General features: G+C 66.7%; 111 protein-coding genes and 2 tRNA genes (2 of these 113 running past the window's edge). 68 read left to right on the forward strand and 45 right to left on the reverse strand.

Annotated elements, in window-relative coordinates:
* On the reverse strand, positions 1-563 hold the 5' end (the start) of the coding sequence (locus tag HNO51_RS08895) for an ATP-binding protein (protein WP_209539009.1). The gene continues 1,696 nt to the left of window position 1, outside the view; the window shows 563 of its 2,259 coding nt (coding positions 1-563); its start codon is at positions 561-563; its stop codon lies beyond the left edge, outside the window.
* Positions 564-724: 161 nt separating this feature from the next.
* Here HNO51_RS08895 and cysK point away from each other — a divergent pair, with 161 nt between their 5' ends.
* Positions 725-2,215, forward strand: coding sequence for a cysteine synthase A (gene cysK, locus HNO51_RS08900; protein WP_197450648.1), 1,491 nt, complete (start codon positions 725-727; stop codon positions 2,213-2,215).
* Positions 2,216-2,228: 13 nt separating this feature from the next.
* Entirely contained in the window at positions 2,229-2,813 is a 585-nt protein-coding gene (locus HNO51_RS08905) for a peroxidase-related enzyme (RefSeq protein ID WP_197450649.1), read from the forward strand.
* A 10-nt stretch (positions 2,814-2,823) separates the two neighbouring features.
* Here the strand turns inward: HNO51_RS08905 and HNO51_RS08910 are convergent, their stop codons facing one another.
* The 7 genes from HNO51_RS08910 to HNO51_RS08940 form a co-directional block, all read right to left on the reverse strand.
* A complete protein-coding gene (locus HNO51_RS08910; protein WP_234283504.1) occupies positions 2,824-3,177 on the reverse strand; it encodes a Na+/H+ antiporter subunit G in 354 nt (117 codons plus the stop codon).
* Positions 3,174-3,440: a K+/H+ antiporter subunit F gene (locus HNO51_RS08915; protein WP_197450650.1), complete on the reverse strand. Its 267-nt coding sequence runs from the start codon at positions 3,438-3,440 to the stop codon at positions 3,174-3,176. Before HNO51_RS08915 ends, HNO51_RS08910 begins: the two co-directional genes overlap by 4 nt.
* On the reverse strand, positions 3,437-3,946 hold the full coding sequence (locus HNO51_RS08920; RefSeq protein WP_197450651.1) for a Na+/H+ antiporter subunit E: 510 nt from the start codon (positions 3,944-3,946) through the stop codon (positions 3,437-3,439). Before HNO51_RS08920 ends, HNO51_RS08915 begins: the two co-directional genes overlap by 4 nt.
* A complete protein-coding gene (locus HNO51_RS08925) occupies positions 3,943-5,466 on the reverse strand; it encodes a monovalent cation/H+ antiporter subunit D (protein ID WP_197450652.1) in 1,524 nt (507 codons plus the stop codon). Before HNO51_RS08925 ends, HNO51_RS08920 begins: the two co-directional genes overlap by 4 nt.
* Positions 5,463-5,801, reverse strand: coding sequence for a Na+/H+ antiporter subunit C (locus HNO51_RS08930; RefSeq protein ID WP_197450653.1), 339 nt, complete (start codon positions 5,799-5,801; stop codon positions 5,463-5,465). The genes HNO51_RS08925 and HNO51_RS08930 overlap by 4 nt, the downstream gene beginning before the upstream one ends.
* The gene (locus HNO51_RS08935) at positions 5,801-8,593 is read right to left on the reverse strand and encodes a monovalent cation/H+ antiporter subunit A (RefSeq protein ID WP_209539010.1); all 2,793 of its coding nucleotides are present in this window, start codon (positions 8,591-8,593) and stop codon (positions 5,801-5,803) included. The genes HNO51_RS08930 and HNO51_RS08935 overlap by 1 nt, the downstream gene beginning before the upstream one ends.
* 342 nt (positions 8,594-8,935) lie before the next feature.
* Complete coding sequence (locus HNO51_RS08940) at positions 8,936-10,927, reverse strand: sigma-54-dependent Fis family transcriptional regulator (RefSeq protein ID WP_209539011.1); 1,992 nt, start codon at positions 10,925-10,927, stop codon at positions 8,936-8,938.
* A 296-nt stretch (positions 10,928-11,223) separates the two neighbouring features.
* Between HNO51_RS08940 and HNO51_RS08945 the strand changes: the two genes are divergently transcribed.
* From HNO51_RS08945 to HNO51_RS08980, 8 genes are read left to right on the forward strand one after another with little or no spacing between them, the layout of a single operon-like run.
* Positions 11,224-11,733, forward strand: a complete 510-nt coding sequence (locus HNO51_RS08945; protein ID WP_209539012.1) for a gluconate 2-dehydrogenase subunit 3 family protein — start codon at positions 11,224-11,226, stop codon at positions 11,731-11,733.
* Between the two features lie 52 nt (positions 11,734-11,785).
* Positions 11,786-13,366, forward strand: coding sequence for a GMC family oxidoreductase (locus tag HNO51_RS08950; RefSeq protein WP_209539013.1), 1,581 nt, complete (start codon positions 11,786-11,788; stop codon positions 13,364-13,366).
* A 13-nt stretch (positions 13,367-13,379) separates the two neighbouring features.
* A complete protein-coding gene (locus HNO51_RS08955) occupies positions 13,380-14,384 on the forward strand; it encodes a thiamine pyrophosphate-dependent dehydrogenase E1 component subunit alpha (protein ID WP_209539014.1) in 1,005 nt (334 codons plus the stop codon).
* On the forward strand, positions 14,381-15,412 hold the full coding sequence (locus HNO51_RS08960; protein WP_209539015.1) for an alpha-ketoacid dehydrogenase subunit beta: 1,032 nt from the start codon (positions 14,381-14,383) through the stop codon (positions 15,410-15,412). Before HNO51_RS08955 ends, HNO51_RS08960 begins: the two co-directional genes overlap by 4 nt.
* Before the next feature lie 10 nt (positions 15,413-15,422).
* Positions 15,423-15,659, forward strand: coding sequence for a lipoyl domain-containing protein (locus HNO51_RS08965; RefSeq protein WP_209539016.1), 237 nt, complete (start codon positions 15,423-15,425; stop codon positions 15,657-15,659).
* Between the two features lie 10 nt (positions 15,660-15,669).
* Entirely contained in the window at positions 15,670-16,440 is a 771-nt protein-coding gene (locus tag HNO51_RS08970; protein ID WP_234283502.1) for a 2-oxo acid dehydrogenase subunit E2, read from the forward strand.
* A 14-nt stretch (positions 16,441-16,454) separates the two neighbouring features.
* Positions 16,455-17,180, forward strand: a complete 726-nt coding sequence (locus HNO51_RS08975) for a lipoate--protein ligase family protein (protein WP_209539017.1) — start codon at positions 16,455-16,457, stop codon at positions 17,178-17,180.
* Positions 17,177-17,521 carry a TfoX/Sxy family protein gene (locus HNO51_RS08980; RefSeq protein ID WP_197450660.1) on the forward strand — a complete coding sequence of 115 codons (345 nt, stop codon included), beginning with the start codon at positions 17,177-17,179 and terminating at the stop codon, positions 17,519-17,521. Before HNO51_RS08975 ends, HNO51_RS08980 begins: the two co-directional genes overlap by 4 nt.
* A 49-nt stretch (positions 17,522-17,570) precedes the next feature.
* Here HNO51_RS08980 and HNO51_RS08985 read toward each other — a convergent pair whose 3' ends face one another.
* Together HNO51_RS08985 and HNO51_RS08990 are read right to left on the reverse strand one after the other, a co-directional pair.
* Positions 17,571-18,017 carry a VOC family protein gene (locus HNO51_RS08985; protein ID WP_234283501.1) on the reverse strand — a complete coding sequence of 149 codons (447 nt, stop codon included), beginning with the start codon at positions 18,015-18,017 and terminating at the stop codon, positions 17,571-17,573.
* A 152-nt stretch (positions 18,018-18,169) separates the two neighbouring features.
* Positions 18,170-18,754: a VOC family protein gene (locus tag HNO51_RS08990; protein WP_209539018.1), complete on the reverse strand. Its 585-nt coding sequence runs from the start codon at positions 18,752-18,754 to the stop codon at positions 18,170-18,172.
* A gap of 298 nt (positions 18,755-19,052) precedes the next feature.
* Here HNO51_RS08990 and corA point away from each other — a divergent pair, with 298 nt between their 5' ends.
* Genes corA through yddG form a run of 3 tightly spaced genes read left to right on the forward strand, consistent with a single transcriptional unit; the run spans position 19,053 to position 21,839 of the window.
* Complete coding sequence (gene corA / locus HNO51_RS08995) at positions 19,053-20,138, forward strand: magnesium/cobalt transporter CorA (RefSeq protein WP_209539019.1); 1,086 nt, start codon at positions 19,053-19,055, stop codon at positions 20,136-20,138.
* Between the two features lie 22 nt (positions 20,139-20,160).
* Complete coding sequence (locus tag HNO51_RS09000) at positions 20,161-20,916, forward strand: AraC family transcriptional regulator (protein WP_209539020.1); 756 nt, start codon at positions 20,161-20,163, stop codon at positions 20,914-20,916.
* 41 nt (positions 20,917-20,957) lie between these two features.
* On the forward strand, positions 20,958-21,839 hold the full coding sequence (gene yddG, locus HNO51_RS09005; protein WP_209539021.1) for an aromatic amino acid exporter YddG: 882 nt from the start codon (positions 20,958-20,960) through the stop codon (positions 21,837-21,839).
* A 3-nt stretch (positions 21,840-21,842) separates the two neighbouring features.
* On the opposite strand, the gene HNO51_RS09010 is transcribed toward yddG, so the two are convergent.
* Entirely contained in the window at positions 21,843-22,934 is a 1,092-nt protein-coding gene (locus HNO51_RS09010; protein WP_209539022.1) for a patatin-like phospholipase family protein, read from the reverse strand.
* 194 nt (positions 22,935-23,128) lie between these two features.
* On the opposite strand from HNO51_RS09010, the gene HNO51_RS09015 reads away from it, so the two are divergent.
* The gene (locus tag HNO51_RS09015) at positions 23,129-23,308 is read left to right on the forward strand and encodes a hypothetical protein (RefSeq protein ID WP_209539023.1); all 180 of its coding nucleotides are present in this window, start codon (positions 23,129-23,131) and stop codon (positions 23,306-23,308) included.
* A 104-nt stretch (positions 23,309-23,412) separates the two neighbouring features.
* On the opposite strand, the gene HNO51_RS09020 is transcribed toward HNO51_RS09015, so the two are convergent.
* The 5 genes from HNO51_RS09020 to HNO51_RS09040 all read right to left on the reverse strand — a co-directional run bounded on the left by HNO51_RS09020 (position 23,413) and on the right by HNO51_RS09040 (position 27,326).
* Positions 23,413-24,021, reverse strand: a complete 609-nt coding sequence (locus HNO51_RS09020) for an NADPH-dependent FMN reductase (RefSeq protein WP_209539024.1) — start codon at positions 24,019-24,021, stop codon at positions 23,413-23,415.
* 49 nt (positions 24,022-24,070) lie between these two features.
* Positions 24,071-25,012 carry a pirin family protein gene (locus tag HNO51_RS09025; RefSeq protein WP_209539025.1) on the reverse strand — a complete coding sequence of 314 codons (942 nt, stop codon included), beginning with the start codon at positions 25,010-25,012 and terminating at the stop codon, positions 24,071-24,073.
* A gap of 96 nt (positions 25,013-25,108) precedes the next feature.
* Positions 25,109-25,684 carry an antibiotic biosynthesis monooxygenase gene (locus tag HNO51_RS09030; RefSeq protein WP_209539026.1) on the reverse strand — a complete coding sequence of 192 codons (576 nt, stop codon included), beginning with the start codon at positions 25,682-25,684 and terminating at the stop codon, positions 25,109-25,111.
* 65 nt (positions 25,685-25,749) lie between these two features.
* Complete coding sequence (ycaC, locus tag HNO51_RS09035) at positions 25,750-26,382, reverse strand: isochorismate family cysteine hydrolase YcaC (RefSeq protein ID WP_197450670.1); 633 nt, start codon at positions 26,380-26,382, stop codon at positions 25,750-25,752.
* Positions 26,383-26,456: 74 nt separating this feature from the next.
* Positions 26,457-27,326: a pirin family protein gene (locus HNO51_RS09040; RefSeq protein WP_197450671.1), complete on the reverse strand. Its 870-nt coding sequence runs from the start codon at positions 27,324-27,326 to the stop codon at positions 26,457-26,459.
* Between the two features lie 126 nt (positions 27,327-27,452).
* On the opposite strand from HNO51_RS09040, the gene HNO51_RS09045 reads away from it, so the two are divergent.
* Complete coding sequence (locus HNO51_RS09045; protein ID WP_209539027.1) at positions 27,453-28,400, forward strand: LysR substrate-binding domain-containing protein; 948 nt, start codon at positions 27,453-27,455, stop codon at positions 28,398-28,400.
* A gap of 11 nt (positions 28,401-28,411) precedes the next feature.
* Here HNO51_RS09045 and HNO51_RS21145 read toward each other — a convergent pair whose 3' ends face one another.
* Together HNO51_RS21145 and HNO51_RS09050 are read right to left on the reverse strand one after the other, a co-directional pair.
* Positions 28,412-28,537, reverse strand: coding sequence for a hypothetical protein (locus HNO51_RS21145; RefSeq protein WP_276571225.1), 126 nt, complete (start codon positions 28,535-28,537; stop codon positions 28,412-28,414).
* Positions 28,534-29,742 carry an MFS transporter gene (locus tag HNO51_RS09050; protein ID WP_209539028.1) on the reverse strand — a complete coding sequence of 403 codons (1,209 nt, stop codon included), beginning with the start codon at positions 29,740-29,742 and terminating at the stop codon, positions 28,534-28,536. Before HNO51_RS09050 ends, HNO51_RS21145 begins: the two co-directional genes overlap by 4 nt.
* A gap of 161 nt (positions 29,743-29,903) precedes the next feature.
* On the opposite strand from HNO51_RS09050, the gene HNO51_RS09055 reads away from it, so the two are divergent.
* The 12 genes from HNO51_RS09055 (at position 29,904) to HNO51_RS09110 (ending at position 40,071) form a co-directional block, all read left to right on the forward strand.
* A complete protein-coding gene (locus HNO51_RS09055) occupies positions 29,904-30,083 on the forward strand; it encodes a hypothetical protein (RefSeq protein ID WP_197450674.1) in 180 nt (59 codons plus the stop codon).
* A 98-nt stretch (positions 30,084-30,181) separates the two neighbouring features.
* Positions 30,182-30,472: a hypothetical protein gene (locus HNO51_RS09060; RefSeq protein ID WP_197450675.1), complete on the forward strand. Its 291-nt coding sequence runs from the start codon at positions 30,182-30,184 to the stop codon at positions 30,470-30,472.
* Positions 30,473-30,567: 95 nt separating this feature from the next.
* Positions 30,568-31,347 (forward strand): AraC family transcriptional regulator, encoded by a 780-nt coding sequence (locus HNO51_RS09065; RefSeq protein WP_197450676.1) that lies wholly within the window; start codon positions 30,568-30,570, stop codon positions 31,345-31,347.
* Positions 31,348-31,446: 99 nt separating this feature from the next.
* Complete coding sequence (gene dctP / locus HNO51_RS09070) at positions 31,447-32,520, forward strand: TRAP transporter substrate-binding protein DctP (protein ID WP_197450677.1); 1,074 nt, start codon at positions 31,447-31,449, stop codon at positions 32,518-32,520.
* Between the two features lie 72 nt (positions 32,521-32,592).
* Entirely contained in the window at positions 32,593-33,153 is a 561-nt protein-coding gene (locus tag HNO51_RS09075) for a TRAP transporter small permease (RefSeq protein WP_209539029.1), read from the forward strand.
* Positions 33,150-34,427: a TRAP transporter large permease gene (locus HNO51_RS09080; protein ID WP_197450679.1), complete on the forward strand. Its 1,278-nt coding sequence runs from the start codon at positions 33,150-33,152 to the stop codon at positions 34,425-34,427. Before HNO51_RS09075 ends, HNO51_RS09080 begins: the two co-directional genes overlap by 4 nt.
* A gap of 26 nt (positions 34,428-34,453) precedes the next feature.
* Positions 34,454-35,488: a histone deacetylase family protein gene (locus tag HNO51_RS09085; RefSeq protein WP_197450680.1), complete on the forward strand. Its 1,035-nt coding sequence runs from the start codon at positions 34,454-34,456 to the stop codon at positions 35,486-35,488.
* 65 nt (positions 35,489-35,553) lie between these two features.
* On the forward strand, positions 35,554-35,910 hold the full coding sequence (locus tag HNO51_RS09090; RefSeq protein ID WP_197450681.1) for a RidA family protein: 357 nt from the start codon (positions 35,554-35,556) through the stop codon (positions 35,908-35,910).
* A gap of 1 nt (position 35,911) precedes the next feature.
* Positions 35,912-36,853, forward strand: a complete 942-nt coding sequence (gene lhpI / locus HNO51_RS09095) for a bifunctional Delta(1)-pyrroline-2-carboxylate/Delta(1)-piperideine-2-carboxylate reductase (RefSeq protein WP_197450682.1) — start codon at positions 35,912-35,914, stop codon at positions 36,851-36,853.
* A complete protein-coding gene (locus HNO51_RS09100) occupies positions 36,850-37,962 on the forward strand; it encodes a class II histone deacetylase (protein WP_197450683.1) in 1,113 nt (370 codons plus the stop codon). The genes lhpI and HNO51_RS09100 overlap by 4 nt, the downstream gene beginning before the upstream one ends.
* Before the next feature lie 29 nt (positions 37,963-37,991).
* The gene (locus tag HNO51_RS09105) at positions 37,992-38,960 is read left to right on the forward strand and encodes a branched-chain amino acid transaminase (RefSeq protein ID WP_197450684.1); all 969 of its coding nucleotides are present in this window, start codon (positions 37,992-37,994) and stop codon (positions 38,958-38,960) included.
* Positions 38,961-39,051: 91 nt separating this feature from the next.
* Entirely contained in the window at positions 39,052-40,071 is a 1,020-nt protein-coding gene (locus HNO51_RS09110) for an Lnb N-terminal periplasmic domain-containing protein (protein WP_209539030.1), read from the forward strand.
* 220 nt (positions 40,072-40,291) lie between these two features.
* Here the strand turns inward: HNO51_RS09110 and HNO51_RS09115 are convergent, their stop codons facing one another.
* The 4 genes from HNO51_RS09115 to HNO51_RS09130 form a co-directional block, all read right to left on the reverse strand.
* A complete protein-coding gene (locus HNO51_RS09115; protein WP_197450686.1) occupies positions 40,292-41,026 on the reverse strand; it encodes an RNA methyltransferase in 735 nt (244 codons plus the stop codon).
* Between the two features lie 154 nt (positions 41,027-41,180).
* The gene (groL, locus tag HNO51_RS09120; protein ID WP_197450687.1) at positions 41,181-42,824 is read right to left on the reverse strand and encodes a chaperonin GroEL; all 1,644 of its coding nucleotides are present in this window, start codon (positions 42,822-42,824) and stop codon (positions 41,181-41,183) included.
* Positions 42,825-42,884: 60 nt separating this feature from the next.
* Positions 42,885-43,178 (reverse strand): co-chaperone GroES, encoded by a 294-nt coding sequence (locus HNO51_RS09125; RefSeq protein ID WP_197450688.1) that lies wholly within the window; start codon positions 43,176-43,178, stop codon positions 42,885-42,887.
* Positions 43,179-43,397: 219 nt separating this feature from the next.
* A complete protein-coding gene (locus HNO51_RS09130; protein ID WP_197450689.1) occupies positions 43,398-43,916 on the reverse strand; it encodes an FxsA family protein in 519 nt (172 codons plus the stop codon).
* A gap of 249 nt (positions 43,917-44,165) precedes the next feature.
* On the opposite strand from HNO51_RS09130, the gene HNO51_RS09135 reads away from it, so the two are divergent.
* Positions 44,166-44,927 (forward strand): SDR family oxidoreductase, encoded by a 762-nt coding sequence (locus tag HNO51_RS09135; protein WP_209539031.1) that lies wholly within the window; start codon positions 44,166-44,168, stop codon positions 44,925-44,927.
* Between the two features lie 92 nt (positions 44,928-45,019).
* Here HNO51_RS09135 and HNO51_RS09140 read toward each other — a convergent pair whose 3' ends face one another.
* From HNO51_RS09140 to phhA, 3 genes are all read right to left on the reverse strand, one after another.
* Positions 45,020-45,286 (reverse strand): ComEA family DNA-binding protein, encoded by a 267-nt coding sequence (locus HNO51_RS09140; protein WP_209539032.1) that lies wholly within the window; start codon positions 45,284-45,286, stop codon positions 45,020-45,022.
* A 254-nt stretch (positions 45,287-45,540) separates the two neighbouring features.
* Entirely contained in the window at positions 45,541-45,885 is a 345-nt protein-coding gene (locus HNO51_RS09145; protein ID WP_197450692.1) for a 4a-hydroxytetrahydrobiopterin dehydratase, read from the reverse strand.
* Positions 45,886-45,930: 45 nt separating this feature from the next.
* Positions 45,931-46,764 (reverse strand): phenylalanine 4-monooxygenase, encoded by an 834-nt coding sequence (phhA, locus tag HNO51_RS09150; RefSeq protein WP_197450693.1) that lies wholly within the window; start codon positions 46,762-46,764, stop codon positions 45,931-45,933.
* A 292-nt stretch (positions 46,765-47,056) separates the two neighbouring features.
* Here phhA and HNO51_RS09155 point away from each other — a divergent pair, with 292 nt between their 5' ends.
* Positions 47,057-48,619 carry a sigma-54-dependent transcriptional regulator gene (locus HNO51_RS09155; RefSeq protein ID WP_197450694.1) on the forward strand — a complete coding sequence of 521 codons (1,563 nt, stop codon included), beginning with the start codon at positions 47,057-47,059 and terminating at the stop codon, positions 48,617-48,619.
* On the opposite strand, the gene HNO51_RS09160 is transcribed toward HNO51_RS09155, so the two are convergent.
* Positions 48,592-50,592 (reverse strand): RecQ family ATP-dependent DNA helicase, encoded by a 2,001-nt coding sequence (locus HNO51_RS09160; protein ID WP_209539033.1) that lies wholly within the window; start codon positions 50,590-50,592, stop codon positions 48,592-48,594. The genes HNO51_RS09155 and HNO51_RS09160 overlap by 28 nt on opposite strands.
* A 55-nt stretch (positions 50,593-50,647) precedes the next feature.
* Here HNO51_RS09160 and HNO51_RS09165 point away from each other — a divergent pair, with 55 nt between their 5' ends.
* The 6 genes from HNO51_RS09165 (at position 50,648) to HNO51_RS09190 (ending at position 59,659) form a co-directional block, all read left to right on the forward strand.
* A complete protein-coding gene (locus HNO51_RS09165; RefSeq protein ID WP_197450696.1) occupies positions 50,648-51,223 on the forward strand; it encodes an endonuclease dU in 576 nt (191 codons plus the stop codon).
* A gap of 88 nt (positions 51,224-51,311) precedes the next feature.
* Positions 51,312-51,965, forward strand: a complete 654-nt coding sequence (locus HNO51_RS09170; RefSeq protein WP_209539034.1) for a dienelactone hydrolase family protein — start codon at positions 51,312-51,314, stop codon at positions 51,963-51,965.
* A 127-nt stretch (positions 51,966-52,092) separates the two neighbouring features.
* Positions 52,093-53,586, forward strand: coding sequence for a hypothetical protein (locus tag HNO51_RS09175; protein ID WP_242597238.1), 1,494 nt, complete (start codon positions 52,093-52,095; stop codon positions 53,584-53,586).
* Entirely contained in the window at positions 53,583-54,419 is an 837-nt protein-coding gene (locus HNO51_RS09180) for a hypothetical protein (RefSeq protein WP_197450698.1), read from the forward strand. Before HNO51_RS09175 ends, HNO51_RS09180 begins: the two co-directional genes overlap by 4 nt.
* The gene (locus HNO51_RS09185; RefSeq protein WP_209539035.1) at positions 54,416-59,326 is read left to right on the forward strand and encodes a hypothetical protein; all 4,911 of its coding nucleotides are present in this window, start codon (positions 54,416-54,418) and stop codon (positions 59,324-59,326) included. The genes HNO51_RS09180 and HNO51_RS09185 overlap by 4 nt, the downstream gene beginning before the upstream one ends.
* Before the next feature lie 27 nt (positions 59,327-59,353).
* Positions 59,354-59,659 (forward strand): MTH1187 family thiamine-binding protein, encoded by a 306-nt coding sequence (locus HNO51_RS09190; protein ID WP_209539036.1) that lies wholly within the window; start codon positions 59,354-59,356, stop codon positions 59,657-59,659.
* Between the two features lie 21 nt (positions 59,660-59,680).
* On the opposite strand, the gene HNO51_RS09195 is transcribed toward HNO51_RS09190, so the two are convergent.
* A complete protein-coding gene (locus HNO51_RS09195) occupies positions 59,681-60,613 on the reverse strand; it encodes a LysR family transcriptional regulator ArgP (protein WP_197450701.1) in 933 nt (310 codons plus the stop codon).
* 94 nt (positions 60,614-60,707) lie between these two features.
* Here HNO51_RS09195 and HNO51_RS09200 point away from each other — a divergent pair, with 94 nt between their 5' ends.
* The 4 genes from HNO51_RS09200 to HNO51_RS09215 all read left to right on the forward strand — a co-directional run bounded on the left by HNO51_RS09200 (position 60,708) and on the right by HNO51_RS09215 (position 64,798).
* A complete protein-coding gene (locus HNO51_RS09200; RefSeq protein ID WP_209539037.1) occupies positions 60,708-61,316 on the forward strand; it encodes a LysE/ArgO family amino acid transporter in 609 nt (202 codons plus the stop codon).
* A gap of 248 nt (positions 61,317-61,564) precedes the next feature.
* Positions 61,565-62,665: a 4-hydroxyphenylpyruvate dioxygenase gene (hppD, locus tag HNO51_RS09205; protein ID WP_197450703.1), complete on the forward strand. Its 1,101-nt coding sequence runs from the start codon at positions 61,565-61,567 to the stop codon at positions 62,663-62,665.
* Between the two features lie 164 nt (positions 62,666-62,829).
* The gene (locus tag HNO51_RS09210; protein ID WP_197450704.1) at positions 62,830-64,290 is read left to right on the forward strand and encodes a sodium-dependent transporter; all 1,461 of its coding nucleotides are present in this window, start codon (positions 62,830-62,832) and stop codon (positions 64,288-64,290) included.
* A gap of 73 nt (positions 64,291-64,363) precedes the next feature.
* The gene (locus HNO51_RS09215) at positions 64,364-64,798 is read left to right on the forward strand and encodes a septal ring lytic transglycosylase RlpA family protein (RefSeq protein ID WP_338035278.1); all 435 of its coding nucleotides are present in this window, start codon (positions 64,364-64,366) and stop codon (positions 64,796-64,798) included.
* A gap of 69 nt (positions 64,799-64,867) precedes the next feature.
* On the opposite strand, the gene HNO51_RS09220 is transcribed toward HNO51_RS09215, so the two are convergent.
* The 4 genes from HNO51_RS09220 to HNO51_RS09235 are packed head-to-tail and all read right to left on the reverse strand — an operon-like array spanning position 64,868 to position 68,569.
* On the reverse strand, positions 64,868-65,941 hold the full coding sequence (locus HNO51_RS09220; protein ID WP_209539038.1) for an ABC transporter substrate-binding protein: 1,074 nt from the start codon (positions 65,939-65,941) through the stop codon (positions 64,868-64,870).
* Positions 65,938-67,311, reverse strand: a complete 1,374-nt coding sequence (locus tag HNO51_RS09225; RefSeq protein ID WP_197450707.1) for a sensor histidine kinase N-terminal domain-containing protein — start codon at positions 67,309-67,311, stop codon at positions 65,938-65,940. The genes HNO51_RS09220 and HNO51_RS09225 overlap by 4 nt, the downstream gene beginning before the upstream one ends.
* Positions 67,308-67,970 carry a response regulator transcription factor gene (locus tag HNO51_RS09230; protein ID WP_209539039.1) on the reverse strand — a complete coding sequence of 221 codons (663 nt, stop codon included), beginning with the start codon at positions 67,968-67,970 and terminating at the stop codon, positions 67,308-67,310. Before HNO51_RS09230 ends, HNO51_RS09225 begins: the two co-directional genes overlap by 4 nt.
* Complete coding sequence (locus HNO51_RS09235) at positions 67,967-68,569, reverse strand: IclR family transcriptional regulator (RefSeq protein ID WP_197450709.1); 603 nt, start codon at positions 68,567-68,569, stop codon at positions 67,967-67,969. Before HNO51_RS09235 ends, HNO51_RS09230 begins: the two co-directional genes overlap by 4 nt.
* Positions 68,570-68,759: 190 nt before the next feature.
* On the opposite strand from HNO51_RS09235, the gene HNO51_RS09240 reads away from it, so the two are divergent.
* From HNO51_RS09240 to HNO51_RS09320, 17 genes are all read left to right on the forward strand, one after another.
* Positions 68,760-69,746 carry a Bug family tripartite tricarboxylate transporter substrate binding protein gene (locus HNO51_RS09240; RefSeq protein WP_209539040.1) on the forward strand — a complete coding sequence of 329 codons (987 nt, stop codon included), beginning with the start codon at positions 68,760-68,762 and terminating at the stop codon, positions 69,744-69,746.
* Positions 69,746-70,198, forward strand: a complete 453-nt coding sequence (locus HNO51_RS09245; protein WP_209539041.1) for a tripartite tricarboxylate transporter TctB family protein — start codon at positions 69,746-69,748, stop codon at positions 70,196-70,198. The genes HNO51_RS09240 and HNO51_RS09245 overlap by 1 nt, the downstream gene beginning before the upstream one ends.
* Positions 70,198-71,730 (forward strand): tripartite tricarboxylate transporter permease, encoded by a 1,533-nt coding sequence (locus tag HNO51_RS09250; protein ID WP_197450712.1) that lies wholly within the window; start codon positions 70,198-70,200, stop codon positions 71,728-71,730. The genes HNO51_RS09245 and HNO51_RS09250 overlap by 1 nt, the downstream gene beginning before the upstream one ends.
* Before the next feature lie 370 nt (positions 71,731-72,100).
* Positions 72,101-73,426: an urea ABC transporter substrate-binding protein gene (urtA, locus tag HNO51_RS09255; protein WP_209539199.1), complete on the forward strand. Its 1,326-nt coding sequence runs from the start codon at positions 72,101-72,103 to the stop codon at positions 73,424-73,426.
* Between the two features lie 175 nt (positions 73,427-73,601).
* Complete coding sequence (gene urtB / locus HNO51_RS09260; protein ID WP_422674265.1) at positions 73,602-75,203, forward strand: urea ABC transporter permease subunit UrtB; 1,602 nt, start codon at positions 73,602-73,604, stop codon at positions 75,201-75,203.
* Between the two features lie 3 nt (positions 75,204-75,206).
* The gene (gene urtC / locus HNO51_RS09265) at positions 75,207-76,349 is read left to right on the forward strand and encodes an urea ABC transporter permease subunit UrtC (RefSeq protein WP_209539042.1); all 1,143 of its coding nucleotides are present in this window, start codon (positions 75,207-75,209) and stop codon (positions 76,347-76,349) included.
* The gene (gene urtD / locus HNO51_RS09270) at positions 76,346-77,185 is read left to right on the forward strand and encodes an urea ABC transporter ATP-binding protein UrtD (protein WP_209539043.1); all 840 of its coding nucleotides are present in this window, start codon (positions 76,346-76,348) and stop codon (positions 77,183-77,185) included. The genes urtC and urtD overlap by 4 nt, the downstream gene beginning before the upstream one ends.
* Entirely contained in the window at positions 77,185-77,883 is a 699-nt protein-coding gene (urtE, locus tag HNO51_RS09275) for an urea ABC transporter ATP-binding subunit UrtE (RefSeq protein WP_209539044.1), read from the forward strand. The genes urtD and urtE overlap by 1 nt, the downstream gene beginning before the upstream one ends.
* A 269-nt stretch (positions 77,884-78,152) precedes the next feature.
* On the forward strand, positions 78,153-79,046 hold the full coding sequence (locus HNO51_RS09280; RefSeq protein WP_197450716.1) for an urease accessory protein UreD: 894 nt from the start codon (positions 78,153-78,155) through the stop codon (positions 79,044-79,046).
* A gap of 18 nt (positions 79,047-79,064) precedes the next feature.
* Positions 79,065-79,367: an urease subunit gamma gene (ureA, locus tag HNO51_RS09285; RefSeq protein ID WP_159551673.1), complete on the forward strand. Its 303-nt coding sequence runs from the start codon at positions 79,065-79,067 to the stop codon at positions 79,365-79,367.
* A 149-nt stretch (positions 79,368-79,516) separates the two neighbouring features.
* On the forward strand, positions 79,517-79,837 hold the full coding sequence (locus HNO51_RS09290; protein ID WP_197450717.1) for an urease subunit beta: 321 nt from the start codon (positions 79,517-79,519) through the stop codon (positions 79,835-79,837).
* Positions 79,834-81,537 (forward strand): urease subunit alpha, encoded by a 1,704-nt coding sequence (ureC, locus tag HNO51_RS09295; RefSeq protein WP_209539045.1) that lies wholly within the window; start codon positions 79,834-79,836, stop codon positions 81,535-81,537. Before HNO51_RS09290 ends, ureC begins: the two co-directional genes overlap by 4 nt.
* 157 nt (positions 81,538-81,694) lie before the next feature.
* Positions 81,695-82,225, forward strand: coding sequence for an urease accessory protein UreE (gene ureE / locus HNO51_RS09300; protein ID WP_197450719.1), 531 nt, complete (start codon positions 81,695-81,697; stop codon positions 82,223-82,225).
* The gene (locus HNO51_RS09305; RefSeq protein ID WP_422674266.1) at positions 82,215-82,934 is read left to right on the forward strand and encodes an urease accessory protein UreF; all 720 of its coding nucleotides are present in this window, start codon (positions 82,215-82,217) and stop codon (positions 82,932-82,934) included. The genes ureE and HNO51_RS09305 overlap by 11 nt, the downstream gene beginning before the upstream one ends.
* A gap of 276 nt (positions 82,935-83,210) precedes the next feature.
* The gene (gene ureG / locus HNO51_RS09310) at positions 83,211-83,849 is read left to right on the forward strand and encodes an urease accessory protein UreG (RefSeq protein WP_209539046.1); all 639 of its coding nucleotides are present in this window, start codon (positions 83,211-83,213) and stop codon (positions 83,847-83,849) included.
* Between the two features lie 40 nt (positions 83,850-83,889).
* Positions 83,890-84,492 carry a HupE/UreJ family protein gene (locus HNO51_RS09315; protein ID WP_209539047.1) on the forward strand — a complete coding sequence of 201 codons (603 nt, stop codon included), beginning with the start codon at positions 83,890-83,892 and terminating at the stop codon, positions 84,490-84,492.
* Between the two features lie 163 nt (positions 84,493-84,655).
* Positions 84,656-84,880: a lipopolysaccharide assembly protein LapA domain-containing protein gene (locus tag HNO51_RS09320; protein WP_197450722.1), complete on the forward strand. Its 225-nt coding sequence runs from the start codon at positions 84,656-84,658 to the stop codon at positions 84,878-84,880.
* A 25-nt stretch (positions 84,881-84,905) separates the two neighbouring features.
* Here the strand turns inward: HNO51_RS09320 and HNO51_RS09325 are convergent, their stop codons facing one another.
* Positions 84,906-85,826 (reverse strand): YihY/virulence factor BrkB family protein, encoded by a 921-nt coding sequence (locus tag HNO51_RS09325; RefSeq protein ID WP_197450723.1) that lies wholly within the window; start codon positions 85,824-85,826, stop codon positions 84,906-84,908.
* Positions 85,827-86,222: 396 nt separating this feature from the next.
* On the opposite strand from HNO51_RS09325, the gene HNO51_RS09330 reads away from it, so the two are divergent.
* From HNO51_RS09330 to dcd, 4 genes are all read left to right on the forward strand, one after another.
* On the forward strand, positions 86,223-86,777 hold the full coding sequence (locus HNO51_RS09330) for a hypothetical protein (protein WP_197450724.1): 555 nt from the start codon (positions 86,223-86,225) through the stop codon (positions 86,775-86,777).
* 174 nt (positions 86,778-86,951) lie between these two features.
* Positions 86,952-88,076 (forward strand): coiled-coil domain-containing protein, encoded by a 1,125-nt coding sequence (locus HNO51_RS09335; protein ID WP_209539048.1) that lies wholly within the window; start codon positions 86,952-86,954, stop codon positions 88,074-88,076.
* 161 nt (positions 88,077-88,237) lie between these two features.
* Positions 88,238-89,041 (forward strand): iron-sulfur cluster carrier protein ApbC, encoded by an 804-nt coding sequence (apbC, locus tag HNO51_RS09340; protein WP_209539202.1) that lies wholly within the window; start codon positions 88,238-88,240, stop codon positions 89,039-89,041.
* Positions 89,042-89,296: 255 nt separating this feature from the next.
* On the forward strand, positions 89,297-89,863 hold the full coding sequence (gene dcd, locus HNO51_RS09345) for a dCTP deaminase (RefSeq protein WP_197450726.1): 567 nt from the start codon (positions 89,297-89,299) through the stop codon (positions 89,861-89,863).
* Between the two features lie 274 nt (positions 89,864-90,137).
* Here dcd and purN read toward each other — a convergent pair whose 3' ends face one another.
* Positions 90,138-90,863: a phosphoribosylglycinamide formyltransferase gene (purN, locus tag HNO51_RS09350; RefSeq protein WP_209539049.1), complete on the reverse strand. Its 726-nt coding sequence runs from the start codon at positions 90,861-90,863 to the stop codon at positions 90,138-90,140.
* Positions 90,860-91,936 carry a phosphoribosylformylglycinamidine cyclo-ligase gene (gene purM, locus HNO51_RS09355; RefSeq protein ID WP_197450728.1) on the reverse strand — a complete coding sequence of 359 codons (1,077 nt, stop codon included), beginning with the start codon at positions 91,934-91,936 and terminating at the stop codon, positions 90,860-90,862. Before purM ends, purN begins: the two co-directional genes overlap by 4 nt.
* A 157-nt stretch (positions 91,937-92,093) precedes the next feature.
* Between purM and HNO51_RS09360 the strand changes: the two genes are divergently transcribed.
* Both HNO51_RS09360 and hda read left to right on the forward strand, forming a co-directional pair.
* Positions 92,094-93,170 carry an AI-2E family transporter gene (locus tag HNO51_RS09360; protein ID WP_197450729.1) on the forward strand — a complete coding sequence of 359 codons (1,077 nt, stop codon included), beginning with the start codon at positions 92,094-92,096 and terminating at the stop codon, positions 93,168-93,170.
* Positions 93,167-93,868 carry a DnaA regulatory inactivator Hda gene (gene hda / locus HNO51_RS09365; protein WP_209539050.1) on the forward strand — a complete coding sequence of 234 codons (702 nt, stop codon included), beginning with the start codon at positions 93,167-93,169 and terminating at the stop codon, positions 93,866-93,868. Before HNO51_RS09360 ends, hda begins: the two co-directional genes overlap by 4 nt.
* 6 nt (positions 93,869-93,874) lie before the next feature.
* On the opposite strand, the gene HNO51_RS09370 is transcribed toward hda, so the two are convergent.
* From HNO51_RS09370 to HNO51_RS09380, 3 genes are all read right to left on the reverse strand, one after another.
* The gene (locus tag HNO51_RS09370; protein ID WP_197450731.1) at positions 93,875-94,420 is read right to left on the reverse strand and encodes a carboxypeptidase-like regulatory domain-containing protein; all 546 of its coding nucleotides are present in this window, start codon (positions 94,418-94,420) and stop codon (positions 93,875-93,877) included.
* A 147-nt stretch (positions 94,421-94,567) separates the two neighbouring features.
* Entirely contained in the window at positions 94,568-94,930 is a 363-nt protein-coding gene (locus tag HNO51_RS09375) for a phasin family protein (protein ID WP_422674258.1), read from the reverse strand.
* A gap of 120 nt (positions 94,931-95,050) precedes the next feature.
* Positions 95,051-96,052, reverse strand: coding sequence for a sensor domain-containing diguanylate cyclase (locus HNO51_RS09380; protein WP_197450732.1), 1,002 nt, complete (start codon positions 96,050-96,052; stop codon positions 95,051-95,053).
* A 264-nt stretch (positions 96,053-96,316) separates the two neighbouring features.
* Between HNO51_RS09380 and HNO51_RS09385 the strand changes: the two genes are divergently transcribed.
* On the forward strand, positions 96,317-97,039 hold the full coding sequence (locus tag HNO51_RS09385) for a helix-turn-helix domain-containing protein (protein WP_197450733.1): 723 nt from the start codon (positions 96,317-96,319) through the stop codon (positions 97,037-97,039).
* Between the two features lie 14 nt (positions 97,040-97,053).
* On the opposite strand, the gene HNO51_RS09390 is transcribed toward HNO51_RS09385, so the two are convergent.
* Positions 97,054-97,548: a hypothetical protein gene (locus tag HNO51_RS09390; protein ID WP_197450734.1), complete on the reverse strand. Its 495-nt coding sequence runs from the start codon at positions 97,546-97,548 to the stop codon at positions 97,054-97,056.
* Between the two features lie 275 nt (positions 97,549-97,823).
* On the opposite strand from HNO51_RS09390, the gene HNO51_RS09395 reads away from it, so the two are divergent.
* Entirely contained in the window at positions 97,824-99,203 is a 1,380-nt protein-coding gene (locus tag HNO51_RS09395) for a class II fumarate hydratase (RefSeq protein ID WP_209539051.1), read from the forward strand.
* Positions 99,204-99,212: 9 nt separating this feature from the next.
* On the opposite strand, the gene HNO51_RS09400 is transcribed toward HNO51_RS09395, so the two are convergent.
* The 3 genes from HNO51_RS09400 to HNO51_RS09410 all read right to left on the reverse strand — a co-directional run bounded on the left by HNO51_RS09400 (position 99,213) and on the right by HNO51_RS09410 (position 102,771).
* Positions 99,213-100,283, reverse strand: a complete 1,071-nt coding sequence (locus tag HNO51_RS09400) for an endonuclease/exonuclease/phosphatase family protein (RefSeq protein ID WP_209539052.1) — start codon at positions 100,281-100,283, stop codon at positions 99,213-99,215.
* 66 nt (positions 100,284-100,349) lie between these two features.
* Positions 100,350-101,852, reverse strand: coding sequence for a glycerol-3-phosphate dehydrogenase (gene glpD / locus HNO51_RS09405; protein WP_242597239.1), 1,503 nt, complete (start codon positions 101,850-101,852; stop codon positions 100,350-100,352).
* A 160-nt stretch (positions 101,853-102,012) separates the two neighbouring features.
* A complete protein-coding gene (locus HNO51_RS09410; protein WP_197450738.1) occupies positions 102,013-102,771 on the reverse strand; it encodes a DeoR/GlpR family transcriptional regulator in 759 nt (252 codons plus the stop codon).
* Between the two features lie 150 nt (positions 102,772-102,921).
* On the opposite strand from HNO51_RS09410, the gene glpK reads away from it, so the two are divergent.
* The 3 genes from glpK (at position 102,922) to HNO51_RS09425 (ending at position 104,699) form a co-directional block, all read left to right on the forward strand.
* On the forward strand, positions 102,922-104,409 hold the full coding sequence (gene glpK / locus HNO51_RS09415; RefSeq protein WP_209539054.1) for a glycerol kinase GlpK: 1,488 nt from the start codon (positions 102,922-102,924) through the stop codon (positions 104,407-104,409).
* 119 nt (positions 104,410-104,528) lie between these two features.
* A tRNA-Val gene (locus HNO51_RS09420) sits at positions 104,529-104,605 on the forward strand.
* Positions 104,606-104,622: 17 nt separating this feature from the next.
* Positions 104,623-104,699 (forward strand) — tRNA-Val (locus tag HNO51_RS09425).
* A 47-nt stretch (positions 104,700-104,746) separates the two neighbouring features.
* On the opposite strand, the gene HNO51_RS09430 is transcribed toward HNO51_RS09425, so the two are convergent.
* Positions 104,747-105,244, reverse strand: a complete 498-nt coding sequence (locus HNO51_RS09430; RefSeq protein WP_209539055.1) for a GAF domain-containing protein — start codon at positions 105,242-105,244, stop codon at positions 104,747-104,749.
* Positions 105,245-105,334: 90 nt separating this feature from the next.
* Here HNO51_RS09430 and HNO51_RS09435 point away from each other — a divergent pair, with 90 nt between their 5' ends.
* Complete coding sequence (locus tag HNO51_RS09435; RefSeq protein ID WP_197450741.1) at positions 105,335-105,634, forward strand: MTH1187 family thiamine-binding protein; 300 nt, start codon at positions 105,335-105,337, stop codon at positions 105,632-105,634.
* A gap of 79 nt (positions 105,635-105,713) precedes the next feature.
* Here HNO51_RS09435 and HNO51_RS09440 read toward each other — a convergent pair whose 3' ends face one another.
* The 3 genes in view from HNO51_RS09440 to HNO51_RS09450 are tightly spaced (at most 25 nt apart) and all read right to left on the reverse strand, a layout consistent with a single transcriptional unit that may run on beyond the window.
* Positions 105,714-106,538, reverse strand: a complete 825-nt coding sequence (locus HNO51_RS09440; protein ID WP_209539056.1) for a MetQ/NlpA family ABC transporter substrate-binding protein — start codon at positions 106,536-106,538, stop codon at positions 105,714-105,716.
* 25 nt (positions 106,539-106,563) lie between these two features.
* Positions 106,564-107,217 carry a methionine ABC transporter permease gene (locus HNO51_RS09445; RefSeq protein WP_209539057.1) on the reverse strand — a complete coding sequence of 218 codons (654 nt, stop codon included), beginning with the start codon at positions 107,215-107,217 and terminating at the stop codon, positions 106,564-106,566.
* Positions 107,198-108,220: the 3' portion of a methionine ABC transporter ATP-binding protein gene (locus tag HNO51_RS09450; protein ID WP_209539058.1), read on the reverse strand. Its footprint extends 69 nt past the window's final position; only the last 1,023 of its 1,092 coding nucleotides appear in the window; its start codon lies beyond the right edge, outside the window; its stop codon occupies positions 107,198-107,200. Before HNO51_RS09450 ends, HNO51_RS09445 begins: the two co-directional genes overlap by 20 nt.

Genomic DNA, 108,220 nt, shown 5'->3' on the forward strand with positions numbered 1-108,220 from the left:
AAGGGGGTGAGGCGCACCCAGGCGTGGGCGTGAGGCAGGGCGCGTTCGGGCGTGTCGGCGAGCCGCTCGACCAGGGTCGTGAGCAAGGCCGTCTGGGCACGCATGGCGGCTTCCCGCTCGGCCAGGCACCAGCCGTGGAAATCGGGGAACCGATCCAGCTCCAGGCCCTCCAGGAACGGGCCGCGGTAGCGAGCCGCAGCGCGTTCGAGCGCGGCGATGTCGGCCTGTGCCAAGCCGGCGCTGCACAGCGCATGCAGGCCAACCGCGTCGATGTCGATGTCGGCGGTGTCCAGGCCCACGCCGAGCCGATCGGCCCTGAGCCGGGTTCGGCCGGGGGAGTCCACCAGGCGGCGCAGCTTCGACAGGCTCCAGCGCAGCGAGCCGCGTGGGTCGTCGGGCAGCTCCCAGAGCAGGTCGCACAGGTGTTCGCGGCTCAGGGAGCGGGTATGAAGCGCCAGGTAGGCGAGCAGGGCTCGGGTCTTGCGGGAGGGCGGCAGCGCCAAGACCTGCCCGTCCCGAAGCACTTCGAGATCGCCGAGCAGGTTGAGGGTCAGCGCGTTCATGTCAGGACCCGGTGGGATAACGCTAGCAGTATAGTCTGCGACCCCGTCGGGCTGGCCGCCCATTTTTCTACGCCCCCGACAGCAAAAAACCACGCTGGCTTCCACGCCCGCTTCCTCGCCGGGAGGCGACCCTTGCGGCATACCCAACCGAGGAGCCACCCATGTCCCGCCATGCCAGTATCCTGGAAACCATTGGCCGCACCCCGCTGGTGCGGCTTGCCCGGCTCGCGCCGCCGGACGTCAACCTGTACGTGAAGGTGGAGGCTTTCAATCCCATGGGCTCGGTGAAGGATCGCATGGCCCTGGCCGTGATCGAGGCGGCCGAGCGCAGCGGTGCCCTGCGACCGGGACAGACGGTGATCGAGGCCACCAGCGGCAATACCGGGATCGGCCTGGCCATGGTGTGCGCGCGCAAGGGCTACCCGCTGGTCGTGACCATGGCCGAGAGCTTCAGCCTGGAGCGCCGGCGTCTGCTGCGCTTCCTCGGCGCCCGTGTCGTGCTCACGCCGGCCTCGGAGAAGGGCAGCGGCATGCTGGCCAAGGCGATCGAGCTGGCCGAGGCCCACGGCTACTTCCTGTGCCGCCAGTTCGAGAACGAGGCCAACGCCGAGGTGCACAGCCGCACCACGGCGCGGGAGATCCTCGATGACATGCAGGGCGAGTCGATTCACGCCTGGGTGACCGGCTTCGGCACCGGCGGCACGCTCAAGGGGGTCTCCCGGGTGCTGAAGGCCGCCGATCCGACGACCCGGGTGGTCGTTGCCGAACCCGACAATGCCCCGCTGCTGGGCAGCGGCGAAGTCCAGCCGCAAGGCGCCAGCCATCCGCGCTTCCGCCCGCACCTGATGCAGGGCTGGAGCCCGGACTTCATCTCGCCGTTGACCCAGCAGGCGGTGGCCGCCGGGATGGTGGACGAGGTGGTGCCGGTGGCGGGAGAGGAGGCGCTGCGCCTGGCTCGCGAGCTGGCGCGCAAGGAGGGCATCTTCGTCGGCATCTCGGCCGGTGCGACCCTGGCCGCGGCGCTGCAGGTGGCGCGGCGGGCACCGGCCGGCAGCCATGTCGTCTGCATGCTGCCCGATACCGGCGAGCGCTATCAGTCCACCCCACTGTTCGAGGGCATCGCGGATGAGATGAACGAGGAGGAGCTGGCGCTGTCGCGCTCCACGCCCGGTTACCGTTTCGACGCGCCTGCGCCCGTCGCCCAGCCGCCTGCCATAGCGCGCCTTGATACCGCCCAGCAGGCAGCGAGCGATGTCGAGGCCGAGCGACGGCTCGACGCCTGCCTGGCCCAGGCGCCGGTGGTGATGTTCTCCCTGGCCTGGTGCGAATTCTGCTGGGCGGCGCGCAAGCTGTTCGAGCGCCTGGGCGTCGACGTACTGAGCGTGGATCTCGACTCACCGGCCTGCCAGGCCGACGACATGGGCGTGCGCCTGCGCCCGGTGCTGGCGCGGCGCACGGGGGCGCCGACCATTCCGCAGATCTTCATCGGCGGCAAGCCGCTCGGCGGCTGTGGCGAACTGTTCGAGGCATGGGCCGACGGTAGCCTCGGCGAACGCCTCGCAGCGTGCGGGGTGGCTTACGATGGTGAGGCGAGAATCGCCCCCGACCTCCTGCTGCCGGCCTGGCTACACCCACGCTCCACCACCGCCTGACGGAGAGACGCACATGAGCTATATCGAGACGATTGACCCGGAGCGGGCCGAAGGCGAGGTCAGGGAGATGTACCAGCGCCAGCAGGCGCATTTCGGCTACCTGCCCAACTATGCCCGGGTGTTCTGCCATCGCCCCGAGGTGATGAACCGCTGGGCGGCGCTGATTGCGGCCATCCGTCGCCCGATGGATGCGCGCCGCTACGAGCTGGCGACCCTCGCCGCCGCCCGCGCGCTGGGCAACACCTACTGCTCGCTGGCGCATGCCAAGGCGCTTTCCGAGCTGCTCGGCATGGACGAGACGCAGGCCATGGTGGCGGGTGGGGCGGGGCCTCTCGACGAGGCCGAGCGCAGCATGATGGCCTTTGCCGCCAAGGTGGCCTGCCGCGCCCAGGAGGTCGGCGCCGAGGATATCGATGCGCTGCGGGCGCACGGTTTCGGCGACGATGAGATCTTCGACATCGTCGCGGTGGTGGCGGGCCGCGCCTTCTTCACGCGCATCCTCGACGGCCTTGGCACCGAGGCCGATGCCGCCTTCCGCGAGCTTCCGCCTGGGCTGGTGGCGCCGCTCAGCGTGGGCAGGCCGATCGCCTCGACCTGACGCCGCCTCGCTATTTCTCGGACAGGTCGGGCATGTTGCGCGTGCGCGCCACGCCCGGCAGGCGCCGGCGCAAGGCGGCTTTGCCCATCATGTGGGCGCTGACCGGGGCGGTGGCGAACAGGAATATCGTCACCAGCGCCTCCTGGACCGAGACGCCATGATGCTGGTGGCTGAAGTAGATCAGCGAGCCGATCAGGATGCAGCCGACCCCCAGGGTACTGGCCTTGGTCGGGCCGTGGAGGCGGGTGTAGAAGTCGGGCAACTTGGCCAGCCCCCAGGAGCCGATCAGTGCCACCAGCGCACCGAACAGCAGAAAGGTGGCGACGACGACCTGCAGGTATCCCGGCATGTCGATGACGATCATTCGATGACATCCCCTCGTAGCAGGTACTTGCTCATGGCCACGGTGCTGACGAAGCCCATCAGTGCGATCAGCAGGGCCAGCTCGAACAGCACGCCGAGCCCCATCCGCATGTCCGCCAGCACGATCAGCGCGATGCTGTTGATCATCAGCGTGTCCAGCGCCAGGATGCGGTCGACGATGTCCGGCCCGACGGCCAGGCGGTAGAGGTTGAGCAGGGCGGCGATGGCGAAGAGGGTCATGGCGATGGTGATGACGGTAATCATCGGAAGATCTCCTCGAGTGGCCGTTCGTAGCGCTCACGAATGGTGGCGATGGCCTCGGCCTCGTCCTCCAGGTGCAGGGCATGCACCAGCAGGGTACGGGCCTTGGCATCGTGATGGATCGAGACGGTGCCGGGCGTCAGCGAGATGGTGCTGGCCAGGATGGTGATGGCGAAGTCGTCATCCAGCGCCAGCGGATAGACGAAGAACCCCGGCTGCAGGTACCGGGTGGGGCGCAGGATGCGCAGCGCCACCACCAGGTTGGAGCGCAGGATGTCCACCAGCAGCACCAGCAGGTAGCGCAGCAGCGGCAGGGGGCGCTTGATTTTCGCCTCCTCGGGCCAGAAGGCGTGGGTGACGAAGGGGATCGCCACGCCCAGGGCCACCCCCAGCAGGGCGTGGGCCACGCTGAAGTCGTTGACCATCAGCAGCCACAGCAGCGCCAGGAACAGCGAGAACAGCGGGTGCGGCAGCCAGAACTGCCAGGAGCGGAACGACGAGGGCGTCATGGTGCCACCTCCCGAGTCGCTGCGCCGGCTTCCGGCAACACGGCGGCGATGTAGGCCTGCGGGTCGAGCAGCTGTAGCGCGGTCAGTTCAAGATAGCCCATCACCGGCTCGCCGAACGCCGCCAGCAAGCCGTTGAGGCCGACCATGCCGGTCACCAGCGCCAGCGGGCCGCGTTCGAGCGGGTATGGCCTGGCCATGTCGCCGGGGCGCCAGAACCAGCTGCTGCCGGTGCGACTGACGGCGATCAGGGTCAGCAGCGCGGCGCCCAGCAGTACCCACCACAGCCACAGTCCGCGGGGCTCCTGTGCACTGGCCTGCAGAATCCATGCCTTGCTGACGAAACCGCCGAACGGCGGCAGGCCGACCATGGCGATACCCGCGATGAAGAACAGGCTCCCCAGCAGCCAGCGATGGCCGATGGGGCCGATCGCCGAGAAGCGGTCGTAGCCCGTTTCACGCTGGCGGCCCAGCAGGTCGGCCAGCAGGAAGAAGACGGCGGTCATGCCGGTACTGTGGATCAGGTAGAAGAGGGCGGCGCCGAGGGTTGCCGGGGTGACGAAGCTGATGGTGGCCAGCAGGGTGCCCACCGACAGGATCACCAGGTACGCCGTCAGCGTGCGCAGGCTGTTCGAACCCAGCACGCCGACGCCGCCGAGTGCCAGGGTCAGCAGCGCCAGCGGCCACAGCCAGCGCCAGGCGGTCGCGTTGACCGGCGCCTCGCCCAGCGCGAAGACCAGCAAGAAGACCCGCAGGATGGCATATACCCCGACCTTGGTCATGATGGCGAAGAGCGCGGCGACCGGCGCGCTGGAAGCCGAGTAGGCACGGGGCAGCCAGAACAGCAGCGGCAGGATGGCGGCCTTGATGCCGAACACCACCAGCAGGATCAGGCTGGCGGCGGCGAGCAGCGGGGCATCCTCCGCCGGCGCCTCGGCCACGCGCAGGGCCAGGTCGGCCATGTTGAGCGTGCCGGTGAGGCCATAGAGCGTGCCCAGGGCGATCAGGAACAGCGCGGAGCCTGCCAGGTTGATGACCACGTAGTGCAGACCCGCGCGGCTGCGGGCGCGGCCGCCGCCGTGGAGCAGCAGGGCGTAGGAGGCGATCAGCAGGATCTCGAAGAACACGAAGAGGTTGAACAGATCGCCGGTCAGGAAGGCACCGTTGAGCCCGGCCAGCTGGAACTGGAAGAGCGCGTGGAAGTGCGGCCCGCGCTTGTCGGTGCCGCTGCTGGCGTAGAGCAGGCAGCAGAACCCCAGCACGGCGGTCAGCGCCAGCATGATGGCCGAGAGCCGGTCGAGGACCAGTACGATGCCGAAGGGCGCGGGCCAGTCGCCGGCGTGGTAGAGGTAGTGCTCCCCGGAACCGGCCATGGCCAGGCCCCACACGCCCAGCATCACCAGGCCCAGGGTGCTGGCGATGCCCACCCGGCGCTGCACGCCGAAGGGCAGCCGGTAGAGCAGCAGCTGGCCCGCCCCGGTGATCAGCGGCAGCAGGATCGGCAGGATCAGGGTGTGGTTCATGCGCGGTCCTCGTCCGGGTTCTCGCCGTCGACGTGGTCGTTGCGCAGCTCCACCGCCGCCTTGAGCGCCAGCACCACCACGAAGGCGGTCATGGCGAAGCCGATGACGATGGCGGTGAGTACCAGGGCCTGGGGCAGCGGATCCGCCGCGCGTTCGCCGAGGCCGACGATGGCCGGCGCGCCGGCGACCAGGCGACCCGAGGCGAACAGGTAGAGGTTGACCGCATGCGAGAGCAGCGTGAGCCCCAGGATGACCGTGAAGGTGCGCGCCCGCAGCAGCAGGTAGACACCGCAGGTGGTCAGCACGCCCAGCGTTATCGCATAGAGCAGTTCCATCAGCCGATTTCCTTGCCGGGGCCGGCCACGGTCATCAGCTTGCCGAGGTTGGCCAGGATCAGCAGGGTCGCCCCGACCACGGTGGCGTAGACCCCAAGGTCGAAGAGCATGGCGGTGGCCAGCTCGACGTCGCCGAGCAGCGGCAGGTGCACGTGGCCATGGGCCGAAGTGAGGAACGGGTAGCCCAGCAGCCAGCTGCCGAGGCCGGTGGTCACGGCGATCAGGATGCCGGCCCCGATCAGCGGGCGGAAGGCGGTCAGCATGCGTTCCTGGGCCCACACCAACCCGCCTGCCATGTACTGCAGCGTCAACGCCACGGCAGTGATCAGCCCGGCGATGAAGCCGCCGCCGGGCAGGTTGTGGCCGCGCAGGAAGATGTAGGCCGAGACCAGCAGGGCGATCGGCAGCACCAGCCTGGCCACGGTGCTCAGCATGATCGGGTGCGGTTCGGCGACCCAGTGCGCGGGGTTGGTGTCGACCACCCGCTCCTTGAGCTGCAGGTCGCGGGTGAAGGCGAACACCGCCACCGCCGCGATGCCCAGCACGGTGATCTCGCCCAGGGTATCGAAGCCGCGGAAGTCCACCAGGATCACGTTGACCACGTTGGTGCCGCCGCCCCCCGGCAGGCTGTTGGTGAGGAAGAAGTCGGAGATGCTCTGTTGCGGCCGGGTCAGGATGGCGAAGCTGAAGGCGGCCACGCCGCCGCCCATCAGGCCGGCGATGGCAAGATCCCGCCCCATTCGGAGGCGCGAGGATTCCCGGGGCGACTGCTGGGGCAGGAAGGAGAGCGCCAGCATCATGATCACCACCGCCATCACCTCGACCATCAGTTGGGTCAGGGCCAGATCCGGCGCCGAGAAGCGCGCGAAGGCGACGGTAACCAGCAGCCCGGTCACCCCGAGCAGCAGCAGGGCCGGCAGGCGAAGGTGGTGGAACACCACCACGCCGAGGGCCGCCAGGCAGAGCAGGATGGCGGCCAGCACGGTCAGCGGGTCGAGGGGCGCCAGCGCCACGCCGCCGTGCCAGCGCGCCACGCCGAGCAGCTCCACGCCGACCAGCACGACGACGGTCACCATGATGAAGATCAGGTAGCGCTGCTGCGACCCGTTCTCGAGCTGGAACACGCGCTGCTGCGATAGCGTGATGGTGCGCAGCATGATCCAGTCGAAGATCTCCTTGGCGTCCACCTCGGGCAGCCGCGCATGGAGGCGGAACAGCGGGTCGCGGATGTGGTAGAAGAGCGCGCCGCCCGCCAGCGCCACGAGGCTCATGAACATGGGCAGGGAGCCCCCCAGCGCCGCGAAGTCGTAGGCGGGAAGGTCGGCCTGGCGAGAGGCCTCGAACGCCGGCTGGACCAGTGTCGCGTTGAGCCCTGTCGGCGCCAGGCCCGCGTAGAGCGTGGCCAGGGCCAGCAGGGCAATGGGCGTCAGCGCCGCCGCGCGGGGCTCCCTGGGCGGCCAGACGGGCAGGTCGATGGGTCTGCCGTTGAAGTAGACGTTGTGGAAGATGCGAATCGAGTAGGCCACCGAGAACAGCCCGGCCAGGGTCACCCAGGCGGGGATCGCCACGGTCGCCCAGCCGGGCGTTGCCACCAGCAGGCTCTCGCCGAACAGCATCTTCTTGCTCAGGTAGCCGCTCATCAACGGCAGGCCGGCCATGGCCGCGGCGGGGATCGCCGACAGGGCCATCAGCCACGGCATGAAGCGCCACATGCCGTTGATGTGGCGCATGTCACGGGTGCCGGTGGCGCGGCTAACGTAGCCCGCCATCATAAACAGCGGCGCCTTGAACAACGCGTGGCACACCAGGTGAAAGAGCGCCGCGGCCACCGCCATGGGCGTACCCAGGCCCAGCAGCAGCATGATCATGCCCAGGTGGGAGACCGTGGAGTAGGCCAGCAGCCCCTTCATGTCATGCATGAACATGGCCACGAAGGCACCCACCATCAGCGTCACCATGCCGGTCAGGGTGACCAGGTGGAACCACAGTTCGGATTCCGCCAGGGCGGGATGCAGCCGGGCGAGCAGGAACAGCCCCGCCTTGACCATGGTGGCGCTGTGCAGATAGGCAGAGACCGGCGTCGGCGCCGTCATGGCGTGGGGCAGCCAGAGATGGAAGGGAAACTGTGCCGACTTGGTGAAGGCCCCGAGCAGGATCAGGTTGAGCATCAGCGCATAATGCTCATGGGCACGGATCCGGTCGCCGGATTCGAGCACCACCGACAGTTCGTAGCTACCGGCCGCCTGACCCAGCAGCACGATGCCGCCCAGCAGCAGCAGCCCGCCGCCACCGGTGATCACCAGTGACATACGCGCGCCCAGCCGGGACGCATGGCGCTCGCTGTGAAAGCCGATCAGCAGGAACGACACCAGGCTGGTCAGTTCCCAGAACACCAGCATGAACAGCAGGTTCTCGGACAGCACGATGCCCAGCATGGCCGCCATGAACAGCAGCACCAGGATGTAGAAGCGCGCGGCCGAGGCGCTGCCCTCGAAGTAGTAGCGTGCGTAGAGCAGGATCAAACCGCCGATGCCAGTGATCAGCAGGGCGAACAGCAGGCCCAGGCCGTCGAGACGAAATGCCACGTCGAGCCCCAGCGAGGGCAGCCAGGTCAGGGTATGAACGATCGTTTCGCCGCTCGAGACCCGCGGCAGCCAGCCCAGCAGCAGGGCGAAGCTCGAGACGGCAGGCAAGGCGGCGAGAGTCGCCAGCTGCCGGGACGTGCCGCCCCGGCGAAGAGCGGGAAGCCAGGCGCCCAGCAGGGGTAGCAGGACGACGAGGGCAAGGGCCATGCGGGCGCTTGCGGCTAACGTCGTAAAGCGGGCTGGCGGCTGGGTTCCTCCAGGCGCCGACAGGAAGGCGTTGGTTGACTCGGGAATGGGTGTGGATACGGGTGGATGGATTCTCGCATGACGCCCCCTGAAGCCGTGAAGATCTTCATCGCATCGCCGCGGCGTCGCCAGTGACGTGCCTGGCGTCGCCTGCCGGAAAATTGCCGTCAACGGCCTTCACTATAGTGGGCTTTGCCGGCCCGTTCCTTGGCTCGTGTCAACGCTGGGCGAGGTTTCCGATGTTCGCGGGCGAGCGCTTGGACAGCTTCGTCTCGACACGCTGCCGGCTTCCTGCCCCGGGGTTCAGCTGGCGGGCTGCTGGTTCGGCGGCACGATGCCCAGCCGCTTCATGCGGCGGTAGATGGTCGGGCGTGATAGCCCCAGTTCCCGGGCCACGGCGCTGACGTTCCATTGGTGTCGGCACAGGGCGCGGTAGAGCAGGTCCTGATGGAGCGGTCGCGCGGATGAACCGGTGGCGGTGGACAGGGCCTGGCCCTGGCTGGCACCGGGGTGGGCCAACTGACCATGCACGCACTCCTCGGGCAGGTCGCCGACGACGACCTCGCCCCCATCGCAGGTGGCCAGCGCGTAGTGCAGCGCGTTGTGCAGCTCGCGAATGTTGCCAGGCCAGGGATAGGCGAGCAGGGCGCTCATGGCGTCGCCGCGCAGGCGCACCCGCGAACCGCGCTGCTCGTTCAGCTCGGCGAAGATCTGCCGGATCAGGTAGCCCTTGTCGGCGCGTTCGCGCAGCGGCGGCAGGCGCAGGCTGGCGCCGTTGAGACGATAGAAGAGGTCCTCGCGGAAGCGCCCGGCCTGGATCAGCTCGCGCAGGTCGCGGTGGGTGGCGGCCACTACCCTCAGGTCCACCTTGATCGGCCGGCTGGCGCCGATGGGCAATACCTCCTGCTCGGCCAGCACCCGCAGCAGACGGGTCTGCAACTGCAGCGGCATGTCGCCGATCTCGTCGAGGAACAGCGTGCCGCCGTCGGCCTGCACGATCAGCCCCTTCATTCCCTTGCTGCGCGCCCCGGTGAAGCTGCCCGGTTCGTGGCCGAACAGCTCGCTCTCGATCAGCGATTCCGGCATGGCGGCGCAGTTGATCGCCACGAATGGCTTGTCGCGGCGCCGGCTCGAGTCGTGCAGGGCGCGGGCCATGCGCTCCTTGCCGGTACCGGTCTCGCCCATCACCAGGATGTTGATCGGCTCGTTGCGCAGGCGCGCGGCCCGGGTCAGGGTGTCGCGCATGCTCGGGTCGTCCTCGGCCAGCGCCTCGAGCGGGGCCAGGCTGGAGTCGCGGGGCAGCGAGCGATTGGCGCCGGGGCGCCGGGGCGGCTCGATCAGGGTGGCGAAGTGGATCTCGCGGTGGCGCCGGGTGTGAAAGGCTTGTACCCGGTCGTCGCTGTGCTGGGGGATGGCGAGTACCTCGCTGACTTCGCCGTCGAGCAGGTCGCGAATGTTCCAGGCCTGGAAGGGGCGTGCCTCGCCGGCCTCGGGCAGCGGCAGGCCGTGATGGCGCAGCAGCTTGCGCCCCGCCGTGTTGGCGGCCACCAGGGTGCCGTCCTCCTCCATGGCCAGCAGGTAGCGGCGATTGATCTGCACGAACTCCCGCGAGCGATCCAGGCAGACGATATGGCGGTCGCCGTAGCGCTGCAGGAAGTAGGCGTCCTCGATCATCCTGGCGGTGGTCTTGACCAACTGCAGGGCGAAGGTCTGCGACTCCTTGGCGGAGGGCGAGCGATAGGCGGAGATGTCGAGTACCGCCAGCAGCTGGCCGTGGGGATCGAAGACCGGTGCCGCGGTGCAGGTGAGCTGGATGTGGTGGGCGCTGAAGTGGTCGCTGTGATGGCAGGTCAGGGCGGTGCGCTCGTGGATGCAGGTGCCCACGGCGCAGGTTCCGGCGTGGGATTCGCTCCAGTCCGATCCCAGGTAGAGGCCGGTGCGCTGGTGCTCGCGCTGGTCGCTCTTGGCGCCGAGAAACTGCACCGCGATGCCGCGGGCATCGGTCAGCAGCACCACGTAGCTCAGCGGCGCGACCTGGCGATAGAGCTGCTCGACTCCGGCCCGGGCCACCTGGAGCAGGGCATCGGCCTGGTCCTGGTGTTCGCGCAAGGTGGCGCCGGGCACGTAGCGGGCGGGCGTGGGACGGGCCGGATCGAGGCCATAGCGATCGATGCAGCGACGCCATGAGCGGGCAATGATGCCGGCTTCGTTTTGCGCCGGCGTTCTCGCCTCGGTGTCGGCAACGGTGCGCAATATCGTGTCGATATGCTGGCGCTGGTGTTGTGTCGTGGACATGGCGGAGCCTTGGCGTGGCATGTCGTTGTCGTTATGCCTTCAAGGTAAGGGTCGCCCACCCGGCGCGAGATACGACCTTCGTCGAGCGCTTTACACCTGTAACGCATGCGTACGCCCTCCGTGTAACGCGACTGTCATGCGGCGCGTTCCGGACATGCCCCCCGGCTCCTCCGATATTGCTTTTCCTACAACGAGTTACTCGTGTTCTGGGTGGTTCTGGCATGGAAGCTGCCCGGTAGGGGTGAGCCCGCCGCGTCGGCGTGGCCATCGCCCAACAACAACCGAGGACTCGCACCATGCCACTTGCCATCGGGACGACGCTCAGCCGTCGTCGTTTCCTCACCCTGACCGGCGCCCTGGCCGCCGGCAGCCTGGCGCTCAGCGCCTCGACGCTGTGGCCGCGCTGGGCGCGCGCCGAGCCCGAGCTGGCCACCCGGCTGCTGCGCCTGGGGCGCGACATCTATCCCCACGAAGCGATCGCGGATCGCTACTACCTGGCGCCGCTCACGCCGCTGCTGGAGGAGCAACGTGAGCTGATCGCCGCCGGGCTCGACGACCTGGACCGCCGTGCGCGGGCGGCCCATGGCCGGGATTACGCCGCCGTCGACAGCGCCGCCGAGCGCGAGGCGCTGCTGCGCCAGATCGAGGATGGCGAGTTCTTCCAGGCCGTGCGCAACACCCTGGTAGTGGGGCTCTACGACACGCCCGAGCTGTGGCAAGCCCACTTCGGCTACGAGGGCTCCTCGTGGGAGCAGGGTGGCTATGTCGGCCGCGGCTACAACGATCTGGTGATCGACTGGCTGTGACGCCGGCACGCCGCTCACCACAACAACAAACGCTGTAATGAGGAGACACGCCATGAGTACCCGATTCGAGCATGACGACGACGGGGTGGTGGTGATCATCGGCTCCGGTGCCGGCGGCGGCACCCTGGCCCACGCCCTGGCCCGCAAGGGCATCAAGAGCGTGGTGCTGGAAGCCGGCAAGCGCTACGCCCTGGAGGATATCGAGAACGACGAGTGGGCCATGTTCGAGAAGATCTCCTGGCTCGACGAGCGCATTACCGCCGGCCCGCGCCAGTTGACCGAGACCTTTCCCAACCTGCCGGCCTGGATCGTCAAGGGCGTGGGCGGCAGCACCATCCACTGGGCCGGGGTAGCGCTGCGCTTCCAGCCCCACGAGTTCCGCCTGCACAGCGAGGTGGGCGAGATCGCCGGCGCCAACCTGCTGGACTGGCCCATCTCCTATGAGGAGCTCGAACCCTACTACGTCCAGGCCGAGCGGCACATGGGCGTGACCGGCGAGGCCTCGGGCATGCCGCTGCACGACTGGAACAACAACTTCATGGTGCTGGCCGAGGGGGCCAGGCGGGTGGGCTACGAGAAGCTGCGCGCCGGGCCCATGGCGATCAACACCCGGCCTTACGACGACCGCCCCCAGTGCATGCAGGCGGGCTTCTGCATGCAGGGCTGCCGCTTCGGCGCCAAGTGGTCGACGATGTATACCGACATTCCCCGCGCCGAGGCCACCGGCTACTGCGAAGTCCGCCCCAACGCCATGGCGCTCACCATCGAGCACGACGAGCGCGGCCGGGTCAACGCCGTGGTCTATGCCGACGCCGAGGGCAAACTGCAGCGCCAGCGGGCGCGGGCGGTCTGCGTGGCGGGCAACTCCATCGAGTCGCCGCGGCTGCTGCTCAACTCCCACTCCGCGCTGTTCCCGGATGGCCTGGCCAACTCCTCCGGCCAGGTGGGGCGCAACTACATGACCCACGCCACCGCCTGCGTATTCGCCGAGATGCCCAAGCCGGTGAACATGCACCGCGGCACCACCTTCGCCGGGATCATCTCCGACGAGGCACGGCTCGACCGCTCACGCGGCTTCGTCGGCGGCTACACCCTGGAGGTGATGTCGCTCGGCCTGCCGTTCTTCGCCAAGTTCATGGACCCGGCCAACGGCGGCTGGGGGCGCGACTACGCCGCCATCCTCGAAAAATACGACCACCTTTCGGGGGTGTGGATCTGCGGCGAGGACCTGCCCATGGAGGAGAACGGCATCACCCTCCACGACAGCCGCAAGGATCAGTACGGCCTGCCGGTGCCCATCGTCTACAAGGGCGATCATCCCAACGACGAGGCCCTGCGCCGCCACGGCCAGCAGCAGGCACGGAGCTGCTACGACGCGGTGGGCGCGGTGCGGGTGTTCGATGTGCCCGACTTCCCTACCAGCCACAACGTGGGTACCAACCGCATGAGCGCGCGCCCCGAGGACGGCGTGGTGAACCAGTGGGGGCAGGCCCACGACATCGACAACCTGTTTGTCTCCGACGGCAGCCAGTTCACCTCCAGCGGCGCCGAGAACCCCACCCTGACCATCGTCGCCCTGGCCCTGCGCCAGGCCGACCACATCGCCGAGCGCATGTCGCGCGGCGAACTCTGACAGGAGCCATCCCATGCAACCGACAGCCGACCAGCGGCGCTGGATGTACCGCCACATGGTGCTCAGCCGCTACCTCGAGGAGCGCATCGAGGCGCTCTACATGGAGGGCAAGACCCCGGTCTTCAACATGGCCAAGGGGCCGATTCCCGGCGAGATGCACCTCTCCAACGGCCAGGAGCCGTGCGCGGTGGGCGTCTGCGCGCACCTCACCGCAGACGACATCGTCACCGCCACCCACCGGCCGCACCACATCGCCGTGGCCAAGGGCGTCGACCTCGACGCCATGGTCGCCGAGATCTTCGGCAAGGCCAGCGGGCTCTCCGGCGGGCGCGGCGGCCACATGCACCTGTTCGACGCCGCGGTGAACTTCTCCTGCTCCGGCATCATCGGCGAAGGGCTGGGGCCCGCGGTGGGCGCCGCACTGTCGCGCAAGCTGCAGGGCAAGCCGGGCGTGGCGGTGGCCTTCATGGGCGAGGGGGCGGCCAACCAGGGCGCCTTCCACGAAGCGCTCAACCTCGCCGCGGTATGGCAACTGCCGGTGGTGTTCGTCATCGAGGACAACGCCTGGGGCATCTCCGTGGCCAAGCAGGCCTCCACCGCGGTGCCGCGCAACGACCTGCGCGCCGCCGCCTACGGCATCCCCGGCCACCACGTGGCCGACAACGACGTGGAGGGCGTCTTTGCCGCGGCGGGCGAGGCCATCGCCCGCGCCCGCGAAGGGCAGGGGCCGAGCCTGATCGAGATCGAGACCGCGCGGCTCGCCGGCCACTTCATGGGTGACGGCGAGGACTACCGGCCCAAGGGCGAGAAGGAAGGGCTCCAGGCCCGCGATCCGATCCCGCGCTACCGCCAGGCGTTGCTCGACGCCGGCGTGCTCGACGAAGCCGGCGACGTCGCGCTGGTGGCCGAGGCCCACGCGCGGGTCGAGGCGGCTATTCGCTTCGCCCAGCAGAGCGAGTTCCTGCCGCCCGAGGCGGCCCTCGAGCAGGTCTTCGTCGAATCGGGAGAACAGCAATGACTACTGTTACCAAGAGCGCCACCCGCAAGCTGACCATCGCCCGGGCCATGGCCGAGGCCACCGCCCAGGAGATGCGGGCCGATCCGCGGGTCTTCGTCATGGGCGAGGACGTCGGCCCGCTGGGCGGCGTGTTCGGCAACACGCGGGGGCTGTTCGACGAGTTCGGCGCCGAGCGCGTGCGCGACACGCCCATCTCCGAGACCGCCTTCATCGGTGCCGCGGTGGGAGCCGCCTCCGATGGTATGCGCCCCATCGTCGAGCTGATGTTCGTCGACTTCTTCGGCGTGTGCATGGACGCTATCTACAACCTGATGGCCAAGAACACCTACTTCTCCGGCGGCAAGGTCAAGGTGCCGATGGTGCTGATGACCTCCACCGGCGGCGGATATTCGGACGCCGGCCAGCACTCCCAGTGCCTCTACGGCACCTTCGCCCACCTGCCCGGCATGAAGGTGGTGGTGCCGAGCAACGCCTTCGATGCCAAGGGGCTGATGACCGCCGCCATCCGCGACGACAACCCGGTGGTGTTCATGTACCACAAGGCACTGCAGGGCATGGGCTGGCTGGGCACCGAGAAGGGCGCCACCGTGCCGGTGCCGGAGGAGTCCTATTCGGTCGAGATCGGCAGGGCCGCCGTGGTGCGCGAGGGTCACGACGTGACTCTGGTCAGCCTCGGGGTGGGGGTGCACCACTGCCTGCGTGCGGCCAAGGCCTTGGAGGAGGAGGGCTTCTCCGCCGAGGTGGTCGACCTGCGCAGCCTGGTGCCGCTCGACCGCGATAGCGTGCGGGCCTCGGTGGCCAAAACCGGGCGCCTGATCGTGGTCGACGAGGACTACCACAGCTACGGGGTCAGCGGAGAGATCATCGCCAGCGCCGCCGAGCACGCCGACTGCCGGCTCAAGGCCGCGCCCAAGCGTGTGACCTACCCGGACATTCCGATTCCCTTCGCGCCGACCATGGAGCAGTGGGCGCTGCCCAACGCCGACAAGGTCGTCGCGGCCTTCCACCAGATGATGAGAGAGAGTTGAGGAGATGAGCATGACGACTGACATTGCCGTGCCCGAGGACCTGTGGGAAGGCGATACCGAAGGGGTGATCACCTCCTGGCTGGTGAGCGATGGCGCCGAGGTGGCACAGGGCGACCTGGTCGCCGAAGTGATGGTGGAAAAGGCCCAGTACGAGATCGAGGCCCCGCTCTCGGGCAGGCTCGCCATCGTCAAGGAGGAGGACGAAGTGGTGGCAAAGGGCAGCGTGATCGCCACGCTCGAGAGCTGAGGAGAGTGCTGTGAAACTCACCACGACCCGACACGACGAGACCCGCCCCCCGGGGGCGGGCATACCACCTGCCGCGGCGAAGGAGATCCCGCTGAAGGGCATGCGCGGCATGATCGCGACCAGGATGCAGCAAAGCCTGCAGACCACGGCCCAGTTGACCCACCATGCCAGCGCCGGGCTCTGCGCCCTCGAAGCGCTGCGCTCGCGCTGCCGCGAGCGGGGGCAGGTCGTGCCCTCGCTGCAGGACCTGCTGCTGCGCCTGGTGGTGCAGACCCTGTCCGACTTCCCTGCACTCAATGCCACGCTGGAGGAGAATCGCATCGTCCAGCACGGCGCGGTGCACCTGGGGCTGGCCATACCGCTGCCCGACGACCTGCTGGTGGCGCCGGCACTCTTCGATGCCCAGGAACTGAGCTTGGGCCAGTTGCCCGAGGCACGCCGGACGCTCGTCGAACGGGCCCAGGCCGGCAAGCTTGGCGTGCGCGAACTGACCGGCGCCACCTTCACCGTCTCCAATCTCGGCCGCTCGCGGGTGCACCACTTTACGCCGATACTCAACGTGCCCCAGGTGGCGATTCTCGGCATCGGTGGGATGGAACGGCGCGCCGTGCCATCATCGCAAGGGTGGCGAGAGGAGGCGGTCATCGGCCTGTCGCTCACCTTCGACCATCGCGCCGTCAACGGCGCTCCGGCGGCGGCCTTCCTCGATGCCCTGTGCGAGCGCATCGAGGGGTTGCCGCCCGAGGCGTTCGACAGCGAACTGAGCGTCAACGACGACTAGAGGGAGGAAGCCACATGACGGCGCTTTCGCCTGGATTGGACCGCGCGCTCCAGCGGCTCAGCGTCGAGCAGGGGCTGGCCGCCGAGGAGGCCAGGCTCGATGCGGTCTGTCAGGGCGAGAGCCAGTTCGAACTGCTGGCCTGGCAGCCGCTGGATCGCGCCCTGGTGATGCCGCGCCGCCACGAGCGCACCGAGGGCTTTCCTGCGGCACGCCAGGTCCTGCGCGAACGGGGCTGGCCGATCCTGTTTCGCGCCACGGGCGGCACGCCGGTGCCGCAGTGCCCCGAGGTAGTCAACGTGACCCTGGTGCTGCGCTGTCGCGTGGGCAGCTCCGCGGCCCATCTCGAGTGGGGTTACCATCGCCTGGGCGATCCCTGGTGCGAATGGCTCGCTGCGCTCGGCGTCAGCGACGCCGACCTGGGCTCGGCGCCCGGTGCCTACTGCGACGGTCGCTTCAACGTGCGCATCTGTGGCCGCAAGCTGGTGGGTACCGCCCAGCGCTGGCGACGGGTGCGCGGCTGTCGCGACATGGCGCTGCTGGTCCACGGCGCCATGCAGGTCGGTGGTGATCCGGCCGAACTGGTCGACATCGTCAATGCCTTTCAGGAGGCCATCGACGACCCTCAGCGCTTCCTGCCCGAAAGCCATGTCGCACTCTCTCAGGCGCTGCCGGGTCTGGATGTCGAGTCAGTGCTGCCGGAGCTGCTGCAACGGCTGGCCGATCGGGAGGAGGCAACGTGAGCGAGTACACGGATTCGCTGCGTGACGTATTCGAGCTGTTCGGCCCCATCGCCGCACGGCGCATGTTCGGCGGCCACGGCATCTATCATGATGGCCTGATGTTCGCCCTGGTGGCCGACGAGACGCTCTACCTCAAGGTCGATGAGTACAACCTGGGCGACTTCGAGCGCGCGGGGCTCGAACCGTTCGGCTACGACAAGGGTGGCCGGTTCGTCCGGCTCTCCTACTACCAGGCGCCGGAGGAGCTGTTCGAGGACCGCGAGCTGGCCGCGGCCTGGGCGCGTCGCTCCTTCGAAGCGGCCTTGCGTGCCCAGGCGGGCAAGCGCAAGACGAAACCCTGAGGCTCGGCTTGATACGCCACCGGTTGCCGGTTTCTCGATGCATTGGGCTTCAAGCGTCGGGCGGCCCCTTGAGCTCGAGGGTGTTGCCTTCGGGGTCTTCGAGGTAGAGCGAGGGGCCCGTACCCTCGGCGCCGTAGCGCTGCACGAGTTCGCCGGCCTCGATGTCGTGCGCGGCGAGGTGTCGGCGTATCGCCGCCTCGTCGAAGGGTTCCAGGCGCAGGCAGAAGTGATCTAGGTTGCGCCCCTCGCGGCCCGGGGCGGCGCCGCCACGCTGTCCCAGCGGGCCTTCCACGGGTACCAGGTCGATCAGGCTGCGTCCGGCGCGCAGTTGGATCAGGCCGATCTCATCCTGACGTTTTTCCACCGTGCAGCCCAATACGTCGCAATAGAAGGCGAGCATGGCGTCGGTGTCGCGGATGCGTAGCACCAGATGGTCTATCCCTTGGATGGGCAGCATGGCGTTGCCGGCCTCCTGTCGCTCATCGACCCCGTTCATCGACGCTGTCATCGACACTATGGTCCAGGTAACCGGGAGGCTCCAGCGTTGCCTGGTGCGCCGGCGACCCGGCACCATCGTTTGAGGAGCCGTAGGTCCAGGACCACTTAGGCATTGTGCCAGCGGCGCGGCTAGGCGCCGCTGACATGCCCTCAGTGGCGTGGATCCCACAGCCGGCTGCCGGTGTCGGCTTCGTAGCCCATGCCGTGGGGCGAACTCACCAGCTCCAGTTGCATGCCCCAGGGCGCCATGAAGTAAACCCAGGTCAGCCCCTTCATGGGGCCTTCGGTAAAGGTCTTGGGTTCGCCCAACACCTCCAGTCCTTGCGCCTGGAGATAGGTCACGGCCGTATCCATGTCATCGACGTAGAAGGCGATATGATGTCCGCCGATGTCGCTGTTGCGCGGCTGCTCGGTGCGCTGGTCCGGGGCGGTGTACTCGAAGATCTCCAGATTGGTGCCGTTGCCGCAGCGAACGAGGTGGGCGGCGGGGATGGTGGCTTCGGCATGCACGTCGAGGTTCTGGGTCATCCAGTCGTCGTCGAAGGGGCCGAAGGGGCCGATGGTGAAGAAGGCTTCACAACCCATGACCTCGACGAAGAAATCCACCGCCGCCTGCCGGTCAGGCACGGTGAAGCCGAAGTGCTGGGTGCCGCGCATTCCCGGGAGTTCGGCTTGGACGGTATGACTCGTCAGTAGCGCTGCCAGGGCGGCCCCTACCCATTGTGTCTTGTTCATGGCATGTCTCCTTGTTATTGCCGTTGTTAATGGTGGCGTTGCCACCAGGGTGAAGACGGCAAGGAGCATGCCAAAGCGGAATCCACGAGGTAAGCTACTGTTTTCCATACCCGGGATGACAAAAGTGGGAGGGCAAGGGTGACCATGACGATACAGTGCCGTGACAGCTGTCACGTTACGCATATGCCACCGGCGTGCCATGTACCCGGCAACCTTGCCGAGGTGTGGGCATGAGGCGGGTGCGAAGAGCGGCCGGAGCGTGCCAGTATGGACGGGTCGCACTGCCAGGACGCTCTTCATGACCCGTTTGTTCAGGAAGCACTACCATCCGGCCGGTACGGCGCCGGGCACCCTGCGTGAACTGTCGCTGGAACAGGCTGGCCTGCTCGGCCCTGCCACGTTCCACCTGGCTCGTCGCGAAGCGGGGCGCTGGGGCGCGATGCAGGAGATCGAGGTCGCGGAGATTCCCGAGGCCGCCGCGGAGGGGCCGCTGTGCTGGCTTCACGTGCAGGGGCTGCCCGTGGCCGAGGAGCTGGAGCTGCTCGGCGAGCGGGTGGGCCTGCATCCGTTGGCCCAGGAGGACATCCTCAATGGTGGACAGCGGCCCAAGGTCGAGCGCTTCGACGATGGGCTGGTGGTCATTCTGGGCATTCCCGAACTCGACGAAGAGGGTGACCTGCATCTGTACCAGCTGTCGCTGTTCATGGGGGCCAACATCGTCGTCAGCGTAATGGGCGAAACGCTGGATCCTTTCGTGGTATTCCGGCGACGCCTCAAGGAGAGCGGCGGGCGCGCCCTGGGCGAGCCGGACGACCTGCTCTACGGCATGCTCGATGCCGCCGTCGATCATGCCTTCCCGGTGCTCGACAGCGTGGGTGAGCGAATCGAGGAACTGGAACTCGAGATTCTCAACCAGCCGGACAGCTCGACGCTGGAGCGCCTGCATGGCTTGAAGCGCGAACTGATCATGCTGCGGCGTTACCTCTGGCCCACCCGTGAGGTCATCAACCAGCTGTTGCGCGATCATAACGACCTGTTTACGCCCGATACGCGGCTGTGGATGCGCGACGTCTACGACCATACGGTGCAAGTGATCGACCTGGTGGAGAGCTACCGCGACATGACGGCGAGCCTGCTCGACGTCTATCTCTCCAGCATGAGTCACCGGCTCAACGAGAGCATGCGCAAGCTCACCATCGTTGCCACCGTGTTCATGCCGCTGACCTTCATTGCCGGCGTCTACGGCATGAACTTCGCGCATCCCACCAGTCCCTTCGCCATGCCAGAGCTCGGCTGGTACTGGGGCTATCCTGTCGTATGGGGGGTCATGATCGCCGTCGCCGTCGGCATGGTGATGTGGTTCAAGCGCAAGCGCTGGTTCTAGGCGCTGCAAGGAAAGGGCCTGCATGGAACTTCTCGCCGAGACACGTCATTACCCCGACCGCGTGCTGACCGACCGCCACGGGTTTCACCAGCTGCTGCTGGGACTCGACGGAGCGCTGGAACTCGAGTCGGCCGGGCGGCTCGTGCACGTGACGCGCGGCGTGCTGGCTCCGGTGGCCAGCGGCGAGGTGCATCACTACCTGGCACCGGGAGCCAACCGCGTGCTGGTGCTCGACCTGCCCGAGGCGTGGTGCGAGGCGTTGGCATTCGAAGGGCTGATGCGGGGGCAGGCGCGGCGTTTGCCGGAGCGGCTGGTGGCGCAAGGGAAGGGGCTTGGCGGCTCGGGCCAGGCACTGGCCGGCTGGCTGCAGCAAGTGCTTGCCGCCGGTGGCCGGCGTTTGGCGCCACCGCGGCTGAAGCTGCTCGAGCTGCTGCCCGCCATGCGCGGCGACCTGGCGCATCCGTGGCGCGTAGGCGAGATGGCCCGGCGTTGTCATCTGGCCGAGGCCGTCTTCGCCCGCCAGTTTCGCGCGTTGACCGGGCAATCGCCCCACGAGTGGCTGGTGCACGAGCGGCTGGCGCTGGCTCGCGAGCTGCTGCGAGTCGACGATGCGTCGCTCACCGAAGTGGCCCAGGCCTGCGGCTTCGCCGACAGCGCCCACTTTTCGAAGACCTTCCGCCGGCATCATGAGGCATCGCCCAGCGAGTGGCGCCGGCTGGCGAGGGTGAGGGGCGCTGCGTCCAGAGGTCAGGATTCGACAAGCGACCGCGTCACCTGAAGGGCATGCTCAGGCCTCGATGTTGTTGACGAGGTCATCGCATGTTCGCGTTCTCCCACCGTCAGGCCACGGCCATCGGGGCCACCACCATTCTCAACTGGGCGCTGCTCGCCACCCTGACCCAGCTCTCCGGGCCGGTGCCGCCGTTCCTGCTCACCGGGCTGGCGTTCGGTATTGCCTTCCTGTGCTTTCTGGCTTGGAGCCTCGCGCGGCACGAGTCGTTCGTCGCGCCGCTGCGCCAGGCCCCTTCGGTGTGGGCGCTGGGTGTCGGCGGGTTGTTCGGCTATCACGCACTCTATTTCGTCGCCCAGCAGAACGCACCGCCGGCCAACGCGGGGCTGATCAGCTATCTCTGGCCGCTGCTGATTGTGCTGTTCGTCGGCCTGCTGCCGGGCGAGCGGTTGTTGGCACGGCACGTGGTGGGCGGGCTGCTGGGCTTCGTCGGGGCGGCGCTGCTGATCGGCGGCGACCTGGGCGCCGGGGGCAGTGCGCTGGGCTATGGCGCCGCCTTCGCCTGTGCCCTGGTGTGGAGTGGCTACTCGGTGCTGTCGCGGGCCAAGAAGGCGGTGCCGACCAGCGCCGTGGGCGGCTTCTGCCTGGTCACGGCGCTGCTGGCCTTCGCCTGCCACGGGCTCTTCGAGGCGACCCGCTGGCCCCAGGGCAACGAGTGGTTGGGCGTCCTCGGCCTGGGCCTGGGGCCGGTGGGCAGTGCCTTCTTCACCTGGGACATCGGCGTCAAGCACGGCGACCTGCACTTGCTGGGGCTGCTGGCCTACGCCACGCCGTTGCTCTCGACGCTGGCGCTGATCATGGCCGGCTATGCGCAGGCCACCCCCCTGCTGGCGCTGGCGGCAGGCGTGATCACCCTGGGCATGCTGATCGGCAGCGGTGCGCTTTCCCGACGCACGCCTGTCCCCGCCTGACCCTCATGCCTCGTCCTCATCGCGCTTCGCTCGGTGGGGGCGGCGATCCTTGGTCGCGACCGGGCGGAAGCCGTCGCCGAACACGGCATCGAGATCGAAGGTGGAGTGCTGGCCGATGGCATCGAAGTGTTGTTCGAGCCACAGCTCGGCCCAGCCGCGGCCCTGGCGATACAGCCGCGAGACGAAATCCCACTGGGCGTTGAACTTGCTGGAGGCGGAGAGCTGTTCCACCTCCTGTTCGGCGTGGATCAGGTGCAGGCGCATGGAGCGGTAGCGCTCCACCTCCAGGCCTTCGGCATCGATCAACTGTTGCAGCAGCTGGATGCTGCGCAGCTCCTTGATCAGGCTGGTGTTGAAGGTGATCTCGTTGATGCGGTTGATGATGTCCCGGGCGCTGTCGGGCAGTTTCTGGCGTACCAGCGGGTTGACCTGCACCACCACCAGGTCCTGGCAATCCATATCGTCCACCAGCGGGAAAAGCGCCGGGTTACCGCTGTAGCCGCCGTCCCAGTAGGCCTCGCCGTCGATTTCCACCGCGGGAAACATGAACGGCAGGCAGGCCGAGGCCATCACCGTATCCACTGAAATTTCCGGTTGACGAAACACCTTGGCCCGGCCGGTCCGGACATTGGTGGCGGTGACGTATATCTTGGCCCGGCGGCAGGCGTTGACACGCTCGAAATCCACCAGCTTGCACACCAGATCCCGTAGCGGATTGATCTTCAGTGGGTTGAGCTTGGCCGGGGCGATGAGCTGGGTCAGGCTCTCGAACATCAGATAGCCCGGCGAATGATCGAGGCTGCCGGTGCCCGTCAGCCAGTCCCATGGCGCCGGCTGAATGGGTGAGAGTTGTGCGGCATCGCTGACCCCACGCCAGAAGCGGCCAAGCGCCTCGCGTGCGCCCTGGCGGCCGCCGCGGTGCAGGCCATCGGCCAGCACCACGGCGTTCATCGCCCCCGCGCTGGTGCCGCTGATGCCATCGATCTCCAGCCGTTCCTCTTCCAGCAGCCGGTCGAGTACGCCCCAGGTCAAGGCGCCGTGGGAGCCTCCGCCCTGTAGTGCGAGGTCGATGTGCTTGCGTTCTTCCCTGGGCATGCCATCTCCTGTGTCGTTGATGTTGCGTTGCAGTGTAGGAGGCTCATGCGAGCCTCGCCTGCTTGAGATGATCGGGCGGGAACTCCGTCGCGAGAGAACAGAGCAAGCTTGCACTAAAGTCTAAGTAAGTTGATAATGTGAAAAATGTTTCCACAAACACATCAGGAGCGGTTCCTCAGGAGCCGTAACGAGCCATGACCACACTGCGTTTCTCCACCATCTGGGATCTTCCACTGGCTACCCGTCGCGAGGCCGACGAAACCCCGGCCGCGCCGGCTACCGAGCGTTTCCTGACCATCTGGGACAGCCCGCGTCTCACCACGTCGACCAAGGGCAAGCGCTCCCCGCGCAAGCTTTCCAAGTTCTACCTCTGACGCCCCGAAGCCACGCCGCAAGCGGCAATGGCAACCATCGACAGCGCCCATCCCGTGCGGCATGGGCGCCTTGGCTTGCGCCGTGGTGGTCGGCGCGGCAGCGTTCATGAGTCGCTTGTGCTATCGGCAGCGTGTAGCTTGGCCAGTGTCGTGACCAGCCGCTGACAAAGAGCGTCCAGGCGTTCGCGCTGGCTTTCGTCCGCCAGCTGGCCATCCTCGCCGAAGGCCTGGGCAGCGCGCGGTACGGCCAGCGGGCTGGGGAGCACGGTCACGCCGAGGTTACTGAGCAGTTGGCGGATCAGCGCCAGGCTGCGCATGCCGCCCAGCGCGCCCGGTGAGGCGGAGACCACTGCCGCCACCTGGTCGGTGAACAGGGCTAGGCCGCTGCACTCACCGTCCGAGCGCGACATCCAGTCCAGCGTGTTCTTCATCAGCGGCGTGATGAAGCCGTTGTACTCCGGCGAGGCCAGCAGCAGGCCCTGATGCTCGGCAAGCAAGCCCTGCAGACTTCTAGCACTGGCCGGCAGGCCCTCGCGGTTTTCCAGATCGCCGTCGTAGAGGGGCAGCGGGTAGTCGCGCAGGTCGATGAAGGTCGCCTGGCCGCCGGCATGCTCGACCCGTTCGGCGGCCAGGCGGGCCAGGCGCTTGTTGAAGGAGTTCTCTCTGGCACTGCCGGCGAAGACCAGGATGCGCGGTGGGGTGGAGGTCGTCATGGGCGAAGCATTCCTTTTTGTAGGTGGTCGGTCAGTGGCTCTCGGGGTGTCATTCCCGCCAGGGCAAGGGCGGTGGCTCCAGGCGCTTGCCGTCGAACTGGGGGATGCTGCCGAAGCGTTCACTGCCGGCTTCCCAGTCGCGCTGGGCCTCGATGATCTCGGCCTTGCTGTGGCCGACGAAGTTCCACCAGATCAGGATCTCCTCGCCCAGCGGTTCGCCGCCGACCAGGATCGCGCGTCCGCCTGCGGGCAGCTCGAGAGCGAGCTGGCGGCGCCCACGACCCAGATAGGCCAGCTCGTTGGTGGCGAAGTGTTCGCCTTCGATGCCGAGCTCGCCTTCCAGCGGCAGCAGGCCGTATTCGAAGTCCTCGCGCAGCGGCAGTGCCAGCGAGCCGCCGGAGGCTGCCGCCAGGTCCAGGCCCACCAGCGGCGAGAAAGCCAGCGTCGGTGCCCGCTGGCCGGCGAACTCGCCGGTGAGCAGGGTCAGCTCGACGTCTCCCTCGTGCCAGCGGGGTAACTGCGGATAGTGGTCGAAGCGCGGCTCGGTGCGGCGGTTGGCTTCGGGCAGGGCGATCCAGAGCTGGGCGGCATGCAGGTGCGACTCGCCGGGTACCGACTCCTCGGTGTGGCTGATCCCGCGGCCGGCCGTCATCAGGTTGACCTGGCCGGGGCGGATCACCTGCTCGTTGCCCAGGCTGTCGCGGTGCAGCACTTCCCCCTCGATCATCCAGGTGAAGGTCTGCAGGCCGATGTGCGGGTGGGGACCGACGCGCAGGCCGCGTGCGTCGCCCTTGAATACCGCCGGGCCGGCATGATCGAGGAAGCACCAGGCACCGATCAGGCGTCGATGGCGAGAGGGCAGCACACGGTTGACGGGGATGCCGCCGACGTCGGCCGTGCGCGGCGCGACGTGCTGCACCTGACGCTTGCCGTCGACGATGGGGCAGTCCAAGGAGGAGGAGAGATCGGCGTCGTTGACGAGGTTGCTCATTGTCGTTTTTCCAGGAAGAACGCAGTGGGAGGGGCAGTCAGGCTGGTTTCAGCATAGGTTCTCGCTTGCGGCACTGCCCGTCGGGGTTGGCCATGGCTAACGAAACAGCCAGGGCGCCACCAGTTTCACCACCCGCGGCATGATGGTGTAGACCACCAGGCCCACGATGGTGGCGGCCACCAGGCCGTGACGGATGCCCCAGGTGTCCAGCGCCGGTAGCAGGCCGAAGAGCGGCAGCCACAGCAGCGGCACGATCATGGTCAGGGGCCAGATCACCGCCGTGGTCACCAGCCACTGTTTCCAGCGCGTCGGCTGCTTGCCGGCGGGCGTGGGCGGGGTGAACCAGTAGTCGATGCCGCTGACGATCTCCACCCGCTCGGCCTGTTGCAGGTCGGGCTGGATGGTCCCCATCAGCTCGCGGCGCTCGGGCGACTCCCGCCAGCGTCGGGCGTCGGCGTCGCTGGCGAAGCGCACGGCGATCTCGTAGTCATGATGACCTTTGGGAGGACGCAGGATGTGCACTCCCTGATGGCCGGGAAAGCGGCCGGCCGCCTCGATGATCTGGCGCAGCCAGGTTTCGTAGCGATCCCTGGCCTCGGGCCTGACCCGGTGGTGGATCTGGATCGTTGCCCCCTCGCAGTGAGCCGAAGGGGCGGGTTCGGAAACGGACATGGGGAGCCTCCATGGCGGTGGGTAGTCAGTTGAGTAGAGCCCGGCAGAAGCCGGGCCCTGTTACCTCAACGCTTGTGCGCCAGGCTCTGCTGCTCGTAGCTCTGGATCAGGTTGGCGTAGGCGGGCAGGTGGCCGGCCAGCAGGCCGCCGAAGCCCTCGATGTCGTTGCGCCAGTCGCGGTGCAGCTCGCAGCCGACGCCGAACCAGGTCATCAGCTGGGCACCGGCCTGCGACATGCGATCCCAGGCCGCCTCACGGGTGGTTTGGTTGAAGGTGCCTGAGGCGTCGGTGACCACGAACACCTCGAAACCTTCCTCCAGCGCCGAGAGCACCGGGAAGGCGACGCACACCTCGGTCACCACGCCGGCGATCAGCAGCTGCTTCTTGCCGGTGGCCTTGACCGCTGCGACGAACTCCTCGTTGTCCCAGGCGTTGATCTGACCGGGGCGCGCGAAGTAGGGCGCATCGGGGAAGGCTGCCTTGAGCTCGGGCACCATCGGGCCGTTGGGGCCGTCCTCGAAGCTGGTGGTGAGGATGGTGGGGATCTCGAAGAACTTGGCGATGTCGGCCAGGGCCAGCACGTTGTTCTTGAAGTCGTCGGGGCTGAAGTCGCGCACCAGCGAGAGCAGGCCGGACTGGTGGTCGACCATCAGCAGGGCGACATCGTCCTTGTTCAGGCGGTTGTAGGTAAAGGACATCTCGTTTCTCCTTGGCTTTCTCGAGTGAAGCGCCCGGTCAGGGGGAGCCGGGCGCGGTTGGGCGCGGCAGGCCGCTAACCCTCCAGGCGTCCGAACTTGCCGGCCTGGAAATCGGCAAAGGCCTGGTGAATCTCGGCCTCGCTGTTCATCACGAAGGGGCCGTAGCCCACCACCGGTTCGTCCAGGGGCACCCCGGCGAGCAGCAGCAGCTTGGCGTCGTTGTTGGCCTCCAGGCGTATCTCGTCGCCCCGGCGCTCGAAGCACACCAGGCCGGCGTCACGTACCAAGGCATCGCCGTTGACTTGTACCGTTCCCTCGAGCACTACCAGCAGCGTGGTGTGTCCCTCGGGAACTCTCAGGGTCGTCTCGCCGCCCGGCGCGAGGCGCAGGTCCCACACCTCGATCGGGGTGAAGGTGTGGGCCGGTCCTTCCTGGCCGCCGTACCTGCCGGCGATCACCCGCAGTTCGCCGGCGCGGCCGGGCAGTGCCACGCGGGGAATGTCGGCGTCGAGCAGCGTCTGGTAGGCCGCCGGTGCCGACTTGTGCTCGGCCGGCAGGTTGACCCACAGCTGCACCATTTCCAGGGTGCCGCCTTGCTGCGTGAAGTCGCTGGAGTGGAACTCCTCGTGGACGATGCCGGCCCCGGCGGTCATCCATTGCACGTCACCCTCGCCGATACGTCCGCCGCTGCCGGTGGAGTCGCGATGCTCCAGTTCACCCTGGTAGACCAGGGTCACGGTCTCGAAGCCGCGGTGTGGGTGAGCGCCGACGCCCCGCGGCCGGCTTGCCGGGGCGAAGTCGTGCGGGCCGGCATGGTCGAGCAGTAGAAAGGGGCTCAGGTGGTCGGCGCCGAGGCGGTCATAGGCGAACAGCGAGCGCACGGGGAAGCCGTCGCCGACCCAGTGGCCGCGTGGGGCGCCATAGATACCGTGGATCTTCTTCATGGTTGGGCTCCTGCATGGATTGGGCGTTGACCCGATACAGGAAGCTTATGAGGAGAACGAAGGCGGCAGTAGAGGGTATAATTTACACGCTGCGTTCTATAAACAGGACAATGAGAACGAGATGATATGCAGGATCTCAACGACCTCTACTACTTCGTGCAGGTGGTGGATCATGGCGGTTTCGCCCCGGCCGGACGCGCCCTCGGCATCCCCAAGTCGAAGCTGAGCCGGCGTATCGCCCAGCTGGAGGAGCGGCTCGGTGCCCGGCTGATTCATCGTTCGACGCGCCATCTGTCGGTCACCGAGCTGGGCCAGGCCTACTACCGCCACTGCGCGGCGATGCTGGTGGAGGCGGAGGCCGCCGAGGAGTTGATCCAGCGCAATCTGGCGCTACCGCGTGGCACGGTGCGGCTGAGCTGTCCGCCGAGCCTGCTGCACTACCTGATCACTCCGCTGCTGGTCCGCTTCATGGCCCAGTGTCCCGACGTGGAGGTACAGGTGGAGGCCACCAGCCGCCGGGTCGACGTGATCAGGGAAGGCTTCGACATGGCCATCCGCGTGCGCTTTCCGCCGCTCGAGGACAGCGATCTCTCGATGAAGGTGCTGTCGCGCAGCCCCCAGCGCCTGGTGGCCGCTCCCGCGTTTTTCGAGGCGTGGCCGATGCCGCGTGCGCCGGGTGACTTGGCCGGCTTGCCGAGCCTCGACTTCGATCAGGTGGGCAGGCACCACGACTGGGCGCTCGACGGCCCCGAGGGCGCGACGGCTGAGATTCGTCACCACCCCCGTCTGGTGACCGACAATGCCGAGACGCTGCACCAGGCCGCGCTGGCGGGTCTGGGTGTGGTCAAGCTGGCGCTTCTGGTGGCAGGGCAGGACCTGCAGGCGGGGCGTCTCGTCGATGTGCTACCCGGCTGGGAACCGCGGGGAGGGATCCTGCACGCCGTCTTTCCGTCGCGGCGCGGCGTCCTTCCCGCGGTGCGGGCATTGCTCGACTTCCTGGCCGAGAACATCGACGAGATCGACTTTACCAGCCAGACCGCCCTGGCCGTGGCGATGAATGAAGAGGGGGCGTGATGCCCGCTAGCTCAGCACAGCCGTGTGCCGAACAGCAGCAGCGACGCATCGGCGTTCTGCCAGCCCCGCCACACCAGGGCCAGGGCGACACCGAGAGCCAGCAGGGCGACAAGCCTCACCAGTTGAACCCGGCTCATGCCTGGACTTCTCGCGGCACGGGGCGCTTGATGGGGGCCTCGCTGATGAACCAGTGCAGCAGGGCGGCTGCCACGGAGAGCAGGATGGCGAGCTTCCAGACCACGTCGTAGTCGCCATGCTGGTCGTAGAGCATGCCGCCGAGCCATACGCCGGTGAACGAACCGACCTGGTGAAACAGGAAGACGATGCCACCGAGCATGGAGAGGTGGCGCACGCCGAACACCGAGGCCACGATGCCATTCGTCAGCGGCACCGTGGAGAGCCACAGCAGGCCGATGGCGATGCCGAATAGATAGGCGCTGGCCGGGCTCAGCGGCAGGAACACGAAGGCAGCGATCACCGCGCCGCGGGTCAAGTAGAGCCAGCTGAGCAGGCGGGGCTTGGAAAAGATGCCCCCCAGCCAGCCGGCAGTGTAGGTGCCGAAGATGTTGAACAGCCCGACCAGCGCCAGGGTGGTACTGCCCACCTGTACGGCCAGACCGTTGTCGAACAGGTAGCCGGGCAGGTGCACGCCAATGAACACCACCTGGAAGCCGCATACGAAGAAGCCCAGGCACAGCAGCCAGAAGCCGCGGTGTCCGGCGGCCTCGTCCAGCGCAGCGCGCAGCGAGAGATCCGTCGCCTGACGAGCGGAGGGACGGTCCTTCAGCATGGCGCCGAGCGGCACCATCATGGCGGCCAGGGCGCCCATCGCCAGCAGCGCGGCCGACCAGCCGAGCCAGCCGAGCAGGCCCAGGGTGCCCGGCAGCATGGCGAACTGGCCGAACGAGCCCGCCGCGCTGACGATCCCCATGGCCATGCTGCGCTTTTCCGGTGCCACGGCGCGGCCGACGGCGCCGAGGATCACCGAGAAAGTCGTGCCCGAGAGCCCCAGGCCGATCAGCAACCCGGCAGAGAACGACATGCCCAGCGCCGACTCGGAAAGCCCCATGAACAGCAGGCCGAGGGCATAGAGCATGCCGCCGACGGCGACCACCCGGGCCGCACCGAAGCGGTCGGCCAGCGCGCCGGTGAAGGGCTGGGCGAAGCCCCAGATGAGGTTCTGCAGCGCCAGGGCAAAGGCGAACACTTCGCGCCCCCAGCCCAACTCACTGCTCATCGGCTCGAGAAACAGGCCAAAGCCATGGCGCAGCCCCATGGCCAGCGAAATGACCAGGCTGCCGAGCAGGATCAGCAGCAGCGAGTGGCGGCGAAGGGCGTCCATGACTCGTCCTGTTTGCAGACTAATGAATACGGCACTATCGCGCTTTCGCGACAGGCTGGCAATGTCGTCGAACGGCGACAGGTTTGTAGCCGCCGTGCCACATGTGTAAATGCTGCGTGATTCGCTATCATGAACAGTGTTCGTCAACCTGGAGATACGTCATGTCACGGCGCCTGTTGTTTCCTTTCCTTCTGATCCTGGCTGCCCTGCTGGTGGCGGGCTGCAGCTACCAGCCGGCACGTATCAAATCCGAGCCGCTGGTCATCATCGACGATGGCCATGGCGGGCATCACGGAGGCGGCTTCTGTCCGCCGGGGCAGGCCAAGAAGGGCCGCTGTTGAGCCAACGCCTCCCAAGGCGGGCTAGACTGATCAGTAACAACGACTTCGCACGGAACCGAGGGGCGTCCCAGGCTCTTGACCCCATGAGGTGAATTGGCATGAAAACGTCCCTGCGCTTGCTTACCCTGGCCTGCGTGCCTCTCATGCTGGCCCTGGCCGGCTGCAGTTACTCGCCGGCACGCATCACGCCCGAACCTCTCGTGGTGGTGGACGGCTCCCATCGCCACTATCACGGGGACGGGCACCGTCACCGGCACCACGATCGCTACGTGGAGCGCCATTACTACCACGATGATAGGCGTTATCGCGACGGCCGCCGCTATCGCGATCGTTATCGTCACCGTGGAGGCTTCTGTCCGCCGGGGCATGCCATGAAGGGAAACTGCTGACCGCTTGTCCGCGAGCGGTGCCAACGGTTTCGTCCCGCTTCATGTCGGAGTAGGGTAGTTGTTACCCCTGACTGAACGGACCCCAAGAAACCGTCATGGCTCTTCTCGACCTGCGCACCTCCAATCTGGGGCACGAGCATGTCGCGCATGCCCATTCGCATCACCAACTGATCCTGGCGACCTGCGGCACCACCGAACTCGCGATCGAGGGCGTCGGCGATCGCGTCACCGGCGGCCGCGGCTGCCTGATTCCCTGCGCCCACCATCATGAATACCAGGGCGACGGGCGTAACCGAACGCTGGTGCTCGACGTGTCGCTTGCCGCCCTGGGCGACCGGCGCGACGGCGACAGCTTGCAGCGCTTGTTCGAGCGCCCGCGCTTCTTTCCCGTGTCGCCCCGCCTCAATCATCTTGCTGTCACGCTGATGGCACAGCTCGAGCAGTTCCCGGCGCTGCATAGCGAGATCGCCGCCTTGCTGCTGCGCGCGCTCTATCTTCAGCTCGAGGACGAGCTACCCACCGGCACGACCGCGTCCCTGGCCGGCTGTCGCTCCGGCGAGCGGATCGATCTTCAGCGCCTCAACGCCTGGATCGATCGGCACCTGGCCGACGAAATCCGCGTCGACCAGCTGGCGGCGCTGTGCGCGCTCAGTCCGGGTCATTTCCATGCTCTGTTTCGCGACTTGACCGGCGTCACGCCGGTGGCGTATGTCCAGCAGCGCCGGCTGGATCACGCCCGGGCCCTGGTCCGACACAGCGGCCTGAGCCTGGGGCATGTGGCGTCGCTGGTCGGCTTTCGCGACCAGGGCAGCTTCAGCCGCGCCTACCGGCGCCATTTCCAACTGTCTCCCTCCACCGAGCGTCGCGATCGCTGAGCCTGGGGCAAGAAGAGAGGAGCCGCGGGCAAATGCGGGGGCAGGTCTCCCCCTAGGCTGGAAGGGAGACCCCAAAGCACAATCACAACGAGGTGGATCATGTCCCCGAAGTCGCTGCCCCGCCTGGCCGCGCTCGCCGTGCTGCCGTTGGCCGTCGCCGGCGCCGATGCCCAGGCGCAGTCCCATGAAATGGCCATTGCCACGCTGTTGCCCGAGGACATGGGCAACAATGAGGTCTATCCCGCGCTGGTGCACTTCAAGAACCTGGTCGAGACCCGTACCGACGGTGACGTGGAGGTGGTGATCTTCGGCGGCGGACAGCTCGGCTCCGAGGTGGAGACCGCCTCGGAAGTGCAGGGCGGGCGCACCCTGCAGTCGACGATCATCACTACGGGGGCGATGTCCTCCTTCTATGACGACTACCAGTTGATGACCGCCCCCTTCCTGTTCGACAACTGGCGCCAGGCCTGGGCCTTCTTCGACAGCGAGTGGTTTGCCGACTTCATGTCCGGCACCATCGAGGAAGCCGACATGCGCTACCTGGGCACCTTCGACGACGGCGGCGGCTTCGTGGCGTTCACCAACAATGAGCGGCTGATCGAGACGGTCGAGGACCTGGAAGGGCTCAACATCCGTACCGAGGAGAACCCGGGGCACGTCGCCATCATGAAGGCGCTGGGCGCTTCGGCCACGCCGCTGCCGTGGGGCGAGCTGATCACCGCGCTGGAGACCGGCCTGGCCGACGGTCAGTTCAATGCGCCGGTGCTCAATACCACCTTCAACTTCGACGAGGTGACCGACTACACCACGCTTACCGGCCACGTCTACAACAGCGCCGCCTGGCTTGTCAGCGAGGAGTGGTTCCAGGGGCTGAGCGAGGAGCAGCAGGCCGCCATCGTCACTTCGGCGCGCGAGGCCATCGAGCTCTCCCACGGCATGTCGGGGGCGCTGGCCACCGCCAGCTGGGAAGAGTCCTGCGAGCGCTTCGAGGCGTGTTACATCATGCCGCCCGAGCAGCGCGAGCGAATGGCCGACGTCGCCCGGCCGGCCTGGAAGGCGTGGATCGTGGATGACTTCGGCATCGAGGCCGAGCGGGTGGATGCCTTCCTCGACGAGGTAGCTCGGGTGGGGGAGGAGGTGTCACGGACGGACGTGTCGGTCTACGGCCAGTAACCCACCGCTCTGCCTGCTCAACGTCGCCCCATGGCCAGCAAGCCCGGTCATGGGGCCCTTCGAGGCTTTCCGATGCCATTCCTCCAACCCCTGCGTCGCCTGAGCGACACGGTCAACCAGGCGGCAATCGTGATCTGCGTGGCCTGCGTGCTGATCATGCTGGGCATCTCGTTCACGGCGTTTCTCTACAAGCTGGCCACGGGCAGCTCGCTCAGCTGGACCTATTCGCTGGCGCGTCTGTTCCTGCCCTGGATCGGCTTTCTCTCGATGACCATCTCGCTGCGCTACGGTGAACATGTGGCGATGACGCTGCTGGTGCGCAGCCTGCCGCGGGTACTGCTCAAGCTCGCGGCCGGTCTATGCCTGGCGGTGATCGGCGTGTTCGGTCTGCTGCTGCTGTGGTACGGCTGGGACTATTTCCTCGGTGCCTCCCAGGTCTACATGGTCTCGGATCGCATCCAGATCCCCGGCAAGTTCACTGCCGTCGTGATGCCCGTCAGCGGTGCCATCATTCTGCTCCACCTGGTTCAGGGTTTCGCGCTGCTCGAGCATTTCATCGACGACGAGACGGCCATCAAGGAGCTGATCGAGACCGTTGACACCGAGACCACCGAAACGGAGGAGCACGCATGACGCCTGCGATCCTGACCTTCGCCATCCTGCTCCTGATCGGCGCGCCCGTCGCGGTGGTAATGGCGCTCTCCGGCCTGGCCGGCGGTTATGCCATGGGCGGCGAGCGCATGCTCGGGATCATCGCCGACCGCATGTTCTCCGGTGTGTCCGGCTTCCTGCTGATTGCCGTGCCTTATTTCATCTTCACCGCCGAGCTGATGAACCAGGGCGGGCTGACCCACAAGCTGATCGCCTTCAACAATGCCCTGTTCGGGCGCGTGCGTGGGGCGCTCTCCCACGTCAATGTCTCGGTCTCGGTATTCTTCGCCGGCCTTACCGGGGCGGCGATCACCGATACCGTGGCGATCGGCAAGATCATGATCCCCGAGATGAAGCGCCAGGGCTACGACGCCGAGTATGCGGCAGCGATCACCGCCTGCTCGTCGATCATCGGGCCCATCATCCCGCCCAGCGTGGTGATGGTGGTCTACGCCACGCTGCTGCGCGACATCTCGGTGATCGACCTGTTCGCCGGCGGTATCGTCCCGGGTCTGCTGATGGCGCTGGCACTGCTCGGGGTCAGCTTCTACCTGGCCTGGAAGCGCGGCTATCCCAAGCAGACGCCGACGCCCATCAAGGTGGCGATGCTGTCGTTCCTGGCGGCGCTGCCGGCGATGATCGTGCCGCTGATCATCCTGGGCGGCATACTCTCGGGCCTGACCACCATCACCGAGGCGTCCGGGTTTGCTGCGGTCTATGCCATTGCGATCGGCGTGCTGCTCTACCGCAACCTCGACTGGAGGAAGATCTGGCACGCGCTGGTGGTGACGGTACGCTTCTCCGGCGTGGTGTTCTTTCTGCTCGCCACTTCGGCGGTGCTCGGCTGGTTCGTGACGCGCTCGGGGATCGCCCGCGATGCGGCAGGGCTGATCACCACCTTCAGCGACTCGGCGTTCCTCCAACTGATGCTGGTGTGTGTGCTGCTGATCCTGATCGGTACCGTGATGGACGTGCTGCCGGCGCTGGTCGTGGTGGCGCCGGTGCTGGTGCCGGCGATGATCCAGCTTGGCTTCGATCCGCTACACTTTGCCATCCTGATGATCGTGGTGCTCAATATCTCCAACGTGACGCCGCCGGTGGGGATGACCCTGATGACGGCGGCACGCATCGCCAACGTGCCCTACGAGCGGGCGATCCTCGCGTCTCTGCCGTTCTACGTGGCGTTCCTGGCGGTGATCTTGCTGCTGGCGGCCTTTCCGGCACTCTCTACCTGGATTCCCTCGCTGCTTGACTGAGGAATGCGAATGCAAGGACCGACACGATGAAGCTTTTCTACCATCCCGACCAGGCATCCCACGCGCCCGGCGCCTTCCTGGTGCGTGGCCAGCTCACCGCTTCCCCCGAGGGACCGGTGCGAGCCGAGCTGTTGGCCAAGGGCCTGGAGACAATGGGCCTCGTGCTGCACGAGCCCGAGGATATCGACAGCCCGCGGCTGCGCAGCCGCCTGGCAAGCATTCACACGCCGCGCTACCTGAGTTTCCTCGAGACCATTCATGCCCGCTGGCGCGAGCTGCCGGGGGCCTCCGAACTGGTGATGCCCAATATCCACCCATGCGGCGGCGGCCATCACTACCCGCGTCATCCGGTAGGGCAGGCGGGCTGGCATCTCCACGACATGGCGTGTCCCATCGGTGCCGACAGCTTCCGCGGCATCCTGGCCAGCGCGGCCACGGCCCAGGCGGCGGCCGAGGCGCTGATCGGTGGCCACGGCACCACCTACGCACTGTGTCGCCCCCCGGGGCACCACGCCGGGCCGGACCGGGCGGGTGGCTTCTGCTTCCTCAACAACTCGGCGCTGGCGGCCATCGTGCTGCGCGAGCACTTCTCGCGGGTCGCCATTCTCGATGTCGACCTGCACCACGGTAATGGCACCCAGGACATCTTCTATTATCGGAACGACGTCTGGACCGGCTCGCTGCATGTCGATCCCGCCGATTTCTACCCCTTCTTCTGGGGCGGGGCCAATGAGGAGGGCATGGGCGAGGGGCTGGGTGCCAACGTCAACCTGCCGCTGCCACTGGGCAGCGATGGCGCCGCCTTCCTCGAGGCGCTGGAGGTATTGATCGCGCGCCTGGAAGCGTTTCGTCCCGAGGCGGTGGTGATCGCGCTGGGACTGGACGCCCATCGTGACGACCCGCTGGCCGGCATGACGCTCGAGACCGCGGATTTCGAAGCGGTCGGCCGACGCTTGGCTCAGTTGGCCCGGCCCGTCGTGCTGGTACAGGAGGGCGGCTATCCCACTGAGCACTTGGGCGACAACCTGGCCGCCTTCATGAATGGCTTCAGCAGCGGCTGACGTCAGGCCGCGGACGTGCAAGTATTCGCTGTTCGACCCAATTCACTTCCATCGAGAGAGACGACATGACCATTCAGTACCATCACAGCAATGCCCGCATGAGCCAGATCGCCGTGCACAACGGAACCGTCTACCTGGCCGGCCAGGTACCGAGCGACGCCACGGCCGACATGCGTGGCCAGACCGAGCAGGTGCTGGCGCGCATCGACGAGCTGCTGGCCGAGGCCGGCAGCGCCAAGGAGCACCTGATCTCGGCCCAGGTGTGGGTCACCGACATGGCGGAGTTCGATCAGATGAACGCGGCCTGGGAAGCCTGGGTGGTGCCGGGCCGCCCGCCGGTGCGCGCCGCCCTCGAGGCCAAGCTGGCCAAGCCTGAATGGAAGGTCGAGATCATGGTGGTCGCGGCGCTGCCGGAGGCTTGAGATGCGTATCGTCACCGCCGAGGAAGTCGCTGGCGCGCTGCCCTGGCCGGCGCTGGTCGAGCGCCTGGCATTGACGTTCCGGGAGGGCGTGGAGTCACCGCCGCGCCATCACCATGCCATGCAGCGGCCCGACGGCGAGGCCACCATGCTGCTGATGCCGGCCTGGGAGCGGGCCGGCTATATCGGCGTGAAGATGGTCAATGTCTTTCCGCAGAATGCCGACCATGGCCTGCCGGCCATTGCCGGCGTCTACCTGCTCAGCGAGGGCGCCCATGGGCGCCCGCTTGCCTGCCTCGACGGCAGCGAGTTGACCCGGCGGCGCACCGCGGCGGCCTCGGCCCTGGCCGCTCGCGAGCTGGCTCGGGAGGATGTCGAGACGCTGCTGGTGGTGGGCACCGGCAAGCTGGCGCCCATGGTGATCGAAGCCCATGCCGCGGTGCGCCCGATCAAGCGCGTGCGAGTCTGGGGCCGCAACCCGGAGAAGGCACGACGGTTGGCTGCCGAGTACGCCGACAGGTTCGATTGTGCGGCGGTCGAGAATCTCGAGGCGGCCGCCCGTGACGCCGACCTGATCAGCTGCGTGACGCTCTCCAGCGAACCGCTGATACGCGGCGAGTGGCTCGCGCCCGGCACCCATCTCGACCTGATCGGCGCGTTCCGCCCCAGCATGCGCGAAACCGACGCCGAGTGCCTGCGGCGTGGCGAGGTGTACGTCGATACCTATGCCGGCGCCCGGGGCGAGGCGGGCGACATTCTCCAGGCGATCGACGAGGGGGCGTTCGCTTTCGACGACATTGCCGCCGAGCTGGCGGAGCTGCTGCGTGGCGAGAAGGCCGGGCGCCGCTCGGCCGAGGCGATTACCGTGTTCAAGTCGGTCGGCGCTTCGCTGGAAGATCTGGCGGCGGCCATCGAGGTCTGGGAGCAGTTGGAGAAGCGTGCATGAAGCGTCGAACAGGCTTTTACTGGCATGAGCGCTGCTTCTGGCACGACCCGGGCGCCATCGGCGTGTTCTCGGCGCCCGGCGAGTTCCTGCAGCCCCAGCCTGCCTCGGAGAGCCCCGAGAGCAAGCGCCGGCTGAAGAACCTGCTCGAGGTGTCGGGGCTGATCGACGAGCTCGACGTGCGCAAGGCGTCGCCGGCGAGCCGCGAGGACCTGGCGCGCTTCCATACCGGGCGCTACCTGGACGAACTCGAGGAGGGCGAGCTGACCCGGGGCGGCGACGCCGGCGAATGCGCGCCCTTCACGCCGGGCAGCCTGGCGGCGGCGAAACAGTCGGCGGGCCTGGCAATCGCCGCGGTGGAGGCGGTGGCCACCGGCGAGCTGGCCAACGCCTATGCCCTGTGTCGGCCGCCGGGGCACCATGCCGAAGCCGATCGCGGGCGTGGTTTCTGCCTGCTCGGCAACATTCCGGTCGCGGTGATGCGGGCCCGGGCGCTGGGGCAGGTCAGGCGCGTGGCGATCCTCGACTGGGACGTGCACCACGGCAACGGCCAGCAGGAGGCCTTCTACGACGACCCCGATGTCCTCACCGTGTCGATTCACCAGGCCGGCAATTATCCGCTGGACAGCGGTGACTTCGAGGAATTGGGCGAAGGCGCGGGGTATGGCGCCAATCTCAACCTGCCGATGCCGCCCGGCAGCGGCATCGACGCCTACCGCTACGCCATGCAGGAGCTGGTGCTGCCCGCCATCGGCGGCTTTGCCCCCGACCTGATCGTGGTGGCCTGCGGCTATGACGCCTGCGGCAAGGATCCGCTGGGCAAGATGATGCTCAACAGTTCGGCCTTCGCCGCCATGACCCAGCAGCTCAAGGCCTTGGCGGCGCGCATCAGCGACGGCAAGCTGGTGATGATCCACGAGGGCGGCTACTCCGAAGGCTACGTGCCGCTGTGCGGGCACGCGGTGATCCAGACCCTGTCGGGTAGTCGCATCGAGGTGCCGGACCCGCAGAACGACGAGATCGCCGCCTGGGCCTACCAGTCGCTGCAGCCGCATCAGCGTGCCCTGATCGACGGCTGGTGCGAGGGCTGGCGGCGTGCCGCTCCGCTCTGAAACAACCTATCAGAACCGACGAGGACGATATGACGCCGCTCTATGATCGAGATGGGTGGATATGGCGGGACGGCGAGTGGTTGCCATGGCGAGAGGCGCAGAGCCACCTGCTGACACACACCCTGCATTACGGCATGGGCTGCTTCGAGGGCGTGCGCGCCTATGCCGGGGCGCAGGGAACCCACCTGTTCCGCGTTGCCGAGCATACCCGGCGCCTGCTCGACAGCGCCCACGCGCTGGACATGCCGGTGGCCTTCGACGAGGCGACGCTGATCGAGGCCCAGCGCCAGTGCCTGGTGCGCAACGAGCTGCGCAATGCCTACCTCAAGCCCACCGTGTTCTTCGGCGCGGAAGGTCTGGGGTTGCGTGCCAAGGGGCTCTCGGTGCACGTGATGATCGCCGCCTGGGACCTGGGCGACTACATCTCGGCGGAGGCGGCTTCGCTCGGCCTGCGGGCACTGACCTCCTCCTGGGCGCGGCACCACGTCAACATCAGCCTGTGCCGGGCAAAGACCAACGGCCACTACGTCAACTCGATGCTGGCGCTCAATACCGCCGTCAAGGCGGGCTTCGACGAGACCATCATGCTCGACCCCGAGGGCTACGTGGCCGAGGCCTCCGCGGCCAACGTCTTCCTGCTGCGCGACGGCGTGCTGCACACGCCGGAGGTGACTTCCTGCCTGCAGGGCATCACCCGCGACTGCGTGATTCAGTTGGCGCGCGACGTGCTGGGCATCGAGGTGAGGGAGCGGCGTATCACCCGCGACGAGCTCTACATCGCCGACGAAGCCTTCGTCACCGGCACCGCCGCCGAGATCCTGCCGCTGCGGGAGCTCGACGGGCGCCATGTCGGTGCACGCGCCGGCGCGCCCCTCCCGGGGCAGCCGATCGCCGAGGATTCCGTGACGGCGAAGCTTCAGCAGCTCTATCGTCGAGTCACGCGAGCGGAACTGGCTGGCGATCTGACTGCCTTTCGTGCCTGGTTGACCCCCGCCTGAGCCATTCGTCCGAGGGTGCCCTCCGCTTCGAGACGCGCATCGCCATATATAGACTGCTAATATGGCCGCACTTCGACGACAGTGGGGTGCCATGACTCAGGCAATCGGCTTACTGGTAACGCTGCTAATGGCGATGGGCATGGCGTGGGGAGCCGCCGCGCTGTGGTTTCGCCTGCCCGGATCGCGAAGCCGACGACGGCTGGCCGTGGCCTGCTGGGGCGCGGCGGCCCTGGCCCTGTTGCTGCTGGGAGGACAGGGGCAATGGTGGGCGAACGGGATCCAGGTGCTGTTGCTGTTGCTGCTGCTGATCTGGTGGTTCCGGCTGCGGCCGACTCACGATCGGCCCTGGTCCGATGACGTGGCCTATCTGGCCACCGGCGAGCTGCAGGGCAGCCACTTGATGCTGCATCACGTGCGCGATTTCGACTGGCGAACCCGCGACGAGGCCGAGGTGCACTGGGAGGCGCGCCGCTACGACCTGGACCGCCTCGATTCGGTCGACATGATCGTCTCCAGCTGGGGGCGACCGGGCGTCGCCCACGTGATGGTCTCGTTCGGCTTCGAAGGGCAGCAGTTCGTGGTCTTCTCGGTGGAGGTAAGACGCCTGAAGGGCGAACGCTTCTCCGAAATCGGCGGCTTCTTTCGCCAGTATGAGCTCGCCATCGTGGCGGCCGACGAGCGCGACGCGGTGGGCCTGCGCAGCAAGGTACGCGGCGAGCGGGTGTCGCTGTTCCGGCTGCGCATGCCGCAGGCTGCCATGCGTTCGCTGCTGCTCGCCTACGTCGAGGAGGCCAATGCGCTGGCCAAGGCGCCGCGCTTCTACAACACCATCACCGCCAACTGCACCACGCTGATCTTCGCCATGGCGCGCGGCATCGGGGCCCGCCTGCCCCTCGACTACCGTCTGCTGGTGACCGACCGGCTACCGGGCTACGCCTTCAAGGTCGGCGGGCTGTGGCCCGGCTTCACGCTTTCCGAGCTGGAGATGAAAGGGCGCATCGATGACCAGGCGCGCCGAGTGCATCGCGCGACCGATTTCTCCCAGCGCATTCGTCAGGGGGTTCCGGGCTGGGAGTCGCTGGATCGAGCGTCTCTGGCGCAGGATCCGTAGGCGCAACAAAGAGCGCCACGGGCGCGGAGCCTCGTGGCGCATGTCTCCCTGGGCATGTGCAATGCCGCTTCGGTAAAGCTTCCTTGCACGCATCCGTGTCGCAGCTCGACAGTGTCCCTTGTCTTCCTCCCCCTGGCGGGGGCATGTACCTTTATCCCATCAACTGATGACATGGCCATGACGGCGCGGTGAAAACGGTCGGACAAAGGCATATCGAAGCCTAGTCGTCCTGGGCCGATTCTTCCAGTGAGCGGAGCAGGCCGCGCAGCAGCGAGAGCTCCTTGCGGGTGGGCTGAGCCCGAGCGAACAGCGCCTGCAGCTGGGCTTCGGTGCGGGCATGGGGCTGGGTCAGGAAACCGCTGGCCTGCATCACCCGGCTCAGATGGGCGTGGAAGTGGTCGAGCTGCTCGCGGGTCGGCCGGCGCTCCTCGGCGGGGCGCGGTTGGCAGTGGTCGCTCTCGGGTCGCCGGCGCCAGGCCTTGAACGTCTCATAGGCGAGCACCTGAACCGCCTGGGAGAGATTGAGGATGCCGTAATCGGGATTGGCCGGGATGCTGACCTGATGGCTGCAACAGCGAATCTCGTCGTTGGTCAGCCCGAAGCGCTCGCGACCGAACACCAGCGCCACCGGATCGTCCTCCGCATGGGCGACGAGCTCACGGGCCATTGCCTCGGGTTCATCGAAGTGGGGCAGCGGCAGGCTGCGCAGCCGGGCACTGGCCCCCACCACCTGCACGCAGTCGGCGATGGCTTCCTGAAGAGAGCCGACCACGCGAGCGTTGTCGACCACGTCCTCGGCGCCGGCGGCGAGGCGCGAGGCCTCGCTGTCGGGAAAGCAGCGCGGATTGACCAGCACCAGGTCGGTCAGGCCCATGGTCTTCATGGCCCGCGCCGAGGCGCCGATGTTGCCGGGGTGATAGGTCTGGACGAGGACGATACGGATATTGGCGAGCATGTAGGCAAGACGGAAGAGTGAAGAAAGCAGACAGGCGCGTAGCGCCCCCATGAGGAACATATTCTACCTGGCCTTGAATTCTTGCTCCTACTTTACGCGCAAACAAAAGCCCCGCACGAGGCGGGGCTTTTGTAGGGCTTGGGTCAGGGCCGGCTTACATCATGCCGCCCATGCCACCCATTCCACCCATGCCGCCCATGTCCGGGCCGCCTTCCTTCTCTTCCGGATCGTCGGCGATCATGCACTCGGTGGTGATCATGAGGCCAGCCACGGAACCGGCGGACTGCAGCGCGGTGCGGGTCACCTTGGCGGGGTCCAGCACCCCCATCTCGAACAGGTCGCCGAACTCGCCAGTCTGGGCGTTGTAGCCGAAGTTGCCCTGGCCAGCCTTCACCTCGTTGAGGATCACGGAGGCTTCCTGACCGGCGTTGGTCACGATCTGACGCAGCGGAGACTCCATGGCGCGCAGCGCGATGGCGATACCGTGGGTCTGGTCCTCGTTCTCGCCCTTGAGGTCCTTGATCTTGGTCAGTACGCGCACCAGGGCGGTACCGCCGCCAGGCACCACGCCTTCCTCGACCGCGGCGCGAGTGGAGTGCAGGGCGTCCTCGACGCGAGCCTTCTTCTCCTTCATCTCGACTTCGGTGGCGGCACCGACGCGGATGACGGCAACACCGCCAGCCAGCTTGGCGACGCGCTCCTGCAGCTTCTCGCGGTCGTAGTCGGAAGAGGTCTCTTCGATCTGCGCGCGGATCTGGTTGACGCGGGCCTCGATGTCGCCCTCGTTACCGGCGCCGTCGATGATGGTGGTGTTCTCCTTGGACATGGTGATGCGCTTGGCGCTGCCCAGGTGATCCAGGTTGGCCTGCTCCAGGGTCAGACCCACTTCCTCGGAGATCACGGTGCCGTTGGTCAGGATGGCGATATCCTGCAGCATGGCCTTGCGACGGTCGCCGAAGCCGGGCGCCTTGGCGGCCGCGACCTTGACGATGCCGCGCATGTTGTTGACCACCAGGGTGGCCAGGGCCTCGCCCTCGATGTCCTCGGCGATGATCGCCAGCGGCTTGCCGGACTTGGCGACGGCTTCCAGCACCGGCAGCAGTTCGCGGATGTTGGAGATCTTCTTGTCGACCAGCAGCAGGTAGGGGTCTTCGAGCTCGACCGCCATGGTGTCCTGGTTGGTCACGAAGTAGGGCGACAGGTAGCCGCGGTCGAACTGCATGCCCTCGACGACTTCCAGCTCGTCTTCGAAGCCACGGCCTTCATCGACGGTGATGACGCCTTCCTTGCCGACCTTCTCCATCGCTTCGGCGATGATCTCACCGATGCGCTTGTCGCCGTTGGCGGAGATGGTGCCGACCTGGGCAATGGCCTTGGAATCGGTGCAGGGCACGGCCAGCGCTTCGATTTCCTTGACGGCGGCGATGACGGCCTGGTCGATACCGCGCTTCAGGTCCATCGGGTTCATACCGGCGGTCACGCCCTTCATGCCCTCGGTCACGATGGACTGGGCCAGCACGGTGGCAGTGGTGGTACCGTCACCGGCGACGTCGGAAGTCTTGGAGGCGACTTCCTTGACCATCTGTGCGCCCATGTTCTCGAACTTGTCTTTCAGTTCGATTTCCTTGGCCACGGAGACGCCATCCTTGGTCACGGTCGGTGCGCCGAAGGACTTCTCCAGAACCACGTTGCGGCCCTTCGGACCCAGGGTGGCCTTGACGGCATTGGCCAGAACGTCAACGCCACGGGCCATGCGCTTGCGGGCGTCATCGGAGAATTTGACTTGTTTCGCTGCCATTTTTCGTTACTTCCTGTGAGTTCGTGAACGTCTTATGGGAACGGAGTAGGGCGTGACGGCTCAGCCTTCGACCACGGCGAGAATGTCGGTCTCGCTCATGATCAGGACTTCCTCGCCATCGATCTTCTGCTTCTCGACGCCGAAGCCTTCCTTGAAAATCACGGTGTCGCCGACCTTGACGTCCAGCGGACGAACGTCACCGTTGTCGAGAATCCGGCCGTTACCGACGGCGAGCACTTCGCCACGAGTCGGCTTTTCCTGGGCGTTGCCCGGAAGCACGATGCCGCCAGCGGTCTTTTGCTCTTCTTCAACGCGACGGACGACGACGCGATCGTGCAAGGGACGGATGTTCATTGCTCACGTTCTCCTGATGGTCAGTTGTGCCATGCGCAGCATGGCGGTTCATCACTGCCTTCCTGACTGGAAGGTGGAGGCGAGGACGCCTTCCTTGTCAAAGATGCCGAGTTCCACTCGACACCGTAGCCTGGTGCTGACCGTGAAATGGGGCCGGGTGAATACCTTTCAAGCCCCTGCGGTAAAAATTTTTCGTCTCGGGCCAACGCGCTGACGAGACTAGCGGCGTGGCTCGTTGCGACTGATGAAGTCGCCCTCCAGTGGCTGCCCCTGGCCGGCGCTCTGCCGCGTTTCGTCGTCACTGCGCGCGTTGGGGCCATGCTCGGGCCGGTGCCATTCGCCGCCGTGTCCCGTGCCGCCTGGCGAATGGCGATGGACCCCTGCAAGCAGGCGAAGGTTGATCAGCGCCAGCAGGCGGGCCAACAGACGGCGTGCGCCGGGCAAGACACAGAGCAGGCCGAGCGCATCGGACAGGAAGCCGGGGGCGAGCATCAGGGCGCCGCCAAAGATCAACGCTGCGCCGGTGAACAGCTCGCCGGAAGGGAGTTCGCCCTGCGCCAGGCGCTGGCGTGCACGGGCGAGCGTGGCGATACCCTGCCGACGAATCAGATGGAGCCCGATGAAACCGGTGGCCAGCACCAGGGCCAGGGTAGGCAGAAGGCCGATCTGGCTGCCTACGGAGAACAGCACGATGAAGTCGAGCAGGGTGAAAAGCGTGAAGAGAATCAGTAACGGCATGACGTCTCCGAGGGTGGCGTTGTGCTGAACATGGGGGCAGGGAGGGGAAATTCAAGCGGCATCCTATTCGAGTAGAGGTTCGTGATACGCTTGTATTGCGCCGCACAAAAAATCGCCCTGGACCTAAAGTCGATTGAGGTTTGTGCCGAATGTAAGGGGGACGAGGCCAGTGGAAAAGAGGCCAGTGGAAAAGATACGGGGCGTCGCCGGGCCCGAACCTTCCGATTGACACATTAGTGGGGACAGTGAATGAAACTGGACAATAGCGTAATAGCCATTACCGGCGGCGCCAGGGGCCTTGGCTTCGCCATGGCCCGTCGCCTGGGCCGCCAGGGCGCCACGCTGGCACTCATGGATATGGACGCGGAGGCCCTGGACAAGGCCGTCTCCGCTCTGCACGCGGAGGGCATCGAGGCCGGTGCCTTCAGAGTGAACGTGGCGGACGAGGCCTCGGTGAAGCGGGCCTTCGGCGATGTGGCCGCATCGCTCGGGCCGGTGAGCGGCCTGGTCAACAATGCCGGCATCCTGCGCGATGCGCTGCTGGTCAAGGCCAGGGACGGCAAGGTCGAGAAGACCATGTCGCTCGAGCAGTGGCAGTCTGTCATCGACGTCAACCTTACCGGCGTCTTCCTCTGCGGCCGTGAGGCGGCCAGCCAGATGGTCGAGGCCGACCAGGGCGGTGTGATCGTCAATATTTCGAGCATCTCACGCGCCGGTAACATGGGGCAGAGCAACTACGCAGCCGCCAAGGCCGCCGTGGTCGCGTTGACCACTACCTGGGCCAAGGAGCTGGCACGCTACGGGATTCGTGTAGGGGCGGTGGCGCCGGGCTTCATCGAGACCGACATGACCGCCTCGATGCGTGACGACATGCTCGAAAAACTGACGGCGGGCGTGCCGCTCAAGCGCCTGGGTGATCCGGACCACATTGCCCAGAGCGTGGCCTTCATTATCGAGAATGACTACTTTACCGGCCGTGTGATCGAGTGCGACGGCGGCCTGCGCCTCTAGACGGGTTTCAGCGACAGAGAAACCACCGCCATGCTTAATGCCAGCGAGGCCGGCGAAATGCCGGCCTCGTTGCGTGGTTTCCCGGGCGTGCCTCAGAAAGCGATCTGATCGCGGAAGCCATCCACGGTGGCCGATCCGATGCCGCTCACCCGGGTCAGGTCATCGGCGCTTTCGAAATTGCCGTTGGCCTCGCGATCCTCGATGATCGCCTGGGCGCGGCTCGGGCCGATGCCCGGCAGCTCGGCGAGCAGTTCCGCATCGGCGGTGTTGACGTTGATCGGTGCCACGTCCTGGGCCATGGCCAGTGAGCCGAAGCTCAGTGTCAGCGCCAGCAGGGCTGCCTGTACGACTCCCTTCATCGTTATTTTCCTCGCTTCGTGAAGTTGTCTTCATGTTGGGTTTGAGACGCCAACGGGTCTCGTGCTCCACGCTAAACGAGGCAGGCGGGGAAAAAGAGAGGCATATCGCCCTTTGCTATGTAAGACAAAGACGATAGAAGCTGGGCGACATTGGCCATCGATCTTGTGAGACATCCGACCGAAGGCCGTAGTAGCGGTGCTGGAAACGGCTTCGCCCAATGCCAACGCCAGGGCATCGGGCGAAGCCGTTCGCGTCACTCGCTCGCGGCCGCCTTGTCGGTACGCGCGGCGAGGATGAAGTCATTCTTGTGCAGGCCCTTCATCTCGTGCGACCACCAGGTCACGGTGACCTTGCCCCATTCGGTCAGCAGGGCGGGGTGGTGCCCGGCTTCCTCGGCGATCTCACCGACGCGGTTGGTGAAGGCCAGCGCCTGCTTGAAGTTGCGGAACTTGTACACGCGTTCGAGCTGCTTGATGCCGTCGCGCTCGACCAGGCTCCACTCGGGAATGTCCCGCTTGAGCGTTTCGATCTCGTCATCGCTGACGTGGGGGGCGTCCCAGCTGCACGCTTCGCACTGCTGTTCGGAGAGTTCGGTCATGCTTCTTCCTCGTCGGGGTGTTGTTGGGGAATGTCGCAGTAGCGTTTACGCCTTGGCGGCCTTCTTCGGGGCCGGCTCGAAGCGGGGTTCGTGCAGGCCCAGTTCCATGGCTCGGTGCACCATGCCCATGATGTCCTGCTGGGAAAGCTCGTGCAGCCTCGAGAGATCGTCAAGTACGTAGTAGAGCGGCTGCAGGATGTCGATGCGATAGGGTGTGCGCAGCGCCTCGATGGGGTCGAACGGGAAATGCTCGGGCACGTCCGACAGCGCATGCAGGGTCTCCTTGGGCGAGGAGATGATGCCGCCGCCATAGATGCGCCGTCCGGCCGGGGTGTCCACCAGGCCGAACTCCACGGTCATCCAGTAGAGCCGCGCCAGGTAGACCCGCTCCTTGGGCTCGGCGGCCAGGCCGAGGCGACCGTAGGTGGCGGTGAATTCGGCGAAGGCCGGGTTGGTGAGCATCGGGCAGTGGCCGAAGATCTCGTGGAAGATGTCCGGCTCCTTGAGGTAGTCGAGCTCCTCCGGGGTGCGGATGAAGGTGGCCACCGGGAAGCGCCGGTTGGCCAGCAGTTCGAAGAAGGTGTCGAACGGTATCAGCGCCGGGACCTGGGCGGTCTGCCAGCCGGTGGCGGCATGCAGCACGCGGTCAATATCGGCGAGCTGGGGAATGCGGTCCACGGGCAGGGCGAGGCGCTCCAGGCCGTCGAGGTACTCCTGGCAGACGCGTCCCTCCAGCATGCCGAGCTGGCGCTGCATCAGGGTCTGCCAGGTGGCGTTGTCCTGGTCGGGCCAGTCGATGAAGCCGTTGTCGTCGGGCAGTCGCGCACGATAGCCAGTCTTGCTGGCCACGTCGCTGAGGGTCGGATGGGATGACGTCATGGCTGTCTCCGGTCGGCGAATCTTGTGTTTGTCCTGCGAACCTTTGACCCGAGTCTATGTGCCTTGATGCCCAGGTTGATGCGTCCCGAGACGTGTATCAGGCAGCGGGCGATGCGGTAGGCGTAAAGAAAACCTGACGACTTCTCGTGCGTCCTTGCCTGTTCCTGTCGAACCGAGGCCCGCGCGAGTTTGAGTCGAGCGAGGTGTCACGTTATCTTTACAGCCGAGTCACGTCGCCTTGACGTCATTTTCGGCTTGCCCGGCCTGCCGATTCCCCCTCCGGAGGCCCGTCATGAGATTGAGATTTCACTGCCAGAACCGTATCGGCATTCTGCGCGACATCGTTTCGCATTTCGTCGACTACGGCCTCAACGTGGCACGTGGCGAAGTGGGCGGTGAGCACGGCAATGCCATCTATCTGCACATCCCCAATCTGCTCAATGCGCAGCTGGCCACGCTGAAGCCGGAGCTGGAAGCGGTCCCTGGTGTATTCGGCGTGCGCCGGGTCAGCCTGATGCCGAGCGAACGGCGTCACCTGGAACTCGATGCGCTGCTGTCGTCGCTCTCCGACCCGGTGATGTCGATCGACATGGAAGGGCATATCGTCGCCGCCAACCGCGCCGCCGGGCAGCTGCTCGGGGTGCGTATCGACGAGGTGCCGGGGCTGTCGCTCAACCGTTACCTGCCCGACGTGGATCTGCCGGCGCTGATCCGGCGCAACAATGCGCGGGTCAACGGCCTGCGCATCAAATTGCGCGACGCGACCTTCCTCGCCGACATCGCGCCGCTGCACCGCGAGCATCACGACGACGTGGCCTCCCTGGCCGGCGCCGTGGTGACCCTGCACAGCGCCGACCGGATCGGCGAGCGCATCTATCAGGTGCAGCGCCAGGAGCTGCGTGGCTTCGATGCGCTGTTCCAAGCGAGCCCCAGGCTGGCCGCGCTGATTCGCGAGGCGCGGCGCATGGCGCCGCTGGATGCGCCGCTGCTGATCCACGGCGAGACCGGCACCGGCAAGGAGCTGCTGGCCCGGGCCTGCCACTTGGCCAGCGCCCGCGGGCAGGCGCCGTTCATGGCGCTCAACTGCGCCGGCCTGCCGGAGTCGATGGCCGAGACGGAGCTGTTCGGCTACGCGCCGGGTGCCTTCGAAGGGGCTCGCCCCGAGGGCAAGCTCGGGCTGCTGGAGATGACCACGGGCGGCACCATCTTTCTCGACGAGGTGGGCGAGATGAGCCCGCGGCTGCAGGTCAAGCTGCTGCGCTTCCTGCAGGACGGCGGTTTTCGCCGGGTGGGCAGCGACGAGGAGACCTACCTCGACGTGCGGGTGATCTGTGCCACCCAGCAGGATCTGCCCAAGCTTTGTGCCGAAGGCCTCTTCCGTCACGATCTCTACCACCGGCTCAACGTGCTGTCGCTGACGGTGCCACCGCTGCGCGATTGTCTCGACGGTATCGAGGCCATGGCAATGCACTTCATCGATCGTGCCGCCCGCCAGATCGGCTGTCGCATGCCCGGGCTGTCGCCGGCGGCGCTGGCGCGACTCTCCACCTACCACTGGCCGGGCAACGTGCGCCAGCTGGAGAACGTGCTGTTCCAGGCGGTATCGCTGTGCGAGGGCGATGCCATCGAGCCTTCGCACCTGCGCCTGCCGGACGTGGGCGAGGCGCCGGGACTGTCGGGCATCGATATGGACGGCAGCCTGGCCGACATCATGAGTGACGTGGAGCGCCGCGTGCTGGCGGCGCTCTATCCGCAATACCCTTCCAGCCGACAGCTGGCCAAGCGCCTCGGGGTGTCGCACACCACCATTGCCAACAAGCTGCGCAGCTACGGCATCGGTGCCGCCGACGCCTGACCGTCCACCCATGACGAGCGAGCGGCCAGTTCCCTGATCTCCGCGTAGCGGTAGGCTTCCAGCGCGCCGAAGCCCGCCAGGCGTCGCGCCTTGAGCCGGGTGAGCAGAGGGCTGGTCAGGCCACACAGGAAGCGCGCCAGCAGGTCGGGGCTGGCAGGATGGGGTTCGTCGCTGACGGACAGTTGCTGCACCAGTTCACCCGTGAGCCGCTCGATGGTTTCGCCCTGAAGCGGCTCGAGCGGCTCGGGGGAGGGCAACTGGGCGACGACGCCGCGGCAGGCCGAGCAGTGGCCGCAGCACTCGGGTGCTCGGGTATCGCCGAACCATTCGGCTAGCCGGCGACTCAGGCACGCCTCGCTCTCGAACAGCGCCAGCATGGCGTGCAGGCGGTCGACCTCGGCCCGCTCCTTGTCATGGAAATAGGCGTGCAGCTCCTCGGTCAGGGCCGCCGGGTCGATGTCGTCGCGCAGCACCTCATAGACCTCGGTCATCTGCTTGCTCTCGAGCACCATCCAGCCCTGGGCGACGAAGTAGTCCAGCGCGGTGAGCACGCGGGCGCGCTCGACGTTGAGGCCGCGCTCCTCGCCCAGCCGCTCGAGGGCCGTGAAGTCGAGGCTGAACCAGGTGCGGGCACGCTGGGAGGCGTCGAGAATCGCCTGCACGAAGGCGCTGCGTTCGCCCTCGAAGCGCGACACCAGCGCCTCGGGCTCGTCGTGCAGGCGGAAGCGGTACTCGGCGAAGTAGCTGTAGCGTGGTGCGATGATGCCGCGCAGTTCGAGCTGGACCAGCAGCGTCTTGAGCGGCAGCGGGCGGATGTTGCTGTGCTGGGAGAGCGAGTTGAGCACCAGCTCCCACTGGCGTGCGGCCCCGGGGGCCTCGATCAGCTCGTCGATCACCTTGCGGATGCCGTGAAGCTCAGGGGTGTCGCCGTAGACGAAGTTCTCCAGCACGTTGACGTGATCGCGCCCGGCCAGCATCAGGCAGTCGGAGGGCTGGCCGTCGCGGCCGGCGCGGCCGATCTCCTGGCTGTAGTTCTCGACCGACTTGGGCAGGTCGAAGTGCACCACGTTGCGAATGTCGGCCTTGTCGATGCCCATGCCGAAGGCGATGGTAGCGACGATGCAGGGCGTATTGCCGGCCATGAAGTCGCGCTGGAGGCGCTCGCGGGTCTCGGCGTCGAGCCCGGCGTGGTAGGCGGTGGCAACGAAACCGGCCTTGCTCAGGTAGGCGGCCAGGCGTTCGGCGGTCTGCTGCAGGGTGACGTAGACGATGGTGGGCTGGGGCGGTTCGCCGCCGAGCCTGGGACGGAGCCACTCGACCAGTCGCCGCGCCCGGGTTTCGGCCGGCACCGGTGCCACTTCCAGGTTGAGGTTGGGACGATAGAAGCCGGTGGCGGTCACGTCGCCCTCGGCAATGTCGAAGCGCTCGCGCATGTCGGCGATCACCCGCGGCGCGGCCGTGGCGGTCAGCAGCAGGACCTGAGGGATGCCGAACTCATGCCGGTAGTGGGGCAGCTTGAGATAGTCCGGGCGAAAGTTGTGACCCCACTCCGAGATGCAGTGGGCCTCGTCCACGACCAGCAGCGAGATCGGCACGCGGCGGATGAAGGCACGGAAGCGCTCGTTCTTGAGCCGCTCCACCGAGACCATGAGGATACGGATCTCGCCGCGCTTGACGCCTTCCATCACCGCCGCCGTTTCCTCGCGGCTCTGGCCCGAGTCGATGCTGGCGGCGGCGATGCCATGGCGCGCGAGAAACGCCAACTGATCCTGCATCAGCGCCAGCAGCGGCGAGATGACCAGGGTCAGGTGGGGCAGGTGCAGGGCCGGCAGCTGATAGCAAAGCGACTTGCCCGAGCCGGTGGGAAAGATCGCCGCCGCCGAACGGCCGGCGGTGATTGCTTCGATGACCGGGCGCTGCCCGGGACGGAAGTCGTCATAGCCGAAGACCTGCTGTAACGTTTGATCGATCACGTGGGCACTCCCTGCGCAGTTGTTTTACGTACCGTTTTTTCGAAAGGCGGAGGCCATGGCGACCACCGGACGCACATTCTCGCATATCGTCGGCTTCGACGATTGTCCGTTCCCGCGCGGCCATCGTGGCGATGTGCCCATCGTCGGTACGGTGTTCTCGGGGCTGCGCCTGGAAGGGGTACTTTCCGGCAAGGTGCGCCGGGATGGCGTCAACAGTACACGGGAGCTCATTCGCCTGGCCGGCAGCTCGCGCTTTGCCGCGCATCTGCAGCTGGTCATGCTGCAGGGGGTTGCCCTGGCCGGTTTCAACGTGATCGACGTGCCGCGCCTGCACGCCGAGCTGGGGCTGCCGGTGCTGGTGGTGGCGCGCCGGGCGCCGCGCCAGGGGGCCATGCGCCGGGCCCTGCTCGAACGCATTCCCGGTGGTGCGCGCAAGTGGGCACTGGTCGAGCGTCTGGGAGAGATGGAGCCGCTGGCGGGCATCTACGTCCAGCGCGTGGGGCTGAGCAGGGAGGAGGCGGCCGCGGCGATACGAGCCACCACGCCCCATGGCAGCGTGCCCGAGCCGCTGCGCGTGGCGCACCTGATTGCCGGCGGGGTGGCCATGGGGGAGAGCCGCGGGCGCGTGTAGTGGGCGCGCGCTCCAGGGCGCCTACACTTGGGGGAGGTCGGGCAGTCCCGGAGCCAATGCGACAAGATCAGCAAGTGGAGGTAGCCGTATGACGACCACACCCAGGAGTGTCGTGATCGATGCCGACGGCGTCGCGCTGGAAGGCGATCTGATCCTGCCCGATGGCGCGACCGGCATCGTGGTGTTTGCCCATGGCAGCGGCAGCAGCCGTTTCAGCAGCCGCAATCGCCAGGTGGCGCGGCATCTCGCCGAGAACGGGCTGGCGACGCTGCTCTTCGATCTGCTGACGTCGGAAGAGAACGTGATCGACGAGCGCACCCGGCAGCTACGCTTCGACATTCCCTTGATCGGCACGCGCATGACCTCAGCGGTAGGTTGGGTGGCGACAGACGACCTGACGCGGCATCTCTCGATCGGCCTGTTCGGTGCCAGCACCGGGGCGGCGGCTGCACTGATCGCCGCCGCCGAACGTCCGGAGCAGGTGCGTGCAGTGGTTTCCCGCGGCGGGCGCCCCGATCTGGCCGGTGAGCACCTGGCGCAGGTGAAGGCACCTACGCTGTTGCTGGTGGGAGGCTGGGACGAACCGGTGATCGACCTTAACCAGCAGGCCAGGGAGCGAATGACCGCCGCGAGCGAATGTGAACTGGTCGTCGTGCCCGGTGCCACGCATCTGTTCGAGGAGCCCGGCAAGCTCGAGGAGGTCGAGCGCCACGCTACTCGCTTTTTCCTGGACCATCTATAGCCTTGTTCTTCCGGGCGCTTCCCGTGCCTCTCACGGCAAGCGTGGAGAGCTGGGGACAACCACGTCATGACCCGAGGTGCCGGGCTTGGCATAATGCCCCTTTTTCTTCGCCCGCAGGGAAGACCCCATGACCGCCTGGAGCAAGCTGCTGATCGCCACGACGCGGCTGATCGACCTGCACGACAGCGCCCACGAGCCCGGCTCGCCCTTCGTGCAGGTGAGCCAGGAGCAACGTCGCGGCCTGCGCGACGGCTACTGGCTCGACCTTGGCTGCCTGTTGCTCGACTACCTGCTCGACGAGGACTTCGCTACCAACAGTGCCTTCGTCTCGCAGAGCCGCTGCCTCAATCACCTGCGTGAGAGCTACCCGGGGCTGCCCCATGACGACCTGAGCTTCGTCATCAACCTGCTCTCCACCCCCAGCGAGATCCACTTTCGGCAGCCATCGCCGACGACGGTCGACGACGCGACGGCAGAGGAGCGCAGCCGGCGCAGCACCAAGCGCACCGCGCTGATCGAGAAGCAGGGCCAGACCGGCCAGGTGCGCCTCACCCCGAGCGGCCGCCAGGCGGTGACCCTGGCCAGTCAGGTGGAGGATCTGCTCTATTCGGAATACGACGCCGCCAAGGTGCTGGCGGCGCTGGCGCGGGGCGATTTCGCCCGCATTCCCGACATCACCAACCAGATTCTGCTGGCGATCCGCGCGCTGACCCAGGAGCTGCGGCGGGTGCGCGAGAATCCCACTCGCGAGGGCAAGCTCTCCGCACTGCTCGACAACGAGCGCCACTACCACAACGCCCTGACCAACATTCAGCAGACGCTGCTCGACGCCCGCGCCCAGCTCGCCACGCCGCGCCTGATGGAGCGTTTCGAGGGCTGGCGTGAGGCGCAGTCCGACGACTGGGACCTGCGCGTGCTCGCAAGCGCCATCGGCCGCGTGCTCACCGCCATCGAGAACCTCTCGCGGCGGCTCTCCGAGCTCTTGGCCGATATCGCCGAGGGACGCATCCAGGCCATGGGCGTGATCGACTTCCAGGACATGGCGCGCCAGCTGCTCGAGGCGCCGCCCGCAGGCGCGCTGCGCGACGCCGTGGTGGCGCGCATGATGCCGCTGCACGTGCAGGCCACCTTCCCGCGTCTGGCGCCGCTGGTGCCGCTGCTGGAGAGCCGTCGCGCCGACGTCAGCCCGGTGGCGCTGGTGTTCGACGAGGCGCGCGACGCCGCCCCCGAGGACCCGCTGCTGGCGCGTTTCCTCGAGGCGCGGGGCCCGGCGTTGCGCCAGCGCATCCAGCGGGCGCCGCTGTCGCTGCCCGAGGCGCTGTCCGAGGGCTGGCACCGCTTCGAGGAGGGCGATTGCCTGGCCCAACTGCTCAACACCTTCGTCGATACCGAACTGCTGGCCCCGGGGCTGACGGTGGGGATCGACGCGACGCCGTTCGAGCTCGAACTCGACGACGGTCGCCGCATCGAGGGGGCCGTGACGCCCTCTCTCGGCTTTTTTCAGGCGCCCGCCGCCGCGCCGCATTCCTTACAGGCGCCCGAAGCTGCGCCGCATTCCTTGCAGGCGCCCGCTGCCGCGCCTGACGCCATATCGCGCATCGATCAGGACGAGCCAGTATGAACATGACCGAGATGGGCGAAGTGGTCGCCTACCTGCTGCGCTACCGCAGCGCCGAACGCACCCCGGGCGGCGGGCGCAAGCGCCGCGCCGCCCGCGAGGGGCAGCTCTCCGAGCGCGACGTCTGCGCGCTGATCGACGACGCCAGCGAGGCCGAGCGCGAGGCGCTGCGGGATTTCCTGGCCGGCCAGGGCCTGCGGCTCAAGGCCTTCGAATCCGGCGACTATCCCGGCATCGCGCCCGGCTCGCGCTACTACGCGCTGCTGCCCGACCCGGAGCTGGAGCAGCCGCCGCTCTACACCCGCGAGCCGGTGTTCGAGGCGCTCAAGCTGCGCCAGGAGAGCCGCGCCGAGCTGGCCCAGTGGTACCTGCAGCTGTGGCTGCTGATGCACACGCTGCTCTACACCCGCTACAACCGCGCGCTCTCCGACGTCAGCCGCTACCAGGAGGCCACCTTCGCCGGGGCCGAGCTGGTCGAGCTGATGCGCGACCAGCTGGAGACGCTGCGCAGCCTGGGCGAGGAGGCGCCGGAGAGCAGCCGCGTGCTGCTGGAGGAGCGCGGCGAGGACATCAGCCGCCGGGTGCGCGCCTTCATCGACCTGCAGGTGCGCGCCGGGCTGCTCGAAGGCCTGCGCGACGCCGAAGCGAGTGCCGGCACTGAGGAGAGCGTCGGCGAGGTGTGGCAGCAGACCCTGCTCGGCGCGCTGGAGAGCGAGCAGATCGGCATCCATCAGCTCGGCCATCTGCAGGCGCTGGCCCAGGGCCGCGCCCAGGGGCGCTATCGGGACGAAGCGTACGAAGCCGCCATCGACGAGCACGAGGAGACCCAGGCATGAGCGTGATCAACCGCATCGAGGTCGCCAACCTGCTCAACAAGCACGGCGACGTGGCCTCGCCCTGGGACGCCAAGATGCGTCACCTGCTGCTCGACCTGCGCGGCCAGTCGAGCGCCATCAGCATGGAGAACGGTTTCGGCAAGACCACGCTCTCCGAGGCGCTGATCGGCCTGCTGTCGCGGGACCGCACGTTGCTCTCGCGCACCCGGCGCAAATGCTCGCCCTCGGCGGTGGGCGGCAGCGCGCGTAGCTGGAGCCACCTGCGGGTGGAGTTCCGTTCGCGCAGCGGGCTCGAGCGCCAGGACGACATGCTCGCTGCGGCGGGTGAGGAGGTGGCCGGCGAGACCTTCGTGTTCGGCTTCTACGGCTACAGCGACGGCAGCGGGCTCTCGTTCTACCACTATGCCGGGCGCCTCGAAGACGTGCCGGTGCATCACCTGACCCTCGACGGCAAGCTGGCGCTCTACGCCAACCGCGACGTCAAGGCGGCCATGGCCGAGCGCGGCGTGCGCCTGACTCACAACCGCGAGGAGTGGCTGGAGGCGGTGGGGGCTCACGTCTCCCGTCGCGAGCTGTCCCAGCTCGCCGCCTTCCAGAAGGAGGGCGGCGCCGACAAGAGCCAGATCTTCAACGCCATCAAGCCCCGCGCCGGCGAGAAGGCCGACCAGGCGTTCTTCTTCGAGGTGCTGGCCCCCGAGATCCTCTCCGGCGCCACCCGCGGCGAGACCGACGAGAGCGAGGAGTTGATCGAGGAGGTGATCCTCAACTCCGGCACCAACATCACCGAGCTGCGTCATCGCCTGGAGGAGGCCGAGAGCGACCAGCGCCGCGCCAGCGACAAGGTGATACGCCTGGCCGAGCTGCGCGAACAGGGCGAGTCGCTGCGCGACGCCCGTGCACGCCTGATGGAGCTCGACCAGGGCCTGGCGGCCAGCGAAGCCTTGCTGGGCGGCCAGACGCTGCTGGGCCTGCCCGGGCTGCCCCGCGCCGCTGCCGAGAATGACGCCGAGGATGACGCCGAAGCGCGCGGCGCCGCTCCGCTGGATGGCTTCGCCTGGATCGCCGGCGATACCTCGCGGCCGAGGGTCTCCACCTCGCTGCTGGCGACGCTTTCGGGGCTTTCCGAGCGGGCCGTGCGCCAGGCGCTCTCCGAGCGTGGCGCCCGGGTCGACGTGCACCGCCGGCTGATCCACCTGCCCCAGGCCGAGTGGCCGCTCAACCGCGACGTCGGCCACGTCAGCTTCAAGGCCGCCCGCGAGTGGCTGGCCGAAAGCCACGCCCTGGCCGACGATACGGCCCGCGACCGCGCCCTGAGCGCGCTGGACGAAGGCGCCGACGCTTTCGAGGCCGCCGACGGCAACCGCTTCCGCGAGGAGGTGATCGGCGACGGGGTCTATCTTGAGGAGCTGACCCGCGAACTCGCCGAGCTGGACGAGCGCCGCGACGATCTGGAGCACGAGCGCGAGCGGCTGGAGTCCCAGCAGCGCGACTTCGTCGACAACCAGAGTTTCTACACCCAGGCGCTGGCCGAGGGGCTGTTCAGCGAGGCCGAGCTGGAAACCCCCGAACCCAGCGCCGAGGCGGCCAAGGCCGAGGCTGGCGACGCTCGCCGCGCCCTCAACGCGCACCTGGGCCGCGTCGGCGAGCTCAAGCAGGTCGCCGCCTGGCACGACGCCTACCGCCGCGAGTGCCCGGGCATCGCACCGGCCGAGCGGCTCGAGGAGAAGCTGGAACGCGAGGCCGAGCTGGCCGAGTCCCTCGACGAGCTGACCCGGCGCCGCGACGAGGCGCTCGGCACCTTCGAGACCGCCCGCGGCGAGCGTGAGCGGCTCAACGGCGAGCGGGAGCGCCTGAGCGGCGAGCAGGGCCTGCTGGTCCGCGGCCAGGCGCCCTGGCGCGCCTTCGTCGAGGGCTGGCCGGGCGAAGAGGTGAGCGGCTTCTGGACGCGACGCAAGACGGCGCTGGCCGAGCTGGAGTCGAACTGTCGCGAGGCCGAGCAGCGCCGCCAGGAGGCCGAGCGCACCCTGGCCCGGCTGGCACCGCTGGCCGAGGGCGCCCGTCGTTACGCTGAGCTGCACGGCGATGACGAGCCGGTGCACCTGCGAGCACGACTGCGCGAGACGGAGCGCGAGCTGGGGGACGAGCGCAAGCGGCTGCTCGATGAAGAGAACCACCTGCGCACGCTGCACCGGGCGCGGCTCGACTTCGCCGCGCGCAGCGAGCTGAGCCCGGAGAAGTGGCTGGCCGACGCCCGACGTCGCTACCCGCGGCTGCTGCGCGAAGCGGAGACGCTGGAAGCCGACATCGCCGCCCGCGAGCGCTACCTGGAGAGCCTCTCCGGCGATCCGCTGGAGCGGCGCGTGGTGGAGGCCGAGGCCCACCGTCAGCTGGACGACGCCGGCATCGCCTGGCAGCCGCTGCATGCGGTGCTCAACGTCGAGACCCATACCCCCGAGCAGCGCCGCGAGTGGCTGGTGCAGGCCGCCGGGGTGCTGTTCGCCCCGGTGGTGGCCGGGCGCGAGGCGGCCGAGTCCGCCGTCGCCACGCTGATCGAGGCGGGCCTGGCGCTGCCGGTGTTCGAGGCCGAGACGCTGGCCGGCCTGCTGGCCCGGGGCGAGCCGCCCCTGGGTGCGGTGGCCGGCGTCGAGACCCTGGCGGTCAAGGCCGCACTGGACCCGAGCTACCTGGAAGCGCTGCGCGAGGCCACCGAGAAGCGGCTGGCCGCCGACCGTGAGCGGCAGAAGGCGCTGGCCGTGGAATGCGAGCGGCTCGACCCCCACGGCGACACCTTCGCCCTGGCGCTGCGCGCCCGCGAGGCCGACGAGGCCCAGGTCGAGGTGGCCCTGGAGGCCCTGGACGAGCGGCAGGCGGCGCTGGCCGAGCGCGAGGCGGCGCTGGCGCCGCGGCTGACCGACGTCGCGCTTGCCTGTATCGACGACTACCAGCGCTACCTGCAGGAGGGCGGCGAGTTCGCCCAGCAGGAGGCTGCCGAGGCGCGGCTCGAAGCCGAGACGGCGCTGGCCGAACTCGCACCGCGGCGTGAAGCGGCGGCCCGCGAGCTGGAGGCCCATGGCCAGACCTGGCTCGCTGCCGAGCAGTTCAGCGATGCCGGCGGCGTCGAGCGGCTGCAGGCGCTGGAGGCGCGCCTCGCCGAACTCGAACGCCACCTGAGCGAGGCGAGCGTTCGGCTGGAAGCCGCCGAGGAGCAGCGCGAGACGCTCAAGCGCCAGGTGGAAGAGACCGAAGCCCAGCTGCGCGGCATCTTCAGCGACGGTGAGCGCGACCGGCTGCGTGCCCTGGCGCGCTTCGAAGCGGAGGGTGGCGTCGACTTCATGACCACTGCCGCCGAGGTGCAGGAGGAGCTGGAGGCCGCGCAGGCCCGGGCGACCCGCCGCGCCGACTTCGACTTCACCCGCATTCGCGCCTACCTGGAGGTGCGCGACGCCGCCGGCGGCAGCCAGAAGCTCGAGCGCGAGATCGCCCGGGTGCGGCGCGAGCTGGGTGATCTGCGCGAGACGCGCAAGGCGCGGGGAGAGGAGCGCGACGCCCTGGAGGCACGCCTGGCCGAGCAGCGCCGGGCGCTGGCCTGCATCGATCAACTGGCGGTGGAGTGGCTGCGGGTACTGCGCGACCTGCCCGAGGGCTGGCCGCGGCGCCTGGCGGCGCTGGTCGATCTCGCCGAGGCCAGCCGCTGGCCCGGGGAGGCGGACGAGCATGCGGCGCGCAACGCCGCGCTCGAGGCCTGGCACGACATGGCCGCAAGCGAGGGGCAGGGCGAGTTCGACATCGAAGCGCTGGAAGCCTGTCAGCAGACCCTGGTCGATGCCCTGGGCGAACTCAACCTGGGCGAGCAGGCGCGCAACCGCGAGCGCCAGGCGCGCCAGGTCGACGGCGGCGAGCGCAAGCTGGCCGAGGCCCTGGCCGAAGCGGCCCACAGCCGCATGTTCAGCGACACCGAGCGTGCCCGCCTGGCCGGGCTGACGCATGCCAGCGCCGAGGCGCTGGACGACCTCTCGCGCCTGCACGACCAGCTTGCCGGCCAACTCGACGACCACAAGATACGGGTCGAGCGGCTGCACGCCTCTCGCGAGCAGATCGAAGGCACCCTGGTGGAGCGCCTCAGCTCGATCATCTCGGATGCCGCCGGCAACCTCGACATCCTCAAGCGCGTGGCCAAGAGCAGCGGCGAGGGCGGCGCCTTCTTCGAGGTCAAGGCCTCGCTGATCGGCCCCGACCAGCTGCGCGACCTGATCAGTACGCTGCTGGCCGACATCGACGAGCACCAGGCGGCCATGCGCCGTCGCGCCGAGCGCGACGGCGGCATGGTCGACGGCGAGGCGCGCCGTCGCGACGACGACCTGCTGCGCCAGATCCGCCGGCGCATCTACCGCGGGCTGTTCCACGACGTGGCGATCCGCCTCAAGCACGACGCCATCCGCCCCCATGGCCGGCTGTTCTCGCTCAACGAGGAGATGTCGGAGGGGCAGCGCGAGGCGGTGTCGCTGATGTGGCTGGTCAAGCTATCGGAATTCGCCATCGAGCGCGAGCTGCGCGAACTGCCGGGGCATCACCGCCGCCGCGCGCGTACCAGCCGCGAAAGCGTGATCCTGCTCGACGGCCTGTTCTCCAAGCTCTCGCACCGCCGCCTGATCCAGGATTCGCTGGAGTCGCTGCGCAACACCCGCGGGCGCTTCCAGATGATCGGCCTGATCCACAACCCCAACTACGAGAACGACCCCGACATCTTCCCCACCTACCTGGTGGGCAGCGTGATCGGCGGCGCTCAGGGGCAGGGCGGCCATGTCATGGTGCGCGACGGCCGCATCGCCGCGCCGGAATCGCTGGGCCGCAGCGCCGGCGAGGCCAGCCTGTTCGGTATTCACGTCAGCGAGCCGGAGCCAACCTGAGCTAGCACTCAACGGAGAGGAGGAGCCATGCACGTCATCATCGATCTCTGCGTCATCCCGCTGGGGGTGGGCGTGTCGGTCTCGCCGCAGATCGCTGCCTGTCAGCGGGTGATCGAGGCCTCGGGCCTTACGCACCACATGCACGCCTACGGCACCAACATCGAGGGGCCGTGGGACGAGGTGATGGCGGTGGTCAAGCGTTGCCACGAGGTGGTGCACGAACTGGGGGCACCGCGCATCACTACCACCATCAAGCTGGGCACCCGCACCGACCGCGAGCAGTCCATGGCCGACAAGGTGTCGAGCGTCGAGAACAAGCTGCGCGACGCCTGAGCTGGAGTCTCGTATATCCGCTCAAGTCGGCAACGGCGCCAGCCAGGCGTCGCCCAGCCGCAACAGGTGGTCAGTGAGGGCGTCGAGGATCTTGCCGCCCTGGCGCCAATGGTGCCAGTAGAGCGGCACGTCGATCACGTAGCCCGGCGACAGGTCGACCAGGCGGCCGTCGGCCAGGTGCGGGCCAGGGTCGATCTCCTGTAGCCGCCCCTCACTGAGTTCGCGCTCGGCCTGGCGCTCCGGCACCATGCCGTAGCCGAGTCCTGCCAGCGCCAGGCCGACGAAACCCTCCGACGAAGGGCACAGGTGGTGGGGGAAGGGGGGCTCCACGCCGTACATGGCCAGGAAGCGATGCTGCAGCCGGTCGTCGGGGCCGAAGACGATGGCCGGAGCCTGGCGTAGCGCTTCCGGCGTCACGCCATCGGCGAAATAGCGCGCCATGAAGGCGGGGCTGGCCAGGGCGCGATAGCGCATGCTGCCCAGTCCGTGGCTGCGCGCCCCCTGTACCGGCGTGGGTGAATCGCAGATGCAGCCGGCCACGTCACCGTCGCGCATGCGCTTGAGCGCCACCTCCTGATCCTCCACCACCAGCTCGAACAGTACGGAGTGGCGTTCGCAGAAGCGCCCGATCGCCTCCGGCCACCACGTCGCCAGGCTATCGGCGTTGATCGCCAGGCGCAGGCGCTGCTCGCCGCTGCCAAGTGCCGGTACCTCGTCCAGCAGGTCGCTCTCGAGCAGGCGCACCTGCTGGGCGTGGTTGAGCAGCTTGCGCCCCAGCGGCGTGGGCGTAAGACGTGGGCTACGCACCAGCACCGGCTGGCCCAGGCGCGCCTCGAGCAGCTTGATGCGCTGGGATACCGCCGATTGTGTCAGGCCCAGGTGGCGAGCGGCGCGCTCGAAGCCGCCCTGATCGGTGACCGCCACCAGCGCTTCGAGCAGCTTGTAGTCGAGCATTAGCTTGGCTTATCCCCCAGTCGATCAATTCATTTCTCTTATTGTTGCGCCGAGCTTAGCCTTATCGGCATCGATTCGCCAAGGAGAAGTTCCCATGTGGTTGTCCTGGGTCAATGGGCTGCTGGTTTGCGCCGGTCTGATCGTCGCTATCGGTGCGCAGAACGCCTTCGTGCTGCAGCAGGGGCTGCGGCGTCAGCATGCCTGGCTGGTGGCCGCGGTCTGTGCGCTGTGTGACTGGTTGCTAGTGGGGCTGGGGGTGCTGGGTCTGGGCGCGCTGATCGCCGAGCAAGGGACGCTGATGGAGGTGGCGCGCTGGGCCGGCACAGCCTTTCTCGCCTGGCAAGCGTGGCTGGCGCTGCGCCGGGCATTCACGTGCAATGTACTGGTGGCCGAGGAGCGCGCCCAGGCGTCATGGCGCGGCGCTCTGGCCGCGACCTTGGCCGTGACCCTGTTCAATCCCCAGGTCTATCTGGAAACCGTGGTGCTTCTTGGCGCCATCGGTGCGGTACAGCCAAGCCCCTGGGGCTTCTTCATTGGCGCGGCAATGGCCTCGTTCGGCTGGTTCTTCGGCCTGGTGGCGGCGGCGGGCTGGCTGGCGCCGCGGCTGGAGAGCGAGCGGGTGTGGCGCGCCATCGACCTGGTGATTGCCGCTATTCTGGCCTGGGTGGCGTGGAGGTTGGCCAGTGGCGCCATGATGCCGTAATGGAGACGACAGTCGTAAAGCATTCTTTACGCCGTGTCAGGGTTTTGAGCCACAACACAGGCCGATCTTATGGAGTTCGAAGGGCTGTAAGATTTTTCTTACGATAAGGGAGAGGCGGAGCTCCGCCGCCCACGCTCCAGGCCGTAAAGGGGCGTTTCGAGGGGGAAGCGTGGGCACTAGGCTGGGGGCACCAGTTCGGCACCCATGACTGCACGAAATAACAACGGCAAATCCCCCTGGAGGTAAGCATGAACGCACCCGCCAAGACCGTGTCTCCGATCAGCCAAGAGAACCCCATCGGAACCAACGGCTTCGAGTTCGTCGAGTACAGCGCACCCACGGCGGAGGGCATCGAAGAGCTGCGCGCGCTATTCAACCGCATGGGCTTCACCGAAACCCGCAAGCATCGCTCCAAGCAGGTGTTCCTGTTCCAGCAGGAGAACGTCAACTTCGTGCTCAATGCCGAGCCGGACAGCCACGCCGCCGAGTTCGCCAAGGTGCACGGCCCCTGCGCCTGCGCCATGGCCTGGAAGGTGGCCGATGCCAAGCAGGCGTTCGAGTACGCGCTGGCCCACGGTGCCGAGGCAGTGGAGAACCCGGTGGGCCCCGGCGAGGTGGGCATTCCCGCAGTGCGCGGCATCGGCGGTTCGCTGCTCTACTTCGTCGACGACAAGGTCGACAGCGAAGGGCGCACCATCTACGACATCGACTTCGAAGCCATTCCCGGCCGTTCGCGCAACGACAACAGCGTGGGGCTCAAGGTGCTCGACCACCTGACCCACAATGTCGACCGTGGCCAGATGGACAAGTGGGCCGATTTCTACACCGAGATCGCCAACTTCCGCGAGAACCGCTACTTCGACATCAAGGGCAAGAAGACCGGCCTGCACTCACGTGCCATGACCGCACCGTGCGGCAAGATGCACATCCCGATCAACGAGTCGGCCGACGATACCTCTCAGATCGCCGAGTTCCTGCGCGAGTACAACGGCGAAGGCATCCAGCACCTGGCCATGGCCACCGACGACATCTACGCCACGGTACGGGGCCTGCGCGCCAATGGCGTGAAGTTCCTGTCCACGCCGGATACCTACTACGAGAAGGTCGACTCGCGTGTGCCCAACCACGAGGAGAACGTCGAGGACCTGCGCGAGCTGAGCCTGTTGATCGACGGCGGCCCGGATGAGGGCGTGCTGCTGCAGATCTTCACCGAGACCGTGATCGGCCCGATCTTCTTCGAGATCATCCAGCGCAAGGGCAACGACGGCTTCGGCGAGGGCAACTTCAAGGCCCTGTTCGAGTCGATTGAGGAGGATCAGATCCGTCGCGGGGTGCTCAAGGCGGATTGATCGACAGGCGGCTCCCATCGCACGGATGGGAGCCGCTTTTTCATACGCTTCAGGATGAAAACCCTGAGCACTTCAATTAGTACAAGAAAATGTCGTTGCAATCTCGGTGTTGCACCGGGCATATTGCTGCGTCAGTTCATAACAACGACTCCTCTGGTGACGTAATGACGACCGAGCAACAACCTCGAGTCCAGTGGCTCAGCCGCTGGGGCTTCGTGCTGGCGGCGACGGGTTCCGCCGTTGGCCTGGGCAATATCTGGAAGTTCCCCTACATGACCGGCGAGCACGGCGGCGGCGCCTTCGTGCTGGTCTATCTGGTCTGCATCCTGGCGGTGGGCGTGCCGGTCATGATGACCGAGATCGCCTTCGGCCGTCGCGGCCGAGGCAGCCCCATCGACGCGGTGCGTCGGGTGGTGACGGAGTCCGGCAGAAGCTCCGCCTGGTCGCTGCTGGGTTGGATGGCGATGCTATGCGGCTTCATGATCCTGTCGTTCTACGTGGTGGTAGCCGGCTGGTCGTTCTCCTATCTGTGGAAGATGCTGAGCGGCGGCCTCAATGGCTCGGGTGTCGACGACATGGTGGCGATCTTCGTCGCCAACAACGAGAACCCGCTCAACCTCGGCTTCTGGAGTACCCTGGTGACGCTTGCCACCATGCTGATCGTGGGCAAGGGCGTGCAGGCGGGCATCGAGAAGAGCGTCAGCTGGATGATGCCGGGCATGGTGATCATGCTGCTCATTCTGATCGGTTACGGCGTGTTCTCCGGCGGCTTCGGCGAGGCGTGGCGCTTCCTGTTCTCCTTCAACACCGGCAGCCTCTCCAGCGAGGGCATGCTGGCCGCACTGGGCCATGCCTTCTTCACCCTGTCGCTGGCTTCCGGCGCCATTCTCACCTACGGCAGCTACCTGCCGGCGGGCGCTTCCATCGCCCGTACCACCCTCGGCGTGGCGGCGGCCGATACGCTGGTGGCGTTGATGGCCGGCCTGGCGATCTTCCCGGTGATCTTCGCCAACGGCATGAGCCCCGAGGGTGGGCCGGGGCTGTTGTTCATGAGCCTGCCGCTGGCGTTCCAGGCGATGCCGCTGGGCACGCTGTTCGGCGTACTGTTCTTCATCATGCTGTCGATGGCGGCGTTGACGTCGTCGATCTCCATGGTCGAGGCCACCGTCTCGTGGCTGGTCGACAACAAGGGCATCACCCGCCGTACGGCGGCGTGGGGAACGGGCATCGTGCTGTGGCTGGTGAGCACCCTGGCGATGCTGTCGTTCAACCTGGGCGCCGACTGGACCCTGGCGGGCAAGCACTTCTTCGACTGGCTCGATTACCTCACCTCGCGCTGGATGATGCCGCTGGGTGGGCTGGGCATGGTGCTGCTGGCCGGCTTCGTGCTGAAGAGCGAGAGCTTCCGCGAGGAGCTGGGGCTGGCACCGTACTGGCACGCGCTGTGGCTGTTCATGGTGCGCTACGTGAGCCCGCTTGGCATCCTGGTGATCTTCGTCGATGCGCTGGGCATCGCACGGCTCGAATTCGGCCTGCATTGGCCGTGGTTGCTCGGCGTGTTGATTCTGGTCACCCTGATCGGCGAACTGGCCAGCCCGAGGCTGCGGCGCACGCTGGCGGGCTGAACGCTTGCCTGCGGCAGGGCTTGACGCTAATGTCGGGCCGGTCCGATGGGGACGTCCACGTCGAGGTGACAGGATGAGCGTTCGTTCCATTTTCGGTGCCGGTCCGGCTGCCCCCCGCCTGATGCGGGGCGTGCTGGTCCTGCTATTGCTAACCCTGACTGCCGGCTGTGCCGGACGCGACGGCCGCCAGGTCGAGCGCGCCTCGGTGCCATCCGGCTGGCATGGCGAGCAGGGGCAGGCCTCGTTCTATGCCGACCGCTACCATGGCCGGCGCACCGCCAGTGGCGAAGCCCACGATCGCAACGCGCTGACGGCGGCGCACCGAAGCTTGCCATTCGGCACCCGGGTCCGAGTGACGCGGCTGGACAACGGCCGCGAGACGGTGGTGCGCATCAACGACCGTGGACCCTTCGTGCGCGGCCGTGTCATCGATCTCTCGCGACGCGCGGCCGAAGAACTCGACATGCTCGGGCAGGGCGTGGCGGAGGTGCGTCTGTCGCCTGAGTGAAGTGCCCTTCTCCCAACGCCGTGTCTCCGGTTTCGATGTGGAAACCGGTGGCGGGGCTCGCCATGGCGCTCAGCGCTGCGGCGGCACCTCGCGCTGGAACTCGCGTCGCCAGCGCGCCAGCAGGGCTTCGCGCTTGAGCCGGTCGAGCGTCGCCAACAGGCCGGGGCCGATCGCGATCGGGCGCAAGGCGTCGCCGACTTCGTCGCGCAGGGCATCCGCGGTGCCGGTACCGGAGAGGCCGGGATGCATGGCACCCAGGTGGGTCTGCTCGGCGATCACGCGCTGGCCCTCTTCGCTGAGCAGGAATTCCATGAACAGCGCACCCGCTTCGGAGTGTGGCGCCTGGCGCGGAATGAAAGCCAGGCGCTGGGTGACCAGGGCGTAGTCCTCGGGTACCACCATGACCAGGTCCGGCTTGTCGGCCACCGCGTCGCGAACGTAGCTGCCGAGCAGGTTATAGCCCAGCAGGTAGCGTCCCTGCTCGAGCCCGTCGAGCATCTCCCCGGTGGTGTCGACGAGCACCGTGCGTGCGCGCCCCAAGGCCGAGACCAGATCCCAATAGCGCGGCGAGAGTCGCGACTCCTCGATGGCATAGGTGTATCCCGCGCCGCTGCGTACCGGGTCGTAGGTGACGATGCGGCCCGCCAACGCCTCGGTGTGGTTGTCCAGCAGCGCTAACAGGTCGCCGTGGCTGCGAACCTCGCCGAAACGTTCGAGCAATCTGCGATGCACCACCATCACGATGGGTTCGAAGGTGAAGGCGAACAGTTCGCCGCGCCACTGGGCCCACGCCGGCCAGCGGCGCGCCGCGTCGCTGTCGATGGGTTGGGCGTGGCCGTCGTTGGCCAGGTAGTACTGCCAGGGCATGGCGGAAGAGAGCACCACGTCGGCGGTGTCCGGTGCGTCGAGAAAGCGCTGGTGCAGCTCGAGGGTCGTCAGGTTGCGGTAGGTCAGCTCGATGCGCGGGTGGCGGCGATGGAATGCTTCGAGCAGCGGGCGAGCCTGTGGCAGGTCCAGGGCGGCGTGGATGACCAGCGACTGGGGCGCCCCGGCCTCGGGATCGGCAGGGTAGTGCAGGGTCTCCTCGGCCGCGGCGGCCAGGCTCCACAGGCTGAGCAGCAGCCAGGACAGGGGTCGGATCATGGGCCCTCCTCGCTGAAGCGCAGGCGCACGACGAGACCGCTGGCGTGCGCTGCTTGGGCCAGCTCGAGTCGTGCGCCGTGGGCACGGGCAATGCTGTCGACGATGGCCAGGCCGAGCCCGGAGCCTTCGCCTCCCTCTTCGCCGCGATGGAAGGGGCGCAGCACCAGCAGGCGACGGGACTCGGGAATCCCGGGACCGTCGTCCTCGACTTCCAGGCAGGGCGGCTGTGCATGGGTACGCAGGGTGATTCGACGGCCACCGTAGCGGCAGGCGTTGTCGATCAGGTTGTTCATCGCTTCCTGCAGCTGCCAGTCGATCCCGTTGACCCGCACCGGTCGGGCGGCGCACTCCACGCCGAGGTCGATCCCTTGACGATGGCAGCCGGCCCAGTGATCGCGTACCGCCTGGCGGGCGATGTCGTTGAGATCGAGCGGCGTCAGCTCGGGGCGGTACTCGGGGTTGTCGAGCCGGGTCAGTGAGAGCAGCTGCATGGCCAGTCGTGCGGTGCGGGCGCTGGTGGCCTGCATGGCGCCAAGCGCATCGCGCCAGCGGTTGGGGTCGTCCTGCCGCAGGGCCAGCTCGGCCCGTGCGGAGAGCCCTGCCAGCGGTGTCCGCAACTGGTGCGAGGCATCGCCGATGAAGCGCTCCTGGTTGGCGCGCACCCGGCGCATACGCGCCAGCAGTTCGTTGAGGGTCTCGCGCAGTTCGGCCAGTTCGCGCGGCAGCGGCAGGTCGAGGGGTTCCAGGGTGCGCGGATCGCGGGCACGAATGGCGCGCCGCAGCCGGGTGAGCGGCGCCAGGGCGGAGCGTATCGCCACCACCAGAACCGCAATGGCGACCAGCGCCATGGCCAGGATATAGGCGAGGTTGGCGCGCAGCAGTTCGAGGGTCAACGCATCGCGGCCCTCGCGGCTGTGGGCGACACGAATCTCGAAGCGCTCCCTGAGCCGCCAGTCCTCCAGCCGGGAGCGGCGCACGCCCTGGCGCAGCGCCATGTCGTGCCAGGTAACGTCGCGGAACAGCAGCGTATCGCCGGCTTCGGCGTCGCCTCGCTCGTCGCCGGGAAGCTCGGCGTTGCCGGTAATGAAGCGCCCATCCCGATCCACCAGGCTGTAGAAGACGCGCTCCTCGGCGTCGGTGGCGAGCATGTCCAAAGCCGCCGGGGGAAGATCGAGCCACAGCCGGTCGTCCTGCCACTGCACCTGCTCCGCGATCGCCAGGCTGGCCGCCTCGAGCAGCCGATCGAAGGCGCGGTCGGCGGTGTGGCGCGCATCCACCCAGGCCTGGAACACCATCAGGCCGCCCAGGGCCAGCAGCGGGATCAGCAGCCAGGCCAGCAGTCGGCGGTAGAGGCTGTCGCCGCGCTTCACGTGGCCTCCAGCAGGTAGCCGAGCCCGCGCACCGTGCGCAGGGCGACGTCGCTGCCGCCCAGCCGCTTGCGCAGCCGATGCACGTAGACCTCGATGGCATTGTCGCCCATGGGTTCGCCCTGGAAGGCTTCGTCGGCGAGGCGGGCCTTGTCGACGGGCTGGCCCGCATAGCGCATCAGGCAGGCGAGCAGGCGTTGCTCCCGGGGCGGTAGGGCCAAGGCCTCGCCGGCGAGGGTGAAGCGCTGCGCCAAGCCGTCGAAGTGCAGTACCCCGACGCGCAGCTCCTGCCCCCTCGTGCGCCGCCTGAGCAGCGCACGCACACGGGCTTCGAGCTCTTCGAGCGAGAAGGGCTTGGCCAGGTAGTCGTCGGCGCCCAGGTCGAGCCCGCGCACACGATCCTCTACCGCGCCGCGCGCGGTGAGGATCAGCACCGGCGTGTCGCGATCGTGACGCCGCAGCGTCTCGAGCACCTCGAGACCGCTGGCTCCGGGGAGGTTGAGGTCAAGAAGGATCAGGGTGTGGTCGTGCTGTGGGTCTTCCAGGTGACGGCGTGCGACGCCGCCGTCGGCCAGGTGCATCACGTCGTAGCCCTCGAGCGCCAGGGCGTCCTGGAGGGTCTCGGCCAGCAGGCGATCGTCCTCGACGAGCAGCAGATTCATGTCATGGCTTCCGTTTCAGCCACGGCCGTCAGCTCCGCCAGCGCCGCCTTCAGGGCCGCCTCGCTGCGTGCATCGAGGCGGCTCGACGGACCCGAGAGGGCCAGCCAGCGCGTGGGTTCGCCGGGGGCGCTGGGTAGGGCTTGCAGCAGCATCTTGCCACCCGGCAGCTCGGGGCGGGGATCGTTCCCTGCGGCCAGGGGCCACTGGCTGCCCGGACGCAGCTCATGGCGCAGCGCCGCCTCGGGCAGGGCGACCAGCCGGCACTCGACCTGGGGACCGTGGTTCTCGAGTAGGGCGGCGGTCTCGCCGGTCTCGGCAGCCAGCCGGTCCAGCAGCGGCTGTACGCGAGTGGTCAGCTGTCGGCTGGGGGGGTGGCGCCGGGCCAGGCGAAGCGGCGTGCTACCCAGACTCCAGCGTCCATCATGGCTGCGCTGCACGTAATCGAAACGAGCCAGCGAACCCAGCAGTCGCAGCAGGGTGCTCTTGTAGTAGCCCGTCGCCTGGGCGAGTTCGGCCAGGGTGAAGGCTTCCTGATCGACATCGAACGCTTCCAGTACGGTCAGTGCGCGCTCGACGGCCTCGACGCGATCCTGGGCCATGCAGTGATCTCCTGAGTCTGGAGGCATTGAACTTTGGTCGCAATTGCAACCCGATGCGTTGACGCTGCCTGTCGACGCGCCTAGTTTCTATCCTGAAGAACGTTGTTCTGCCTTACAGAATTGTAAGGTAGCCGATGAAAGACCGCAAGCCAACATTTCACAACACGTCAAGACCGGAGGGACCACAACAATGTCCACGAAAACGCCACTCAAACTCATCGCCATTGCCGCTTTCACCCTGAGCGCCGGCAGCGCCATGGCCTTCGAGCCACAGGGCAAGGTGGAGTGTCTCGCCCCGGCCGACCCCGGCGGCGGCTGGGACTTCACCTGCCGCAGCGTGGGCAACGTGATGGAGGAGCTGGGCATCGTGCCGCGCAGCGTGCAGACCGTGAACATGGCGGGTGCCGGCGGCGGTGTGGCCTTCGCCCATACCGTGTCCAAGCGCGCCGGCGACGAGCAGCTGCTGGTGGCTGCCTCCACGGCCACGACCACCCGCCTGGCCCAAGGCCAGTTCCCGGGCATGACCGCCGACATGGTCAACTGGATCGGGGCGCTCGGCGCCGATTACGGCGTGATCGCCGTGGCCGCCGACTCCGAGTACGACGACCTCCCTGCGCTGATGGAGGCGCTCAAGGAAGACCCGCGCAGCGTCAAGTTTGCCGGCGGCAGCGCCAAGGGTGGCTGGGATCACCTCAAGGTGCTGATCGCCGCAGACGCCGCCGGCGTCGATGAGCTGCCGCGTATTCCCTATCTCTCCTACAACAACGGCGGCGAGGCGATGACCCAGGTCGTGGGCGGCCATGTGGATGCCTTCACCGGCGACATCAGCGAGGCGCAGGGTTTCATGGAGTCCGGTGACCTGCGCGTGCTGGCAGTGCTCTCCGACGAGCGCCTGCCGGGCGACTTCGCCGACATTCCCACCGCCAAGGAGCAGGGTATCGATGCGGTCGGCCCCAACTGGCGCGGCTTCTACATGCCGGCTGACATCTCCGACGAGGCCAAGCAGTACTGGATCGACGCCATGGACACCATCTACGAGAGCCAGGAATGGCAGGACATCATGACCAACAATGGACTGATGCCGTTCCACATGAGCGCCGGTGAGTTCGAGACCTTCGTCACCGAGCAGATCGACGATATCGAGACCCTCTCCAAGGACATCGGGCTGATCCAGTGATGACCTTCAACGACCGCATCTTCGGTGTGCTGCTGATCGTCCTGGCCGTCGCGTACGGCTGGGGCGCCAGCCAGTTCCCCGAACCGTTCGGTGGTGCCGAGGGGATTGCCCCCGGCACTTTTCCCACCTTGCTGGCCGTCGTGCTGGGGCTTTCCAGCCTCTACCTGATCGTGCGGCCCGACCCGGACAATGCCTGGCCATGGAGCCGCACCGGCGTTGAGCTGATCGTCGCCGTGGTCGTGCTGGTGCTCTACGCCATGCTCCTCGAACCGCTCGGCTTCATCCTCAGCACCACGCTGGCCATCGGCACGCTGTGCTGGCGCATGGGGGCGAAGGTGCTCAATGCCTACCTGGTCGGGGCGGCATCGGGCGTGGTGGTGTTCCTGCTGTTCAATTTCGCCCTCGACCTCGCGTTGCCGCTGGGCCTGCTCTCGTTCCTGGAGGTGAGCTGATGGAAACCCTCGGCTTTCTGATCGATGGCTTCGGGGTTGCCCTTGCCCCGCACAACCTGATGTTTGCCCTGATGGGGGCCTTCCTCGGCACGCTGATCGGCGCGCTGCCGGGCCTCGGGCCGGCCAACGGCGTGGCCATCCTGATCCCGCTGGCTTTCTCCCTGGGGCTGCGTCCGGAAACCGCGCTGATCATGCTTACCGCGGTCTACGCCGGGGCCATGTACGGCGGGCGCATCTCGTCGATCCTGCTCAACATTCCCGGCGACGAACCGGCCATGATGACCTGCCTCGACGGCTACCCCATGGCGCAGCAGGGCAAGGCCGCCGAGGCGCTGGCGATTTCCGCCATCGCTTCCTTCATCGGCAGCCTGATCGCCACCGTCGGCCTGATCCTGCTGGCGCCGGTGCTGGCGCGGTTCGCGCTCACCTTCGGTCCGGCCGAGTACTTCGCGCTGTTCCTGCTGGCCTTCGCCACCCTGGGCGGCATCACCGGCAAGAACCCGGTGAAGACCGTGGTGGCGGCCTGCCTGGGCTTGATGGTAGCCACCGTGGGGATCGACTCCACCGGCGTGCAGCGTTACACCTTCGGGACCCTGGAGCTCTACGAGGGTATCGACTTCATCATCGCCATCGTCGGCCTGTTCGCTATCTCGGAGCTGCTGTTCTTCATCGAGGAGCGCGCCGGCGGCGGCAAGGCGAAGATGGCCGTCAACAAGCTCAAGCTGAGCTGGGCCGACATACGCAACATCCTGCCGTCGAGCGTGCGCGGCGGTATCCTCGGCTTCATCGCCGGCGTGCTGCCCGGTGCCGGGGCGTCGCTCGGCAGCTTCATCGGCTATACGCTGGAGAAAAAGGCGGTCGGCAAGAAAGGCTTCTTCGGCCAGGGCGACCCGCGTGGCGTGGCCGGCCCCGAAGCGGGCAACAACGGTGCCTCGAGCGGTGCGCTGGTACCGATGCTGACGCTGGGCGTGCCGGGCAGCGGCACCACCGCGGTGCTGCTGGCGCTGCTGATCTCGCTCAACATCACCCCTGGCCCGCTGATGTTCACCCAGAACGCGGACATCGTGTGGGGCGTGATCGCCGCGCTGCTGATTGGCAACTTCCTGCTGCTGATCCTCAACATCCCGCTGGTGGGCATCTTCGTCAAGCTTCTGTCGGTGCCGCCGATGTACCTGCTGCCGTGTGTGACGATGATCGCCTTCGTCGGGATCTACTCGATCAGCAACACCACCTTCGACCTCTACTTCATGGTGGCCTTCGGCGTCGCCGGCTACGTGCTGCGCAAGCTGGAGATTCCGCTGGTGCCGATCATCCTCGGTTTGCTGCTGGGGCCGGAGATGGAGAAGAACCTGCGCCACGCCATGGATATCTCCGACGGCGACTGGACCATTCTCTGGAACAGCGGCCTGGCCATCGGCCTGTGGGTGTTTGCTGCCGTGGGGTTAATTCTGCCCTACATCGTCGGCCCCATCCTGCGCCGCCGGATGAAGGTGGCAACCGCTGCCACCGCAGGGAATCCGGAAGGCGACTGAGCCCGGCAATGCCTACCACCCCGCAGGGGCGCCGAGCGATCGGCGCCCCTGTCTTCGTTATGACGCACCGGTCTGGTGCGCTGTGGCAGTGCAGGCGATCCTTGCCGGCGCAACCGGCGCCTGCCGAATGCACGGCGGCGGTGCGCCGGCAGGATCGTCAAGGGGCGTAAAGGCGCCGTAATCTTCTGTATGAAAAGAGTTCTTCGAATTTCTTCGCCTGATGGCGCAAGCGTTGCATAGGCAGGAAGCCTAGTGCTGTGCGGCCGGTGTCGGCCGTGCATGACCTTTACAACAAGTCCCTCCCGCAGGAGGGCGCAAGGAGGTTCGCGTGAACGCTTCCCGTCGCAACATGCTTTTCCCCGTTCGCCTCATGTCTTCCCCGTCCCGCGCTGTGGCCGCAGCCCTGTTTGCGGCGGCGTCCCTCGGTGGTACTGGCCAGGCGCTGGCCCAGGAAGAGCCCATCAAGGTGGGGATCCTGCACTCGCTGTCCGGCACCATGGCGATCAGCGAATCGACCCTGAAGGACACCGTCGAGATGCTGATCGCGCAGCAGAACGAGCAGGGCGGCCTGTTGGGCCGTCAGCTCGAGGCGGTGGTGGTCGACCCGGCCTCCAACTGGCCGCTGTTCGCCGAGCGTGCCCGCGAGCTGCTCGAGCAGCACGAGGTGGATGTGGTGTTCGGCAACTGGACCTCGGTGTCGCGCAAGGCGGTGCTGCCGGTGTTCGAGGAGCTCAACGGCCTGCTGTTCTATCCGGTGCAGTACGAGGGCGAGGAGTCCTCCGAGAACGTCTTCTATACCGGAGCCGCGCCCAACCAGCAGGCCATCCCGGCGGTGGAGTACCTGATCAACGAGGTGGGCGTGGAGCGCTTCGTGCTGCTCGGCACCGATTACGTCTACCCGCGCACCACCAACCGCATCCTCGAAGCCTTCCTCAAGGAGGAGCACGGCCTCGCCGACGAGGACATCATGATCGACTACACACCGTTCGGTCACTCCGACTGGCAGAACATCGTCGCCGAGGTGCGCCGCTTCGGCAGCGAGGGCAAGAAGACCGCGGTGGTCTCGACCATCAACGGCGACGCCAACGTCCCGTTCTATCGCGAGCTGGCCAACCAGGGCATCGACGCCGCCGACATTCCGGTCATCGCCTTCTCGGTGGGTGAGCAGGAGCTCTCCGGCATCGATACCGGCCCGCTGGTGGGTCACCTGGCGGCGTGGAACTATTTCATGAGCGTCGACAGCGACGCCAACTACGACTTCATCGACGCCTGGATCGATTACACCGGCGACGAGGAGGCGGTGACCAACGACCCCATGGAAGCGCATTACATCGGCTTCAACATGTGGGCCGAGGCGGTGCGCAAGGCCGGCACCACCGACGTCGACGCGGTCAAGGACGCCATCATCGGCGTGACCGTGCCCAACCTGACCGGCGGCTATGCGGCGATGATGCCCAACCACCACATCACCAAGCCGGTGCTGATCGGCGAGGTCCAGGACAATGGCCAGTTCGACATCGTGTGGCAGACGCCGGCGACTGTGGCCGGCGATGCCTGGTCCGATTACCTGCCCGGCTCGCGGGACCTGATCGCCGATTGGCGCCTGCCCATGGAGTGCGGCAACTTCAACGTGGTCAACGGCAGCTGCGGCGGCAGCAACGCGGCCGAAGAAGCGGAAGTGGCGCTCGCCGAGTAACTACAGCATGGCCCCCGCTGCCAGGCAGCGGGGGAGCACGCCTTCTTCACCGATTCCGAGGAACGCTCCGATGAGATATCCCCCCGTGGCCTGGCCAGTGGCGGCCGGGGCGAAGGCCGGCAGCGCCGCCGAAGACAGCGAGCCCATGCACACGGCGACAAGGGGTTCGTGGCTGATGGTTCTCGTCATGGCCCTGGTCATCGTGCTTGGCCTTACCCTGGCCGCTCCCGCATCCGCGCAGGACGCCGAGAGGTTCGACGATTCAACGGCACAGGCGCTGCTTGCGGCGCTGGACGTGTCGTCGTTTACCGCCAAGGGTGAGGCCATCGAGGGCATCGTGCGCAGCGACGACCCCCGCGCCCGGGGCTGGCTCCAGGCCTTGCTCGATGGCCGCCTGCAGCGCACCGACGACGGCCGCTTCGTGGTGGTGCTCGACAACTCGGGCCGCCAGTGGCCGGTCGAGGACGCCCTGAGCGGCGAGGCCCTGGGCGAGATGTCGCGCCGCGACCTGGACCGCATCGGCATCAATAACGCGCTGCGCAACCAACTGCGCAGCGCCATCGCCGTGGTCGATCTCTATGCCGCCGATGTCGGGTTGCGCCGCGCTTCTGCAGAGCGGTTGCTGGGCGAGGTCGACAGCGACCTGGCCGGACCCCTGGCCGAGGTGATCGAGACGGAGCCGGATGCACAGGTGCGTGAACGCCTGCTCCAGGCTCTGGCCATCCATCGCCTGGAGCAGGGCGAGGTCGAAGCGGTCGAGGAGCTGCGCGGCAGTCTGCATCCGCGGGTCCGGGTGGCGCTCAATCGTGTACTCAACAGTGACGATCCTGCGTTGGTCGACGCCGCTCGTGAGGCGCTCAACGGCATCGAGCAGAAGCTCAAGGTCAACCGTGCGGTCGAGACGCTCTACTTCGGCCTGTCGCTGGGCTCGGTGCTGGTGCTCGCCGCCATCGGCCTGGCCATCACCTTTGGCGTGATGGGCGTGATCAACATGGCTCACGGCGAGTTGATCATGCTCGGTGCCTACACCACCTGGGCCATGCAGCAATTGCTGCCGGGCCAGCCGGGGCTGGCCTTGATCCTGGCGATTCCCGCCGGCTTCCTGGTCGCGGCGTTGGCCGGCATCGCCATCGAGCGCGGCGTCATCCAGTTCCTCAAGGGGCGCCCGCTGGAGACGCTGCTGGCTACCTTCGGTGTCAGCCTGATTCTCCAGCAGTTGGTACGCACTGCGATCTCGCCGCTCAACCGTACCGTGGTCACGCCGGAGTGGATGAGTGGCTCCATCGCCGTCAACGATACGCTCTCTCTCACCCTTAATCGGATGTTCGTACTCGGCTTCGCCCTGGTGGTGTTCGCCGCGCTGATGCTGATCATGCGCCGCACCCGGCTAGGGCTCGAGGTGCGGGCGGTGACCCAGAACCGTGCCATGGCGCGCTCCATGGGCATTCGCGCCACCCGGGTCGACATCCTGACCTTCGCCCTGGGCTCCGGGGTGGCGGGGCTGGCCGGCGTGGCCCTCAGCCAGCTTACCAACGTGGGCCCCAACCTGGGCCAGAACTACATCATCGACTCCTTCATGGTGGTGGTCTTCGGCGGGGTGGGGAACCTGTGGGGCACTCTGGTGGCGGGCCTCTCGCTCGGCGTCATCAACCAGGTGCTGGAACCCTGGGCCGGGGCCGTGATGGCCAAGATCATCGTGCTGGTGTTCATCATCCTGTTCATTCAAAAGCGCCCCCGCGGACTCTTCCCGCAGAAGGGCCGGGCGGCGGAGGGCTGATCCATGGATTCATCTCGACTCTGGCTGCTGCGGCCGTTCGGCGAGCGCTCGACGCTGATCTTTCTCGGCGTGTTGCTGGCGGCGATGGCCCTGGTGACGCTGCTGCACGTGGCCGTGCCGGCGGGGCATCCACTCCATGTCAGCGCTTATACCGTTAACTTGTTCGGCAAGTACCTGAGCTACGCCCTGCTGGCGGTAGCGGTGGATCTGGTGTGGGGCTATCTCGGTATCCTCAGCCTGGGTCATGGCGCCTTCTTCGCCCTGGGCGGCTATGCCATGGGCATGTACCTGATGCGCCAGATCGGTGACCGTGGCGTCTACGGCCACCCGGTGCTGCCCGACTTCATGGTGTTCCTCAACTGGGACAGCCTGCCGTGGTACTGGCATGGCTTCGACATGGCCGGGTTCGCCTTCCTGATGGTGCTGCTGGTACCGGGAGCGTTGGCGCTGGTGTTCGGCTTCCTGGCGTTTCGCTCACGGGTCACCGGGGTCTATCTGTCGATCATCACCCAGGCGCTCACCTTCGCCCTGATGCTGGCCTTCTTCCGCAACGAGATGGGCTTCGGCGGCAACAACGGGCTGACCGATTTCCGCGAGATCCACGGCTTCAACTTGCGCAGCCGCGACACCCGGCTGGGATTGTTCCTGGCCACCGGCGTGGCCCTGGCGTTGGGCTACGTGCTGTGCCGGGCCATCGTCACCAGCAAGCTGGGCCGGGTGTGTGTGGCGACCCGCGACGCCGAGGCGCGCACGCGATTCCTCGGCTACCGGGTCGAGCGCTTCCAGCTGTTCGTGTTCGTGGTTTCGGCCATGCTGGCGGGCCTGGCCGGGGCGCTCTACGTGCCCCAGGTCGGCATCATCAATCCCAGCGAATTTTCGCCGCTGTTCTCCATCGAGATCGTGCTGTGGGTGGCGCTGGGCGGCCGGGCGACGCTCTATGGAGCGGTGATCGGGGCGATACTCGTCAACTATGCCAAGACGGTGTTCACCGGCGTGATGCCCGACGCCTGGCTGTTCGCCCTGGGCGGGCTCTTCGTGCTGGTGACGGTCTTCCTGCCCAAGGGGGTCGCCGGCCTGTTGGCACTGAGATACCGGCGTCGTGCCGAGGGCTCGGGTGCGTTCTCCGGCAAGGAGGCATCGGCATGAGCATTTTGCGTTCATTGGCCAATCGTGACCGGGTCTTCGATTTCCTGGTGCCGGCCGAGTCGCCGGTCGACGTGCGCCACGGGCCGATTCTCTACCTCGAAGACGTCACGGTCAGCTTCGACGGCTTCAAGGCGATCAACGACCTGAACCTGACCATCGACGACGGCGAGCTGCGCTGCATCATCGGACCCAACGGCGCCGGCAAGACCACCATGATGGATATCATCACCGGCAAGACCCGACCCGACAGCGGCAAGGTATGGTTCGGCAGTCGCCACGACCTGCTGACCATGAACGAGCCGCAGATCGCCAGCCTCGGCATCGGCCGCAAGTTCCAGAAGCCCACGGTGTTCGAGGCGCTCACGGTATTCGATAACCTGGAGCTGGCCATGGCCGCCGACAAGCGCATCCTGCCCACGCTGACGGCTCGCATGAGCGGCGAGATTCGCGACCGCATCGACGAGGTGCTGCTGACCATCGGCCTGGCCGAGCTGCGTGAGCGCCCGGCGGGCATTCTGTCCCACGGCCAGAAGCAGTGGCTGGAGATCGGCATGCTGCTGATGCAGCGGCCGCGGCTTCTGCTGGTGGACGAGCCGGTGGCGGGGATGACCGAGCAGGAGATGGAGCGTACCGCCGAGCTGCTGACCGGGTTAGCGGGAAAACAATCTGTTGTCGTCGTCGAGCACGATATGGGTTTCGTGCGTTCCATCGCACGCAAGGTGACGGTGCTGCATCAGGGTAGCGTGCTGGCCGAGGGCAGTATGGACCAGGTGTCGAGCGACCCGCAGGTGGTCGAGGTCTACCTGGGCGCCGAAGCCGAGGAGGAGGCGGTCTGATGCTCGAAATCGACAAACTCAATCAGTTCTATGGCGAGAGCCACACCCTGTGGGATCTCGACCTGGCCGTGCCGGCGGGCCAGTGTACCTGCGTAATGGGGCGCAACGGGGTGGGCAAGACCACCTTGATGAAGGCGATCATGGGGGAGGTGGCGGTGGCCTCCGGCAGCATCCGCTATGCCGACGATGTCGAGCTTACCCGGCGGCGGGTGGAGGATCGTTCGCGGCTGGGGATCGGCTACGTGCCCCAGGGGCGGCAGATCTTCCCGCTGCTCACCGTGGAAGAGAACCTGCGTACCGGCCTGGCGGCTCGCGGCGACGGTCGGCGCACCATCCCGGAGCGCATCTTCGAACTCTTCCCGGTGCTCGAGGAGATGAAGCACCGTCAGGGTGGCGATCTCTCCGGCGGCCAGCAGCAGCAGCTGGCCATCGGTCGGGCGCTGGTGATCGAGCCACGCCTGCTGATTCTTGACGAGCCGGGGGAGGGGATCCAGCCCAATATCGTCACCCTGATTGGCGAGGTGATTCGCAAGCTGATCGCCGAGGACGGTCTGACCGTGCTGCTGGTGGAGCAGAAACTGCCCTTCGCCCGCAAGTATGCCGATCGCTTCGCGATCATGGATCGCGGCCGGCCGGTGGCCAGGGGCGAGATCGGTGAGCTCACCGATGCCCTGATCAAGGAGCACCTGACGGTCTAGCCGTTTTGCCAAGGTGGGATTTTTCCATGCACCGTTCTGCGCCATGGCCAAGGAGTCGTCAGGCGCTCATGCGCGGAAACTGTGCGCCGCGCTGGCTTTCGCGCGCCAATCTGGTGCGAAGATGGTCCGTGCAGGTGTGGCTGTATACAAAATAAGCCAATGAATCGTATCCGTTTTTCCTGCATTTCACCGTTCTGGTACAGCGGTTGCCATGAATAGGGCAAAGCCTCGACGAAGAGGCCGAACCCTGTTGCTGAAGGCCGATGCCAATGACGGCTCGTTTCGACGCCAAGACACTGCTGCCGCCCTGTGCTTCCGGTCACCGCTTCGATGCCGGCCGTCGCTGGGTGGCGTCGCTGGAACTCGGCTTCGACCGGCGCCAGGGGGCCACCCGCCTGGTGCGGGCTCGTCATCAGGGCCCGCTGCGGGTGCAGCGGCCTTTCTATCCCGAGGGCCGCGGGGGCTCGTGTCATGTCTACCTGCTGCATCCGCCCGGAGGGCTGGTCAGCGGCGATCTGTTGCACGTCTCGGTTCAGGTCGAATCGGGCGCCCGTGCGTTGGTGACGACGCCTGCGGCCAACAAGCTCTATCGTGCCGACAGCCATGGCGTGGCCTGGTCCCAGCGTACCGAGCTGCAGGTGGCGCCGGGCGGCGTGCTCGAGTGGCTGCCCCAGGAGACCATTGCCTTCGATGGCTCGTGCGGTGAGCAGCACACGGCCATCGAGCTTGCCGGCGATGCGCGTTGCCTGGGCTGGGAAGTGTTGGCGCTGGGCCGACCGGCGAGCCGGCTGCCCTACGTGTCGGGCCGCATCGAGCAGCGCTTTCGGTTGTGTCGCGATGGCAAGCCGCTGTGGTTGGAGCGTCAGCCGCTCGACCCGGAGCACCCGCGCTTCAAGGGGCGCTGGGGGCAGGGGGGCGCCAGCGTGCAGGCCACGCTATGGGCCGTGGGCCTCGACGACGAAGCCAACGCCATCGAAGCGCTGCGAGATGCGATCCCGCCAAGCCCGCGCTGGGCGGTCACCGTGCGCCATGGCGTGCTGTTGCTGCGCTACCTGGGTCATGAGCGTAACGAGGCCTGGGACCTTTGCCAGCAGGCCTGGGCCTGTCTCAGGCCGCTGTTGATCGATTCTCCTCCCCATCCCCCCCGTATCTGGTTCACCTGACGATTGCAGGAGACTCGCATGGAACTGACCCCGAGAGACAAGGACAAGCTGCTGCTGTTCTCGGCCGCCCAACTGGCCGAGCGACGCCGGGCCCGCGGCCTCAAGCTCAACTACCCGGAGGCGGTGGCGCTGATCAGCTTCGAGATCATGGAAGGCGCGAGAGACGGCCGCAGCGTGGCCGAGCTGATGAGCTACGGCCGCGAGATCCTCGGCCGCGACGATGTGATGGAGGGGGTAGCCGAGATGGTGCACGAGGTGCAGGTGGAGGCGACCTTCCCCGATGGCACGAAGCTGGTCACGGTCCACACACCCATCGTCTAGCGGAGGTCGAAATGGCTGCGCTCGGCCATACCGCGTTGAACATCGGCTCGCCATGCTCATTGAACACCCAGTCAACTCCGCTGGCTCGCCTCTGTTCGCCTTGTCTGGCCGTCGCTCGCTCATTTCCGCAACGTTGTTAAGGAGGCGTCATGATTCCTGGGGAGTACCAATTACAGGACGGCGAGATCGAGCTCTGCGCCGGGCGCGAGCGGATCACGGTGGAGGTGGCCAATACCGGCGACCGGCCGATCCAGGTCGGCTCCCATTATCACTTCGCCGAGACCAACCCGGCGCTGGTCTTCGACCGCACCAAGGCGCGTGGTTTTCGCCTGGACGTGGCGGCGGGCACGGCGATTCGCTTCGAGCCGGGTCAGACGCGAGAAGTCACGCTGATTCCCTTTGCCGGCACGCGCCATATCTACGGCTTTCGCGGCGAGGTGATGGGTAAGCTGGATGGAGACGCTTCATGAAGATTTCACGCCAAGCCTATGCCGATATGTATGGCCCCACGGTGGGCGACCGGGTACGCCTGGGCGACACCGAGCTGTGGATCGAAGTCGAGCGCGACGCGACCCATTACGGGGATGAGGTGAAGTTCGGCGGCGGCAAGGTGATCCGCGACGGCATGGGCCAGAGCCAGCGCCTCGACGATACGGTGATGGATACCGTGATCACGAACGCGCTGATCCTCGACTGGTGGGGCATCGTCAAGGCGGACGTGGGCATCCAGGCCGGCCGTATCGCAGCCATCGGCAAGGCGGGCAATCCCGACACCCAGCCCGACGTCGACATCGTCATCGGCCCCGGCACCGAGATCATTGCCGGTGAGGGGAAGATCCTCACCGCCGGCGGTATCGACGCGCACATCCACTTCATCTGCCCCCAGCAGGTGGAAGAAGCCCTGATGAGCGGCATCACCACCATGCTCGGCGGCGGCACCGGGCCGGCCACCGGCAGCAACGCCACTACCTGCACGCCGGGCGCCTGGCACATCGGCAGGATGCTGCAGGCGGTGGACGCGCTGCCGATGAACATCGGCCTGCTCGGCAAGGGCAACGCCAGCCTGCCCGAGGCCCTGGAGGCGCAGATCGAGGCCGGCGCCATCGGTCTCAAGCTACACGAGGACTGGGGCACTACCCCGGCCTCCATCGACACCTGCCTGAGCGTGGCCGAAAAGTACGACGTACAGATCGCCATCCATACCGACACGCTCAACGAGTCGGGCTTCGTCGAGGATACGCTGGCCGCCTTCAAGGAGCGGGGCATCCACACCTACCACACCGAGGGCGCCGGTGGCGGTCATGCGCCGGACATCCTGATTGCCTGCTCCAAGCCCTACGTACTGCCGTCGTCGACCAACCCGACCCGGCCCTACACGGTCAACACCATCGACGAGCACCTCGACATGCTGATGGTGTGCCACCACCTCGATCCCAACATTCCCGAGGACGTGGCCTTCGCCGACTCGCGCATCCGCCGCGAGACCATTGCCGCCGAGGACATCCTGCAGGACATGGGGGTGATCTCGATGATCGCCTCGGACTCCCAGGCCATGGGGAGGGTCGGCGAAGTGGTGTGCCGCACCTGGCAGACCGCGCACAAGATGAAGGTGCAGCGTGGGCTGCTGCCGGAGGACGAAGCGCTCGGCGCGGACAACTTCCGCGCCCGACGCTACATCGCCAAGTACACCATCAACCCGGCGATCACCCACGGTATCGGTCATGAGGTGGGCTCCATCGAGGTCGGCAAGCTGGCCGATCTGGTGCTGTGGAGTCCGGCCTTCTTCGGCGTCAAGCCGGCGCTGATTCTCAAGGCGGGCATGATCGCGGCGGCGCCCATGGGTGACCCCAACGCCTCGATTCCCACGCCGCAGCCGGTGCACTACCGCCCCATGTTCGGTGCCTTCGGCCGGGCGGCGAGCCTGTCGCGGTTGACCTTCGTCAGCCAGGCGGCGCTGGACGCCGGCATCAAGGAGCGGCTGGGCCTGCAAAGCGGGCTGGCGGCATGCAGGAACGTGCGCGGGGTGCGCAAGAGCGACATGAAGCTCAACGATGCCTGCCCCGAGCTCAGCGTCGATCCGCAGACCTATGAGGTGCGTTGCGACGGGGAGCTGCTGACCTGTGAGCCGGCCACCGAGCTGCCCTTGGCCCAGCGCTACCATCTTTTCTGAATTTGGATAGACCACCGAGGTGAGCGGCGTCGGGGATAGGCCGTAGCGAGGGTCTTTTGCCATGGATGGCAAAAGTAGCGTACAGGGACGTATTTACAGCGCCCTCGCGCAGGCCTATCCACGAATCAGCCGCGGGGTGATTCAACGAGGGAATGCCATGCTGAAACTGACTGAACGCCTGGGACCCATCGAGGGGCGCCAGGCCGGCGATACCCTGACGCTGCCCTATGAGCTGCGCATACGTGGCCGGCTCAAGGCGGTGAGCGATGCCGGTCGCGAGCTGGGCCTGTTCCTCGACCGCGGCCCGGTGCTGCGCGCCGGCGAGGGACTGCGCGCCGAGAGCGGTGAGATCGTGCGGGTCAGGGCCGCTGCCGAGCCGGTGGTGACCGCCAGGGTCGCGGCGGGCCTGCCGCTGGCGCGGCTCGCCTATCACCTGGGCAATCGCCATGTGCAGCTGGCCCTGGGAGAGGACGGGCAGGGTGGTTACGTGCGCTTCCCGCCGGACCACGTTCTGGAAGAGCTGGCCGAGTTGCTGGGGGCGAGCCTGGAGCGGCACGAGGCGCCCTTCGACCCCGAGCCGGGCGCCTACCACCAGCTCGGCCATTCACATGCGCATGACCACGATCATGACCATGAGCACGGCCACGATCACGGTCACCACGGCCATGGCCATCACCATGCCCATTGAGGCGGCCTCATTGAGGATGGCGCAGGGCGACGACCTGGCGCTGCTGGGACTGCTGCAACTGGTCAGCCCGGCGCTGCCGATCGGGGCCTTCGCCTTCTCCCAGGGCCTGGAGAGCGCCTTCGAGCTGGGCTGGGTAAAGGATGAGGCGAGCCTCGGCGACTGGCTGACCGGCGTGCTCGACGACGGCCTGACCCGCTGCGAGCTGCCGGTGCTGGCGCGTCTGCAGCAGGCCTGGGCGAGGGAAGACGAAGAGGCGATTGCGTGGTGGGACAGCTGGCTCGCCGCCAACCGTGAGACCGCCGAGCTGGCGGCAGAGGACTCGCGACTGGGTGCGTCGCTCTCCCGTCTATTGGGCAGCCTGAACCTGTTGCCCGAGGGGCCTTCGAGAGAGTCGCCAGCGATGCCGCCGGGCGCCGGCTATGTGACCGTGTTCGCCTGGGTCGCCCAGGTACGCGGGGTGGCCCCGCGCCAGGCCATGCTCGGCTTCGCCTGGGCCTGGCTCGAGAACCAGCTCGCCGTGGCCTGCAAGGCACTGCCGCTGGGGCATACCGCGGCCCAGCGACTGGTCGAACGGCTGCGTCCGGCGCTGGTGGCAGCGGTGGATGAAGCACTCGAACTGAATGACGACGAACTCGGCCCGGCGCTGCCCGGGCTGGCATTGGCCAGTGCACTGCACGAAACGCAGTACTCGCGGCTTTTTCGGAGTTGATTGCGATGAACCGTGGCGTCAGGTGAATGAATACATGACGCACCAGGGATATGGGGAGCGCTGGCGAATCCACCTCGCGCGGCCGCTGGCAAGACGGCCGAAGCGAAGCGGTCGATCTTCATGGATGAAGATCGAGGAAAGCCGGCACAGGGATGTGCCGTCTTTCCGACCGCTGAGACCGGCCGGATGGCCAGGGTTTCGGTCGCGTGGCGTGGTGAGCCGGCGTGTTCCCATGTCCAGGCAGGCTGCATTCAAGAATGAACGAGGAGTAACGACATGACACATTGCCTACGCGTCGGCGTCGGTGGCCCGGTGGGATCCGGCAAGACGGCGCTGCTCAAGCAGCTGTGCCTGGCGCTGCGCGACCACTACGACATCGCCGTGGTCACCAACGATATCTACACCCGCGAGGATGCCGACTTCCTGCTGCGCCACGAGGCGCTGCCGGCCGACCGTATTCTCGGCGTGGAGACCGGCGGTTGCCCGCACACGGCGATTCGCGAGGATGCCTCGATGAACCTCGCTGCCATCGACGAGCTGCAGGGGCGGCACCCCGGCCTGGAGCTGGTGCTGGTGGAGTCGGGCGGCGACAACCTCTCGGCCACCTTCAGCCCCGAGCTCTCCGACCTCACCCTCTACGTGATCGATGTTTCCGCCGGTGACAAGATCCCGCGCAAGGGCGGGCCCGGCATCACCAAGTCGGACCTGCTGATCATCAACAAGATCGACATCGCCGAGCAGGTGCACGCCTCGCTGGAAGTCATGGAGCGCGACTCCAGGAAGATGCGCGGCGAGCGTCCATTCGTCTTCACCAACCTCTACGACGGCGTGGGGCTCGAAGCGATCATCCGCTTCATTCTCGATCGCGGCATGTTGCCGGAGCGTCGTCCCCAGGCCCAGACGATCAACGCCTGAGCCTAATCCCTTTTTCCTTATCGGCAAGGAGAGCGCCACCATGAAGCACCGTCATTCCCCCGCCGCGCGCCTGGCATTGGCGAGCGCCCCCCTCATGCTGCTGGTCGCGGGCATGGCCGTTGGCCACCCGGGCCACGACCATGCCCATGGCAGTGGCTTTGCCGCCGGCCTGGCGCATCCGTTGCTGGGGCTGGACCACCTGCTGGCGATGCTGGCCGTCGGGCTGTGGAGCCTGCGCCAGAGCCGTGCTTTCAGCCTGGCGGCGCCGCTGCTCGCCGCCGGTGGCATGCTGCTGGGAGCCGGACTGGCCTGGGTCGGGTTGGCATTGCCGGGCGTGGAGTTCGGCATCGCCATGTCGGTACTGCTGGCGGGGGTACTGATCGCCGCGCTGGTCAAGGTGCCGGCCGCGGTGGGCGCCGGCGTGGTGGTGCTGTTCATGCTGTTCCACGGCCATGCCCACGGCAGCGAGATCCCGCATGGCGCCTCCATGTTGACGTACCTGGCCGGTTTCACGCTGGCCACGCTGGCGGTCACCTATGCGGGCCGCCTGGCCGGTGGGTTGCTCATGCAGCGGGAGAACCGCTTCCTGCGGGCTCTGGGCGTGGCGATCACGGCAGCCGGGGCACTGCTTGCCTTCGGCTGATCGCGCGCCGAGCCTGAAGTCCCGCAACGTTTCTCCTCCCTGATGTCCCTCCACGCCCGGCTTTGGCCGGGCGTGTCATGTTGGACGAGACCGATCTTGGCTCGAGTTGACAGGTAACGCGCGACCGCCCAGCTTGAATAGGCAGAACGGCAAAGGAGGGCGCATGGATACGCTACTGCTGGCGATCAAGATCGTCATCACCCTGCTGGTCGCGATTCTCTTCGTGCAGAACATCGTCCTGGTCGAGGTGCGCTTCCTGGCATGGGGAACGCGCATGCCACTGGCGTTGCTGCTGCTCGTCATCTACGTGCTTGGCATGGTCAGCGGCAAGGCGCTGTTCACGCTCATACGCCGGCTACGGAGCGACAGAAAGCACGGTTCCCGGTAGTGAGGGGGTATCGGGAGCGCTCGCTTCAATCCACGTGCGTGATTGCCTCCCGCCGTGGGTCGACGTACCAAGGCAGGCCGCGGCGGGCGTTGTATTCGAGTTCGGCAATGACCTGGGCACCTAGCAGCACGATCATGGCGCCGACCTCCAGGGTGAGCAGCACCACGATCAGCGTGGCGAGTGAGCCGTAGACGACGTTCACCAGCGAGACGTTGAGGAAGTAGAACATCAGCAGAAAGCGGACCCCTTCCCACAGCAGGGCGGCGACGAAGCCGCCTATCAGGGCTCGCTTCAAGGCGATCTTCACCACGGGCAGCACCTTGTAGATGGCACTGAAGAGCAGGAAGACCCCGAGGAAGCTGAACAGGTTGAGCAGCGGATCGGAGAGGCCGGCGAAGGGCATGTCGCGCCCAAGCACCACCCGCCACAAGGTGCTGATCGCCTCGGCCAGGGCCACCATCAGGCTCAGCGCGAATAGACCGGCGCCCAGCACCAGCATGAACAAATAGGGCAGCAGCACCGAGACCCAGATTCGACGTTTGGGATGTGCCTCCGGCGTATGGAAGATGATCGCCAGGGCGTCTTCCAGCATGCGAAAGACAAAGGAACTGAACACCAGCAGCATCAGGATGCCGAACAGCCCGATGACGTCGCGCGATGCCAGCAGCGCACGTACCGCCTCCAGCAAGCCTTCGGCGTGCGCCGGGGCCAGGTGGGCCAACTGAACGCTGAGGACCTCGAGAAGCACGGCTTCGTCCACTACCCGTGTCAGCAGTACGGCGAGCAGGGCGAAGAGGGGCACGATGGAGAGCAGGATGTTGTAGCCGACGCCGCCCGCCAGGAGGATGCCGCGATTGCGCAGAAAGGCGCACAGGACTCGCCACAGGAAGCCGCCAATGCGTGGGATCAACACCATTGCCCGCTGCGACCTGTGATCTCGAGACATGGTGAGGCCGCTCCTTGTGCCGATTGGGATCCTGCTCGTTAAGGTATTAGGGTAGGGCGATGCCGACAAGCCTGGCGCTCCACTGGATGCCTGGCACAGGTCCGCTACACTGGGGCTGACGGAGCCCGGTGGCTTGCCGTGGCGTCCTTCCTGAACCGAACAGCAAGGAGAGCTGTATGCGCAATATCATCTATATCATTGGCTTGATCGTGGTGGTGCTTTTCATCCTGTCGATGCTGGGACTGCGCTGATCCACCTGGTCCCGGACGCAACCCCCCCACCGCCGCGTCCCGCTGGACGCAGGCCCGGGCCAGCGGTACTCGGAGCCAGCGGTGCCATGGGGAGGGGCAGGACATGGGCAATCGACGCCGCCGGTCAGGCTGGCTGGGAACCGGTTTGTGTTTGCTTCTGGCCGGCTGCGTCGGTCATGTGCTGCCGCCCGAGCCGTCTTCTCTCGACAGGCCTGTCGAGGTCTACGTGCTCGATCACGGCCGTCACGCCAGCTTGGTATTGCCGCGTGAAGAGGGAGGTATGGTTCGCTACAGCTATGGCGAGTGGCGCTGGTACGTCGAGGGACGGCGCCACTGGCCGGCCGGCGCCGCGGCAATGCTCTGGCCCACTGCATCCGGGCTGGGGCGAGGCGAATATCCGGGAGTCGACTCGCCCGAGCAGTTCCACCGGCTGGCGCCGGAGGGGCTGGACGAGGTCTACCCGATTCAGGCCGAGGCGGGGCGCGTCCTGGCCCTGCGGCGGCGTCTCGATGGGCACTTCGAGCGAGCCGCTGTCGAGCCGGTGCCGAGTGAAGAGTTCGGCCTGGCGTTCGTCCCCCATCCGCGGAAGTACTCCGCCGTACACCAGTCGAATCTGGTCGTAGCCCGCTGGCTGCGTGCCCTGGACGTCGAGGTCCGGGGCTCACCCTGGTTTTCCCGCTGGCGCGTCGAGCCGCCCTGAGCGCAAGCAGGCTCTCCGCATGGCGTAGTATGCGGGGCCGAGCCACCGTCTTGAGCTTCCTTTCGCCTGAAGGTATCGCTATGTATGCTGAGGAAAGAGCGGTTGCCAGCACCTCGATACGCGGCTGTCGCCTGCCGGCGGCGGCTCATACGGACCATCTGGAGGGTCTAGCCCATGTCGGAGACACCCGAAAGCCCACTCTACAAGGATAGGCGCGTCCTGGCCCTGGTCGCCGTGGCCGTGCTCGCCATCATCTGGGCAATCTTCGCCCACAATAGTGCCAGCGATCACCGCGAGCGCAGCCAAGCGCTCGAAGAGCAGCTGTCCTCTGTCGAGGGCGAACACCAGGACCTGCTCGCTGAGCTCAACGAGCGCAACCAGGCCGGAGAGGATGTCGAGACGCTGCAGCAGCGGCTGGCCGAGCTGGAGGAGGAGCACCAGTCGGTCGAAGCTGCCATGGGCGAGGAGCGACAGGCGGCACGCGGTGAGATCGAGCGACTCGAAGCCGAAGCCGGCGAAGCGGAAAATCGACTCGCGGAGCTGCAGGAGCAACAGGCGACCCTGGAGAGCGAGCTTGAATCGCGCCGCGGCGAGCAGGCCGAGATGGAGGAGAACCTCACGGCGCTGCGTGACGACTACCAGGCCGTGCAGCAGGCACGGGAAGAGGCGGAAGCGGCGCGCGAGGAGGCCGAGCAAGGGCTGCAGGAGACCGAGGCCGCCCGTCAACAGGCCGATGAAGAGCGCCAGCGGGCCGAGGCTGAACGCGAGCAGGTGACCAACGAGCTGGGCCAGTTACGCGAAGAGGTCGAGTCTGCCGAGCAGCGCCTCGATACGCTCACTCAGGCAATCGACGAGCGCCAGCAGACACTCGATGCGTTGGAAAGCGATATCGAAGCCCTTGAGGCCTGGCGTGGCGAAGTGGAGAGCGAAGTCGGCGATCTGCAAAGTGAGCGCGACGACGTCGTGGCTGAAACGGAAGCGGCACGCCAGGAGCATGAACAGCTGACTGGCGATCTCGAATCGGGACGCAAGGAGCTCGAAGAGCTCCAGTCTCGCCTCGAACGGCGCCAGCAACAGCTGCAGCAGATCGAGTCGCAGCTGGCGAGGTGGCGTGAGGCACTTGCCGAGCTGGAGCTGCAGACCGGGTCCTCTCAGCAAGGCCAGACGCAGCAGGAGGGCCAGCAGCGCGAAGGCCAGACGCAGCAGGAGGGCCAGCAGCGCGAAGGCCAGTCGCAGCAGGAGGGCCAGCAGCAACAGGATCGGCCACAGGAAGAGCCTGCCGATGAGGCACGCAGCTGACCGTCAATATCACGCGATGCGGCGGGCTACGGCTCGCCGCAAGCCGTTTCAGGCAAGGGTCGGCGTCGGTGTTGGCCGCCAGGCATCGGCATCGACGCGTATACTGTCGGAACAGCCCGATGGCGTTTTAGCCACATGAACCATACGAGGAGTCAATCGTGATCGAAGGGGTCAAGCATATCGTGGCCGTGGCATCCGGTAAGGGGGGAGTGGGCAAGTCCACCGTTACCGTCAACCTGGCGCTCGCCATGGTGGCCGAGGGATATCGGGTCGGTATTCTCGATGCCGACATCCACGGCCCCAGTCAGGCCCAGATGCTGGGCGTTCCGGAAGGCGTGCGGCCCCAGCAGGCCGGTGAGAACAAGTTCAGGCCGCTGGAAATGCACGGCGTACAAGCCATGTCGATGGCATTCATGGTCGATACGCGCGAACCCATGGTGTGGCGCGGGCCGATGGTGGCGGGGGCCTTTCAGCAGCTGCTGACCCAGACGGCATGGCAGGATCTCGACGTGCTGTTCATCGACATGCCGCCGGGCACCGGGGACATCCAGTTGACCCTGGCGCAGAAGGTGCCGGTGGATGGCGCCGTGATCGTGACCACCCCCCAGGACATCGCCCTGCTCGATGCGCGCAAGGGGATCGAGATGTTCCGCAAGGTGAACGTGCCGGTGCTGGGTGTGGTCGAGAACATGAGCCTGCACGTGTGCTCCAACTGCGGCCATGCCGAACCGATCTTCGGCGAAGGAGGCGGCGAGCGCATTGCGGAGGAGTACGACACTCGCGTGCTGGGCAGGCTGCCGCTGACGCTGTCGATCCGTGAGCAGGTCGACGGTGGCCGGCCGACGGTGGTTGCCGAGCCGGAAGGGGAGGTGACCCATACCTTCCGCGACATGGCGCGGCAGATCGCCAAGGCGCTCGAGGGTCAGTCGACGGACGAGGGACCGAGCATCTCGTTCAGCGATTGAGTGCGCCACGGCCAGGAGCGTTGGCCGCTGGTCGTGACGCCTGCACCTAGGGCCGTTATGATAGCGGCCCTAGGCAATTTCTGAAAACTGGCTGCGCTTGGCCATACGGCGTTAAAAATAAGCTCAAAGTACTCATTTACAACACGTAAACTCCGTCTTTTCGCTGATTTTTGCCTTGTCTGACCTTCGCTCGCCGACTTTTCAGCCAAAGCCTACTTCTTCATTCTTCGGCACAACTTCATCTCAGGACGTCCCATGAGCATCAAGCCCGACAGTTGGATCCGCCGCATGGCCGAGCGGGAAGGCATGATCGAACCCTTCGAAGCCGACCAGGTGCGTTACGTGAACGATCAGCGGGTGATCTCCTATGGGACCTCCAGCTACGGCTACGACGTTCGCTGCGCCGACGAGTTCAAGGTGTTCACCAACATCCACTCGGCAGTGGTCGATCCCAAGGCCTTCGACGAGAAGAGCTTCGTCGACGTCAAGGGTGACGTCTGCGTGATTCCGCCCAACTCCTTCGCCCTGGCACGCACCGTGGAGTATTTCCGCATTCCGCGCAGCGTGTTGACCATCTGCCTGGGCAAGTCGACCTACGCCCGCTGCGGCATCATCGTCAACGTGACGCCGCTGGAGCCCGAGTGGGAAGGGCACGTGACCCTGGAGTTCTCCAACACCACCAACCTGCCGGCCAAGATCTACGCCAACGAGGGCGTGGCGCAGATGCTGTTCCTGGAATCGGACGAGGTATGCGCGACCTCCTACAAGGACCGCGGCGGCAAGTATATGGGGCAGAGGGGGGTGACTCTGCCCCGCACCTGAGAAAGCGCCGATTTATTGCTGCGCTCGACGACCCACATGGATGTGGGAAGCGCGTTGGTTCGTCGGGAACGAACCTGGCCATCCTGACCGCCGGCGGTGCCGAGGCGTCGGACCGTCAAAATCCTCATATAGCAGGCAACACTCCGGTTGACTCGCAGCCTTCGGCTTCTCGCCCCTTCGGGGCCAGCCTACGGCTGTTTGTCGCTTCGCTCGGTATTGCGCTCCGGCGGCGATCAGCCTGTCTTCGCTCGCGACATAAATCGCCGGCTTTCTACTATTTCTCGTCCAGCTCCTCGGCGGCGTCGGCGTGGGAGAGGCGTAGCCCTTGGGGTGGCAGCGGGGTGCCGTCGAGCACGGCGGCCGCCCCCTCGAGGCGCAGGCGCCCCTCGAGGAACCACTTCACCGCGATGGGGTAGATCAGGTGCTCGCGGGCGTGCACCTTCTCCTTGAGGCTGGCCTCGGTCTCGTCCTCGCTCACGTTCACCACGGCCTGGATCGCTACCGGGCCGCCGTCGAGCTCCTCGGTGACGAAGTGCACGCTGCAGCCGTGCTCGGTCACGCCGTCGGCCAGTGCCTTGGCGTGGGTGTTGAGGCCGCGATAGGCGGGCAGCAGGGAGGGGTGGATATTGAGCATGCGTCCATGGAAGCGCTGCACGAAGCGCGAGCTGAGGATGCGCATGAAGCCGGCCAGTACCACCAGGTCCGGTTCGTGGCGCTCGATCACCTTGATCAGGGCGCCGTCGTAGGCTTCACGGCTGTCGTATTCGCCGTGGGGTAGCACCACGGCGTCGATGCCGGCATCGCGGGCTCGCTGCAGGCCGTAGGCGTCCGCGACGTTGGAGATCACCGCGACGATCTCGCCGCCCAGGCGGTCGTGGGTCTGCTCGTCGATCAGCGCCTGCAGGTTGCTGCCGTTGCCGGAGATCAGCACCACGACCCGACGCGCGCCGGTCGGCTCGGGCGTCAGGTCGTTGAGGGTGTCGCTGGCGTAGTCGCTCATGCCTCGAGGTTCTCCAACTGCACGGCTTCTTCTCCTTCGCGGCGGGCCACGATCTCGCCGACACGGTAGACCGTCTCGCCCTGCGCCTGAAGGTGGGCGCGAGCCTGGTCGGCCTGAGCGGAGGGCACGACGACGACCATGCCGATGCCGCAGTTGAGCACGCGATACATCTCATGCTCCGCCACGTTGCCCTGTTGCTGCAGCCAGTCGAACAGCGCCGGGCGGGTCCAGCTCTTCACGTCGATGCGTGCGGCAAGCGTTTCCGGCAGGACACGGGGCACGTTTTCCAGCAGCCCGCCACCGGTGATGTGGGACAGGGCGTGCACCGCCACACCGCTCTCCTTGATCAGCGACAGCAGCGGCTTGACGTAGATGCGAGTGGGGGCGAGCAGGGCGTCGCCAAGGGGCTGGCCGTCGATGGCGGTATCCAGCGACGCGCCGCTCACCTCGAGGATCTTGCGAATCAGCGAGTAGCCGTTGGAGTGAGCCCCGGTGGAGGCGATGCCCAGCAGCACGTCGCCTTCGCCGACTTGGCTGCCGTCGAGGATCTCGGATTTCTCCACCACGCCGACGCAGAAGCCGGCCAGGTCGTAGTCGCTGCCTTCGTACATGCCCGGCATCTCGGCGGTCTCGCCGCCTACCAGGGCACAGCCGGCGCGCTCGCAGCCTTCGCCGATGCCGGCCACCACGTCGGCGGCGATGTCCACATCGAGCTTGCCCGTGGCATAGTAGTCGAGGAAGAACAGCGGCTCGGCGCCGGCCACAACCAGGTCGTTGACGCACATGGCGACCAGGTCGACACCGATGGTGTCATGGCGACCCAGGTCCATGGCCAGGCGCAGCTTGGTGCCCACGCCGTCGGTGCCGGATACCAGGACCGGTTCACGATAGCCGGAGGGCAACTGGCACAGGGCGCCGAAGCCACCCAGCCCGCCCAACACCTCGGGGCGCATGGTGCGCTTCGCGACGCCCTTGATGCGGTCGACCAGGGCATTGCCGGCATCGATGTCAACGCCGGCATCCTTGTAGCTCAGCGAAGCCTTGGCGTTGTCGGGAGAGGTGGAATCGGTCATGGCCTGTCCTGTAGGAAGAAACGCGGTTAGTGGTCCGTTGGCTGGCGTCAGGCGATAGGTCGCCCGATGGCCGCAGCAGTGGGCAAGATCGGGCCGGAATTGTAGCATCACGAAACACGGCTCGCATCGCCGTGAACGACGAACGCAGGGAGGTGTGATGCGCAGAGAGTGGTGGATACTGGGCGGTGTGGTGGCGGTGGTATGGCTGCTGTTCCAGCTGGAGACGATGTTGATGCCGTTCATTGCCGGCATGATCCTGGCGTACCTGTGCGATCCCCTGGCCGATCGGCTGGAGCGCCTGGGCCTGTCGCGCATGCTGGCGGTGTGCGCTGTGTTCCTGCTCATGACAATCCTGCTGGCGATCGCGCTGTTGATCCTGATTCCGCTGCTCATGCAGCAGATCCGTCAGTTCAACCAGATGATCCCGGGGATCTTCGCCTGGGTACAGACGTCGCTGGCGCCTCAGCTGCAGGACTGGACGGGGCTCGACGTGACGGCCGATCTCGATGCCATCCAGCAGACGCTGGCACGCAACTGGCAGAACGCAGGGGAGTACGCGGCCCAGCTGCTGGGCCGGGTGGGCCGATCGGGCATGGCCTTCATCACCTGGGTCACCTACGTGGCGCTGATTCCGGTGGTGACCTTCTACCTGCTGCTCGACTGGGACAGGATGATGGCCAACCTGCGCGATATGCTGCCGCGCCACTGGGAGCCCGATGCGGTACGCCTGAGCCGCCGCTGCGACGAGGTGCTGTCGGCCTTCCTGCGCGGTCAACTGCTGGTCATGCTGTCGCTGGGCGTGATCTATGCGCTCGGGTTGACTCTGGTCGGCGTTCGTTTCGGGTTGTTGATCGGCATGGTCGCGGGGCTGGCCAGCATCGTGCCGTTCCTGGGCTTCATCGTCGGCATCAGCGTGGCGCTGCTGGTGGCTTTCTTCCAGTTTGGTACCTGGCTCGCGCTGTTCGGCGTCGTGGTCGTGTTCGCCATCGGCCAGGCGCTCGAAAGCACGCTGTTACAGCCCAAGCTGCTCGGGGATCGAATCGGCCTGCATCCGGTGGCGGTCATCTTTGCCGTGCTGGCCGGGGGCAACCTGTTTGGTTTCACCGGCGTATTGCTGGCGCTGCCGGCCGCGGCGGTGATCATGGTACTCTTGCGCGAGCTCAACGACCGCTACAAGCGCAGTACGCTCTACGACGTCGATGGGCCGCAGCATCGCCACGAGGATTCACCATGAGCCGAGCGCCTGCGCAGCTGCCATTGGGGGTGGGGCTGCGCGACGATGCCACCTTCGACAGTTTCCTGCCGGCGGCCAATGCCGCCCTGGTGGAACACCTCTCGCGTCAGCTCGATGCTGACGGCGAGCCGTTTCTCTACGTATGGGGAGCCTCCGGCAGCGGTCGCAGCCACTTGCTTCAGGCGGCCTGCCACGCCGCCTCGGATCGTGACCTGCGGGCCCTCTACCTGCCGCTTCGGGATCTCGGCCACTTTCCCCCCCTGATGCTCGAGGATGCCGAGCGCCTCGACCTGGTGGCCATCGACGATGTGGACAGCGTCATCGGGCGGCGGCGCTGGGAAGAGGGTCTCTTCCATGCCTTCAACCGCCTGCGCGATGCCGGCAAGCGCCTGGTGATGTCGGGCGCCGTGGCACCCCGCCAGCTGCCCGTGAAACTGCCCGACCTGGCCTCGCGCCTGAGCTGGGGTGTCACTTTTCATCTGCAGCGACTGGATGATGGCGAGCGACTGCAGGCCCTGCAGCTGCGTGCAAGGGTGCGTGGCATGCAGCTTCCTGATGAGGTGGCGCGCTACATCCTGCATCGCGGGCCGCGGCGTCTCGACGAGCTGTTCGAGGCACTGGCCTTGCTCGACCGGGCCTCGCTGTCCGCCCAGCGCAAGCTGACGATTCCCTTCGTCAAGCAGGCGCTGGGCTGGTAGCGTCGTTCAGCGGCTCAGGTTGACCTCGAGACGCTGGCCGTTACGCAGCGACACCTGGCGCAAGATCACCTGGCGCTCACCGCGTGAATTGACCATGCTGCCCGAGACGTAGAACTCCCCGGACGGGAGCCCATTGAGGCTGAAGTTCCCGCTGCCGTCGGTACGGGTCGTATGGGTATATTCGCGTGCACGAGGGTCGGCAGGTTCGACCGCTCGCCCGGCCAGCGCGTGTTCGGCAGCCTCAGCCGAGTAGGTGGTGACGGGGGCCACGGCAATGGTCTCGCCGGCACCCGGCCTGCCGTTGAGGCTGAGCCGGCCGGTAATGCTTGCGCTGCCGGTTTTCGGTAGCGCGGCGTACTCCTCGGCGGGAAATGCCACCTGACGCGGGACGCGCGGCGGTGCGGGGCGCTGCTCGTCGGGGCGCTCGGCGTCAGGGCGTTGGGGCTCGCCGATCTCGATGATCTCGATGCGCTCGGGGGGCGGGCCCGGCTCCATCATCTGGCAACCACTAAGGAGCAGGCCCAGCAGGGCCAGGGAAATCCAGGCTTTCATACGATCGCTTCCTCACTGCCATGCCCGTGCGTATCGAGCATAAACGAAGGGGGCGGACGGTGACAGGCCCTGCGGCAAGCGAAAGGCCCGTCGAACCGGGTTCGACGGGCCTTCTTGGGTGTACGTCCGTGGGAGCGTACAGCCGCGTCACGACTTGGCGGAAGCCGCCTGCTGGGTCTGTTTCAGGCTGCTTTCGGCGAGCTTCTGGCTCTGCTGCACGAAATCCTGATTCAGGGAGACGACCCTTTCGGCATCGCCCTTGAGCCGTTCGGCCATGTCCTTGGCGAATTGCTGCTGCCCCTCGAGATAGTTGCGCAGACCATCGGCATCGCGTACCTCGAGCAGCCCACGGGCCTGAGCCAGGCCGGTGTCGGTATAAGCCTTGGCGGTATCCAACTGGGCGGTGAGAAGCTTCTCGGTGTAGTCGATGCTAAGCGCGGCATAGGCGCGGGCCGGGCCGAGAAGCATGGCTTCGAACGGCTTGGTGTCGAAGCTGAAAGTCTTCATCATTTCCTGTGAACCTCCGGGTTCGCGATTGGTGACGAAGTGAATTCGTCCTGCTGCGATGCAACATAGCAGAGTTGTTTGTGCACTGCAATATGCGTTTCGGTAAGCCTCTGTTGCTTCCTGTCAGGCGGCACATTCGATTCGGTTGCGTCCGTTCCGCTTGGCCTGCAACAGCATGGTGTCGGCACGATGAATCAGGTCGACGACGAAGTGATCGGTAGGCGCCAGGCAGGCGATGCCGATACTGACCGTGAACCGGGACGTCTGAGTCAGCGTCCGCCTTAGGCGCTCGGCAATCTCCCGAGCCCCGTCGGCCGTGGTCTCCGGCATCAGGATGAGAAACTCGTCGCCACCGTAGCGACCGACCAGATCGCACTCGCGGACCGTGGCCAGTATCGTGTGCGCGACGCAGCGCAGGGCTTCGTCGCCCGCAAGGTGGCCCTCGCTGTCATTGATCTTCTTGAAGTAGTCGATATCGAGCATCATCAGGCAGAGCGATTGCTCGTAGCGCGAGGCGCGGCGAAGCTCCAGTTCGGCCAGTTCCTGCAGGTAGCGGCGGTTGTAGGTGTCGGTCAGGCAGTCATGTGTCGCCAGGTGGGTCAGGTGCTCGTTGGCAGCGACGAGTTCTGCCGTGCGTTCATGCACCCGCCGTTCGAATTCCTTGCTCTCGGGGCTGGCGCCGACGGGCTGCTCGGGTAGCTGCGACATGTCGCGGGACACACCGAACAGATGGGTGACGCGTCCCTCCTGATTGGTGATCGGCACCAGCAGGGTCTGCCAGTGCCCTTGCTGGCAAGCCCCGTGGCGGTCGACGTAGCCGCCTTTCTCCTCATAGCGAATGGGGCTGCCGCACTCGGCGCAGCGATGCAGGTTGGCGATCACGCCATGGCACATGGGGGGAGGAAGCAACTGCTCGATACGCTTGCCGATGCAGGCAGTTTCATCGCCGAGCATGGCCTGGCGCGTCGAGTTCATGGCCTCGATCACAAAGTCGGCAGGACCCTCGACACGAACGATGAACATGTGCTCGGGGCAATATTCCCAGAGGCTGCGCAACAGCAGCATGCCAGCATTGGCGTTGAGCCGACCGAGAATGTCAGACGTCATCCAGGATGTCTTGTGCATGGCTAGATTCCCTTGAGTGGCGTTCCTCTTGTCCCAGAGGTAACGCTGAGCCTGCGGCAGTGCAGCATTAACACTAGGTCGCGGGATTTCATCGTGCAGCATGGTTTTCGTCATGACATAGGCGAGGGGAGGTTGACATTGCCCTGGTCGGAGCATGACGTAACTCAACCTGCGGTGCCGCAGCCCCCTCCCTATACTGTTCGCGTGTCCCATGGAACGAGGGCCGCTTTCATGTCTAGCTACGGGAAGGATGGACATGGCTGCATGGCCGAGGTTTCCGACTGCCTCGCGTGCTACCTCAACGTGCTGAGCAAACCTGAGGGGTTGCCGGACGAGGAAAGATTGCTGCTCGACGACATCGTCGTCCCCCCCCTCCGGCTCGAAAAGCGCGATGTACTCTGTTCCCAAGGAGCATCGTTCGATGCGCTCTACGCGGTACGTACCGGCTGCCTCAAGCAGGAGACCGCCATCGACAGCGCCGAGACGTTGCTGACCGCCTTCTGGCTTCCCGGTGACCTCATTGGTTGTGATGCCATCGACTCGGGGCGCTATGCCGGAACCGTCAGCGCGCTCGAAACCGCTACGCTTTGCCAGCTCCCGTTCGACCGGCTCGAGACCTTCAGGCACCGCTTGCCCAGGCTGTGCAGACGTCTCCAGAACTGCATCAGCCGAAGCCTGCGCGAGGAGCGGTTGAATCTGCACCAACTGCTGGGACGAACGGCCGAGGCGCGTGTGGCTTGCTTCCTGCTCGCGATATCGGCCTGCTTCCAACGCCGTGGTTACTCGCCCAGAAGCTTTCGTCTGCCGATGTCGCGAAGCGATATCGGCAGCTATCTGGGCCTGACCCAGGAGACCGTCGGCAGGACGTTCATGGCCTACCAGGCTCAGCGGCTGCTTGCCGTGCGTGGGCGTGAGTATCATCTTCTCGACCTGGCCCGGCTCGAGCGGTTGGCCTCTTCTCCCGGCAGGCGGCAGAAGAGGCCTTGAGGCTGACGGATCGGTCAGGCTTGCCGTAACCGCACGGGCGATTGATGGTGCTGCTCCCAGAACTCGAGCAGCACGCGGCACTCACCCTCCTTCTCCCTGGCGAAGCTCAGGAAGGGCTGATGCAGTTCCGCCGTGGCGTTGGTGTCGACGAGCCACTCGAAGAAGTTCTTCGATTCCACTGCGGCGCGTATGGCCTGCTCGACCACCTGGTTTCCGGTGGCGTCGTCGACGATGAAAAAATGCCGGTCGTTCAGGGCACAGCGCGGCACCCCCGCGGGCAATGCCATGACGCAGGCATCGAGCTCGAGGCTGCGGGCCGCCTGGCGAAGGGTGTCGAGCCGCTTTTCGCACTGCAGGCCCAGCGTGGCCATCAAGCGGCTCGTCTGCGGCGCTTTCGGCAGGAAACTGAGCGCCAGCCGGCGGTAACGCCTCAGTTCGGCCGCCTCGTGGGTATTGGCGAGCGTCAGCTGTTCGTGTGGCAGGAGCAACAGGGAATCGGTCTGTGTCATGGGTTTTTCTGTCCGCTTTGTTTTGTCCGCGTTGTTTATCCGCGTGGTTTTGTTCAATGACTGCCTGGAGTGGGTAGGCGAAGCAATCTTAGGAAGGTGGCGTGGCCTGCTGCAACGACAGTTGTCATATTGTCCGTCGATGGTGAGCGTGTGCTCTGAAATGTGTTTGATCTTGCACAAGAAAAAGGCTTGGAAATCCGCAGCCGCCGAGATGCCTTGAACGCGCCGGCCGTTGCCGCCATGGTGAAGGGGAGGACGACAAGCGAGGGAGTGACATGAGCGAACATCGTATCGAGCGCGATAGCATGGGGGAGCTGCGGGTGCCGGGTTCGGCGCTCTACGGGGCCCAGACCCAGCGAGCCGTGGACAACTTCCCGGTGTCGGGCCAGCCGATGCCGGTGGCGTTCATCCACGCCATCGCCCGGGTCAAGCTGGCCGCGGCCAAGGTCAATCGCGATCTCGACCTGCTCGATGGCGAGCGGGCCGAAGCCATCGTCGCGGCTGCCCAGGCCATCGTCGATGGCAAGCACGACGACCAGTTTCCCGTGGATGTGTTCCAGACCGGTTCGGGCACCTCCAGCAACATGAACGTCAACGAGGTCATCGCCCACCTCGCCAGCCGCGACGGGCTCGAGGTCGGGCCCAACGATCACGTCAACATGGGCCAGTCGAGCAACGACGTGATTCCCACCGCCATCCACCTCTCGGCGGCACTGGAGGTCACCGCACGCCTGCGCCCCGCGCTGGTGCAGCTGCGCGCGACCATCGACGAGCGGGCACAGGAGCTGGACGGGGTGGTCAAGACCGGGCGCACTCACCTGATGGACGCCATGCCGCTGCGCCTGGGGCAGGAACTGGGTGGCTGGTCGAGCCAGGTCGGCCAGGCCATCGAGCGTATCGACAGCGCGATGGTGCGGCTCTCTCGCCTGGCTCAAGGTGGCACGGCGGTCGGAACGGGGATCAATGCGCATCCCGAGTTCGCCCAGCGCATGGCGCGTGAGCTCAGCGCGCAGACCGGCCTCTCCCTCAGCCCCAACGACAGCTTCTTCGCCAGCCTGGGTGCCCAGGATGCCGCCGTCGAGCTGTCTGGCCAGCTCAGGGGGCTGGCCTGCGCGATCATGAAGATCGCCAACGATCTACGCTGGATGAACTCCGGCCCCTTGGCCGGGCTGGGCGAGATCGAGCTCGAGGCGCTGCAGCCCGGCAGTTCGATCATGCCGGGCAAGGTCAATCCGGTGATCCCCGAATCCGCCGCGCAGGCCGCCGCCCAGGTCATCGGCCTGGACACGGCGGTAACGGTGGCAGGGCAGAGCGGCAACTTCCAGCTCAACGTGATGCTGCCGTTGATCGCCAACAACCTGCTGACCTCGATCAAGCTGATGAGCAATACCGCACGGCTGCTGGGCGAGCGAGCGATCGCTACCTTCCGGGTCCGGGAGGAGAGCCTGGCCGCGCCGCTGGCACGCAACCCCATCCTGGTCACGGCGCTGAACGGCGTGATCGGCTACGACGCCGCGGCGGCCATCGCCAAGCAGGCCTACCAGGCTGGGCGGCCGATCATCGAGGTGGCCGAGGAGCAGACCGACCTGAGCCGCGAGGAGCTCGAACGCCTGCTCGATCCGGCCAAGCTGACCTTCGGTGGGCTTCCGGAGTAGTGGGCGGCCTCACGTCTGCTGGTCGCGAGCGCGGGCCTCGCGGATGGTCTGGCGCGCCCAGGCGCGCTCGTCACCGTCGGCCTCGGGCGTGTCGTGTTCGTCACTGCGCGACGGGCGAAAGCAGAGCGTGGCCAGGATCGGGAAGTGATCCGAGCCGAAGCCCGGCAGCCTCTCCAGCCTCTTCAAGGTGAAGTGCTCGCTGGTAAAGATGTGGTCCAGGGGCCAGCGCAGCAGCGGGTAGCGGGCGTGGAAGGTACTGTACCTACCACGCCCCCGACGCGGGTCGAGCATGCCGCTGATGCGGCAGAACAAGCGGGTGGTGCGCGACCAGGCCACGTCGTTGAGGTCGCCGGCGACGATGGTGGGCGTGGGGTGGCGATGGATCTCCTTGCCGACCAGGAGCAGCTCGGCATCGCGCCAGAGCGTCTCCTCGCTCTCGTTGGGGGCGGGCGGCCGCGGATGCAGGGCGTGTAGCGTCAGCCTGTCGCCGCTCGTGAGCGTCACTTCGGTATGGATCGAGGGGATATCGTCCTGAATCAGCCATTCGACGCGGGTGTTGCCCAGTGGCAGCCGAGAGTAGAGGTGCATGCCGTAGAGGTTGTCCAGGGGGATCTTGACGCTGTTTGGCCAGTGCTCCTCGAGTGCCTGATCGAGCCGTTCCTGCCACCAGCTGTCCGACTCGAGGGTCAGCACGACATCTGGGTCGTGCTGCCGAATGATCTCGATGAGTCGGCTGGCCTGGCGATTGGGCGTCAGCACGTTGGCAATCAGCAGTGTGAGGCAGCGCTCCTGTTGGCCGGGTTCCGCCGCCTGAACCTGGACGGGCCACAGGCGGGTCCAGGGCAGGATGAAGCGGGCCTGGAGCACCACCACGAGCAGGTTCGACGCGAGCAGCGCCCACCGCCAGGGAGGATCGAGGGGAAGCGAGAGCAGGGCGGTGACCAGGGCGGCACACGCCAGCTGCAGCCGCGGGAATTCACAGGCGCGTATCCACCACCAGCGGAGCGGCAGCTTGGCGATGAGCGTGGCGGCGAGCAGCATGGCCGTCACCGCGGCGAGCGCGACGGAGGAGAAGGTCATGGGCCCCTGGCCTGGCGGCGAAAGAACGGTGAAGCGTCTTCACCTTCAGCCTAAGCGATATGAGCCTCATGCGGCCAGCCCGTGGCGGTGCTTTTCGGTATGCCGCTTGAGGGCCTCCACCTGGCGCGGCGTGAGGCGCAGGCCGAGCTTGGTCCGCCGCCACAGGATGTCCTCGACATCGAGCGCCCACTCATGCTCGATGAGGTAGTCGGCTTCGGCGGCCGTCAAGCCGCCGCCGAACTCCTCTCCCAGGTCATCGGGCCCCTCGGCGCCTTCGAGAAAGCGCAGGCACAGGCTGCCGTAGCTGCGCGCGAAGCGCCGGGCGCGTGCCTCGCCGAGCCAGGGATACTCGCGAAGCAGGCGGGTCATGAAGGGCTCCTGGCCGTCGATGTCGCCTCCCGGCAAGGCAGCCGTTGCGGTCCAGCTCGGCCCCATGCCCGGCAGGGCGGGAGCGAGCTGCTTCAGGGCGGCCTCCGCCAGCTTGCGGTAGGTGGTGATCTTGCCCCCAAACACCGAGAGCAGCGGGGCGCCGGTATCGTCCAGCGCCAAGGTGTAGTCGCGGGTCATGGCTGAAGGGTCGGCCGATTCGTCGTCGCACAGGGGACGTACGCCCGAAAAGCTCGTGATCACGTCGCGGCGGTCGAGCTGGCGGCGGAAGTGCTGGTTGACCACGCCGAGCAGGTAGTCGGTCTCCTCCTCGCTGATGGCGGCCTGCCTCGGGTCGCCGCGATAGTGGCGGTCCGTGGTGCCGATCAGGCTGAAATCGTCTTCGTAGGGCAGCACGAAGACGATGCGGCGATCACTGTTCTGCAGGATGTAGGCACGCTCGTCGGCGTTGAGGCGCGGCACGACGATATGGCTGCCTTGAATCATGCGAATGGCGTAGCGCGAAGGACGCGCCGCCTGTTCGCGCACCACTTTCTCGACCCAGGGCCCCGCGGCGTTGACCAGGGTTCGCGCGTGGCGCTCGAAGCGCTCACCGCTGCGCACGTCCTCCAGTTCGATGCGCCAGGCCCCGTTTTCTTCCTGCGCTCCGGTGCAGCGCGTGCGCACCAGGATTTCCGCTCCGCCCTCACGCGCCTGAAGCGCATTGAGCACCACGAGGCGTGCGTCGTCGACCCAACAGTCCGAATATTCGAAACCGCGCATCAGCTCCGGCTTGAGCGGGGAATCGCCGGTAAAGCGCACGCCACGCGAGCCGGGCAGCGTCTTGCGCTTGCCCAGATGGTCGTAGAGGAACAGCCCGGCGCGGATCATCCAGGCGGGGCGCAGGTGGGAGCGGTGGGGCAGGATGAAGCGCAGCGGCCAGATGATGTGTGGCGCCTTGCGCAGCAGGACCTCCCGCTCGCGCAGGGCTTCACCGACGAGGCGGAACTCGCGATGTTCCAGATAGCGCAGGCCGCCATGGATCAGCTTACTGCTCGCCGATGACGTGGCGCCGGCCAGGTCGCCCTGTTCGCACAGGCCGACCGTCAGCCCGCGGCCGGCGGCGTCGTTGGCGATGCCGGCCCCGTTGATGCCGCCGCCGATGATGAACATGTCGAGTAGCTTGCGAGACGTCTGTGCCATGGGAGAAGAGACTCCGAACTTGGGGCCGCGGAAGCGGTGCCGATCCCACCGTTGATGTTTGAAAACGAACATAGAGCAATCGAAAGCGAACATCAAGGGTTCGAAGACGACATTGCCGACACCAGGGTGTCGGCAATGTCGTCTGGCCGGCGAGTCGGGGTCAGGCGATGTGCAGGGCGACGTCGTTGACCTGCATGAGATGCACGATGCGCTCAGGCGGCTGGCGGTCGGTGAAGAGCGCATCCAGCTGAGCGATGTTGCCCTGGCGGACGACGGGATTGCGATGGAACTTGGAGTGGTCGGCGGTCAGGTAGACTTGGCGGGAATTGAGAATGATGGCCTGGGCGACGCGGGCTTCCTGGTAGTCGAATTCCAGCAGCGAACCATCCTCGTCGATGCCGCTGATGCCGATGATGCCGAAGTCCACCTTGAACTGGTTGATGAAGTCGATTGTCGCCTCGCCGATGATGCCGCCATCCCGCGAGCGAACCTGGCCGCCGGCGATGATGACGTTGAAGTCCTCCTTGTGCTGGAGGATGGCCGCCACGTTGAGGTTGTTGGTGATCACCTCGAGACCCTGGTGGTCGAGCAGGGCTTCTGCGACCACTTCGTTGCTGGTGCCGATGTTGATGAACAGCGAGGCGTGATCGGGTATGTGCCTGGCCACCAGGGCGGCGATGCGTCGCTTGGCGTCGAGATTGAGGTTCTTGCGCGTGCTGTAGGCGGTGTTGACGGTGCTCGACTCGAGCCCCGCCCCGCCATGCACGCGGCGGATCATGCCCTCTTCCGCCAGCGCATTGAGGTCGCGACGAATGGTCTGGGGGGTGACGGAGAAGTGTTCGGTCAACTGCTCGATGCTGGCATAGCCCTGACGGCGCACGAGGTCAATGATGGCATCTTGGCGCTGTTGCTGGTTCATGTCGGCTCCCTTTCGATCACGCGAGTGTAAGCGATTCGGCGCGCCGTCGGCAGGCGGTTACGGCCGTATTCTACGAAAGTCGTAAAGCAATGCGAACATTCTCAAGTACTCTTGGTGATCATAAACGAACATACAATGACGAGACCTAACATGGCCGACTATCTTCTTGCCATCGACCAGGGCACCACCAGCTCACGCGCCATCCTCTTCGACCGCGGCGCTCATGTGGTGCGTGTGGCACAGCGTGAGTTTCCCCAGCACTTCCCCCGTGACGGCTGGGTCGAGCACGCGCCCCAGGACATCTGGGACACGGTGCTGGCGACATGTCGTGAGGTGGTGGAAGCCTCGGGCGTTGCGCCCGAGGCGCTGGCCGGCATCGGCATGACCAACCAGCGCGAGACCACGCTGCTGTGGGACCGAGCGACGGGGCGGCCGCTCTACAACGCCATCGTCTGGCAGGACCGGCGTACCGCCGACTTCTGCCAGCAGCTGCGCGACCAGGGCCATGGCGCGCTCGTCCAGTCGCGCACCGGGTTGCTGATCGACCCCTACTTCTCGGCGACCAAGCTGGCCTGGCTGCTGGACAACGTCGAGGGGGCCCGGGAGCGCGCCGAGCGCGGCGAACTCGCCTTCGGCACGGTGGACAGCTTCCTGCTGTGGCAGCTGACCGGTGGCCGCGTGCATGCCACCGACGCCACCAACGCTTCGCGCACGATGCTGTTCAACATCCATACCCAGCAGTGGGACGACGAGCTGCTCGGGCTGTTCGGCATCCCGCGGGGGCTGTTACCCGAGGTGCGCGACAGCAGCGACGACTTCGGTACCGCGCAAGCCGAGTGGCTGGGGGCCGAACTGCCGATCGGCGGGGTAGTCGGCGACCAGCAGGCGGCGCTGGTGGGGCAGGCCTGTTTCGAACCGGGCATGGGCAAGAGTACCTATGGTACCGGTTGCTTCATGGTGCTCAACACCGGCGACAGGCCGGCGGCATCGCGCAATCGGCTGCTGACCACGGTGGCCTATCGGCTGGGTGGCAAGACCACCTATGCCATGGAGGGCAGCATCTTCGTGGCCGGCGCGGCGGTGCAGTGGCTGCGCGACGGACTCAAGCTGTTCAAGGAGGCGGCCGAGACCGAGGCCTTGGCCCGACAGACTCGCGACGGTCATAGCGTCTACCTGGTGCCTGCCTTCACCGGCCTCGGGGCGCCGCACTGGGATCCCAAGGCGAGAGGGGCGATTCTCGGCCTGACCCGGGACACCGGTATCGCCGAGATCGTGGCTGCCGGACTGCAGGCGGTGTGCTACCAGACCCGCGACCTGCAGGCCTGCATGAGCGACGACATGGGGGTGTCCCCGGGCACGCTGCGCGTCGATGGCGGCATGGCGGCCAACTCGTGGCTGGTGCAGTTCCTGGCCGACATGCTGGGGGTGCAGGTCGACCGGCCCACGGTGCTCGAGACGACGGCGCTGGGGGCCGCCTACATGGCTGGGCTGCGCTTCGGCTGGTACCGCGACCTGGAGGAGATCGCCGAGCTCTGGCGCTGCGAGAGGAGCTTCACGCCTAGCATGCCGGAAGCCGAGCGTGAGCGGCTTTACGGAGGCTGGCTCGAAGCGGTGGAGCGTGTAAAAAGCACCGCCTGAAGCTTGCAAAAGGCAGCGATATCGGTAAGATATGCATCCGTTGCCGCAGCGCAGATGTGGCGGTAACAGGCGGCCTGTCATTCGCAAGATGTGGAGGCAGGCGCAAAAAAGCCGGAAGCAGGACCATAGCTCAGTTGGTTAGAGCGCCACGTTGACATCGTGGAGGTCGGCGGTTCAAATCCGCCTGGTCCTACCAGCTTTCACATCGCCTTCAGGACCATAGCTCAGTTGGTTAGAGCGCCACGTTGACATCGTGGAGGTCAGCGGTTCAAATCCGCTTGGTCCTACCAGTTTCTCGGAACGCCCCATGGCCCTGTGCCATGGGGCGTTTCTGCTTTCACCCGAGCGGCGTCGGTGCGGCGAGCAGGTCCGGCAGCCGGGTGCGCTCGATGAACACCGCGACCAGCCGCTCGATGCCGGCCTGGTCCTCGGCGCTGAAGCGGGCGTGGCGAGGGCTGTCCAGGTCGAGCACGCCCCACAGCGTGCCCTCGCGCAAGAGCGGTATCACCAGCTCCGAGTTCGACGCGGCGTCGCAGGCGATATGGTCGGCGATGGCGTGAACGTCGTCGATGCGTTGCGTCTGGCGGCTGCGGGCGGCCGCGCCACACACGCCCTTGGCGAACGGGATCGGGTTGCAGGCGGGCTTGCCCTGGAAGGGGCCGAGGGAGAGTCGCTCGGGCTGGCGCTGCAGGTAGAATCCCGCCCAGTTGAGCTCGGGTACCTGCTGCATGATGAAGGCGCAGGTCTGGGCGGCATTGGCCAACCAGTCGTCGTCATCCAGCAGGGCGTCGAGCTGTCGCGCGAGCAGCGCGTAATCGAGAGCGGCCGATGGCATGGGGCCTCCTTCTATCGGGGTTTGAACAATGGCCGGGGCGACACTAGCTTTCGGGTAGGGATATCCGTTGGTCGATCAGGAGGATTGAGTATGCGTGTGGTTGCCGATGTCAATGTCACCCCAATCGGGGCCGGGGCCTCGCTGTCGTCCCATGTCGCCGCCTGCGAGGAGGTGATCGAGGAGGCCGGGCTCAAGTATCGCCTGCATGCCCATGGTACCAACCTGGAGGGCTCGTGGGAGGACGTGATGCGGGTCGTCCAGCGCTGCCATGAGGTGCTGCACGAGCGCGGCGCGCCGCGGGTGGACAGTGCGATCCGCATCGCCACGGCCACCGACAAGGATCAGAGCCTGGAGGGGCGGATCGAGAAGGTCGAGCGCAAGATAGGCTGATTCGAGACCGCCTCTGGCAAACGAACGGGCCGACGCATGGCGTCGGCCCGCTGCCGTCAACAGGAAGGCGCGGCTAGGTTTACTCCCAGCCGGGCACTGCCCCGCCGTCGAATAGCTCCTGAGCTTTGGCCACGACTTCCTCGCTCTGGTAGGCCGAGACCAGTTGCTGGATCTCCTCACGCTCCTCGTCGCCGGCGCGTACCGCGATCAGGTTGACGTAGGGCGATTCTGGACCCTCCTTGATCAAGGCATCGTCCAGGTGCAGGCCGGCCGGCTGGGCGAAGGTATTGTTGATGAAGGCCAGGTCGACGTCCTGCAGTACGCGCGGCAGTTGGGCCGCCTCGATCTCGCGGAACTGGAAGTCGCGGGGGTTCTCGACCACATCGACCGGCGTGGCCTCGAGGTTCTCGGGATCGTCGAGTTCGATCAGGCCGGCATTGTGCATCAGGATCATCGCGCGGCCGCCGTTGGTGGGGTCATTGGGCAGGGCGATGATGGCACCGTCTGGCAGCTCGTCGATGCTGTCGTGTTTCTCGGAGTAGGCACCGATGGGGTAGACGAAAGTGTGCCCGGCCACGGCCAGCTCATAGCCGCGGTCGTCGATCATGCTCTGCAGGTAAGGCTCGTGCTGGAAGGCATTGGCATCGAGGCTGCCGTCGGCCAGCGCCGCATTGGGCGAGACGTAGTCGGTGAACTCGACGATCTCGACCTCGAGATCGTAGCGCTCCTTGGCGATCTGCACCGCGACCTCCATCACTTCCGACTCGGGGCCGGACATGGTGCCAACCTTGATCGAGCGGGTCTCGCCGGCGTCGTCGTTGCCGCAGCCGGCGAGCAGGCTGGTAGCGGCGAGAGTGCCGACCAGCGTGGCGGCGCCGAGCAGGCGGGTCAGGGTTGCTTGCATTGGGTCGTTCTCCTTGGGTGTGGCGTCACTTGCGATCCGACTTGCGTACCAGGTAATCCCCCAGGCTCTGGAAGCCCTGCACCATGACCACCAGGATGGCCACGGTGATCAGCATGACGGTGGGGTTGAAGCGGTTGTAGCCGTAGCGGATGCCGAGGTCGCCCAGGCCGCCACCGCCCACGGCGCCGGCCATGGCCGAGTAACTCACCAGGGTGACCACGGTGATGGTGAGGCCGGTGACGATGCCGCCGCGGGCCTCGGGCAGCAGTACCTTGGTGATGATCTGCCGCGGTGTGGCACCCATCGACTGGGCGGCCTCGACAAGACCCGGCGGAATCTCGTTGAGCGCCCCCTCCACCAGGCGGGCGACGAAGGGAATGGCGGCGATGGTCAGCGGCACGATGGCGGCATTGGTACCGATGGAAGTGCCGACTATCACGCGCGTAAAAGGGATGATCGCCACCATCAGGATGATGAAGGGGATCGAGCGGCCGACGTTGGTCACCATGCCCAGCGCCTGGTTGAGCACCGGGCGCGCGAGGATCTGGCGCGGGCGGGTGACGTAGAGCATTACGCCCAGCGGTACGCCGAGCAAGGCCGAGATCACGCCCGAGACGGCGACCATGTAGAGCGTGTCCAGGGTCGCCTGCAGGATCAGGTCAATCATCGCGCTGGACATGGCCGAGCACCTCCACGTGAAGATCATGGGTTTCGAGGTAGTCGATGGCGCGGCGGGTCTGCTCCGGCGAGCCCAGCAGTTCGGCGATCATCAGGCCCAGGGTGCGCTCCTGGATCGACTCCACTTTGGCCTGGAGGATGCTCACGTCCACACCGCACTCCCGCGCCAGGCGCGAGATGAGCGGCGTGGAGACCGCATCGCCGGAGAACGCCAGGCGGACCACCGGGTGGGTGTGCTCGCCGGGGGCCTCCTCCAGCCGCTCGACCAGCGCCTTGGGCGGCTCGAGCTGCAGGAAGTCGTTGAGGAACTCGCGGCCGAGCCGGGTGCGCGGTGCGGTGAAGAAATCGCCCACCTCGGCTTCCTCGACCAGCTCGCCGTCAGAGATCAGGCTGACCCGGTGGCAGATCGACTTGACCACCTCCATCTCATGGGTGATCAGCAGGATGGTCAGGCCGAGCTTCTGGTTGATCTCGCGCAGCAGGGCGAGGATCGAGCCGGTGGTCTGGGGGTCGAGCGCCGAAGTCGCCTCGTCGCACAGCAGCACTCGCGGCTCGCTGGCCAGCGCCCGGGCGATGGCCACGCGTTGCTTCTGCCCGCCGGAGAGCTGGGCCGGATACTGGCGGGCCTTGTCGGAAAGGCCGGTCAGCTCGAGCAGCGGCAGCACGCGTTGGCGAATGGCGCCGCGCTTCATGCCCATCAGTTCCAGCGGCAGCGCCACGTTGTCGAATACGTTGCGCGTGGTCAGCAGGTTGAAGTGCTGGAAGATCATGCCGATGCGGTGGCGCGCCTGGTTGAGCTCGGCGGGGGAGAGATCGGTCATCTCCTGGCCATCGACGACGACGCTGCCGCCGGTGGGGCGCTCGAGCAGGTTGACGCAGCGGATCAAGGTCGACTTGCCGGCGCCGGACAGGCCGATGACGCCGTGGATGCTGCCCTGGGGAACATGCAGGTCGACGTTCCTGAGGGCCTCGATCGTCCGTGACGGAGTGTCGCGTCGACGGGC

It is taken from the genome of Billgrantia sulfidoxydans (assembly GCF_017868775.1).
Lineage (GTDB): Bacteria > Pseudomonadota > Gammaproteobacteria > Pseudomonadales > Halomonadaceae > Halomonas > Halomonas sulfidoxydans.

What these genes read in the sequence shown, in the direction of transcription:
- cysK (WP_197450648.1), top strand. Translation starts at nt 725, where the DNA reads ATGTCCCGCCATGCCAGTATCCTGGAAACCATTGGCCGCACCCCGCTG.
- HNO51_RS08905 (WP_197450649.1), top strand. Translation starts at nt 2,229, where the DNA reads ATGAGCTATATCGAGACGATTGACCCGGAGCGGGCCGAAGGCGAGGTC.
- HNO51_RS08910 (WP_234283504.1), bottom strand. Translation starts at nt 3,177, where the DNA reads ATGATCGTCATCGACATGCCGGGATACCTGCAGGTCGTCGTCGCCACC.
- HNO51_RS08915 (WP_197450650.1), bottom strand. Translation starts at nt 3,440, where the DNA reads ATGATTACCGTCATCACCATCGCCATGACCCTCTTCGCCATCGCCGCC.
- HNO51_RS08920 (WP_197450651.1), bottom strand. Translation starts at nt 3,946, where the DNA reads ATGACGCCCTCGTCGTTCCGCTCCTGGCAGTTCTGGCTGCCGCACCCG.
- HNO51_RS08925 (WP_197450652.1), bottom strand. Translation starts at nt 5,466, where the DNA reads ATGAACCACACCCTGATCCTGCCGATCCTGCTGCCGCTGATCACCGGG.
- HNO51_RS08930 (WP_197450653.1), bottom strand. Translation starts at nt 5,801, where the DNA reads ATGGAACTGCTCTATGCGATAACGCTGGGCGTGCTGACCACCTGCGGT.
- HNO51_RS08935 (WP_209539010.1), bottom strand. Translation starts at nt 8,593, where the DNA reads ATGGCCCTTGCCCTCGTCGTCCTGCTACCCCTGCTGGGCGCCTGGCTT.
- HNO51_RS08940 (WP_209539011.1), bottom strand. Translation starts at nt 10,927, where the DNA reads ATGTCCACGACACAACACCAGCGCCAGCATATCGACACGATATTGCGC.
- HNO51_RS08945 (WP_209539012.1), top strand. Translation starts at nt 11,224, where the DNA reads ATGCCACTTGCCATCGGGACGACGCTCAGCCGTCGTCGTTTCCTCACC.
- HNO51_RS08950 (WP_209539013.1), top strand. Translation starts at nt 11,786, where the DNA reads ATGAGTACCCGATTCGAGCATGACGACGACGGGGTGGTGGTGATCATC.
- HNO51_RS08955 (WP_209539014.1), top strand. Translation starts at nt 13,380, where the DNA reads ATGCAACCGACAGCCGACCAGCGGCGCTGGATGTACCGCCACATGGTG.
- HNO51_RS08960 (WP_209539015.1), top strand. Translation starts at nt 14,381, where the DNA reads ATGACTACTGTTACCAAGAGCGCCACCCGCAAGCTGACCATCGCCCGG.
- HNO51_RS08965 (WP_209539016.1), top strand. Translation starts at nt 15,423, where the DNA reads ATGACGACTGACATTGCCGTGCCCGAGGACCTGTGGGAAGGCGATACC.
- HNO51_RS08975 (WP_209539017.1), top strand. Translation starts at nt 16,455, where the DNA reads ATGACGGCGCTTTCGCCTGGATTGGACCGCGCGCTCCAGCGGCTCAGC.
- HNO51_RS08985 (WP_234283501.1), bottom strand. Translation starts at nt 18,017, where the DNA reads ATGAACGGGGTCGATGAGCGACAGGAGGCCGGCAACGCCATGCTGCCC.
- HNO51_RS08990 (WP_209539018.1), bottom strand. Translation starts at nt 18,754, where the DNA reads ATGAACAAGACACAATGGGTAGGGGCCGCCCTGGCAGCGCTACTGACG.
- corA (WP_209539019.1), top strand. Translation starts at nt 19,053, where the DNA reads ATGACCCGTTTGTTCAGGAAGCACTACCATCCGGCCGGTACGGCGCCG.
- HNO51_RS09000 (WP_209539020.1), top strand. Translation starts at nt 20,161, where the DNA reads ATGGAACTTCTCGCCGAGACACGTCATTACCCCGACCGCGTGCTGACC.
- yddG (WP_209539021.1), top strand. Translation starts at nt 20,958, where the DNA reads ATGTTCGCGTTCTCCCACCGTCAGGCCACGGCCATCGGGGCCACCACC.
- HNO51_RS09010 (WP_209539022.1), bottom strand. Translation starts at nt 22,934, where the DNA reads ATGCCCAGGGAAGAACGCAAGCACATCGACCTCGCACTACAGGGCGGA.
- HNO51_RS09015 (WP_209539023.1), top strand. Translation starts at nt 23,129, where the DNA reads ATGACCACACTGCGTTTCTCCACCATCTGGGATCTTCCACTGGCTACC.
- HNO51_RS09020 (WP_209539024.1), bottom strand. Translation starts at nt 24,021, where the DNA reads ATGACGACCTCCACCCCACCGCGCATCCTGGTCTTCGCCGGCAGTGCC.
- HNO51_RS09025 (WP_209539025.1), bottom strand. Translation starts at nt 25,012, where the DNA reads ATGAGCAACCTCGTCAACGACGCCGATCTCTCCTCCTCCTTGGACTGC.
- HNO51_RS09030 (WP_209539026.1), bottom strand. Translation starts at nt 25,684, where the DNA reads ATGTCCGTTTCCGAACCCGCCCCTTCGGCTCACTGCGAGGGGGCAACG.
- ycaC (WP_197450670.1), bottom strand. Translation starts at nt 26,382, where the DNA reads ATGTCCTTTACCTACAACCGCCTGAACAAGGACGATGTCGCCCTGCTG.
- HNO51_RS09040 (WP_197450671.1), bottom strand. Translation starts at nt 27,326, where the DNA reads ATGAAGAAGATCCACGGTATCTATGGCGCCCCACGCGGCCACTGGGTC.
- HNO51_RS09045 (WP_209539027.1), top strand. Translation starts at nt 27,453, where the DNA reads ATGCAGGATCTCAACGACCTCTACTACTTCGTGCAGGTGGTGGATCAT.
- HNO51_RS21145 (WP_276571225.1), bottom strand. Translation starts at nt 28,537, where the DNA reads ATGAGCCGGGTTCAACTGGTGAGGCTTGTCGCCCTGCTGGCTCTCGGT.
- HNO51_RS09050 (WP_209539028.1), bottom strand. Translation starts at nt 29,742, where the DNA reads ATGGACGCCCTTCGCCGCCACTCGCTGCTGCTGATCCTGCTCGGCAGC.
- HNO51_RS09055 (WP_197450674.1), top strand. Translation starts at nt 29,904, where the DNA reads ATGTCACGGCGCCTGTTGTTTCCTTTCCTTCTGATCCTGGCTGCCCTG.
- HNO51_RS09060 (WP_197450675.1), top strand. Translation starts at nt 30,182, where the DNA reads ATGAAAACGTCCCTGCGCTTGCTTACCCTGGCCTGCGTGCCTCTCATG.
- HNO51_RS09065 (WP_197450676.1), top strand. Translation starts at nt 30,568, where the DNA reads ATGGCTCTTCTCGACCTGCGCACCTCCAATCTGGGGCACGAGCATGTC.
- dctP (WP_197450677.1), top strand. Translation starts at nt 31,447, where the DNA reads ATGTCCCCGAAGTCGCTGCCCCGCCTGGCCGCGCTCGCCGTGCTGCCG.
- HNO51_RS09075 (WP_209539029.1), top strand. Translation starts at nt 32,593, where the DNA reads ATGCCATTCCTCCAACCCCTGCGTCGCCTGAGCGACACGGTCAACCAG.
- HNO51_RS09080 (WP_197450679.1), top strand. Translation starts at nt 33,150, where the DNA reads ATGACGCCTGCGATCCTGACCTTCGCCATCCTGCTCCTGATCGGCGCG.
- HNO51_RS09085 (WP_197450680.1), top strand. Translation starts at nt 34,454, where the DNA reads ATGAAGCTTTTCTACCATCCCGACCAGGCATCCCACGCGCCCGGCGCC.
- HNO51_RS09090 (WP_197450681.1), top strand. Translation starts at nt 35,554, where the DNA reads ATGACCATTCAGTACCATCACAGCAATGCCCGCATGAGCCAGATCGCC.
- lhpI (WP_197450682.1), top strand. Translation starts at nt 35,912, where the DNA reads ATGCGTATCGTCACCGCCGAGGAAGTCGCTGGCGCGCTGCCCTGGCCG.
- HNO51_RS09100 (WP_197450683.1), top strand. Translation starts at nt 36,850, where the DNA reads ATGAAGCGTCGAACAGGCTTTTACTGGCATGAGCGCTGCTTCTGGCAC.
- HNO51_RS09105 (WP_197450684.1), top strand. Translation starts at nt 37,992, where the DNA reads ATGACGCCGCTCTATGATCGAGATGGGTGGATATGGCGGGACGGCGAG.
- HNO51_RS09110 (WP_209539030.1), top strand. Translation starts at nt 39,052, where the DNA reads ATGACTCAGGCAATCGGCTTACTGGTAACGCTGCTAATGGCGATGGGC.
- HNO51_RS09115 (WP_197450686.1), bottom strand. Translation starts at nt 41,026, where the DNA reads ATGCTCGCCAATATCCGTATCGTCCTCGTCCAGACCTATCACCCCGGC.
- groL (WP_197450687.1), bottom strand. Translation starts at nt 42,824, where the DNA reads ATGGCAGCGAAACAAGTCAAATTCTCCGATGACGCCCGCAAGCGCATG.
- HNO51_RS09125 (WP_197450688.1), bottom strand. Translation starts at nt 43,178, where the DNA reads ATGAACATCCGTCCCTTGCACGATCGCGTCGTCGTCCGTCGCGTTGAA.
- HNO51_RS09130 (WP_197450689.1), bottom strand. Translation starts at nt 43,916, where the DNA reads ATGCCGTTACTGATTCTCTTCACGCTTTTCACCCTGCTCGACTTCATC.
- HNO51_RS09135 (WP_209539031.1), top strand. Translation starts at nt 44,166, where the DNA reads ATGAAACTGGACAATAGCGTAATAGCCATTACCGGCGGCGCCAGGGGC.
- HNO51_RS09140 (WP_209539032.1), bottom strand. Translation starts at nt 45,286, where the DNA reads ATGAAGGGAGTCGTACAGGCAGCCCTGCTGGCGCTGACACTGAGCTTC.
- HNO51_RS09145 (WP_197450692.1), bottom strand. Translation starts at nt 45,885, where the DNA reads ATGACCGAACTCTCCGAACAGCAGTGCGAAGCGTGCAGCTGGGACGCC.
- phhA (WP_197450693.1), bottom strand. Translation starts at nt 46,764, where the DNA reads ATGACGTCATCCCATCCGACCCTCAGCGACGTGGCCAGCAAGACTGGC.
- HNO51_RS09155 (WP_197450694.1), top strand. Translation starts at nt 47,057, where the DNA reads ATGAGATTGAGATTTCACTGCCAGAACCGTATCGGCATTCTGCGCGAC.
- HNO51_RS09165 (WP_197450696.1), top strand. Translation starts at nt 50,648, where the DNA reads ATGGCGACCACCGGACGCACATTCTCGCATATCGTCGGCTTCGACGAT.
- HNO51_RS09170 (WP_209539034.1), top strand. Translation starts at nt 51,312, where the DNA reads ATGACGACCACACCCAGGAGTGTCGTGATCGATGCCGACGGCGTCGCG.
- HNO51_RS09175 (WP_242597238.1), top strand. Translation starts at nt 52,093, where the DNA reads ATGACCGCCTGGAGCAAGCTGCTGATCGCCACGACGCGGCTGATCGAC.
- HNO51_RS09180 (WP_197450698.1), top strand. Translation starts at nt 53,583, where the DNA reads ATGAACATGACCGAGATGGGCGAAGTGGTCGCCTACCTGCTGCGCTAC.
- HNO51_RS09185 (WP_209539035.1), top strand. Translation starts at nt 54,416, where the DNA reads ATGAGCGTGATCAACCGCATCGAGGTCGCCAACCTGCTCAACAAGCAC.
- HNO51_RS09190 (WP_209539036.1), top strand. Translation starts at nt 59,354, where the DNA reads ATGCACGTCATCATCGATCTCTGCGTCATCCCGCTGGGGGTGGGCGTG.
- HNO51_RS09195 (WP_197450701.1), bottom strand. Translation starts at nt 60,613, where the DNA reads ATGCTCGACTACAAGCTGCTCGAAGCGCTGGTGGCGGTCACCGATCAG.
- HNO51_RS09200 (WP_209539037.1), top strand. Translation starts at nt 60,708, where the DNA reads ATGTGGTTGTCCTGGGTCAATGGGCTGCTGGTTTGCGCCGGTCTGATC.
- hppD (WP_197450703.1), top strand. Translation starts at nt 61,565, where the DNA reads ATGAACGCACCCGCCAAGACCGTGTCTCCGATCAGCCAAGAGAACCCC.
- HNO51_RS09210 (WP_197450704.1), top strand. Translation starts at nt 62,830, where the DNA reads ATGACGACCGAGCAACAACCTCGAGTCCAGTGGCTCAGCCGCTGGGGC.
- HNO51_RS09215 (WP_338035278.1), top strand. Translation starts at nt 64,364, where the DNA reads ATGAGCGTTCGTTCCATTTTCGGTGCCGGTCCGGCTGCCCCCCGCCTG.
- HNO51_RS09220 (WP_209539038.1), bottom strand. Translation starts at nt 65,941, where the DNA reads ATGATCCGACCCCTGTCCTGGCTGCTGCTCAGCCTGTGGAGCCTGGCC.
- HNO51_RS09230 (WP_209539039.1), bottom strand. Translation starts at nt 67,970, where the DNA reads ATGAATCTGCTGCTCGTCGAGGACGATCGCCTGCTGGCCGAGACCCTC.
- HNO51_RS09235 (WP_197450709.1), bottom strand. Translation starts at nt 68,569, where the DNA reads ATGGCCCAGGATCGCGTCGAGGCCGTCGAGCGCGCACTGACCGTACTG.
- HNO51_RS09240 (WP_209539040.1), top strand. Translation starts at nt 68,760, where the DNA reads ATGTCCACGAAAACGCCACTCAAACTCATCGCCATTGCCGCTTTCACC.
- HNO51_RS09245 (WP_209539041.1), top strand. Translation starts at nt 69,746, where the DNA reads ATGACCTTCAACGACCGCATCTTCGGTGTGCTGCTGATCGTCCTGGCC.
- HNO51_RS09250 (WP_197450712.1), top strand. Translation starts at nt 70,198, where the DNA reads ATGGAAACCCTCGGCTTTCTGATCGATGGCTTCGGGGTTGCCCTTGCC.
- urtA (WP_209539199.1), top strand. Translation starts at nt 72,101, where the DNA reads ATGTCTTCCCCGTCCCGCGCTGTGGCCGCAGCCCTGTTTGCGGCGGCG.
- urtB (WP_422674265.1), top strand. Translation starts at nt 73,602, where the DNA reads ATGGTTCTCGTCATGGCCCTGGTCATCGTGCTTGGCCTTACCCTGGCC.
- urtC (WP_209539042.1), top strand. Translation starts at nt 75,207, where the DNA reads ATGGATTCATCTCGACTCTGGCTGCTGCGGCCGTTCGGCGAGCGCTCG.
- urtD (WP_209539043.1), top strand. Translation starts at nt 76,346, where the DNA reads ATGAGCATTTTGCGTTCATTGGCCAATCGTGACCGGGTCTTCGATTTC.
- urtE (WP_209539044.1), top strand. Translation starts at nt 77,185, where the DNA reads ATGCTCGAAATCGACAAACTCAATCAGTTCTATGGCGAGAGCCACACC.
- HNO51_RS09280 (WP_197450716.1), top strand. Translation starts at nt 78,153, where the DNA reads ATGACGGCTCGTTTCGACGCCAAGACACTGCTGCCGCCCTGTGCTTCC.
- ureA (WP_159551673.1), top strand. Translation starts at nt 79,065, where the DNA reads ATGGAACTGACCCCGAGAGACAAGGACAAGCTGCTGCTGTTCTCGGCC.
- HNO51_RS09290 (WP_197450717.1), top strand. Translation starts at nt 79,517, where the DNA reads ATGATTCCTGGGGAGTACCAATTACAGGACGGCGAGATCGAGCTCTGC.
- ureC (WP_209539045.1), top strand. Translation starts at nt 79,834, where the DNA reads ATGAAGATTTCACGCCAAGCCTATGCCGATATGTATGGCCCCACGGTG.
- ureE (WP_197450719.1), top strand. Translation starts at nt 81,695, where the DNA reads ATGCTGAAACTGACTGAACGCCTGGGACCCATCGAGGGGCGCCAGGCC.
- HNO51_RS09305 (WP_422674266.1), top strand. Translation starts at nt 82,215, where the DNA reads ATGCCCATTGAGGCGGCCTCATTGAGGATGGCGCAGGGCGACGACCTG.
- ureG (WP_209539046.1), top strand. Translation starts at nt 83,211, where the DNA reads ATGACACATTGCCTACGCGTCGGCGTCGGTGGCCCGGTGGGATCCGGC.
- HNO51_RS09315 (WP_209539047.1), top strand. Translation starts at nt 83,890, where the DNA reads ATGAAGCACCGTCATTCCCCCGCCGCGCGCCTGGCATTGGCGAGCGCC.
- HNO51_RS09320 (WP_197450722.1), top strand. Translation starts at nt 84,656, where the DNA reads ATGGATACGCTACTGCTGGCGATCAAGATCGTCATCACCCTGCTGGTC.
- HNO51_RS09325 (WP_197450723.1), bottom strand. Translation starts at nt 85,826, where the DNA reads ATGTCTCGAGATCACAGGTCGCAGCGGGCAATGGTGTTGATCCCACGC.
- HNO51_RS09335 (WP_209539048.1), top strand. Translation starts at nt 86,952, where the DNA reads ATGTCGGAGACACCCGAAAGCCCACTCTACAAGGATAGGCGCGTCCTG.
- dcd (WP_197450726.1), top strand. Translation starts at nt 89,297, where the DNA reads ATGAGCATCAAGCCCGACAGTTGGATCCGCCGCATGGCCGAGCGGGAA.
- purN (WP_209539049.1), bottom strand. Translation starts at nt 90,863, where the DNA reads ATGAGCGACTACGCCAGCGACACCCTCAACGACCTGACGCCCGAGCCG.
- purM (WP_197450728.1), bottom strand. Translation starts at nt 91,936, where the DNA reads ATGACCGATTCCACCTCTCCCGACAACGCCAAGGCTTCGCTGAGCTAC.
- HNO51_RS09360 (WP_197450729.1), top strand. Translation starts at nt 92,094, where the DNA reads ATGCGCAGAGAGTGGTGGATACTGGGCGGTGTGGTGGCGGTGGTATGG.
- hda (WP_209539050.1), top strand. Translation starts at nt 93,167, where the DNA reads ATGAGCCGAGCGCCTGCGCAGCTGCCATTGGGGGTGGGGCTGCGCGAC.
- HNO51_RS09370 (WP_197450731.1), bottom strand. Translation starts at nt 94,420, where the DNA reads ATGAAAGCCTGGATTTCCCTGGCCCTGCTGGGCCTGCTCCTTAGTGGT.
- HNO51_RS09375 (WP_422674258.1), bottom strand. Translation starts at nt 94,930, where the DNA reads ATGATGAAGACTTTCAGCTTCGACACCAAGCCGTTCGAAGCCATGCTT.
- HNO51_RS09380 (WP_197450732.1), bottom strand. Translation starts at nt 96,052, where the DNA reads ATGCACAAGACATCCTGGATGACGTCTGACATTCTCGGTCGGCTCAAC.
- HNO51_RS09385 (WP_197450733.1), top strand. Translation starts at nt 96,317, where the DNA reads ATGGCCGAGGTTTCCGACTGCCTCGCGTGCTACCTCAACGTGCTGAGC.
- HNO51_RS09390 (WP_197450734.1), bottom strand. Translation starts at nt 97,548, where the DNA reads ATGACACAGACCGATTCCCTGTTGCTCCTGCCACACGAACAGCTGACG.
- HNO51_RS09395 (WP_209539051.1), top strand. Translation starts at nt 97,824, where the DNA reads ATGAGCGAACATCGTATCGAGCGCGATAGCATGGGGGAGCTGCGGGTG.
- HNO51_RS09400 (WP_209539052.1), bottom strand. Translation starts at nt 100,283, where the DNA reads ATGACCTTCTCCTCCGTCGCGCTCGCCGCGGTGACGGCCATGCTGCTC.
- glpD (WP_242597239.1), bottom strand. Translation starts at nt 101,852, where the DNA reads ATGGCACAGACGTCTCGCAAGCTACTCGACATGTTCATCATCGGCGGC.
- HNO51_RS09410 (WP_197450738.1), bottom strand. Translation starts at nt 102,771, where the DNA reads ATGAACCAGCAACAGCGCCAAGATGCCATCATTGACCTCGTGCGCCGT.
- glpK (WP_209539054.1), top strand. Translation starts at nt 102,922, where the DNA reads ATGGCCGACTATCTTCTTGCCATCGACCAGGGCACCACCAGCTCACGC.
- HNO51_RS09430 (WP_209539055.1), bottom strand. Translation starts at nt 105,244, where the DNA reads ATGCCATCGGCCGCTCTCGATTACGCGCTGCTCGCGCGACAGCTCGAC.
- HNO51_RS09435 (WP_197450741.1), top strand. Translation starts at nt 105,335, where the DNA reads ATGCGTGTGGTTGCCGATGTCAATGTCACCCCAATCGGGGCCGGGGCC.
- HNO51_RS09440 (WP_209539056.1), bottom strand. Translation starts at nt 106,538, where the DNA reads ATGCAAGCAACCCTGACCCGCCTGCTCGGCGCCGCCACGCTGGTCGGC.
- HNO51_RS09445 (WP_209539057.1), bottom strand. Translation starts at nt 107,217, where the DNA reads ATGTCCAGCGCGATGATTGACCTGATCCTGCAGGCGACCCTGGACACG.